An 88814-nucleotide genomic window follows, 5' to 3' on the forward strand; every position below is an offset into this window, starting at 1 on the left:
GCCGCAGCCGCTGGGCGTCGGCGGACTGGCCGATCGACTGGGACGGGTCCATGGCGGTGGGCCGGCCGCTGGCGATCATGATGGTCATGCTCTGCGTGTACTGGGGCTGCAACAACCTGTACGGCTCGGCCATCCTGCTCTACCAGCCCAGCCTGATCAAACGCATCGTCACGCCGAGCACGTTCACCTCGCTGCTGTTCACCGCCTGCACGACGGCGCTGGCCGTGATCCTGGGCCTGATCGTCTGCCTGTGGGTGATCGAGTCGATCGGCCGCCGCTTCATCGCGATCACCGGCACGGCCGTCGCCGCCGCGTGCACGTTCGTCATCTGGGCCGGGTTCGGCACCTCGTGGCTCGTGCTGGCGGCCTTCGCCGTCACGATCGCGGTGATCAACGGCGGCACCTCGCTGGCCTTCTACTCCTGGGCGCCCGAGCTGTTCCCGGCGGGGGTGCGGGGGCGGGCCGTCGGCATCGTCAACATGGTCGGCAAGACGGGCAGCGTGGTCGGCACGCTGGCGCTGCCCAGCATGTTCGAGGCGCTCGGCGCCGTCTCCTTCCTGGTCATCTCGGCCCTGGCCGTGCTGAACGCCGCGGTGACCTTCAAACTGGCCCCGGAGACCCGCGGCCTGACCCTGCGCCAGCTCGAAGAAAGGACGCATGCATGACCTCGGGGCACGTGGGACGTACCTACCAGGACTCCACGCCGTGGTGGCCGCAGCCGCCCAGGCCCCGAGAGGGCGCGCCGGACGTGATCGTGGTCGTCCTCGACGACGTCGGGTTCGGCAGCCTCGGCTGCTACGGATCCGAGATCGCCACCCCCACGATGGACGCCCTGGCCGCCGGCGGGCTGCGCTACACCAACTTCCACGTCACGCCGCTGTGCTCGCCCACCCGCGCCTCGCTGCTCACCGGCCGCAACCACCACGCCGTCGGCATGTCCCTGCTGTCCAACGCCGACAGCGGCTTCCCCGGCAAGCGCGGCACCGTGACCCACCGCGCGGCCACGATCGCCGAGGTGCTGCGCGACACCGGCTACAACACCTACGCCTTCGGCAAGTGGCACCTGGCGCCCATGGACCGGACCAGCGCGATCGGCCCCTACGACCAGTGGCCGCTGGGCCGGGGCTTCGACCGCTACTACGGCTTCCTCGAGGGCATCAGCGACCAGTACTTTCCCGAGCTGGTCCAGGACAACCACCGGGTGGAGCCGCCGCGGACGCCTGAGGAGGGCTACCACCTCACCGAGGACCTCGTCGACCGGGCCATCGCCTGCGTCTCCGACCACAAGTCGGTGGGGCCGGACAAGCCGTACCTCCTCTACCTGGCCATGGGGGCCGGTCACGCGCCGCACCAGGCGCCCGAGGAGTACCTGCGGCGCTACCGGGGCCGCTACGACGAGGGCTGGGACGTGATCAGGGAGCGCCGCCACGCCCGGCAGGTGGAGCTCGGGATCATCCCGCCCGGCACCGCGCTGGCGCCCCGCAACGACGGGGTGCGGCCCTGGGCCGAGCTCCCCGAGGAGGAACGCGCGGTCGCCGCCCGGCTGCAGGAGGCGTTCGCCGCGATGCTGGAGCACACCGACGCCCACCTCGCCCGGCTCGTCGCCCACCTGGAGCACATCGGCACCCGCGAGAACACGCTGATCGTGCTCCTGTCGGACAACGGCGCCAGCCAGGAGGGCGGCGCGCTCGGCAACACCAACTCGATCGCCTACGAGAACGGCGACGCCGTCCCCCACGCCGACAATTTCGCCCGCCTCGACGAGATCGGCGGCTTCCGTTGCCACGGCAACTACCCCTGGGGCTGGGCGCAGGCGGGCAACACCCCGCTCAAGCGCTACAAGCAAAATACGCATGCCGGGGGAGTCCGGGCCCCGCTCATCGTCTCCTGGCCGGGGCGGGTCCCCAAGGGAGGCGTACGGACGCAGTTCCACCACGTCATCGACGTGACCCCGACGATCCTGGACGTCGTCGGCGCCGAGATGCCGCAGACGTACCGGGGGCTCGCGCAGCTGCCCGTGCACGGCGTGTCCATGCGCTACACCTTCGACGGCGCCACGGCTCCGACCAGCCGCCCCACCCAGTACTTCGAGATGTACGGGCACCGCGCGATCTGGCACGAGGGCTGGAAGGCCGTGGCCTACCACGAGCGCGGCACCTCCTACGACGACGACCGGTGGGAGCTGTACCACCTGGACGACGACTTCTCCGAGTGCCACGACCTGGCGGCCGAGCGCCCCGACGTGCTCCATGAGCTGATCGGCCGCTGGTGGTCCGAGGCCGACCGGTACGGCGTCTTCCCCCTGGACGACCGCAACTTCGCCGAACGCGCCGCGAAATACCACAGCGCGGCCTCGCCCAGGAGGCGGCGGAGTTTCGTGCTCTACCCGGAGATGAGCCGCATCCCGGGCGGGGTCACGCCGCTAATCTACGACCGCTCGTACCGCATCGACGCCGAGGTACGGCTGCGCGAGGGCGACGAAGGCGTGCTGATCTCCCAGGGTGACGTGAACGGCGGTCACGTCCTGTACGTGGCAGAGGGCCGGCTCCACTACGAGTACAACCACCAGGGCACCCGCTACCGCGTGCACGGCGAGCACCCGCTGCCGCCGGGCGACCACGTCCTGTCGATGATCTTCACGAGGACCGGCCCCTGCCAAGGTGTGGCCGCCCTGGCCGTGGACGGCCGCCCCGACGGCGGCAAGGAGCCGCTCACGACCGCCCGCTACCTGATCGGCTGGCAGGGCCTGGTGCTGGGACGCGACGCGTTGTCGCCGGTGAGCTGGGACTATCCGCGCGGTTTCCCCTTCACCGGCACGATCGAGCGGGTACGCGTGGAGCTGGACGAGGACGTCCCGGACGCCGTCCACGAGACGTTCGACTGACGGGGAGTAACCGGGCGCGCTCGTGACCTGCTCTTGGCGTCCGTCTCAGTACGCTCCCGTGCGTGATGGAAGACAAGAGCCGGAACAGGCCGCGGATCAGCATCGACGGAGCGGGCATCGAGAGGCGCAGGACGGCGATCCAGGCGCTGGTGGATCAGGCGCCGCCGCCGGCGGCGGAGCGGGTCCCGATGCCCCGCCCCATCTTCAGCCCGCGCTCGGACGGGACGGAAGCGCCGCGATCGCCGCTGACCAGGCATCTCCGGGAAGGGTGACGTACTTGCCGAGGAACTGCCGCGCCGAGGCGGAGTCCAGTCGGTAGTCGTAGTTGGTCTTCCTGCAGGCGTCGTCCGCGCCGGAGATCGTCGTGGCGATGAGGAGGTGCGAGGTGAGCCCGCCCAGGAAGTTCGGGCCGCCCGAGTCGCCGAAGCAGGTGCTCCCGTCGCCCTTGGTGGACAGCGAGAGGTTGAGCCATCTCGGGGTCATGCTCTTGTACGAGATGGTCGCCTGGTGGCGCGTGTCGGTGTAGTGGAAGCTCTGGCCGCGCGGCTTGTTCTTGGTGGGCTTGAGCGAGCCGTACCCGACGGGGGTGAAGCGTGCGGACTTCAGCTTGTTCTGGGCCTTGAGGAGGTCGAGCAGGCCCGCGGCCGGCAGCTGGGCGGGCGTGATGTTCGGGACGGGCTTGCTGAACAGGACGACGGCCATGTCATGGAGGTCGGACTTCTTCGAGAAGCGGGGGTCCGGGATGTAACGGCCGGTGTAGACCTGGCCCCCGCGCTTGTAGTGGCCCGTGAAGGAGACGGTGGCCGTCTTCTGCTTCGGCTCACCGCAGTGGGCGGCGGTGAGGAAGACGGTCGGCGAGATGAGCGTTCCGGTGCAGTACGACCACGTGCCGTCGGGATTCGCCTCATCGGAGATGAGAGCCCCTACTTCCGGGTGAGCGTCACCGTCGGTGAAACCGTTGGTGATGGCCGCTGCCGGAGTCGCGGTGTATGCCAGCGTCGCAGCGGCAACCAGGACAAAAGGGACATAACGCATTCCCGAAGTTTAGGTGTCGAGGGGTGATGAATGGCACATATGGGCAAAAGATCTACTTGTTTTCCTGGGAACGGCCGGTTTGGCCGCGCATTTCCCGGAGTGGGAAGCATCGCGTATATAAGATCCCCTCGTGAATGCTCAGGCCCTGGCGCTCGGCGCGGTCGCCGGGCTGCCGGAGGGGTTACGGGAGCTCCGGGTGCGGGTCAGGCGGTTCCTCGAGGACGAGATCGCCTCCGGCGGCTTCGCCCCCGAGGCCGACGCCTGGATGTCGGGCGTCGATCCGGCCTTCAGCGGCCGCCTGGCCGGGCGCGGGTGGGTGGGGATGACGATCCCCGCGGCGTACGGCGGGCACGGGCGGACCGCGCTGGAGCGCTATGTGGTGACCGAGGAGCTTCTGGCCGCCGGGGCGCCGGTGGCGGCCCATTGGATAGCCGACCGGCAGATCGCACCCAGCATCCTGCGTAACGGCACAGAACAACAGAAACACAGGTATCTCCCGCAAATCGCCCGCGCCCAAGGTTTCTTCGCGATCGGCATGTCCGAGCCCGATGCGGGTTCGGACCTGGCCTCGGTCCGGACCCGGGCCGCAGAGGTCGAGGACGGCTGGCGGCTGACGGGCACCAAGGTGTGGACCAGCGTCGCGCACATCGCCACGGCGGTGGTCGTCCTGGCGCGCACCGACGACGCCGGCGACCGGCACGCCGGGCTCTCCCAGTTCATCGTGGACCTGCCCCACCCGGCGGTCTCGATCCGGCCGATCATCACCATCGACGGGGCGCACCACTTCAACGAGGTGGTCTTCGACGACGCGGTGATCCCGGCGGGCGGCCTGCTGGGCCGCCGGGGGGACGGCTGGCGCCAGGTCACCGCGGAGCTGGGCAACGAACGTTCCGGCCCTGAACGCATCCTCAGCACGCTGCCGCTGCTGCGGGAGTGGGCCCGGCCCGAGAACCTGGGGGACGACCCGGTCGCGCACGCCGAGCTGGGCCGGCTGGTCTCCCGGCTGGTGGCGCTGCGCCGGCTGTCCCTGTCGGTCGCCGCGCGGCTGGCCGCGGGGGAGAGTCCGGCCGTGGCGGCGGCCCTGGTCAAGGACCTGGGCACGGAGTTCGAGGGCGACGTCGTGGACGCCGTGCGGCGACACGTCCGCCCGGAGCCGGGCGGCCGGGGGCTCGCGGCCATGCTGGCCAAGGCCGTCCTGCACGTCCCGGCCTTCACCCTGCGCGGCGGCGCCAACGAGATCCTGCGCTCGATCGTGGCCAAGGATCTGTCCTCATGACCGCCGACCATCTCCGCGACCTGACCGTCGGCCATCTCCGCGACCTGGCCGAGGAGCTGCTCCGGTGACCGGCGACCACCTCCGCGACCTGGCCGATGCGGTGCGGGGCCTGCTGGACGCGGAGCTGCCAGGCCCGGCGCTCTGGGCCCGGCTGGAGGAGCTGGGTTTCACCTCGCTCACGGTTCCCGAGCCCCAGGGCGGGAGCGGCGGCACGCTCACGGATGCCGCCGTGGTGGTCCGCGAAGCCGGCGCGGCCGGGGCGGCGCTGCCCCTGGCCGAGGCCCTGTTCGTCGCCGGCCCGCTGCTCGCCGCGTCGGGAGCCGCCCTGCCGCCCGGGACGGTGACCGCGTACACCGGCGATCTGGTGGCGGAGCCGGGCCCCCGCGGCCGGTGGCGGGTCACCGGCCCGCTGATCCGCGTACCCTGGCTGAGATCCGCCGATCACCTGGTTACCCTGGTCAGCACCCCGGACGGGCCGGCCACCGCCGTGCTGCCCGCCCCTGCCGGGCTTTCCCCCGGCGAGAACCTGGCGGGGGAGGAGCGCGACAGCGCCGTGCTCGACGGCGCCGAGGCCGCGGTCACACCCCTGCCGCCCGGCCCGTGGCGCCACGAGCTGGAGCTGCACGGGGCCGCGGCGCGGGCGCTGCAGCTGGCCGGCGCCGCCCGCGCCGTACTGACGCTCACCACGCGGCATGTCACCGACCGGGTGCAGTTCGGCAAGCCGCTGGCCCGGTTCCAGGCGGTCCAGCACCGGCTCGCGCGGCTGGCGGCGGACGTGGTCACCGTCGAGGTGGCGGCGGACGCGGCGGTCGCGGCGCTGCGGGACGGCGCCGAGGACCGGGAGCTCGCCGTGGCCTCGGCCAAGGCCGAGGCGTCCGCGCTGGCCCGGTCGGTGGCCGCCGCGGGCCACCAGTTGCACGGCGCGATCGGGTTCACGATGGAGCACCGGCTCGGCTCCTGCACCAGGAGGCTGTGGGCGTGGCGCGAGGAACACGGCAACGAGCTCCACTGGCAGCGCAGATGCGCCGACCTGGCGAGAGGATCGGGCGACGTGTGGGAGCTCGTCACCGGCGAGCCGGGGTCGAGGCCCCTTTGACGACAGGAGCAGCACCATGACCGCCGAACCGCCCGCCATCACCACCGTCGGCGACGGGATCGCCAGGCTCACCCTGAACAACCCCCGGCGCAAGAACGCCATCACGCTGGAGATGGCCGCCCTCATCGAGGACTTCTGCGCCCGCGTCCACGGTGACGACACCATCGGCGCCGTCCTCGTCGACGGCGCGGGCGCCTACTTCTGCAGCGGCGCCGACACCCGAGACCTGGCCGCCTCCTCCGCCGATCCCGCCGCGCCCGAGTCGGTCGCGCGGACCTCGGCCGTGTACGCGGCGTTCGTGCAGGTCGGGCGGCTCCCGGTGCCCAGCGTGTCCCTGGTGACCGGCGGCGCGGTCGGCGCCGGGCTCAACCTCGCCCTGGCCACCGACCTGATGCTGGTCAGCCATGACGCGGTGCTCGACAGCGGGTTCGTGGCGCGCGGCATCCATCCGGGCGGCGGTCACCTGGCCCTGCTCGGCCGCGCGGCCGGATATCAGCACGCCATCGCGCTCGGAGTCCTGGGCGCGGCGCTGTCCGGAGCCGAGGCCGTACGCCGCGGCCTGGCCTGGGACGTGGCCGAGCCGCACGCCATGCTGGACACCGCCACCCGGCTCGTGGCCATGGCCGCCGCCGACCCCCAGCTGGCCCGGCGGATCAAGCAGAGCGCCACCCTCGAACTCGGCCCGCCCGCGGTGTCCTGGCCGTCGGCGCTGGAGATCGAACGCGGGATGCAGATGTGGTCGCTGGGCCGTAAGGGCAGCCAGGGGTGGGACCGGACGCCGCCCAAGCCGCCCGTGGAGTCCTGATCGTCAGCCCTGCCCGAGCGAGCGGGCCTCCTTCCACCGCGGGCTGTCGAGGAAGTGGTTGTCGTACAGCTCCTGCGAATCGAGCAGCTCCTCGAGGGTGGCCTCGCCGGTGCGCAGGCGGGCCAGCAGGCGGAAGTACTCGAAGCGCTCCACGCCCGGCGTGATGACGATCAGCAGGTCGGCCTCGGAGCCGGGGGCGGCGGCGAAGGCGTGGGCGACGTTCGGGGGCACCACGGCCATGTCACCCTCCTCCAGGGTGAGCACCTCCTCGCCCGCCAGCACCTGGGCGGCGCCGCCGAGGACGTAGAACAGCTCGCTGGAGGAGGTGTGCAGGTGGGGCACCGCGCCGTCGGCGCCCGGGGTGAGGGTCATGCGGAGGCTGCTCAGGGCGCCTCCGGTGGCGCTGGAGTCGAGCAGGAGCCGGCCGGTGGCCGGGGCTTCGCCGCCGCCGATGATCTCGGCGTCGGCCGCGCGTACGACTGCGGTCTCGGGCGTGATGAGCGACATGGTGAGAAGTCCTTCCTGAGGAGTTACAGGGCGCCGTCGAGGGCGGCGGCGACCAGGCGTGCGGCGTAGGCGCGATCCACCGGGTCGCCGGTGATCAGGACGCGGTAGTACAGGGCTCCGGCGAGCTGCTCCAGCAGCGTCATGGGGTCGACGTCGGGGCGGAGCCGGCCCTCGTCGCGGGCTCGTTCGATGAGGCCGCAGGCCAGCGCGTTGCGGCGGGCGTAGACGTCCCGCTCCAGCTCGCCGACGTCGTCGTGGCGCGCGGCGGCGGCGACCAGCTCGGCCACCGTCCCCGCCGAGCGGCTCTCCTGGCCGGGCGGCAGGCCCGCGACCCGCATCCGGTTGAGCCCGGCGGCGACCTTCTCCATGTAGTCGGTGAGGTCGCGCCGGATGTCGCCGGTGTCGGTGATCTCGTCGTGGTCCTGCAGCCTGGCCACGACGGCCAGGGCGAGGTGGTCCTTGGTGGGCCAGCGGCGGTACAGCGTGGTCTTGGCGATGCCGGCCCGCTCGGCCACCTCGTCGGTGGTCAGGCCGCCGTACCCGCGCCGCAGCAGCAGCTCGGTGGCCGCCTGCAGGACGCGTTCGTCGACCTCGGTGTCGCGCGGTCGCCCCCGTGGCCTCATGTGGATCCCTCCATTTCGCTACTGGGGTAGCGAAATTCAAGGTACACCGGGGCCACTCATTTACGCAACCGCAGTTTCGTATATGCCCTCAGGCTGATGACCTTGTGGCCGGCCTTGGCCGGCCGCGGTCGGGTTCGGGCCTGTGTCCGGGGCATCCGGGTACGCGCGGACCCGCGCCGTCGGCTATTCCTCCCGGGCCGGACGGAGTACCCGGCGCACGGCGCCACGCAGCCACTGGTGGGCCCCGTCGGCGGTGTGGCGCGGGTGCCAGGCCATGCCGATTGTCAGTGGTGGCAGCGGCAGCGGGATTTGCAGCAGGCGTAGTCCCAGCGCGTGCGCCGCGTCGCTGAGTGGTGAAGGGGGCTCGCCCGGCAGTGCGGTCGGCACCAGGCAGACCACGTCGCCGACTGCGGCCAGCGCCATCGCCGCCAGATGTCCGGGCAGGACGGCGCTGACCCGCCGGCTGAGCCCTTGCTCGGCCAAGGCCGCGTCCAGCGGGCCGGTGAAGCGTCCCCGGCGGCTGACCGTGACGTGCTCGGCCGCGGCCAGCCTGGCGGGCGTCAGGGTTCCTTCGGCGAGCGGGTGCCCGGCCCTGACGCCGGCCGCCATCCGCAGCGTGACCAGCTCTTCGACCCGGGTCTCCGGGTCGACGTGGTCGATGGCCCCGATCTCCAGATCGATCCGGCCCTCGCGCAGCGCGGGGCCCGCCTCCCACTCCTCGGCCAGCACCCGCAGCGAGACGCCCGGCGCCCGGCGCCGGGCCAGCCCGAGCAGACTCGGCGCCAGCGCCGCGCCGACCAGGTCCGAGGCCTGGACGGTGAAGGTGCGCCGCAATGTGGCGGGATCGATCCCGCCGCTCGGGGCGAGCAGTGCCTCCAGCCGGCGCACCACCGCGGCGGCCTCGTCCCGCAGCGCCTCGGCGCGGGGTGTCGGCACCATCGCCTGTCCTGCCCGCACCAGCAGCGGGTCCTGGAGCACCCGGCGCAGCCGGGCCAGGGTGCGGCTCATCGCCGCGGGGGAGGTGTGCAGCCGCGCGGCGGCACGGGTGACGCTCTGCTCGGTCAGCAGGGCGTCGAGGGCGACGGCGAGGTTGGCGTCGAGGTTCGGGTCTGGGCTGCTCACCGGCATTATTCCGTTTCAGGCAATGATTGGATGCTGAAGTTCCCATTGTGGCAATGCGGTTCGGGTCTGCACGATCAAGGGGTTGTACCGATCCGACATAGACCGCGAGGTTTTCATGATCGTCATTACCGCCCCCACCGGAAACATCGGCAGGCGGCTGCTGTCGCTGCTGGTCGAGGCCGCGCCCGCACGCGGAGAGGAGTTGCGCGTCGTGGTCCGCGATCCTGCCCGGCTCCCCGAGGCCGTGCGCGGACGGGTCGAGGTGGTCACCGGCTCGCACGGTGACGCCGCGACCGTCGAGCGCGCCTTCACCGGGGCCGACGCCGTCTTCTGGCTGGTGCCGCCGGACGCCTCGGCCACGCCCGACGAGGCGTACAGCGGCTTCACCCGCCCGGCAGCGCGGGCGTTCGCCGCCCACGGCGTCGGCCATGTCGTCGGCGTCTCGGCGCTCGGCCGCGGCACGCCGCAGGCCGCCCAGGCCGGGCTGGTCACCGCCTCCCTGGCCATGGACGACCTGATCGCCGGCTCCGGCGTCGCCTACCGCGCGCTGGCCAGCCCGTCCTTCTTCGAGAACCTGCTGGAGGAGGCCGACTCGATCCGCGAGCACGGCGTCTTCACCGACACCGTCGCCGCGGACCGTCCGGCCCCGCTGGTGGCCGTCGCCGACATCGCCGCGACGGCGGCCGGGCTGCTGCTGGACCGCTCATGGACCGGCGTCGGCAGTGTCCCGGTGCTCGGCCCGCAGGACCTGTCGCCCGACGACCTGGCCCGCATCATGACCGAGGAGCTGGGCCGTCCGGTCCGCTACCAGCGCCAGTCGCTCGACGAGCTGCGGTCCACCCTGCTCGGCTACGGCCTCAACGAGGCGTTCGTCGAGGGCATGGTCGACATGAAGCGCGCCAAGGACCAGGGCCTGGACTCGGGCGTCGACCGCTCGCCGCAGGCGGGCCCGGCCACCGGATTCGCGCAGTGGTGCGCGCAGACTCTCAAGCCCGCCGTCCTCGCCACACCGGAGGCAGTCGATGCCCACTGACCGAACCGAGCCGCCGGTCACCGCGTTCATGCTGGTCAAGACAACGCCCGAGTGGCTCGCGATGACCGTGGCCGAACGCGTCCAGGCCTTCACCACCCACGTCGTCCCGGTGATCGAGGCCCGCACCCGCGGCGTCCGCTCCCGCTTCTACGACACGGAGTTCTACTCGGCGCGGGTCACCGACATCTGGGTCTGGGAGGCGGACGACCACGACGCCTACCGGCTGCTGATCGACGCGCTGCGCGAAACCCCCTTCTGGGACCGCTACTTCGACGTTGTGGACCTGCTCGTCGGCACCGAGAACGGCTACGCCCGCACCTACGACCTGGAGCCGGTGGCCACCCTCGCCACCTGACGCTCCTCCCTGACCGGCCGGTGCCGCCACCACCCTGCGCAAGCACCGGCCGGGCTCCGCCGGAACGCATCCGTGACGGCGCTGAGATCTTCATTCGCGAAGATCGGGTTGGTCAGACGGTGAACTCGACCCCCTGGGCCAGCGGCAGCTCGCCGGAGTAGTTGATCGTGTTCGTCGCCCGGCGCATGTAGCCGCGCCAGGCGTCCGAGCCGGACTCGCGCCCGCCGCCGGTCTCCTTCTCGCCGCCGAACGCGCCGCCGATCTCGGCCCCGGAGGTGCCGATGTTCACGTTGACGATCCCGCAGTCGGAGCCCTCGGCCGAGACGAACAGCTCGGCCTCGGCCTGGTCGCGGGTGAAGATGCTGGACGACAGGCCCTGGGGGACCGCGTTGTTGAGCGCGATGGCCTGCTCCAGGGTCTCGTACGGCATGACGTAGAGGATCGGCGCGAATGTCTCCTGGGTCACGATCGGGGTCTGCTCCCCGATCCGGACCAGCGCGGGCTCGGCGTAGAAGGCGTCCGGCGCCTGGTCGGCGAGCCGGCGCCCGCCGCCGGCCACCAGCGTGCCGCCCTGCTCCACGGCGGCCTCCAGCGCGGCGCGCATGGCGGCGTGCGCGCGGCCGTTGATGAGCGGTCCGACCAGGGTGCCCGGCGCCATCGGGTTGCCGATCGGCAGCCGCGCGTAGGCGTCGGTGAGCCGCTCGGCCAGCGCGTCGGCGATGTCGGCGTGGGCGATGACGCGGCGCATGGTCGTGCACCGCTGGCCCGCGGTCCCGGCGGCCGAGAACACGATGCCGCGCGTGGCCAGGCCGAGGTCCGCGGACGGGCACACCACGGCCGCATTGTTGCCGCCGAGCTCCAGCAGCGACCGCCCGAACCTGGCGGCGACCCGCGGCCCCACGGCGCGGCCCATGCGGGTCGAGCCGGTGGCGCTGACCAGGGCGACCCCGGGGTGGTCCACGAGCGCCTCGCCGACCTCGGGGCCGCCGACGAGGACCTGGCTCAGGTACGCGGGCGCGCCGTGCTCGGCGGCGGCCCGGTCGAGCAGGGCCGCGCAGGCCAGGGCGGTCAGCGGCGCCAGCTCCGACGGCTTCCAGACGACCGGGTCGCCGCACACCAGGGCGATGGCCGTGTTCCACGACCAGACGGCCGCCGGGAAGTTGAACGCGCTGATCACGCCGACGACGCCCAGAGGGTGCCAGGTCTCCATGAGCCGGTGACCGGGCCGCTCGGAGCTGATCGTGCGCCCGTACAGCTGGCGGGACAGACCCACCGCGTAGTCGCAGATGTCGATCATCTCCTGGACCTCGCCGAGCGCCTCGGAGGTGATCTTCCCGACCTCCAGGCTGATCAGCGTGGCGAGGTCCGCCTTGTGCGCGTACAGCAGCTCGCCGAGCCGCTTGACCAGCGCGCCCCGGGCCGGCGCGGGCACGGTCCGCCAGGCCAGGAACGCCTGGCTGGCCCGCTCCACGGCGGTGTCGACGGCGCCGGGGTCCACCCAGTCCACGGCGGACAGCATCCCGCCGTTGATCGGTGAGGTGGTCGTGACGCCGCCGCCGAGCGCGTCCACGTCCACACCGCAGCGCTTGGCGGTCTCTCGCGCAGTCGCGGCCAGCTCGTCGGCGCCGGGCAGCGTGGTCACCATCGGGATCTCCTTGTCAGACGATGTTGATCTCGGGCCTGGCCCCGGACAGGGCGAAACGGCCCGCGTCGAAGCCGGTGACGTCCACGAACGGCGTCCGGCCCAGGTAGAGGTCGCGGACCACCTCGCCGACGGCCGGGCTCATCAGGAAGCCATGGCCGGAGAAGCCGGTGGCGTAGATGAACCGCTCGACGCCGGGGGCGGTGCCGATGAGCGCGTTGTGGTCCGGCGTCACCTCGTACAGCCCGGCCCAGCCGGTGGCGATGCCGGTCTCCATCAGCGCCGGGGCGCGGCGGGCCATGGCCTCGCCGAGCCTGGGCAGCCAGGCGTCGGAGCGGTCGAGCTTGAACCCCGGCGTCTCGTCCGGGTCGGACATGCCGAGGAGCAGCCCGGGGCCCTCGCGGTGGAAGTAGAACGTGGTGCCGAAGTCGATGGTGAACGCCATCGGCGGCAGGTCCGCGACCGGCTCGGTGACCAGGATCTGGCGGCGCAGCGGGGCCACCGGCAGGTCGACCCCCGCCCACTCGCCGACCGGCCGCGACCAGGCGCCCGCCGCGCAGATCACCGTGTCGGTCTCGACGCGGCCGCCCTCGGTCCGGACGGCGACGATGCGGCCGTCCACGACCTCGATGCCGGTCGCGGCGCAGTTCGGCAGCAGCCGCGCGCCCAGCCGCCGGGCCGCGCCGGCGTAGCCGAGCACCACGGACTCGGGCGTGCAGTGGCCGTCGGTGGGGGAGTAGGCGGCGGCCAGCAGCCCGTCGGTGTCGATCAGCGGCGACAGCTCCTTGGCCTCCCCGACCGGGATCATCCGGCTGGGGACGCCGAGGTCGTTCTGGATCGCCACGTTCTTCTCGAACTCCGCGACCGACTCGGGGGAGTCGAGCAGGAACAGGTAGCCGGGCTTGTGCAGGTCGATCTCCTGCCCGAAGCGCTCGGCGAAGGTCTCGAACGTCTCCAGGCTGCGTACGGCGAGCTCGATGTTGACCCGGTCGGAGAACTGCGCGCGCACGCCGCCGGCCGCCTTGGAGGTCGAGCCGGAGCCCAGCGGCCCCTTGTCGATGAGGACCACGTCGCGCACGCCGGCCGCGGCCAGCGCGTACGCCGAGCTGACGCCCATGGCGCCGCCTCCGATGATGACCACCGAGGCCCGCGCGGGCAGGTCACGTCCCATTGATCGGCTTCCTTCCTCACGTACCGCATTCAGGATCAGGGATCGGACAGAGCCGGAGGAAGCGGTCAAGCCTCGGCATCTGTGGGTGAGGCGTAAGAAGTTCTTATGCTCCGGGGGAGGTCGTCCTCCAGCCGGGCCGCGGCCAGCCGCAGGGAGCACACGGCGCCGGTCACCGCCGGGTTGGCAGCGGCGGTCCGGTGCACGGCGGCGATGCGCCGGCGGGCCTCGACCCCGTCGAGCCCGGTCGCGACCACGCCCTCGCCGGGCAGGTGCGCCAGCGCCGGGACGAGCGCCACCCCCAGGCCGGAGCGTACGAACCCGTGGATGACGCCGTAGTCGTTGCTGCGGTAGTCGACCTGCGGTTCGTAGCCCGCCCGCGCGCACAGCCGGCGCAGGCAGGAGGCCCCGGAGGTGCCCTCCCGGGTGGAGACCCACGTCTCGTGCTTGAGGTCGTCGAGCGCGACCGCCCCGGCGGCGGCCAGCGAGTGCCCCGCGGGCAGCAGGAGCAGCAGCTCCTCCGCCAGCAGCGGGATCTCCCGCAGGTCGCGCGGCCAGGCGCGGGGCACCAGGTCGTAGCGGTAGACCAGGGCCAGGTCGAGCTCGCCCGCCCGGACCAGCGGGATCAGCTCGTCGGGCTCCCCCTCGTCGAGCAGGGTCTCCACCGCCGGGTGCGTCTGCGCGTACGCGGCCAGCGCGATCGGCAGCAGCCGCTGGCTCGCGGTGGGGAAGCTGCCCAGCCTGAGCCGGCCGATCGTGCCCTCGGACATGCCGCGGACGTCGTCCTCCAGCGCGTCCAGCGCGGCCAGCACCTCGTACGCCCGCAGCACCAGATACCGGGCGGCCGGCGTGGGCGTGATCGTCTGGGCCCCGCGCTCGAACAGCGGCATCCTGACCGCCCGCTCCAGCGCCGCGATCTGCTGCGAGACCGCGGACCCCGTGTAACCGAGCCGCCTGGCCGCGGCGGCGAACGAGCCCGCGTTCAGCACGGCGGTCAGCGTCCGCAGGTGGAGCGGGTTGAGCATAAGCAGACCTTACGGCAGCCGGTCGGCGAGGAGCTGGGCCAGGTGGGTGCCCTGCCGGGCCGACAGATCGGCGATCTGCGTGCGGCAGGAGAACCCGTCGGCGAGCACGGCCGTCCCCGGCGCAGCCTCCCGGATCGCCGGGAGCAACTGGTGCTCGGCCACCGCCACGGACACGTCGTAATGCCCCTTCTCGACGCCGAAGTTGCCCGCCAGCCCGCAGCACCCGCCCAGCCGGGTCACCCGCGCGCCCGCCTCGCGCAGCAGCCGCAGGTCCTGCTCCCAGCCCATGACCGCGTGGTGGTGGCAGTGCGGCTGGGCCACCACCGTCACCCCGTCGAGCGCGGGCGGCCGCCAGCCGGGCGTGCCGGACAGCAGCTCGGCCAGCGTGCGGGTCATGCGCGCCACCGGCCCGGCCACCGCCTCGTCCAGCAGCTCCAGCGCGTCCGAGCGCAGCACGGCCGTGCACGACGGCTCCATCCCCACGATCGGCACGCCCTGCCCGGCGGCCTCGGCCAGCTCGGCGACCGTGCGGCCGAGGATGGCCCGGGCCGCGTCCAGCTGCCCGGTGGAGATCCACGTGAGCGCGCAGCACTGGCGGCGCTCGCTGATCCGCGGGCGGTAGCCGGCGGCCTCCAGCACCTTCACGGTCGCGCGGCCGATCTCCGGCGCGAAATGGTCGGTGAAGGTGTCGACGAACAGCATCACCGGCCTGCCCTCCGCCGGTCGCCGCCGCTCGAACCAGGCCCGGAACGTCTCCCGCGCGAACTCCGGGAGCCCGCGCCGCCGGTCCACCCCGGCCAGCGCCGGCAGCCCCGGCACCCGCATGAGCGCGTTCACCGCCCGCGGCATCCGGCTCGCCAGCCGCGCCCAGCGCGGCAGCCGCCCCAGGGAGTAGTGCGTGAGCGGGCGGACGCGGCCCTTGTAGGTCTGGTGGAGCACCTCGGACTTGTACGCGGCCATGTCGATCCCCGTCGGGCAGTCCGAGGCGCAGCCCTTGCAGGACAGGCAGAGGTCGAGGGCCTCGTGGACCTCGGGAGAGCGCCAGCCGCCGGTGACGCCGGAGCCGTTGATCATCTCCTGGAGCACGCGGGCGCGGCCCCGGGTGGAGTCCTTCTCCTCCCTGGTGGCCAGGTAGGAGGGGCACATCACCCCGCCGGCCGCGGTGTTGTCGGCCCGGCACTTGCCCACGCCCGTGCAGCGGTGCACGGCCTGGCCGAAGTCGCCGCCGTCGTGGCGGTAGGCCAGGGCCAGGCTCTCGCGCACCGGGCGGGCGGCCGGGACGCGCAGGTCGGCGTCGAGGGGGCGGGGCCGTACGAGCACGCCGGGGTTGAGCACGTCGCCCGGGTCGAAGATCGCCTTGACCCCGGCGAACAGGTCGATCGCCGCCTGCGAGTACATGAGCGGCAGCAGCTCGCTCCTGGCCCGGCCGTCGCCGTGCTCGCCGGACAGCGAGCCGCCGTAGCCGGCGACCAGCGTGGCCGCGGCCACCAGGAAGGCCCTGAACTCCTCGCGCCCGCCCGGCCGGTCCAGCGGCACGTCGAGCCGGATGTGCAGGCAGCCGTCGCCGAAGTGCCCGTACGGCAGGCCGGTCAGGCCGTGCCCGGCCAGCAGCGCCTCGAAGTCGCGCAGGTAGCGGCCCAGCATCTCGGGCGGCACGGCGGCGTCCTCCCAGCCCGCGTGGGCCGGACGCCCGGCGGGACTGCGCCCCGACAGGCCCGCGCCGTCCTCGCGGATGCGCCAGAGCGCCGCGGCCTCGGCCGGATCGGTGACGACGAGGGCGTCCTCGCCGCCGGCCGCCACCCGGGCGGCCCGCTCCCGCACCTCGGCCGCGTCGTCGCCCGCGACCTCGACGAACAGCCAGGCGGCGCCGCGCGGCAGCGGCGGCACCGCGCCGGGGCCCCGTCGCAGGCGCACCACGTCGACGATGCGCGCGTCGATGCCCTCGCAGGCCGTCGGCCGGTGCTCCAGCACTCCCGGCGCGGCGTCCCCGGCGGCGGCGATGTCGGCGTAGCCGAGCACGACCAGGGCGCGGTACGCCGGATCGGTCACCAGCCGCACCGTCGCCTCCGTGAGCACCGCCAGCGTGCCCTCGCTGCCGACCAGCAGGCGGGCCACGTCGAACCCGCGCTCCGGCAGCAGGTGCTCCAGCGCGTATCCCGACATCTGCCGCCCGAACCGGCCGAACTCGGTCCTGATCGTGGCGAGGTCGGCCATCGCGAGGTCCCGCAGCGCGGCCGGTATGCCCTGGCCGCTCAGGCCCGGCGCGTCGGAGGCGCCCGGCAGGTCCAACGCGGCCTGGGCGGGCAGGTCGAGCGCGGTCCCGTCGCCGGCCACGGCCTTGAGCCCGGCGATGTTGTCGGACGTGCGGCCGTAGCCGAGCGTCCTGGAGCCGCAGGCGTTGTTACCGATCATGCCGCCGATCGTGCAGCGCGTGTGGGTGGACGGGTCGGGGCCGAACCTGAGCCCGTACGGGGCCGCCGCCCGCTGCAGGGCCGCCGGGACCACGCCCGGCTGCACCACCGCCGTGCGGGCCTCGGCGTCGACCCGCAGCACCTGGTCCATGTGGCGGCTGAAGTCCAGCACCAGGCCGGGGCCGATCGCGTTCCCGGCGACCGACGTGCCGCCACCGCGCGCGGTGAGGGGGATCTCGTGGCGCGCGCACAGCTCGATCGCCGTCGCCACGTCCTCGGCGGACCTGGGCCGGGCCACCAGCAGCGGCGGCACCCGGTAGAGGGAGGCGTCGGAGGAGTGGAGCGCCCGCGACGTGGAGTCGTCCAGCACGTCGGTGACCCCGCGACGGCGGAGGTCGGTCGCGAGAGCGGCTGCGCGGTACATGAGTAGCATGCTACATGCGACCCATGTAGCATGCTACTCGCTTCCGGCGGCGAGGAGAGAAGGCACGATGGTCGACGCGACCGCACTCCGGGCGGCTTTCGCCCGGCGCCTGTCAGCGATGTACGGCACCGAGGTCCCCGCGTACAACACGCTCGTCGACGTCGCGCAGGAGGTGAACCGCGAGGTGCTGGCCCGGATGGGCGCCGGCGCCGAACGCCTCGGCTCCATCGGCCGCGTCACCGCCGAGCGGCACGGCGCGATCCGCGTCGGCACCCCGGCCGAGCTGGCGCAGGTCGCGCGGATCTTCGGCGCGATGGGCATGTACCCCGTCGGCTACTACGACCTGCGCGAGGCGGCCAGCAGCTCCGTGCCCGTCGTCTCCACGGCCTTCCGCCCCGTGGACGAGGCCGAGCTGGCCGCCAACCCCTTCCGCGTGTTCACCTCCATGCTGGTGACGGGCGACCGGCGGTTCTTCGGCGCGGACCTGGAGCGCCGGCTCGGCGAGTTCCTGGGGGCGCGCCGGCTGTTCCCGCCGCGCCTGCTCGACCTGGCCGACCGCGCCGAGGCCGAGGGCGGCCTGGACGACGAGGCGGCCGAGGAGTTCCTGACGCTCGCCACGCGGGCGTTCGAGCTGTCCGCTGAGCCGGTCTCCCGCAGCTGGTACGCCGAGCTCGAACGCGTGTCAGCCGTGGCCGCCGACATCGGCGGAGTGGCCTCCACCCACGTCAACCACCTGACCCCGCGCGTGCTCGACATCGACGCCCTCTACGCCCGCATGAGCGAGCGCGGCATCACCATGATCGACGCCATCCAGGGGCCGCCCCGCTGGGACGGCCCCGACCTCCTGCTGCGCCAGACCTCCTTCCGCGCGCTGGCCGAGCCGCGGCTGTTCAGGGAGGACGACGGGCGGGTCGTCCAGGACGACCTGCGGGTGCGGTTCGGGGAGGTGGAGGCGCGCGGCATCGCCGTGACGCCCGCCGGACGCGCGCTCTACGACGAGCTGTCGGCCGAGCTGGACGCGCTGCTCGCCGGGCAGCGGGTCACCGCGGACGAGCGCAACGCCGCCGGGGCCAAGCTGTGGGCGGACCGGGTGCCGCGCGGCGAGGCCGAGCTGGCCGCGGGCGACCTCGCGTACTTCACCTTCCACGTCCTCGACGCCCGCCCCGGCGGCGCCGCGCCCGCCGACCTCGCGACGCTCCTGGCCGACGGGTGGATCGGCGCCCGGCCCATCGTGTACGAGGACTTCCTGCCGCGCTCGGCCGCCGGCATCTTCCAGTCCAACCTGACCTCCGACGGCGCCAAGGACGTGACGGCGGCGGGCGCGGACTTCGGCCCGGAGGCGCTGGCCGCGGTGCTCGGGCGCCCGCTGCACGACCCCTACGAGCTGTACGCGTCGACCCGGGCGGCCTCGCTGGCCCGCGTCCGCGACGAGCTCGGCCTGGCCCGGGAGATCGCACTGCCCCAGGCTCGCTAACCCGGCTGCGGCTCGTCGATGATGGCCCGATGGCCCGGCTGCGGGTCTTCGGCGATGGCTTGTTAGCCCGGCTGCGGCTCCTCGACGATGGACGCCCACAACGCGTCCACGTCGACCGGCTCGCCCTGGGCCCTGGCCGCCTGCCGGGCCAGGATGAGGCCGGTGTTGGTCAGGTGGGCGCGCATCGCGCGCACCGCGCCCTCGGCGTCCGCCGCCGCGACGGCCGCCACGATCGGCTCGTGCTCCTCGTGCACCTGCCGCAGCGTGCGGGAGCGGTCGTCCGTGGATGTGCCGAGGATGCGCATGGTGTCGCGCAGCCCGCCCACGATCGCGCGGGCCCTGCCGTTGCCCGCCGCGACCAGGAGGCGGTCGTGCAGCGCCTGGTCGAGCTGGAAGAACAGCGCCTCGTCGGCCGCCTCGACCGCCGCCGCCATCTCCTCCATGGTCGCCCGCAGCGCCGCGCCGAGCCCGGCGGCGTCGCCCCTGGCTGCCCGCCGCGCGGCGGGCAGCTCCAGAGCCAGCCGCACCCCGAAGATCTCGACGATCTCCCGGGGATGCGGCAGCACGACGCGGAACCCGCGGTTGCGCTCGACCTGCACCAGCCCCGCCTCGGCCAGGCGCAGCATCGCCTCGCGGACCGGACTCCTGGAGACGTTGAGCTGCTCGGCCACCTGGTAGACGGAGTAGAGCCGGCCGGGGACCATCGCGCCCGTGTGCACCGCCCGGCGCACCTCGGAGATCACCTGCTCGGCCAGCGACCGGCCCGCGTGCGGCAACGGCTGCAGCTTCAGCTCGGCGTGTTCGCGGGTCGGCGGCATGTCGGCATGTTACCCGTACGGGACCGGCGGCGATCATGCGCCGCCCGGCGGGCGTTTCAGCGCCGTTTCAGCGCCGGGCGGCGGGCAGATCGCGTGGCTCCGGCCCCCGGTAGGCGGGCAGCAGCGGGGGCGGTATGGGGCCCTTGATACGCCTGCCCTCGCCGTGCTCCTCCCACGCGTGCGCCAGGACGCCGACCGCGCGTGACAGGACGAACAGGCCCCTGCCCAGCTCGGGCGCGAAGCCGAGCTCGCTGTAGACGATGGCGGTGGCGCCGTCGACGTTCATCGGCACCGGCGCCAGCTGCCGCTCGATCTCCAGCCCGATCCGCAGGTACGCGCCCTCGACCACGCCGTCGCGGACCGCGTCCTCGACCGCCCGCACGAGGGGGTCGCGGCGCGGATCGCGCGGGTGGAAGCGGTGGCCGAACCCGGGGAAGTACCGCTTGGCACCCCGATACCCGTCCAGCACCCCCGAGACCGCGTCCGAGACCGCCCCCGCCAGACCGGCCTCCGTCGGCTCGGTCCCCGCAGGATCGGTCCCCGCAGGCTCGGCTCCCGCCGGGTCTGCGGTGGTTCGCACACGGATGTCGGCCAGCACGGCCATGCACTCCTGACCAGCGCCCCCGTGTACGTCGCCGAGCAGCCCGACGCCCGTGGCCACGGCGGTGTTGAGGCCGACGCCGCAGGTGGCGGCCATGCGGGCGGCGGCGATCGAGGGCGCCTGCGGCCCGTGGTCGACCCCGGACACCAGCGCGGCCTCGAACAGCGCGGACTGCCCGGGAGAGGGCACCTCGCCGCGCAGCATGAGCCAGATCGTGTCGGCGAACGACAGCCGGCCGATGAGCTGCTCGACGGGATAGCCGTGCAGCCGGATGACGCCGGGGGAGATGTCGGATATGGCGGTGGCCCACCATCCGGTCACCTGCTCAGTCGTGGTGCTCATCGAATCTCCTTGGCGTGAAAACCCCGTTCTTAAGGGCAGGGAGGGTACGTGGAATAGTGCGGCGGGATCGAACGTGTGCACGATGCGTGACTGATCGCGTACTGGAATGTGAACTGTGGAGCAGACCGTGAAGCGGGCCTACAAGTACCGCTTCTACCCGACCCCCGAGCAAGCTGAAGAGCTCGCCCGGACGTTCGGCTGCGTCCGCCTCGTCTACAACAAGGCGCTGGAGGAGCGCACCCGCGCGTACACCATCGACGGGCGTCGCGTCTCCTACGGGGAGTCGTCGGCGGCCCTGACCGCATGGAAACGCAGCAGCGACTACGACTTCCTGTCGCAGGTCTCCTCCGTGCCGTTGCAGCAGGCGCTGCGCCACCTCCAGGCCGCGTTCGCGAACTTCTTCGCCAAGCGGGCCGACTACCCTACGTTCAAATCGCGCAAGAAGGCGCGGGCCTCGGCCGAGTACACCCGCTCGGCCTTCCGCTGGCGCGAGGGCCGGCTGTGGCTGGCCAAGATGGACGCGCCACTCGACATTTGCTGGTCGCGTCCGCTGCCGGAGGGCGCCGAACCGTCCACGGTCACCGTTTCCCGGGACGCGGCGGGCCGTTGGTTCGTCTCCCTCCTGACAGAAGAGACGATCACTCCATTCCCGCCGGTGGAGCAGACAGTGGGGATGGATGCGGGCATCACCGCCCTGGCCACACTGTCCCCCGGAGAGAAGATCATCAATCCCCGCCACGAACACCGCGACCGGCGCAAACTGGCCAGGGCTCAGCGGGCGCTCGCCCGCACGGCCAAAGCGAGCGCCAACCGCGCCAAGGCCCGGCTCAAAGTGGCCCGCGTTCACGCCAGGATCGCCGACCGTCGCCGGGATTTCCTGCACAAGCTCACCACTCGACTTGCCCGTGAGAACCAAACGGTCGTGATCGAGGACCTCACCGTCCGCAACATGGTCAAGAACGGCAAACTCGCCCGAGCCATCTCCGACGCCTCGTGGCGGGAGCTGCGGAGCATGCTGGAGTACAAGGCCGCCTGGTATGGCCGGGCCGTGATCGCGGTGGACCGCTGGTTCCCCTCCTCCAGGCTGTGCTCGGCTTGCGGGAGCGTGCAAGACAGGATGCCGCTGAACGTCCGGAAGTGGGCCTGCGCGTGCGGCGCGATCCACGACCGGGACGTCAACGCGGCCCGCAACCTCTTGGCCGCTGGGCTGGCGGACAAGTAAAACGCCTGCGGAGCTGGTGTAAGACCTCAACGAGAGTCCTCTCGGGCGGGCGGCCGGCGGTGAAACAGGAACTTCCATGGGCGACCGTGGGGATCCCTCTCGATTTCGAGAGGAAGGAAGTCAAATGGCTCCTTCCTGGTGCAGGTGGGCGATGTCGGTGTCGGAGTAGCCGAGGGTGCGCAGCACCGCGTCGGTGTGCTCGCCGAGCCTCGGGGGCGGGCCGGCGGGGGCCAGGGGGCGGCCGTCCACGTGGGCGGCACCGCCCAGCAGCACGAGTTCGCCGCCGCCGGAGGCGGGGGAGGGCAGTCGGTGCAGCAGGCCGCGGTGCTCGACCTGCGGCGAGCGCAGCGCCTGCGGGACGGTGACCACCGGCGCGGCGGGCACGCCGGTCGGCAGCAGGATCTCGTCCCACTCGGCCGCCGACCTGGTCTTCAGCGTCTTCTCCAGCTCCTCGCGCAGAGCATCGCGGTGGGCCTTGCGGTCGTCCCTGGTGCGGAAGCGGGGATCGCTCATGAGCTCCGGCCGGCCCAGCACCCGGCAGAGGGTCTCGAACTGCTCCTGCTTGTTGGCGGCGATGTTGAGCTGGCCGTCGGCGGTCTCGAAGGTGCCCGACGGCGCCGACGTACGGTTCTCGTTGGCCATGGCCACCGGCTCCCGCCCGGCGACGAGGTAGTCGGAGACCACCCAGCCCATCCCCGTGAGCGCGGCGTCCAGCATGGACACGTCCAGGTGGGCGCCCTGGCCGGTGCGGAGCTTGCGGTGCAGGGCGGCGGCCACGGCGAAGGCGGCGGTGATGCCCCCGGCGCTGTCGCACACCGGGTAGCCCACCCGTACGGGCGCGGTGTCCGGGGTTCCGGTGACGCTCATGATGCCCGCCAGGCCCTGGATCACCTGGTCGTAGGCGGGGCGCTCGCGCATGGGCCCGGTGGCGCCGAAGCCGGACAGCGCGCAGTAGACCAGGCCGGGGTTGATCTCGCGCAGCCGTTCCCAGCCGAAGCCGAGCTTGTCCAGGACGCCGGGGCGGAAGTTCTCCAGCAGCACGTCGGCCTCGCCCAGCAGCCTGGTGAAGACCTCGCGGCCGGAGGCGTGCTTGAGGTTGACGGTGACCGAGCGCTTGCCCGCGTTCTGCGCCAGGAAGGAGACGCCGAGGTTCTCGCCGCTGAGGCGGGGGTCGGCGCCGAGCTGGCGGGCCAGGTCTCCGGTGCCGGGGATCTCCAGCTTGATCACGTCGGCGCCCATGAGGGCGAGCTGGTAGCCGGCGTACGGGCCGGACAGGACGTTCGTCATGTCGAGCACGCGTACGCCGTCGAGCAGCCGCGGTGATGAGTTGTCGGTCATCGAACCCCTGTCCGTACCGCTATGTGGTCCAAAAATACCGTACAGCGGTTCAGGCGGACGTGTCGATGACCGCGCCGCATGCTTGACACGCCCAGGGAACGGCCATAGCGTCGCCATTGAATTGGACAGCTCCGTCCAAAAAAGCCCGGGGGGAGTGATGCGAGCTCGAGCGGCGGTCCTGCGCGACCCTGGCAGGCCGTTCACCGTCGAGGACGTCTCGCTCGCCGCGCCCGGCCCCGGCGAGGCGCTGGTCCGCGTGGCGGGCGCGGGCATGTGCCACACCGACGTGCTGTTCCGGGGGCTGGCGGAGCTGCCGATGCCGATGGTCTTCGGGCACGAGGGCTCGGGGGTGGTCGAGGCGGTCGGCCCCGGGGTGACCCGCGTGGCGCCCGGCGACCACGTCGTGATGAGCTACGACTCCTGCGGCTGGTGCGGGCGGTGCGTGACCGGCGCGGCCTCGTACTGCGACGAGTTCATGGCGCGCAACCTCAGCGGGGTGCGCGCGGACGGGTCGGCCGGGGCCACCGGGAGCGGCGGCGAGCCGGTCGCGGCCCGCTGGTTCGGCCAGTCCTCCTTCGCCACCCATGCCGTCGCCACCGAGCGCAACCTGGTCACCGTCGACAAGTCGCTGCCGCTGGAGCTGCTCGGACCGCTGGGCTGCGCCCTGCAGACCGGCGCGGGCTCGGTGTTCATCGCCCTCAAGGTCCGCCCGGCCGACGCCATCGCGGTGTTCGGCGCCGGGGCGGTCGGCCTCGCGGCGGTCATGGCCGCCAAGGTCGCGGGCGCCGGCGAGATCGTCGCCGTGGACCTGCACGCTTCCAGGCGCGAGCTGGCCCTGGAGCTCGGCGCCACCCGGGCGCTCGACGGCGCCGACCCCGGCCTCGCCGACGCCGTCGGAGAGGTGGACCACTCCTTCGACACCACCGGCGTGCCGGAGGTGATCCGCACCGCGATCGCCGTGCTGCGCCCCGGCGGGTCGTGCGGCCTGGTCGGCGCGGGCGGCGGCGAGGTCACGCTGCGGCCGACCGCGCTCGCCGGGCGCACCGTCCGCTTCATCCTGGAGGGCGACGCCGTGCCCCAGCAGTTCATCCCCATGCTGATCGGGCTGTGGCGGCAGGGCCGCTTCCCCTTCGACCGGCTGATCCGCACGTACCCGCTGGGCGGCATCAACGACGCCGAACGCGACTCCGCGAGCGGCGCCACGGTCAAGCCCGTCCTGCTGCCGGCCTCATGACGGACTTCGCCATGACCGTCGGCGGCGCCGCGGCGGCCGGCGCCGGCACGTTCGACGTCGTCGACCCGGCCACAGGCGAGGTCTTCGCCCGGGCGCCCGACTGCGGCGCCGACCGGCTCGACCAGGCCATGGCGGCCGCCCGCGCGGCCTTCCCGGCCTGGCGGCGCGACGAGCGGCACCGCCGTGACCTGCTCAGGGAGGCGGCAGGCGCGCTCGAGGCCGCGGCCGGCCGGCTCGCGCCGATCCTCACGGCCGAGCAGGGCAAACCCCTCAAGGACGCCCGGCGCGAGGTCGCCACCGCCGTGACGTGGCTGCGCTACTACGCCGACCTGGACCTGCCCCGCGAGGTGTCGCAGGACGGCTCCGCCGAGGTGATCCGGCGCCCGCTCGGCGTGGTGGCCGCCATCACGCCGTGGAACTTCCCGATCGCCCTGGCCATGTGGAAGATCGCTCCGGCTCTGCGCGCCGGCAACACCATGGTGCTCAAACCCTCCCCGTACACGCCCTTGACCACCCTGGCGATGGGGGAGATGCTTGCGCAGATCCTCCCGCCCGGCGTGCTGAACGTCATCAGCGGCCGCGACCCCCTCGGCGCCCTCATGACCGCCCATCCCGTACCTCGCAAGATCAGCTTCACCGGCTCGACGGCCACCGGCAAGCGCGTCGCCGCGGCCGCCGCCGAGGACCTCAAACGGGTCACCCTGGAGCTCGGCGGCAACGACCCGGCCATCGTCCTCGACGACGCCGACCCCGGGCGGATCGCCGACAGCCTGTTCTGGAGCGCGTTCGCCAACAACGGCCAGGTCTGCCTGGCGGTCAAGCGGGTCTACGCGCCGGAGCGGCTGTACGACGACCTCGTCGAGGCCCTGGCCGTACGGGCCCGGTCGGTGCGGGTGGACGCCGGCACCGCCGACGGCGCCCAGCTCGGCCCGATCAACAACCGCCCGCAGTACGAGCGCGTCGCCGGCCTGGTCGGCGACGCGCTGGAGCACGGCGCGGTGGCCGCGGCCGGCGGCCGGCCGATCGACCGGCCCGGCTACTTCTACCAGCCCACCGTCCTGTCCGGCGCGACGGACGGCACGCGCGTCGTCGACGAGGAGCAGTTCGGCCCGGCGCTGCCCGTCATCGCCTACCGCGACCTCGGCCAGGCCGTCGAGCGCGCCAACGGCACCGCCTACGGGCTGACGGCGTCGGTGTGGTCGCCCGACCTGGACCGGGCCGCGCGGGTGGCGGCCGAGCTGGACTGCGGCCAGGTCTCGATCAACGCCCACGGCCGCGGCGTCCGCCCCGACCTGCCCTTCGGCGGCCACAAGTGGAGCGGCCTCGGCGTCGAGAACGGCCCTTGGGGCCTGTACGGCTACACCGAGCTCCAAGTCCTGATAGGGAATCAATCATGAACATGACCATCGAGCAGGCGGGGCTCATGCTGGCCGACCCCCTCGCCTACGCCGACGAGCCGCGGCTGCACCAGGCGCTCACCCTGCTGCGCCGGGAGGCCCCGGTCCATCTCGTGGAGGCGCCCGAGTACACGCCCTTCTACGCCGTCACCCGGCACGCCGACATCATGCGGGTCGAACGCGACAACGCCCTCTGGCTCAGCGCGCCGCGCCCGGTCCTGGGCAAGAAGGCGTTCGAGGAGCACGCCAGGCAGCAGGCGGCGCAGGGCATCCAGTTGAAGACGCTGGTCCACATGGACGACCCCGACCACCGGGTGGTCCGGGCGATCGGCGCCGACTGGTTCCGCCCCAAGGCCATGCGCGCCATGGAGAGCCGGATCCAGGAGCTCGCCCGCCGCTACGTGGACCGGCTGGCCGAGTACGGCGGCGAATGCGACTTCGCCACCCAGGTCGCGGTGCACTACCCGCTGTACGTGATCCTCTCCCTGCTCGGGCTGCCCGAATCCGACTTCCCCCGCATGCTCAAGCTCACCCAGGAGCTGTTCGGCGGCGCGGACGCGGAGACCAGGCGCGGGGACACCGCCGAGGACCAGTTCGCGGTGCTGCTCGACTTCTTCGCCTACTTCCAGCAGCTCACCGCCGCCCGCCGCGCCCACCCCACCGAGGACCTCGCCTCCGCCATCGCCAACGCCCAGGTGGACGGCAAGCCGCTCAACGACATGGAGACGGCCTCCTACTACGTCATCATCGCCTCCGCCGGCCACGACACCACCAGCTCCACCGTCGCCGGCGGCCTGCACGCCCTCATCGAACACCCCGACCAGTTGGCCCGGCTGCGCGAGGACCCCGGCCTGCTGCCGTTCGCGGTCGACGAGATGATCCGCTGGGTCACCCCGGTCAAGGAGTTCATGCGCACGGCCTCGGCCGACACCAGCCTCAACGGCGTGGACATCAAGGCGGGCGAGTCGGTGCTGCTGTCCTACCCGTCGGCCAACCGCGACGAGGAGGTGTTCACCGACCCGTTCGCCTTCGACGCCGGCCGCGACCCCAACCGCCACCTGGCCTTCGGGTTCGGCGTGCACTACTGCCTCGGCGCGGCGCTGGCCCGGATGGAGCTGAAGGCCCTGTTCGCCGAGCTGCTGCCGCGCCTGGAGAGCGTCGAGCTCGCCGGCCGGCCGGAATGGAGCGCCACGACCTTCGTCGGGGGCATCAAGCACCTGCCCATCCGGTACAAGCTCCGCCGCTGATCAAGACATGAGGAAGTCGGGCCTGGCCCGGCGCCACTCCGGGGTGTCCAGCGCGTTGAGCGCCGCGACGATCCGTTTCTCCTCGTAGACGAAGTGCGTCTCCATCAGCGCGGCGAGGCTGTCCAGCTCGCCGCGCACCAGGACCGGGTCGTGGTCCCGGCCGAGGCCGTCGAGGAGCGCTTGTAACCGCCGCAGGGAATCGTCCACCAGCCGGTGGTCGCGGCGCAGCTCCTCCAGCACCGGTCGCAGCTCGGGGAAGCTCCGGGCGAGCTCGGGGAAGGCGCCGCCGTCCTCGCCGGTGTGGTGCCGCTCCAGCGCGGAGCAGAAGGTCAGGCAGTGGGTACGCAGGTCGCGGGGGAGCGCGCCGCCCGCGAGATAGGCCTCGACGTCCTCGCGCAGCGCGTCGAGCTGCTCGCGGAGCCAGAGGTGCACGTCGATCAACTGGTTGCCGAACGCCTCCAGGCGTCCGTCGGGTGTTTCCATGGTCGTCCCATGTTTCGGCGCCTCCATGCCCTCGGCGATCTGTTTGCCGGGTGCACCGCGACGCTGGGACGTACCCCATCATCGTTCCGGCGATCGGTCAAATAGGGTGAAGTTCGTGGAACCTGGGACTCCTGACCGCCGAGGCGCCGGACGATACCTGTGGTGGCTGGTCAGGAGTCAGCCCGGCCGCATCGCCGTCGGCGCGTTGCTGGGCTCCGCCTGGATGGTCTGCCTGACGCTGCCGCCGTACTTCCTGTCCCGCGCCATCGACGACGGCCTGGCTCCGGGAGACAAGCCCGCGCTGGCCGGCTGGACCGCCGCCGTGCTCGGCGTCGGCGTCCTGAACGCCTGGCTGGCCATCATGCGCCATCGCACGATGACCAGGGTCCGGATGGACGCATCGTTCCGCACCGTACAGGTGGTGGTGCTGCACGCGACGCGGCTGGGCGCGGCGCTCCCGCGCAAGGTCACGGCCGGGGAGGTGGTGACGATCGGGTTCGGCGACGCCGGCCTGATCGCCCACGCGCTGACCATCACCGGCCCCGGCGTCGGCGCGGTGCTCGCCTATGTCGTCGTGGCCGGGCTGCTGCTGGCCGTCTCGCCGCTGCTGGCCGCGGTGGTGCTGCTGGGCGTGCCGTTGCTGGTCATGCTGGTCGGGCCGCTCCTGGGACGGCTGCGCGGCGCCGAGACGGCGTACCGGCTGCGGCAGGGCGAGCTCGCCGCCCGGTTCGGGGACATCGCCGGAGGGCTGCGGGTCCTGAACGGCATCGGCGGCAAGGACGTGTACGCCGAGCGCTACCGGCGCGGCTCCCAGGAGCTCCGGGAGAAGGGCTACCAGGTGGGCGCGGTCACCAGCTGGATCCACGCTCTCGGGGTCGGCCTGCCCACGGTGTTCCTCGGCGCCGTGACGTGGCTGGCGGCCCGGATGGCCGCGCAGGGCGACATCACCACCGGCGAGCTGGTCGCGGTGTACGGGTACGCCGGCGTGCTGGTGGTGCCGGTCACGAACCTCATCGAGACCGGCTACGGCTTCAGCCGCGGCCTCGTGGCCGCCCGCCGGGTCATCCACTTCCTCACCCTCGAACCGGACGTCACCGGCGGCGACGCGGATCCGCCCGCGTCGCCCGCGCCGCTGCGCGACCCGGCCTCCGGCGTCGAGATCGCGCCGGGGATGCTGACCGCGCTGGTCAGCGCCCGGCCGGGGGACTCGGCCGCGGTGCTCGACCGGTTGGGCGGGTTCACCGCGTCGGCCGCGACCTGGGGCGGGATCCGGCTCGACACCATCGACCCGGTACGGGTCCGCGAGCGGATCCTGCTGGCCGACAACGAGGCGGACCTGTTCGCCGGCATGCTGCGGGACGTCGTCGCCGGCCGGCACGACCCCGGCGACGAGGCCGTGGGCCGGGCGGTCCACGCGGCCATGGCCGAGGACATCGTCCGGGGGCTGCCGCACGGGCTGGACTCCGCCGTCGACCCCCAGGCCCGCAACCTGTCCGGCGGGCAGCGCCAGCGCGTCCGCCTGGCCCGGGCCCTGCTGGCCGACCCGGAGATCCTGCTGGCGGCCGAGCCCACCTCCGCCGTGGACGCCCACACCGAGGCGACCATCGCCGCCCGGCTGCGCGAGGCGCGAAGGGGCCGTACCACGGCGGTCACCACGACCTCGCCGCTGCTGCTGGACCGGGCGGACACGGTGTACTACCTCGTGGACGGCTCGGTCGCGGCGGCCGGCGAGCATCGCGACCTGCTGCACGAGCACCCGGGCTACCGCCTGCTGGTGTCACGCGACGACGAGCCCAGCACACCGCCCGAGCGGGCCGCCCGATGACCGGATCCCCGCCCGAGGAGGCCGCGCGATGACCGAGCCGCAGCCCGTCGCCCAGCCGGCCCGTGCGATGACCGGGGCCCTGCCGGTCGCCGAGCCGGCCCGGGTGCGGCGGGCGGCGCTGCGCCTGATCCGCCTGGATGGCCGCGCCTTCGCCGCCATGATCGCCCTCAACGCCCTGGCCGCCGTCGCGGGGCTGGCCGGGCCGTGGCTGCTCGGCCGGATCGTCGACGCGGTCAAGTCCGGTGCCGGGGCCGCCGCCGTGGACCGGCTGGCCCTGGCCATCCTGGCCGCCGCCCTGGTCCAGCTCGTCCTGTCCCGCTACGCGGGCCACGTCGGCCACCGCTTCGGCGAGCGCACCCTGGCGCGCATCCGCGAGCGGTTCACCGAACGCGCCCTCGACCTGCCCGTCTCGGTGGTCGAGCGGGCCGGCACGGGCGACCTGACCACCCGGGGGACGACCGACGTGGCCGCGCTCGGCGCCACGCTGCGCGACGCCGGGCCGGACGTCCTCATCGCCGCGGTCCAGGCGGCGTTCATCCTGGCCGCGGTCTTCGTGCTCGATCCGCTGCTGGGCGCCTGCGGGGTGCTCGGCCTGCTGGGCATCTGGTTCGCCGCCCGCTGGTATCTGCGCCGCGCGATCCCGGCGTACCTGGCCGAGGGTGAGGCCAACTCCGCGCTGGCCGAGCAGCTCGCCGCCACCACCGCCGGCGCCCGCACCGTCGCGGCGCTGCGCCTCGAACACCGCCGCATCACGGCCTGTCAGGCGGCGATCGGCGAGTGCCGCCGGACCCGCGTCCGGACCCTGTTCCTGCGCAGCGTCCTCTTCCCCGTCGTGGACGTCTCGTACGCGATCCCGGTGGCCGGCGTGCTGCTGGTCGGCGGCCTCATGGCGAACGGCTCCATGACCCTCGGAACGGTCGTCGCCGCCGCCCTCTACCTCCGCCAGCTCGGCCAGCCCCTGGACACGATCCTCCTGCACCTGGAGGGCATGCAGAGCAGCGGCGCCTCGTTCGCCAGGGTCGAGGGCCTCGCCCTGGTCCCGCGGCCGGCGCCGGCCACCGGGCCGGAGCTCGTACCGGACGGCGACCGGCTCGTGGCCGCCGGCGTGCACTACGCCTACGACGGCGGCCCCGACGTCCTGCGCGGGGTGGACCTGACCGTCCGCCCCGGCGAGCGGCTGGCGATCGTCGGGCCCTCGGGCGCGGGCAAGACCACGCTGGGCAGGCTGCTGGCGGGCGTGGACGCCCCGCGCACCGGCACGGTCACCGTCGGCGGCGTTCCCGTCGTCGCCCTCGACCCCGGCCGCCTGCGCGAACGCGTCGTCCTGGTCACCCAGGAACACCACGTGTTCCTCGGCACGGTACGCGACAACCTGCGCATCGCCGCCCCTTCCGCCACCGACGCCGAGCTGCGCGCGGCCCTCGCCACCGTCGGCGCCGACTGGATCGACGACCTCCCGGACGGCCTCGGCGCCGATCTCGGCCCCGGGGGCCACCGGCCCGACGGCGCGCAGGCCCAGCAGCTGGCCCTGGCCCGCGTCGTACTGGCCGACCCCCACACGCTGATCCTCGACGAGGCCACCGCGCTGCTGGACCCGAGGACCGCCCGCCACACCGAGCGCGCCCTGGCCGCCGTGCTGGACGGCCGTACCGTCATCGCCATCGCCCACCGCCTCCAGACGGCCCACGACGCCGACCGGGTGGCGGTCATGCAGGAGGGCCGCCTCACCGAGCTCGGCACGCACCACGACCTCGTCGCGGCCGGGGGCCCGTACGCCGAGCTCTGGCGCTCATGGCACGGGGAGTGAACGCTCAGTGGCCCTGGTGGTACTGGTGCGTCACCGCATGGCCCTTGCCCCGTGAGATGAGCCACTTGTTCACCGGCGTGGTCAGCACGAACGCCACCAGCAGCGAACCGGCCAGCGCCACCCAGAACAGCCAGTTCGACAGGCCCGCGTCCATCGCGCCGGGCACGAGCAGCATCACCGCGTTGTCCAGGATCTCCATCATCGCGATGGAGATGGTGTCGGCGGCCAGCGCCACCCTCAGCGCGGTGCGGAAGTCGACACCGGCCCGCAGCACGCCCCGCATGGTCAGCGCGTAGCCGAACACGAAGGCCAGCGCGACGGACAACACCACGGTGGTCAGGTTGGACAGGCCGGCGGCGGTGCCGATGATCATGCCCAGCACCTCGCCGATGGCGCAACCGGTCAGGCAGTGCAGGGTCGCCTGCGCGGCCATTCCCCACGTGGCCGCGGGCGGGGCCTCATGGTGTGCGTGGTGGTGCTCGCTGTGATCCATACGATGCTCCTTAGTAGAGGGGAGACACATTGTAGGGGTATGGGGTATATCGCTAATCGGGGGCGGGGCGTGGATAAGCTTGCGGCTCCTTGGCGACATATCGCGCTAAATCCGTATTCGAGGAGAATCTTGAGCCCTACCCAGCCACCCGCCGCCCACCGCTTCCCGGCGGTCCCGCTCGCCGGAGGCGTCCGGTGACCGGCGCGCGGCTGATCGAGCGCGTACGCGGGCTGGCCGCGTCCGGCGAGCGCGTCGTGGTGGGCATCGCGGGATGCCCGGGCGCGGGCAAGTCCACGCTGGCCGGCTGGCTGGCCGAGAACCTCACCTCCGCCGGGCTGCCGGCGGTTTGGGTGCCGATGGACGGCTTCCACCTGGCCGACGTCGAGCTCGAACGCCTCGGGCGGCTGCGCCGCAAGGGCGCCATGGACACCTTCGACGCCCACGGCTACCTGGCGCTGCTCCACCGCCTCCGCGCCGAGACCGGCACCGTCGTCTACGCCCCGTCCTTCGACCGCGAGATCGAGCAGCCGATCGCCGGCGCCATCCCGGTGCCGCCGGCCGCGCGGGTCGTGGTCAGCGAGGGCAACTACCTCCTCGCCGACGACGAGGCGTGGCGGCGCGTGCGGGGGGCCATGACCGAGGTCTGGTACGCCGAGATCGACGACCGCGTCCGCCTGGACCGGCTCACGAGGCGGCACGTCCAGTTCGGCAAGACCCCCTCCCAGGCCGCCCGCTGGGTCGCCGAGGTCGACGAGCCCAACGCCGCCGCCATCCGCACCACCCGCGACCGGGCCGACCTCCTGGTAGATCTCGCTACCCTGTCACCGTCCCCGCGCCCCTGAACCGCCCGCAGGCCGCCCCCGGCGCGCAGGACCGGCGACCTGGCACCGGTGCTGAAGGCCGTGCGGCGGGTGCGGTCCGTGCCAGGTCGGCCTGGCGTTGATCGGAGATTTAGGGCGCGGTCCTCTGGCTTCAGCCAAGGGGGTCAGCCCTTCTGCCGAATCTTTTGAGCGGTAGAGAGATCAACTCCGTATATTGATCCGGGCGGCTGTGACCTTGTGTCAACAGCTACGCACGAACGGCAATGCCGCCTTCCGGTGCGCTTTTCACGTGGTGTGGTGCCCCAAGTGCCGCAGGCGGGCGCTGGGCGGACGGATCGAGACGCGACTGAAAGAGCTGATCCGCGAGGTGATCGAGGAGAAGGGGGCATGTCCGGTGGAGATGGAGGTCATGCCCGACCACGTTCACCTGCTGGTCGAGGTGGATCCGCAGTTCGGGATTCACAAGCTGGTCAAGGCCATCATGAGCCGTTCCTCTCGTGTCCTGCGTCTGAAGTTCCCGAGCTTGGCGTCGGAACTTCCGATGCTGTGGACCAACTCCTCCTTTGTGGCCACCGTGGGCGGGGCACCTTGGGATGTGGTCAAGCGGTACGTCGAGAACCAGGAGAACCGGTGATCGCGGATGCTGACCGGACGTAAGTACCGCCTGGACCTGGCCCCCGGCCAGGCAGAGTTCGCCGAGCGGATCGGCGGCGCTTGCCGCAGTGCGTGGAACACGGCGCTGGAGCAGCGCCGCACCTACCGCCGTCGGGACGCGTGGATCGGTTACCACGAACAGGCTCGTCAACTGGCTGAGGCCAAGGGCGAGTTCGCGTGGCTGGCAGAGGTGCCCGGCCATTGCCTTCAGCAGACGCTCATCGACCTGGACCAGGCCTGTTCCCGGCACGGGACCTGGAAGGTCCGCTGGAAGTCCAAGGCCAGGACGCGGCCGTCGTTCCGGTTCCCCGAGGGCGCCAAGATCGCCATCGAGCGGCTCAACCGGCGCTGGGCACGGGCCAAACTCCCCAAGCTCGGCTGGGTCCGCTGCCGCATCACCCGCCCGCTCGGCGGCACGGTCAAGAACGCCACCGTCAGCCGGGACGGCACGCACTGGTATGTCAGTTTCCTCGTCGAGGACGGCGTGGTCACGCCGGAGCGGCATGCCAATCCGGGTAGCGCCGTTGGTATCGACCGGGGCGTGGCCAAGGTCGTCACCCGCTCGGACGGCATCTTCCACCACCAGGTCTTCGCCCGCGAGCGGGAGGTCGAACACGCCGCCACGCTCCAGCGTCGCCTGGCCCGCACGCAGAAGGGCTCGGCCCGGCGCAAGCACGCCGCCGCCAAGCTCGGCAAGGCGCTGGCGAAGGTGCGGCGTCGCCGCGCTGACTTCGCCGCCAAGACCGCCCACGCTCTGGCCGTCGGCTTCGAGCTGATCGTGTTCGAGGCCCTGGCGACCAAGAGCATGACCGCCGGGGTGGCACCCAGGCCGGACCCCGGACAGCCGGGCGCGTTCCTGCCCAACGGGGCCGCGAGCAAGTCCGGTCTGAACCGGTCCATCCTGGACAAGGGCTGGCACCGGATCGAGTTGGCCACCCGTAGCAAGGCCCGTTACACGGGCGCCCGCGTGATCACTGTCCATCCGGCGTACACCAGTCAGACGTGCAACGTGTGCACGGTGGTGGATCGGAAGTCCCGCGAGAGCCAAGCGGTCTTCCGGTGTACCTCGTGCGGCCACGCCGAGCATGCCGACGTGAACGCCGCCAAGAACATCCTCACCGCCGGGAGGGCGGAGTTCGTGCAGCCCAGACCGGATGTACGAGCTGGGGCGCGCAAACCACGCGACCGCGTGGGCCGAAAGGCCAACCGCCAAGCAACAGCGACCCAGGCCACCGCGCAGACGGAGCCCGAGCTGGCTGAAATCCCCCGATTTTAGTTCGTGGGGAGCACTTCAACAGCCCCACCAGGAACCCTTTGACCCTGTGGGCGAAGACAGGCGGCATAGCCGCGAACTCCGGCGACTACGAATACAGCCCCGCCACGATCTTGCTCTCCGGCACGCGGGTCAGAGCTCGCCGAGGCGGCGGGTGAGGAAGCGGCGCTCGGCCTCCGTCGTGGCCAGGTCGAGCGCCCTCCGGTACGCCGCCCGCGCCCCCGCGGTGTCGTCCAGGCGACGCAGCAACTCGGCCCGGGTGGAGTGGAAGTACCGGTAGCCGTCGAGACCGAGCCCGTCCACGATCGCCAGCGCCGCCCGCGGCCCGTCGACCTCGGCGACCGCCACCGCGCGGTTGAGCTCGACCACGGCCGAGCCCGTCAGCTCCCGCAGCCGGTCATAGAGCGCGGCGACGGCCCGCCAGTCGATCCGCTCCTCGGTCTGCAGCGCCGCGATGGCCGCCTGCACCACGTAGGCGCCGCGGGCCCCGAGCGCGAGGGCGCGGTCGAGCAGCGCCTGCCCCTCCTCGATCTGAGCCGCGTCCCACAGGCGGCGATCCTGCTCGTGCAGCAGGACGATCTCGCCGTCGCGGACCCGGGCGGCGCGCCGCGAGTCGTGCAGCAGCATCAGCGCCAGCAGTCCGGCGGCCTCGGGCTCGCCGGGCACGAGCTCGACCAGGATCCGGGCCAGCCGGACGGCCTCGGCCGCCAGATCGGCCCGGCCGTCGCCGTACCCCTGGTTGAAGATGAGGTAGAGCACGGAGAGCACCGCCTCCAGGCGGGCGGGCAGCAGGTGCTCCCGGGGGATCCCGAACGGGATCCCGGCCGCGCGGATCTTGTCGCGCGCCCGGGAGAGCCGCCGCTTCATCGTCTCGTCGCTCACCAGGAACGCCCGGGCGATCTCCGGGGTGGACAGGCCGCCCAGGGCCCGCAGGGTGAGCGCGACCTGGGCCTCGTCCGCCAGGGCCGGATGGCAGCACAGGAAGAACAGTTCGAGCCGTTCGTCGGGGACCGCCGACTCGTCCATCGTCATCTCCTCGCCCGGCTCCGGCCGGTCCAGCAGTCGGAGCTTGTCCGCATACGTACGGTCCCGGCGAAGGCGGTCGATCGCCCGGCGGCGTCCGGTCACCACGAGCCAGGCCCCGGGATTGTCCGGGACCCCGTCGCGGGCCCAGCGCTCGGCCGCGACGGCGAACGCCTCCTGAGCGGCCTCCTCGGCCACGTCGACGTCGCCGGTGTAGCTCACCAGGGCGGCGAACACGCGGGCCCACTGGTCGCGGAAGATCTCCTCGAGCACCGGCTACCGCTCCACCAGCGGCCGCACCTCGACCGATCCGCCGAGGCGGGCGGCGGGGACGCGGGCGGCCAGCTCCAGCGCGTCGTCGAGGTCGTCCGCCTCGACGATGTAGAACCCGCCGAAGATCTCCTTGGTGTCGGCGAACGGCCCGTCGGTCATCAGCGTCCGGCCGCCCTGGACCCGGACGGTGGTCGCGGTCTCGGCCGGTTGGAGCCGCTCGCCCGAGATCATGCGCTCGTCCTGCATCAGCGCGACGTACTCGGCGGTGATGGCGGCGCGCTCGTCGGCGGTGAGCCCGTCGTACGCTCCGGGCCGCTCGTTGATCAGCAGTGCGTATCTCACGGTGGTCTCCTTCACGCCGCCGCGTCGCGGCCGTAGACGAGGCGGACGGCCTGACCCATGCGTTCGGCGGACTCCAGAGCCAGGCCGAGGGGCCGGTCATCCTGATCGAACAGGCGGTGTCCCCGGCCCAGCACGGTCGGGAACACCAGCAGCCGATATTCGTCGACCAGGTCATGCGCCCGCAGCGCGGCGACGACGCTGCCGCTGCCGGCGACCACGATATCCCGTTCCCGCCTGCGCCCGGCCACCTCCTCGATCAGGTCGCCCCGCAGGAGGGAGGAGTTGCTCCACCCCTCGACGCCGTCCGACGAGCGCGAGGCGACGAGCTTGGGGATGGCGTTCATCTTCCGGGAGAACTCGTCGTCCCTGCCGGGCCAGATGCGGGAGAAGCGCTGCCAGGTGGCGCGGCCCAGCAGCATGGCCCCGGTGTCCAGCACCTCGCCGAGCGCGAACTTATCGCCGGCCACCGACTCGGGCCCGTACCGGAAGGCCCAGCCTCCCCACGGCGTCCCGTCCGCCCCGTCCGGGTCCTCGATGACCATGTCGAGGGAGACGAACTCGATGACGATCAGCTTGCCCATGTCCTTGAACCTTCCTCGTAGCCGGTTGCTCGGCAGGAGGACGGACGGGTCGGGCCCGGGGGGACAGGCCGTCGATGTGACCCTGGTCACATCCGAAGCGGCCTTTACTCGTGAGCGGCTGCCCACATGTTTAAGCACACGGTAACGTGTCAACTACTGTGCGTATAGAATGCCTGGTTGGACGGTCAAGGTTTCGCACCGGTTCCCCCCGATCCGGGGCACCCCTCCATGCCCCGGGGCCGGTGCGGGCGCGCCCGGCCGCTCCAGCGCTGACGGTGAAAGGTTCGGTGAAACTCCGTCATGCACATCGAGCACGAAGACCACGTCTACGGCCTCCCGATCCCGCACGGCCATGCCGTCGGCGACGGCTTCGTCACCGTGCCGGCCCAGGCCGCCGGCCCCGGCCAGCTCACGCTGCTGACCCCCACCGCCGTGCACCACCAGGTCTTCACCGTGGTCCGGTTGCGGGCCGGCTACGACCTGGCCGAGGTGGACGCGTTCCTGTCCACCGTGGAGACCACGATCAGCCTGCTCTGGCAGGACAACGCCCACCTACGGGAGCGTCTCGCCGCCGCCACCCCCGCCCCGGCCGACATGCTGGCCGCCGCGGAGGAGAGCGCGCGGGAGACCGTCGAGGTCGCCCGGCACGAGGCTCGGCAGACCGTCGAGGCCGCCCGGGAGGAGGCGCGGGAGACCGTCGAAGCCGCCAGGCAGGAGGCGCGCCACATGCTGACCGAGGCCCGCGCCGGCGCCGAACGGGTGCGGCTCGATGCCGCCGCCGCGGCCGAGGCGCTGACCAGGACCGCCCGCCTGGCCTATCAGGAGGCCATCGAGGAGCAGTTCAACGAATTCGACGCCGTCCTCGCCGACCACGGCAGGCAACTGCAGGACAGCCTGCACACCCAGCTCGGCCGGTTGCGCACGGTCCTGGAGGACGTCGCGACGCCCGGCCACGGCACGCACACCGGCCCTCTCGCGGCTCAGTGATCGATCACCGCACACCAGCCAGAAAGGCCGTCACATGTTCTTGCCGCTCGGGGGGTCAGTACTGCCGTTGCCGGCGCGCGACGCGGCCATGGGCGCCGCCATGCCGGTCTGGACGGTGTGGGCCGCCGTGGGCCTGGTGGCCCTGTCCACGCTGGCCGGCGCCCACCTGGCGCAGCGCAAGGCCGACAGGATCAGCGTCTGGCTGGCCGTCGCCTCGGCGCTCATGCTCATCACCGCACTGACCGACGTGATGCCCGATGCCTGGCGGGAGGCCGTGGCGACCCATGTGCCCGTGTGGCTGGTGGCGCTGGCCGGGCTGTTCGGGTACGTCGTCATCACGCACTTCACCCGCCACGGGTGCGCCCACCAGCACGACGTGGGCCGGCGTGCCCGGCACGCCCCCGGCATGCACCGGCGGGTCGAGCAGGCCGTCAGTGCCGCCGTGTACGGGGGAGTGGGCACCGCCGTCGCGCTGAGCCTGCACCGCATGATCGAGGGCGCCACCCTGGTGCTGGCCGCCTCGATCATCGTCGTGGCCGCGCTCATGATCCACTCGGCCGGTGAAGGGGTGGCCCTGACGGCCATGCTCGACCTGGCCCGCAAGCCGCTGGCTCCCTGGCTGGCGCTGGCCTGCCTCAGCCCGGCGGCCGGCGTCGTGCTGGCCAGCGTGGCGCCGCTGCCGCCGCAGAGCGTGCCGATCCTGCTGGGCGTGCTCACCGGCGTGCTGCTGCGTACCGCGATGGTCGGGCTGCAGATGGCCCGCGCCAGCGGCCGGCTGCCGCGCCGCCAGGTCGTCGTGGTGGCGACCGGCGTGCTGGCCGTGGGCGGCCTGCTGGTCACCGCCCAGACCATGCTCCCCGGCGCGCTCCCCGCCCCGGCCGTCCCGGTCGCCGCCGCCCGCCTGGGCGCGCCGCCCACCCCGCAGCCGCACCCGCCGTCCCCGAGGCCCAAGCCGACGACCGGACCCGAACCGATGACGGCCGGCGAGCTGCGCACCGCCGTCGCGGCCGGGCGGCTCGGCCTGGAGGCCCTGCTGTCGCGCACCGACCTGGCCACCATCGGGGCCGACGTGGAGACGGTGCTGCGGGCCCTGCCCGGGCGCAGCGCCACCGAGATCACCCGCGTGCTGCGCAGGGGCAGGATCCTCAGCGGCGCCAGCATCGGGGACCTCACCCTGCGCCAGCGCCACTACCTCCTCCTCGCCCTCGGCGCCATCCCGGCGAGCCCGGCAGGATGAGCCGCAGCGCCTATCAGGGGGCCTATCAGGGGGCCCGGCCGGTGAGGTAGCGCTGCAGCGTCGGCGCCACCCAGGCGATGAGCTCGTCGGGAGAGGACGAGACCAGCGCGTCCACCCGTACGGCGTAGCGGGTGATGGCCAGCCCCACGAGCTGGCCGGCCGCGAGCGCCGCGCGCAGCTCGGGCTGGTCCACGCCGAGCTTCCTGGTGACCTTGCCGAGCATGTCGTTGGCGAGGAACTCCCTGATCAGGGCGGCCGCGTGCGCGTTCGTGGCGGCCGAGCGCATCAGGCCCAGCACCGGGCCGGGCCGGTCCACCGCGCCGAGCAGGCCGAGGACGTATCCGGCCAGCCGCTCCCCGAGCTTGCCGCGGGGCCCGTCCAGCAGCATGGCCACGGCCTGCTCGGGCTGGAACACCGACGTCACGACCGCGCTGAACAGCTGCTCCTTGCCGCCGAAGAACCGGCGCACGAGCGCCGGGTCCACGCCGGCGTCCGCGGCCACCTGGCGCATGCTGGTGGCCTCGTAGCCGCCTGAGCTGAAGGCCCTGGCCGCCGCGGCGACGATCTCTTCCCTGGTGGTCGAGGCTCCCGGCCGCCGCCCGGTCCTGCCTGTGCGTTCCTCCACGGCCGCCAAGTTATATCCCCGTACAGGGACTTGCTACCCCTATAATCAGATGCTGACGGTTACCGTGCTCTGCTAGCGTCAGCATCGTGACGGCAGTCGAGTTCCCGATCCTCGGGACGGAACCTCTCGCGGTGGAGCTGGCCAACACGCTGTACGGCGCGGGGGAGGCGCGGATCGACTTCCTGCCGGACGCCCGGCGGGTCGGCGAGTGGTTCGCCCAGGTCTCCGAACGCCATGGGGTCGCGGTCCCGATGGGTCCGCACGCGGCCCGGGTGCGGATGTTGCGCGACTGCGTGCACGCCCTGCTGTCGGCCGCCGTCGAGGGGCGCGTTCCCGACGCGGCGCCGGTCCGGCGGGTCAACGACTTCACGGCGGCGGCGCCGACGTACCTGTGGCTCGACTGGAGCGGCGGCGCGCCGGCCTCGCGCTGGGCCGACACCGTCACCGGCCCGGCCGCCGTGCTCGGGAGCATCGCCACCTGCTGCGTCGAGCTGCTGACCGGCCCCCAGGCGGATCGGGTACGCCGCTGCCAGGGCCCCGGCTGCTCGCTGTTCTTCGTCCAGAACCACCCCCGCCGGCGCTGGTGCCACCCCTCGTGCGGTCACCGCGACCGCCAGGCCCGCTACTACCGCCGGCAGCACACCCCAGGAGCGTCCTGATGATCACATGGCGTCGGCTCGGCCAGGAGGACTTCCCCCTGCTGCGTACGTGGCTGGAGCAGCCGCACGTGGCGCTGTGGTGGAACCACGAGACCTCGATGGAGGCGGTGACCCGCGACTTCGGCCCCGCCGCCCGCGGGGAGGAGCCGTCGGAGGACCTGCTCGTGTTCCTCGACGGCCGGCCGCTCGGCCTGGTCCAGCGGTCGCGGTACGCGGACTACCCCGACTACCTGGCCGAACTGGCGACGATCACCCCCGTCCCCGACGGCGCGGTGAGCATCGACTACCTGATCGGCGACCCCGGCCAGGTCGGCCGGGGCCTGGGCCCGGAGATGATCCGCTCGGTGATCGAGCGGACCTGGACGGAGATCCCCGGCTCGTCCTGCGTGCTGGTCCCCGTCTCGGCGGCCAACCGCGCGTCGTGGCGGGCGCTGGAGAAGGCCGGGATGCGCCGGGTGGCCGAGGGCGAGCTCGAGCCCGACAACCCGATCCACGATCGCGCCCACTACGTCTACCGGATCGACCGGCCGGCCGACCCCGAGTAGACCAATCGCTTGGTTGGGCAGTATTCTTGGCCCCCGTCGGCAGCGCAACGAGGACGTGAGGGCACCGTGGTCGAGCAGCAGCAGTCCAGCGGCGGTTTCATGGCACGCGTCAGCACCGCGCTCCGCCCGTTCTTCCAGTGGCTCGCGGGCACGAGGGGCTTCGCGCGGGTCGCGCCCAAGATCGTCCCGCCTCTTGATCGCTTCGTCAATCGGGTGACGGGCGGCCGCGTGCTCATGGGGGACCAGATGATCCCCCACCTGCTGCTCACCACGACCGGCAGCAAGTCAGGGCAGGAGCGCCAGAGCCCGCTGGCCTGCCTGCCCGAGGACGGCGGCACGTTCCTGGTGGTCGGCAGCAACTTCGGCAGGGAGCACCACCCGGCCTGGAGCGGCAACCTGCTCAAGACCCCGCAGGCCACCGTGACCTTCCGCGGGCGGGTCATCCCCGTCACGGCCGCCCTGCTCGCCGGGGCCGACCGCGAGCAGGCCTGGCAGGCGCTCACCGGCTTCTGGCCGCTGTACGACGGCTACACCGAGCGCTCCGGCCGCGAGCTGCGCGTCTTCCGCCTGTCCCCGCGCTCCTGACCGCCCGCTTACCGGCCGCCGGCCACGTCGCCGACGACCTGCGGGATCTCGAACAGGTTGGCGGTGTCCCCGGTGTGCAGGAACGCCACGTTCCGGCCCGGCTCGACCCGCCCCGAGCGCACGTGGTCGAGCAGCCCCGCGAAGCCCTTGCCCGTGTAGACGGGGCCCATGAACACGCCGTCCGACCGGGCCAGCTCCTTGATGGCGGCGACGCCTTCCGGCGAGGGCACCGCGTAGTCCTCGCCGATGAACCGTTCGTCGACGTCGATCTCGGCGCGGATGACCTCGTCGGCGGGGACCGGGACCTCGAGCAGCTTGAGGATGTGCTTCACGCGGTCGACGATCACCTCGACGTTGATCCAGTTCCCGGGCCGGTAGTCGCAGATCGCGATGGAGCGCACGACGACCGGGCTCCCCGTCACCAGCTTCGCCGCGATCAGGCCCGGCAGCGCCGTGCCCGTGCCCGCGGTGTGGTAGAGGTAGTCGAGCCGGACCCCGGACGCCCCGGCCTGCTGGATCATCTCCGTGAACGTCAGCGTGTGCGCCACGAAGCCGTACGGATGCGCGCCGCCGGTGGGCACGATCAGCGCCTTGTGCCCCTGAGCCTCCAGCTCGGCCTTGCGGGCGGTCATCGCGTCGGCGATGCGCTGCTGCTCGTCGGCCGTGTCCCAGTAGGCGCCGCCCCGGGTGGGCAGGTAGTGCGTCTCCACGTCCATGATCTTGCTCAGCAGCAGGTTGCCGCGGTACTCCGCGAGCTCGCCGTGGCGTCCTTCGTCCCGGGTGAGGAAGAGGATCGGCGTGAGCCCGGCCGCCCGGCAGGCGGCGGCGAACTGCATGCCGGAGTTCGTCAGGTAGACGCCCTGCGTGATGAGGTGCGTGACGCCGTCCTCCAGGGCCTGGCCGATGATGAACTCGGCCAGGCGGGTCTTGCTCCCGCTGATGGTGCCGGGCCCCGCCAGGTCCTCCCGCTTGAGGAAGAAGCCGGCCCCGTAGGCGGCCGACAGATTGTCCAGGCGGTGGAAGGGCGTCGGGTAGAAGCCGATCCGCCTGCGGGGCAGCCGGTCGACCAGCGCGTCAAGGGCGGCGAGGTCCATGGTGGAAACCCTTCTTCAGGCGACGTGCCTCCATGCTCCATCAGCCCGACCATAAGCACCAGCAAAGTCTGCTAAGCCTGACATTAGGTAGGCTAATGCTCGTGCCCGGACAACTGGAGCCCCGCCTCCTGGCCACGCTGGAGGCCGTCGTCCGGCTGGGCTCGTTCGCGGCGGCCGCCGAGGAGCTCGGCTACACGCAGGGGGCCGTCTCCCAGCAGATCGCCGACCTCGAACGGCGGGCGGGGCTGCGGCTCCTGGACCGACGTCCCGTACGCCCCACCGCCGCCGGCACCGTCCTCCTGCGGGCCGAAGAGGCGGTCCGGGCGGCGATGACCCGGGCCCGGACGGAGCTGGAGGCCCTGAACGCCGGGCAGTCGGGCGAGGTGCGGCTGGGCGCCTTCGTCTCGGCTGCGGCCGGCCTCGTCCCGCCGGCCCTGGCCGCGTTCCGCCGGGCCTGCCCGGGTGTGCGGGTCACACTGAGCCAGTACGAGACCGAGGACGCCTACCAGCGGCTGCTCCGCGGCGACCTCGACCTCGCGGTCACCTTCGACTACAGCTGGTTCCCCCTGCCGCCGCCACCGGGCCTGCGGCGCTCGCTCATCGGCCGCGACCCGGTCATGGTCGCGCTCCCCGCCCGCCACGCCCTGGCCGGGCGCACGTCGCTGAGCCTGGCCGACCTGGCCGGCGAGGCGTGGATCGGCACCCCCGTCACCGGCCCCACGCTCGGCCCCCTCGCGGAGCTGGCCCGCTCCGCGGGCTTCCGTCCCCGGCTCGCCTTCGAGGGCGACGACTTCAGGACGGTGCTGCAACTCGTCGCCCACGAGCTCGGCATCGCCGTGCTGCCCGCGCTGGCGCTCACGGACACGGTGGACGGCGTCGTCGCCCGCGCCATCGCCGAGGAGCCCCTCGTACGCTTCCTGTACTGCTGCCGGATCGACACGGCCGGGGCGCCGGCCATCGTCACCCGGCTGGAGACGTGCCTGACCGAGGCCGCCGCCGGCCTCCCACGGCCGTCGTGACGGGCGGTTTCGAACCCCGGACGCCCCGCCGCCCCGACCGCTCCCGCAGCGCGCCGCTCACCGCGTAGGCCGCGGCCCGCTGCGGCCCCAACCGCGACCCCTGGCGGAACGCCGTCGCGAACGCCGACCGGCCCAGCGCCGCGCGGGCCTGCTTCGTGCAACGCTCGTGCGAGGTCGCGTGGTAGCTGATCCACTCGGGCGAGGTCCCCACCGCCTGCCACATCGCGTGCGCCGCCCCCAGCAGCGCGGCGGCCCGGTCGTGCTCGTCCCGCGCGCCCGCGAGCCAGGCCAGCATCTCCAGGCACTGGGTCAGGCACCACCGGTCGTTGATCCTCCCGGTGAACTCGGTGGCCGCCGTCAGCAACGCCTCCGCGCGCCCGCGCTCGCCCAGATTCCAGTGCGCGACACCCAGCGCGAGCTGCGCGTACGCGCGGAAGACCAGGGCCCGCCGGCTCTCACACAGGGTCAGGAGCCGCTCGCCGAACTCGCTCGCCTGGCGGGGATCCTCGGTCGAGCCGTACGCGGCCCCGACGTAGAGGTTGAACATGATGCCGTCGATGTCGCCCATGGCCTCGTGGAGGGCGAGGGACTCGCGGATCAGCGCCAGGCCGCGCCGGGCGTCGCCGGTGTAGAACGCCGCGACGCCCGAACTGCGGATGCCGTGCGCCACGAGCTGCTCGTCACCCTCCCGCCGGGCGAAGGCGATGAATTCCTCCAGCCGCCGCGTGGCGGTCACGGCCTGGCCCTGGCGCAGGGAGAGCAGGCTGTCGGCCCAGACCGCCAACGCACGGCACCGGCTGCCCTCCGGCACCAGTTCCAGGCCGCGTCCCAGCCAGTAGCGGCCCTCCACGAACGATCCGGTCAGGAGCCAGAAGCACCACATCGCCGACGCGGCCTCCAGCTCCATCGGCGCCAGCGTGGGGTCGCTCAGGCACATCTCCAGGGCGACGCGGATGTTGGGCAGCTCCCGCTGCAGGAGCAGGTAGCGGTCCAGCTGCTCGGGGACCATCCGGTCGATCCGGTGCTCCGTCACCAGGTCCCGGTAGTGCTCGGCGTAACGCCGGCGCAGCCGACGCTCCTCGGGAGGCGGCAGCTGCTCGCAGCCGTACGCGCGCAGGGCCTCCGGCATGCGGTATCTGGAGCCCTCCCTGACCAGGACCGACTTGTCCACCAGCCCGGTCAGGTGGTCGAGCACGTCGAGCCGGTCGATGCCGTCGCCGGAGCACACCGCCTCGGCGGTCTCCAGGTCGGCCCCGGAGGGGAACAGCCCCAGCCGCGCCCACAGCCGCCGCTCCCCGGCCGAGCAGAGGCGGAAGCTCCACTCCATGGTCGCGCGCATCGTCTGGTGGCGGGGCAGGGCGGTGGGCGTCTTCGCGACCAGCACGTCGAAGCGCTCCTCCAGCTCCCGCGCCAGGCGTTCGAGCGGCATGGAACGCAGCCGGACCGCCGCCAGCTCGATCGCCAGCGGGATGCCCTCCAGGCGCCGGACCAGCTCCGCCACGGGCGCCACGTTGCGCGCGTTCAGCCGGAAGCCGGGCACGGCGCCCGCCGCGCGCGCCACGAACAGCCGGACGGAGTCGTGGCGGCCGATCTCCCTGACCGTGTGGCCGCAACCCGGGCCGGGATCGGGAGTGGACAGCGGAGCGACCGTCAGCACCTGCTCGCCGGAGACCCGCAGCGTCTGCCTGCTGGTCGCCAGGACCTGCAGCCGGGGCGCGGAGCGCAGCAGCCGGTCCACGAACCGGGCGCAGACCGCGCTCAGGTGCTCGCAGTTGTCCAGGACCAGCAGCATCCGCTTGCGGGACAGGTAGTCCACCAGCACGCCCATGGGGTCGCGGCGCACGTCACGCAACCCCAGCGCCATGGCGACCTCCGACTCCAGCAGATCGCCCGTCTCCAAAGTGGCCAGCTCGACCACCTCGACCCCGTCCTGGTAGGTGTCCCGCAGCAGCTCCGCGGCCCTGAGCGCCAGCCGGGTCTTGCCGACGCCGCCCGCGCCCGTCAAGGTGAGCAGCCGGGACCTGCCCAGCAGCTTCCGCACCGTGGACAGCTCCTGGGCCCGCCCGACGAAGGTGGACTTGTCGGTCAGAACGCCGGCGCCGGACCTCATGGGGTGCCCCCGGGAAGCAGGCCCTGCTCGCCGACCCAGGCCGCGATCTGGGAGCGCGAGTTGAACCCGAGCTTGGTCAGGATGTGCTCGACGTGTCCCTCGGCCGTGCGCTGGGCGATCACGAGCGAGGAGGCGATGGCCTTGTTGGTCATGCCCTGGGCGACGAGCCGGGCGATCTCCATCTCCCTCCGGGTGAGCGGCGAGGCCGGGGCCGCCGCCGCGGGCTTGGCCGGTTTCACGCTCTCGCACATCGCGTACGCGAGCGCGTCGGCCGGGGTGAGCTCGGTGCCCCGGCGGAAGGCGGCCTCGAACTTCTCCTCGCCGAGGCGCTCGCGCGCCAGCGCCTCGGAGGCGTCGTGGTGGCCGGACAGGTAGCCGAACGGGGGAGCGCCGAACGACCGCCAGCGCTCCTGCGAGGCCCCGAACAGCACGGCGGCGCGCTCGGGCGTGCCGTCGGCGGCCATCCACGCCAGCGCCTCGATGCACAGGGCGGTGCCCAGCCGGTCGTCGAAGGGCCGCTTGAGCCGGATGGCCTCGCGCTCCATCTCGACCGCCCTGGCCACGTCGCCCTCCCGCCACACCTCGATCCCGTACACCCACAGCGTGTACGACCTGAACCAGTGGTCCGCGCGGGCCTCGCAGGCCTCCAGGCCCTCTTTGAAACGCGTGACGGCCTCGTCGGGATGGCCGAGGAGCGAGTGGGCGGTGGCCAGGTACAGCAGCGTGTTCACCACCCCCATCGGGGCGTCCGCCTCGCGGTAGCCCGCCACCGCCTCCTCCAGCAGGGCCGCCGCGACGGTGATGTCGCGCTGGAGCAGGGTCGCCAGGCCGGAGACGTAGGAGATCTCGGCGGGGATCGCCGCGCCGTCGAGCCGCTTCGCCAGCTCGCGGGCCTCCTCGAGCATGTCCGCCGCCAGCGCGAAGTCGCTCTGCAGCACCGCCAGCCGCGCGTTGACGCACAGCGCGTTGGCGCGCGCGGTCGCCGCCGCGTCACCTGCCGCCGGACCTGCCGCCGGACCTGCCGCCGGACCTGCCGCTGGGCCCGCCGGAGGGGCCGCCGCGTCGCCCGTCGCGAGCAGGCGGTCGAGCCAGTCGCGGGGCTCCCGCAGCGACCCGGTCGCGATCCAGTAGAACCGCAGCGCCGTGGCGATGGCCAGGCCGCGCACCGCCTCGCCCGGCGTCGTGAGGCAGTAGTCGAGGGCGCTGCGGATGTTGCCGTGCTCGGCGCGCAGGCGGTTGAACCAGGCCACCTGGTCGGGGCCGAACCACTCTCGCTGCCCGCGGCTCGCGAGGTCCGCGAACCAGTCGCGGTGCCGGGCCCGCAGCGCCGCCTCGTCGCCCGACTCGCGCAGCCGGTCACGGCCGTACTGGCGGATCGTCTCCAGCAGCCGGTAGCGCACCGTGGTCTGGTCGCCCTCGCGGGCCAGCACCGACTTGCCCACCAGGCCGACCACCAGATCGACGACCTCGTCCGGCTCGATGCCGTCGCCGGCGCACACGTGCTCGGCCGCCTCCAGGTCCAGACCGCCGGAGAACACCGACAGCCGGGCCCAGAGCAGCCGCTCCTGCTCGGTGCAGAGGCCGTAGCTCCAGTCGATCAGCGCCCGCAGCGTCTGCTGGCGGGGCATCGCGGTACGCGCCCCCATCGTGAGCAGCCGGAACCGGTCGTCCAGCCGGGCCAGCAGCTGCTCCACGGAGATCGCCCGCAGCCGGACGGCCGCCAGCTCGATCGCCAGCGGGATGCCGTCCAGCCGCCGTACGATCCGCGCCACGCTGTCCTGGTTGTCGTCGGTGACCTCGAACCCCGGCAGCACGGACTGGGACCGGTCGGCGAACAGCCGGATCGCGTCGAACTGTTTCAGCGAATCCGTGGACGACCGCGAACCGTCGAAATCCGGCATGGGCATCGGCGGAACAGGCATCATCTGCTCGCCCACGACGCCGAGCGTCTGCCGGCTCGTGGCCAGGATCCGCAGACCGGGCGCGGCGCGCATGAGCGTTTCGGCCACCGCGGCGCATTCGTCCAGCAGGTGCTCGCAGTTGTCCAGGATGAGGAGCATTCTCTTGTCACGCAGATGATCCGTGAGCACCTCTATGGAGGGCCGTACAGAACGGTCCTGGATTTCCAGGCATTCCATCACCGTCTGCACCAGCAATTCGGGGCTCTCCAGCCCCGCGAGCTCGACCAGCCACACGCCGTCGGGGTAGCTGCGCCGCAGGTCGAAGCCGACCCGCATGGCGAGGCGGGTCTTGCCGACGCCACCGACGCCGATCAGGGTCACCAGCCTGGCATCGGACAGCAGCCGCTTGACCTCGGCGATTTCGTGCCGCCTGCCGATGAAGCTGTTGAGCTCGGCGGGCAGGTGACACGAAACGTTCGGTGCGGTTGTGGTCATGAATGCTCCAACGGCTCCGGTGCTCGGATCACCGCGCCTCCGGTGCCCGAGCTTCCACTCCCAGATTATTCGGTGAAGGTACCCCTCGCACTTTGTCGGTTCCGCGCGGGTGCAGTCGGTCAAGCAAATCCCCATTTTCCCGAAAAATTGGGAAAAGTCGGTGGCTAAATGGCGGCGCACTTTACCAATGCGAGGACATAGCTTTGCCCGGCGGGATTTTGTCTTTAGACATCTCGGGCATGGATGCAGACGGCGACCCGGAGTTTCAACTCGCCGGGAAGGAGACGATCATGGCGACGTCAACGTCACCGTTCGCATTCCACCGTGGTGGTTACTCGGGCTGGCTCGGATTCGCCGGCACCCTCTCGATGGTGCTGGGCGTCTTCAACATCATCGAGGGCGTCATAGCCCTGTTCAAGACGTACTTCTTCGTCACGCCCGGAGGCCGCCTCCTGGTGTGGAACTACACCGCCTGGGGCGTGATCTGGCTGGCGATCGGCGTCCTGATGTTCGCGGTGGGGCTCGGCGTGCTGGCCGGGCAGACCTGGGCCCGCTGGACCGGGGTCGTCCTGGCCGGGCTGGCGATGATCGGCCACTTCGCCTTCATGGTGGCCTTCCCGCTCTGGTCGGTGATCGCGATCGCGCTCTGCGCCCTGGTCATGTACGGCCTCATCGCGCCGCCCAAGGGGGCCACCGGCGTTCCCACGTGACGATCACGAGGTCCCATGGCGTCACCCGAAGGATGTACACCGATCTCCTCAGCGGGCAGGAAGCCTGGAGACCCGGGCCGTCGCTAGCGTTGCTGGAAACGGCCCTGATCGAAAGAGGTCCCCATGGCTCCTGCCCGCAAGACGTTCCTCACCGGACTGGCGGTCCTCGTCATCGGGCTCGCGCTGTGGCTGTTCGGGACCGACGTCGAGATCGTGGTGTTCACCCCGTCGAAGATCGGCGTGGTCATGATGGTGCTCGGCGCGATCGAGGCCGCGTACGGGCTCTACCGGATGGCCCGGAGCGAGCGCGCCTGACGGCGGGTCAGAGCCAGCCGGCCTCGGTGGCGATGCGGACCGCGTCCAGCCGGTTGCGGGCGTCGAGCTTGGTGACGATCGCCCCCAGGTAGTTGCGTACCGTGCCCCTGGTCAGGTGGAGCGCGGCGGCGATCTCCGGGAGGTCGTCGCCGTCGGCGGCCCGGCGCAGCACGTCCACCTCGCGCGGTGACAGCGGGTTCGCCCTGGCCGCGATGGTGGCCGCGGCGAGGGCGGGGTCGACCACCGTCTCGCCCGCGTGGACGCGGCGCACGGCCGCGGCGAGGTCGGCGGGCGGCGCGTCCTTCAGCATGAACCCCTGGACGCCGGCCGCCAGCGCCCTGCGCAGCACCTCCGGGCGGCCCAGCTGGGTGAGGACGAGCACACGGCAGCCGGGGACCCGTTGGCGGAGCGCGGCGGCGGCCTCGATGCCGTCGATGCCGGGCATCTGCACGTCCAGCACGGCCACGTCGGGCCGGTGCGCCAGCGCCGCGGGCAGCACCGCGTCCCCGTCCGCCGCCTCGGCGACGACCTCGATGTCGGGCTCCAGGCGCAGGAGCGAGGCGAGCGCCCCGCGGATGAGATGCAGGTCCTCGGCCAGCAGCACCCGGATCACTCTCGACTCCCCCCGAAGCTCGGGGACCATGATATTTCCGATGTCCGGTTCGTGCGTTTCACATGCCGGATCGAGGTGCCTGGCACTGGTCCGGGACCGGCCGGGTTCGCGATCTTGGGAGGCATGCAGAAAGCCCTGTTCCCCGGCCTGGCGACCGCGCTGGCGACCGCACTGATGACCGGGCTGCTGGTGTGCGGCCTGTCCGGCGGGGCCGCCGCCGCCTCCACCGACCTGGAGGACGTCGGAACTCTGGTCGACCAGGTGGTGCCCGCCCAGCTCGCCGCGCACGGGATCCCCGGCGCGGCGGTCACGGTGGTGTCGGGCGGCCGGCAGGTCTTCTCCCGCGGGTACGGCTACGCCGACCTGGCCGGGCGCGTTCCGGTGGACGCGGCCCGCACGGGGTTCTTCACCGCCTCGACGGCCAAGACCTTCACCGCGATCGCCGCGCTCCAGCTCGTCCAGGAGGGCAAGCTCGACCTGCGCGCCGACGTCAACACGTACCTGAAGACCTTCAAGATCGAGAACACCTTCCCCGGGCGGCCGGTCACCCTGGAGCACCTGCTGACCCATACGGCCGGCTTCGCGGACAGCGTGCTCGGCTCGTCCTGGGAGGATCCCGGCGCCGCCGAGCCCCTGGCCGAGGTCGTCAAGAACGGCCGGCCGGAGCGGGTGCGCCCGCCGGGGACCGTCCTCGCCTACGACAACTACGCCTACAACCTCGCGGGCTACCTGGTCGAGGTGGCCTCGGGACGGCCGTTCGCCGAGTACGTGCGCTCGCGCATCCTCGGGCCGCTGGGCATGGAGGGCACGTCGTTCAAGGCGCCGCTGCCCGCCACCCTGCTCGGCACCCTGGCCCGGGGATACAACGGGGACGTTCCGTACAAGCGCTACTACGGGTCGCCCGCCTCCGGGACCGGGCCCGTCACCACCGCCGCCGACATGGGTCGGCTGATGATCGCGCTGCTGGGCGACGACCCCCGCCTGGGCAGGAACGTCGGCACGACCATGATGACCCGCCACTACACGCAGGACGACCGGCTCCCCGGCATGGGGTACGGCCTGGAGGAGACGGCCAGGAACGGGCGCCGGATCTTCTCCAAGGGCGGCGACATCAACGGCTTCCACCACGTCCTGGCCCTGCTGCCCGACCAGAGGACCGGCGTGTACGCCGTCTACAACGGCGAGGACTCCGCGGCCGCCGCCGCCGAGCTGGTCGACCGGATCGTCGACCGCCACTTCCCCGGCAAGCCGGAGCAGCCGCGGCCGGTGCGCGGGGACACCTCGGCGTACGCGGGGACGTACACCTCGACCCGGATCCGCGGCGACCTGCTGAGGTTCGGCGCGCTGTTCGGCAACGTGACCGTGGAGGCGGCGGGGGACGGGACGATCACCACGACGGGCCTGTCCCGTGACCCCGCCAGACCCGTGCAGACGTGGCAGCTCGTCGGGCCGGGGCTGTTCGCCGAGCGGGGCGGCCAGGAGCGCATCGCCTTCGACGGTCATGGGCTGCTCGCGGGCGGCCATCAGGAGGAGGCGGCCACGTTCGAACGCTCGGCCGCCGGCCTGCACGTGTGGCTGGTCTACGCGGGCCTGGCCGCGTTCGTGCTCGCCGGGCTCGGGATGCCGGCCGCGGCGCTCGTCCGCAGGCTCCGGGGCAGGCCCGCCCGGCACCGGGCCGCGTGGTGGCTGGCCTGGCTGACCGGCGTGCTCGTCCTGGTCTTCGCGTACGGCCTCGCCGTCACGATCGTCATCGCGCCGACCGACGCCATCTTCCTCGGGTCCCCGCTGCTCACGGCCGCCCTGATCGCCTCGTCCACGGCGTTCGTGCTCAGCGGCGGGGTCCTGGCCTGCTCGGCGGGAGCCTGGTGGAAGGGCTGGTGGGGACCGGCCGGGCGGATCTCCTACACGGCCTTCGCGCTCGTCTCGGCGGGCTTCATGGCCGTCGCGTACGCGTACCACATGGTCGGGGGCGTGTTCGGCTGATCCCCGCCCGGGTCCCGAACCCGCGCTGTGGGATGCTTGGCCGCGAAACGGTGAAGGTCGTCTCGCGGTGGGGATCGAGTGTCCACGCTCATCATCCTGGTCGTGCTCCTGCTCCTGGTGATCCCCCCGGCCGCAGGACTGCCGGGCGTGCCGGCGCTGCTCTCCCTCGCTCTGCAACTGCTGTGCTCGCTGCCGCGGACCCGGCGGCTGCGGGGCTGGTGGCTGGTGGCCGGCCAGGCGGCGCTGTTCGCCTGGATGGGGCCGGTGCCGTTCGGCGGGCCGTCGGCGTTCTTCGCCGCCTCCGTCCTCCTGGTCGCCCGCGGGCCGCTGCGGTGGGTGCTCTTCGGCGGCGTGACGGCCGCCGCGGGCGTCGTGAACCTCGGCGCCGACGCCTACGTCTGGGTCAACGCGGTGGGCAACACGGCCACGCAGGGGCTGGTCGTGTTCGCCCTCACGCGGCTCAGCGACCTGCGCGACGAGCTCCACGCCACCCGGGCCGAGCTGGCCGCGCGCTCGGTGGCCGAGGAGCGCGAGCGGGCCGGCCACGACCTGGACGCGGTGCTCGGGTCCACGCTGTCCCGCGTCATCGGGCTGGCCGCCGCCGGGCGGGCCGTGGAGATCCCGCCGCTGACCCGGCGGGCCGCGCGGCAGGTCAGGCAGCGCCCCGAACCGCCGCCGATCCCGCCGCCCGGCGACCTGACCCCGCGGCTCGCGCTGCCCATCCTGACGGTGGTCTACCTGTGGGTCCCCGTCGCCGCGATCATCGTCATCGCCCGCGCGCCGGTGCCGGCCGGGCTGCGGGTGGCGTACTGGGCCGCGGTCATCGCGGTGGTCGCGCTGCAGGCGTACCACGCGCTGCCGCGGCCTCCCGGCGTCCGGCCGAGGCACGCCGCCTGGACGCTGCCCGCACAGCTGCTGCTCGCATGGCTGCCGCTGCTCGAACCGGACCGCCCCTACTACCAGCTCGTCGGCTGGGCCGCCGCCGCCCTGCTGATCGTGATCCCCGCGCCGCGCCTGGCGTGGGCGCTGTACGCGGCGGTGGTGGCGAGCGTGCCCGCGGTGCTGCTGGCCCGGTCCGGCTCGGCCGCGGGCATACCGGCGGCCCTGGTGGAGGTGGTCGGCCTGTCGGCGATGTTCTACGGGCTGACCGCCGTGACGCGGCTGGTCTACCAGGTACGCGAGTCGCGGCTGGCGCTCGCCGGGCTGGCCGCGGCCCGGGAGCGGCGCAGGATCGCCCAGGACGTCCACGACCTGATCGGCTACGGCCTGTCCGCGATCACCGTCAAGGCCGAGCTGGCCGCCCGCGACCCCGCCCGCGCCGAGGCCGAGCTGGCCGGCATCGTCACCGTGGCCCGCACCGCGCTGGCCGACCTGCGCGCCATCCCCGGGGACGGCGAACCCGGGCTCAGCCTGCGCGCCGAGCTGGCCTCCGCCCGCGAGGTCCTCGAGGCGACCGGCGTGACCGTGGAGATCGACCCCGATCACGCACCCCTGCCCGCCGGCGTCGACGCCCTGCTCGCCGTCGTGGTCCGCGAGGCGGCCACCAACGTGCTGCGGCACAGCGAGGCCCGCCACGTGACGATCGCCCTGACCACCGGCGACGACCTCGTACGGCTGCGCATGGACAACGACGGCGTCACCGGCCGCCCCGCCGAGCCCGGCCAGGGCGTCGCCAACCTCACCGCCCGCCTCGCCGCCCGGGGCGGCCGCCTCACGACCGCCTCCCGGGATCACCGCTTCCGGCTCGACGCGACCGTGCCCGCGCGACGCTGACCCGATTGTCACATTCGCGGGGGCTACGACGTCTTGTCTGTGTAGACGCGTCTTACCGGACAGCGAGGTGAGCCCCTTGATCCCCTATACCGATCCCAACGCCTGGCGGATCGCCATGGACGCCAGCGAGGCGACGCTCCCGGCCGGTCTCGGGAGCGGCGACTTCGACGGTTCCTTCTACCTGAGCCCGGCCGGGTCGCTGGCGGGCTTCACGCTGCGGCTCTCCCTGCCCGGGGCGCCGGAGCTCCTGTGGGAGTCGGTGAGCCTGGAGGGCGGATCCGAGGTCCGCGGGAGCAGCCGGCTGCTGCTGGACGGGCGGGCGGCCCGCGCCGACGTGTCGGGGTTCTGCGCGCGGGTGCCCGTGGGGCAGACCGGGAGCTCGTACCTGAAGATCGTCCTCACGGCCAGGTTCTCGCCCCTGCGGCTGCGCTGGCCCAGGTGGCGGCTGCGGCCGGTGACGCTGCGCCTGTTCACCGAGATCCGCCCCGCCGAGTCCGGGTGACTCTGGATGCTTCGCAAATGTACGAAGCGTCACGGCACAACGGGCGATCCCGGCTAACCTGCCGTCTCATGATGTACGGCCCCCAGCAGCAGCCACCGCAGCGGTTCAACGCCCCCTACCCCCCGCAGCAGCAGCCCGCCTTCGCGCCGCCTCCCGTGGTGATCGACGTCGGCGGCGACGCCAAGGTGAAGGCGCTGATCGGCGGCTCCGTCGCGGGGGCCATCGGGCTCATGGCGGTCTTCTCGGCGCTCACCGGGCAGACGACGGGCGGCGCGGGTTCCGCGGTCGCCGTCCTGGTCCTCGGGCTGAGCTTCCTGTTCATCGGGCTGCTGCCGATCATCACCTGGCGCAAGCTCAGCCGGCCGCGCAAGCTCGTCTTCGACGTCCACGGCGTGCGCTGGGACGACCCCCAGGGCCGCCCGTGGGCGGCCCCGTGGGCCGAGCTGTCCGGGGTGGGCATCTCGCGCACGCAGCAGCGCCGCGTCAAGCCGGCCGACTACATCATGCGCAAGACGATGGTCCGCCTCGACCTCTTCCCGGCCGACCCGGGCTTCCGCGCGCGCCATCGCGACATGGAGCACCTGTGGGAGTTCCACACGGTCAAGAACGGCTACCGGCTCCCGCTGGGCTCGAACCCCAAGTACATCCCGGTCATCGAGCACGCCATGCGCCAGTACCGCCCGGCCATCTACCTGGGCATCCGCGACGAGGGCTTCATGGTGGGCCTGGTCTGAGGAGATCAGCCGAAGTCCAGGAAGACGGTCTCCTCGTCGCCCTGCAGGTGGATGTCGAACCGGTAGACGCCCGTACGCTCCTCCACGGGCACCAGCGTCCGCCCGCGCTCCGGCGGCAGCGAGCCGAGGAAGGCGTCCTGGGTGAAGTAGATGCGGGTGTAGAGGTGGTGGAGCAGGCCGCGGGCGAACACGCAGACGCTGATGTAGCCGTTGCCGGGCGGGAGCGTGCGCAGGGCCCAGCCGCCGTCGGCGTCGGTGGCCACCCGGCCGAACCCGGTGAAGTCGACGCCGCTCCTGCCCAGCAGCACGCCGGTGACCTGGTCGCGCCGGAGCGTGCCCGGCGCGCCCACGAGGCCGCCGGACGGGTCGGCCTGCCAGAACTCCAGCAGCGCGTCGGGCACCGGCTCGCCCGCGCCGTCGTAGACGTGGCCGTGGACGGTGATCCCGCCGTCGGCGACGTCGCCGCCGCGGGGGATCGGCAGCGCGTAGCCGTAGAACGGGCCCACGGTCTGCGAGGGGGTGGGGTTCATCGGCCTTCCTCCATCCAGGTCGCGGCGGGGCCGTCCAGCACGATGTCCCACCGGTAGCCCAGCGACCACTCCGGCACGGACAGGTCGTGGTCGTACGCGGAGACCAGCCGCTGCCTGGCCCGCTCGTCGGTGACGGAGTTGAGCACGGGGTCGTATCGGAACAGCGGGTCGTTCGGGAAGTACATCTGGGTCACCAGCCGCTGCGTGAAGGCCGTGCCGAACACCGAGAAGTGGATGTGCGCCGGTCGCCAGGCGTTGACATGGTTGCGCCACGGGTACGCGCCGGGCTTGATCGTGGTGAAGGCGTAGCGGCCCTCGTCGTCGGTCAGGCAGCGGCCCACGCCGGAGAAGTTGGGGTCGAGCGGCGCGGGATGATCGTCACGCTGGTGGAGGTAGCGGCCCGAGGCGTTGGCCTGCCAGACCTCCACGAGCTGGCCGCGTACCGGGCGGCCGTCGCGGTCCAGCACCCGCCCCTGGACGGTGATCCGCTCGCCGAGCGGCTCGCCGGCGTGCTGCCTGGTCAGGTCCGCGTCGAACGGCGCGACGTCGGCGACGCCGAAGACCGGCCCGGCCAGCTCCGCCGCCTCCGGGTCCTTCAGCGCGACGAGCGGCTGCTTGGGGTGGCGCAGCACGCTGCTGCGGTAGGGGGCGAAGTCGCGATCGGGATGGTCGGCCTCCGCGCCTTCGCGGGCCTTGTGGACCTCGGCGATCTCGCGGTCGATGTCGGCTTGGGTGAGGGGTGGGGTCATCTGCGGCTACCTTTCCAGGACGACGGCCAGGCCCTGGCCGACGCCGATACAGAGGGACGCGAGCCCGGTGCCGGAGCCGGCGGCGGCGAGCCGGTGGGCCAGGGTGCCGGTGATGCGGGCGCCGGAGGCCCCGAGCGGGTGGCCCAGGGCGATGGCGCCGCCGTCGGGGTTGACGATGGCGGGGTCGAGGTCGGGCAGCTCGGCCAGGCAGCCGAGCACCTGCGCGGCGAACGCCTCGTTCAGCTCGGCCGACGCAAGGTCGCCGAACCCCTTGCCCGCCCTGGCCAGGGCCCTGCGCGACGCCTCGACCGGGCCGAGCCCGAAGTGGCGGGGTTCGAGCGCACTGGCCGCGCCGGCGACGATCCTGGCCAGCGGTTCGCGGCCGCGCAGCCCCGCCTCGTCGGTCAGCAGCAGGGCGGCCGCGCCGTCGTTGAGCGGGGAGGAGTTGCCCGCGGTGACCGTGCCGCCCTGGCGGAAGACGGGCTTGAGCCGGGCGAGCTGGTCGGGGCCGGTGTCCTCGCGGATGCTCTCGTCCCTGGCCAGGCCCCCGATGGGGACGATCTCGCGCTCGAACGACGCCTTGGCCGCCTTCTGGTGGCTGGCCAGCGCGTACGCGTCCTGCTCCGCCCTGGCGACGCCGTGCAGGTCGGCGATCAGCTCGGCGCCCTCGCCCAGCGGCACGGTGTGCTCGGCGGGCATCTGCGGGTTGACCAGCCGCCAGCCGAGCGTCGTGGAGACCAGCTCCTGCCCGCCGGCCGGGAACGCCCTGTCCGGCTTGGGCAGCACCCACGGCGCGCGGGTCATCGACTCCACGCCGCCGGCGATCACCGTGGAGGCGTCGCCGAGGGCGATCATGCGGTACCCCTGGATGACGGCCTCCATGCCGGACCCGCACAGCCGGTTCACGGTCACGCCCGGAGTGGTCACGGGCAGGCCGGCGAGCAGCGCGGCCATGCGGGCGACGTTGCGGTTCTCCTCGCCGGCGCCGTTGGCGTTGCCGAGGATCACCTCGTCGGGGGCCTCCACGCCGTTGCGCTCGGCGACGGCCCTGACGACGTGGGCGGCCAGGTCGTCGGGACGGATGCCGGACAGCGCCCCGCCGTGGCGGCCGAAGGGCGTGCGGACGGCGTCCACGATGTAGACGGTGTTCATACGGCTACCTCCGCTTCCGTGCGGTCGCGCAGGTCGGCCACGCTCACCCCGGGCGCGGTCTCGACCAGCCTCAGCCCGTCCCCGGTGACGTCGAGGACGCCGAGGTCGGTGATGATCCGGTGCACGCACTCCTTCCCCGTGAGGGGCAGCGAGCACTCCTTGACGATCTTCGGCGTGCCGTCCTTGGCGGTGTGGTCCATGATCACGATGACCCGGCCCGCGCCGTGGACCAGGTCCATCGCCCCGCCCATGCCCTTGACCAGCTTCCCGGGCACCATCCAGTTGGCCAGGTCGCCCCGCGCCGAGACCTGCATCGCGCCCAGCACCGCCACGTCGATGTGGCCGCCCCGGATCATCCCGAACGACAGCGACGAGTCGAAGAACGCCGCCCCCGGGAGCACGGTCACGGTCTCCTTGCCGGCGTTGATCAGGTCGGGGTCCAGCGCGTCGGGGGCGGGGTAGGGGCCGACGCCGAGGATGCCGTTCTCCGAGTGCAGGATGACGTCCACATCGGGCGGCAGGAACGACGGGATGCGGGTGGGCAGCCCGATGCCGAGGTTGACGTAGTCGCCGTCGCGCAGCTCGGCCGCCGCCCGCGCGACCATCTCGTCCCTGGTCCAGCTCATGAGGTGACCGTCCTCTTCTCGATGGCCTTGTCGGTCGCCTGCTCGGGGGTCAGGATGAGGACGCGCTGGACGAACACGCCGGGCAGGTGCACCTCGTCCGGCTCCAGCTCGGTCAGCTCCTCGACCTCGGCGACCGTGACCCGCCCGGCCATCGCGGCGAGGGGGTTGAAGTTGCGGGCGGCCTTGTTGAAGACCAGGTTGCCGAAGCGGTCCCCCTTGGCGGCCCGCACCAGCGCGAAGTCGGTGGTGATGCTGCGCTCCAGCACGTAGGAGCGGCCGTCGAACTCGCGGACCTCCTTCGGCGGCGAGGCCACCGCGATCGACCCGTCCGGGTTGTGGCGCAAGGGCAGGCCGCCGTCGGCGATCGGCGTGCCGACCCCGGCGGGGGTGTAGAAGGCGGGGACGCCGGCGCCGCCCGCCCGCAGTCGCTCGGCCAGGCTGCCCTGCGGGGTCAGCTCCACCTCCAGCTCCCCGGCGAGGTACTGGCGGGCGAACTCCTTGTTGTCGCCGATGTAGGAGGCCGTCACGCGGGCGATGCGGCGGGCCGCCAGCAGGATGCCGAGGCCGCCGCCGTCCACCCCGCAGTTGTTCGACACCACGCCGATCCCCGTCACGCCGGTGGCGTAGAGGGCCTGGATCAGGACGTTGGGGATGCCGCTGAGCCCGAAGCCGCCGACCGCGAACGACGCGCCGTCCGACACGCCGGCCAGCGCCTCCTCCGCGGTCGCGACCACTTTGTCTCTCCGCACGACGCTCCATTCATCGGGAGTGTTCGCATAGTGAACTTTAGTTCACTATTGTGATGTCGAGTATGCGTACGTGACCGCGCCCGTGTCAAAGGAGGGCCGATGGAGCCTGCGGGGACCCTCGAACGCGGCCTGGCCGTGCTTCGGGCGCTGACGGCGGATGCCGCCGGGCGCTCGCGCCCCATGCGGGTGCGCGCCACCGACCTCGTGCGCGCCACCGGCCTGGCCAGGTCCACGGTCGACCGCGTGCTGGCCACGCTGGTCCACCTCGGCTACGTCCGCGCGGAGGGGCGTGACCTGCTGCCCGCGCCGCGCCTGATGGAGCTGGGCGAGGCGTACCTCGCCTGCGGTGGCCTGCGCGACCCCCTCGCGCCGCCGGCCGAGCGGCTCGCGGAGGAGCTGGACGAGTCCGTGTCGCTGGCCGTCCCGGACGGCGACGGGGTGCGCTTCATCGGCCAGTTCACCCGCAGGCGCACCATGTCGGTCGCCTTCCGGGTCGGCGACCTGCTGCCCGCCGACCGCTGCGCGGCGGGCCTGGCCCTGCGCGACCCCGCCGCGCCGTGGGCCGAGGACGACCAGCTCATCGAGCCGGGCCTGGTCGCGGTCGCGGTGCCCGTACGCGACCCGCGGGGGGAGGCGGTCTGCGCGGTGAGCGTCGTCAGCCACACCAGTCGGCACACCGCCGCCAGCCTGCGCGACTACGCGCTGCCCCGGCTGCGCGAGACGGTCGCGGCCATGGAGGCGGCCCTGACCGAGCCGGCGCCCCGGCCCCCTCTGGCACCGGCCCCCGCGGACCCTTCTCGCGCCGCGAAGGAGGAGTTGGGCGCGGGATACCTGCAGTCGCTGGCTCGCGGTCTTGCCGTGCTGGTGGCGCTCGGCTCGGCCCGCGGCGGGCTGAGCCTGGCCGACGCCGCCAAGATCACCGGGCTTCCGCGCGCCACCGTGCGGCGATCCTTGCAGGTGCTGGCGCGGCTGGGCTACGTGGCCTGCGCCGACTCCCGCTTCGCCGTGCTCCCCAAGGCGATGGAGCTGGGCTACGCCGCCCTGTCCGAGCGCACGTTCGGCGAGGTCGTCCAGCCGCACCTGGCCGACCTGGTGGCCCGCGTCCACGAGTCCGCCTCGGTCGGGGTGCTGTCGGGCGACGACGTCCTGTACGTGGCCCGCGTGCCCACCGTGAGCATCATGACCGTCAACATCACGGTCGGCACCCGCTTCCCCGCGTACGCCACCTCGATGGGCCGGGTGCTGCTGGCCGACCAGCCTGAAGAACGGGTGGCCGCCATCGCGCCCGAGCCGCTGACCCGCCACACCATCACGGCGCCCGACCGGCTGCGGGCCGCCGTCCGGCAGGCCGCCGAGGACGGCTACGCGCTGGTCGACCAGGAGCTGGAGGAGGGGGTCCGGTCCATCGCGGTGCCGGTCCGGGGCCGGGACGGGCGGGTGGTCGCGGCCGTCAACGTCGCCACCCACGCCAGCCGGGCCACCCGCGCCGACCTGCTCCGCGACGTCCTGCCCGCGCTGGCCGAGACGGCCGCCAAAATGTCCGCCGACCTGCGGCACGTCCCCGTGACGCCCTGGACGACTTAGGACGTACCCAGGTGCCGGGCCGGGACCGGACGCCGTTCGGCCGGGAACGGACGGTCCGGCTGGGGGGTGCTGTCAGCCCCTGCCAGTGAGCGCGTTCACCGGGTTCGATGGATCGCGAAAGGTGCGAATGGCGCGCCATTGACGAAGTCGTCGTCGGCCTGCGCGAGTGTCGATGCGAGAAACAGCAAGGAGAACGGTCATGCGGCAAGTGGTGATGCACACCGCCGGAGACGTCCGCGTGGAGGAGCGCGAGGATCCGAGGATCGTCGAGCCCACGGACGCGATCATCCGGTTGACGGCGACGTGTATCTGCGGGTCGGACCTGTGGCCGTACCGTGGCGTCGAACCGGCTGACCACCAGGTGATGGGCCACGAGTACGTCGGCGTCGTCGAGGAGATCGGCGCGGACGTGAAGAACGTCAAGGTCGGCGATTTCGTGGTCGGGTCGTTCGTCATCTCCGACAACACGTGCGAGATCTGCCGGTCCGGCTACCAGTCCCAGTGCGTGCATGGCTCCTTCGTGGCGCAGACGATCGGTACCCAGTCCGAGCGGGCTCGCATCCCCTACGCGGACGGCACGCTTGTTCCCACGCCGGGGCAGCCGGATCCGGAGCTGATCCCCTCGCTGCTGGCCGCGTCCGACGTGCTCGGCACCGGCTGGTTCGGCGCCGTCGCCGCCGAGGCCGGCCCCGGCAAGACTGTTGCCGTCGTGGGTGACGGGGCGGTCGGCCTGATGGGTGTCCTGGCCGCCAGGCAGCTCGGCGCGGAGCGGATCATCGCGATGTCCCGCCACCCCGAGCGGCAGGAGCTCGCCCGGTTCTACGGCGCGACCGACATCGTCACCGAGCGGGGCGACGAAGGCGTGGCGAAGATCAAGGAGTTGACGAACGGGCTCGGCGCCCACAGCGTGATCGAGGCGGTCGGCACGCAGGAGTCCACCATGCAGGCGATCGGTGCGACCCGTCCCGGCGGGCACATGGGCTTCGTCGGGGTGAACTACGACGTCGCGATTCCCGGCATCGACCTGTTCTTCGCCGGCATCCACGTCCACGGCGGGCCTGCCCCGGTTCGCCGGTTCCTGCCCGAGCTGATCCAGCTCATCTGGGACCGCAAGATCGATCCTGGCAGGGTCTTCGACCTCACCCTTCCGCTGGAGGACGCCGCGGAGGGCTACACGGCGATGGATGAGCGTCGGGCCATCAAGGTCTTGCTGACCGTCTGACGCGCGGTTGTGGCGGACGGCACCGCAGCGCCGATCAGGTCAGGCGACAGGTCTACGGTGGAGGATATGAGCAGGAAGGACGAGGTGCGGGAGTTCCTGATCTCCCGCCGGGCGCACGTGACCCTCGAACAGGCGGGACTGCCCGACTTCGGCGGCGAACGGCGCGTGCCCGGCCTGCGCCGCGAAGAGGTCGCCATGCTCGCCGGTGTCAGCGTCGACTACTACACCCAGCTCGAACGCGGCAAGATCCGCGGCGCCTCCGAGAGCGTGCTCAACGCCGTCGCGCGAGCGCTGCAACTCAACGATGTCGAACGCGAATACCTGTTCGACCTGGCCCGCCCCACCCCGACGACGCCGGCCGCGCGCAGCCGGCGGCGGGCCAGGCCGTCGGTGCGGGCCTCGGTGCACCGGGTCCTCGGCAAGCTGGCCGTGCCCGCGGTCGTGGTCAACGCGCAGCAGGACCTCATCGCCGCGAACCTCATGGGCCGCGCGCTGTTCGCCCCGCACTTCGAGGCCGAGGAGCCGAACCTGGCCCGCTTCATCTTCCTCGACCCTCGCGCTCGAGATTTCTACGTCGACTGGCCCCTTGCCCGCAGTATGACCGCCGCGATGCTGCGACTCGAAGCCGGACGCGACCCGCTCAACCAGGAGCTCACCGCACTCATCGGAGAGCTCTCCACGCTCAGCCCACAGTTCCGCGCGGATTGGGCCGAGCGGGACGTGCACGAGCACCGCACCGGCCGGAAGGTCTACCGCCACCCCGAAGTCGGCGAGATCGACGTCACCTTCGACGTGTTCGAACTGCCCGGCGAGCCGGGCCTGTCCATTTGCGCCTTCAGCGTCGAAGAGGGCTCACCGTCCGCTGACAGGTTCGCCCTCCTGTCCAGCTGGGCCGCCACCCAGGGATTCGGGAGCCGGCAGGGCGTGACCGCGGCCCACGGTGAGTAACCGGCAGACAGCGCGGAACCAGCCGGTCACGCAGGCGCGAGAGGACTGACATGGCACTGATTCTGGTAACCGGGGCATCCACCGGGCTCGGGCGCGACACGGCGAACGCGCTGGCCGACGGCGGGCACGACGTGGTCATCCACGTCCGCAACCGGGCCCGTCTCACCGGCGCGGACCACACCGCCAGGTGGAAGGACGTCGTCATCGGGGATCTCTCCGAGCTGGACGAGATCCACGACGTTGCCCGGCAAGCCCGCAGGTTCGGCCGCTTCGACGCCGTCATCCACAACGCCGGCACCATGCGGTCTCCCGAAGCGGGCATCGTCAACACCGTCGCGCCGTACATGCTGACGGTCCTGATGGACAAACCAGGCACGCTCATCTACCTCAGCAGCGCCATGCACCGAAGCGGTTCCACCGACCTGCGCCGGCTGGGCACCGGCACCGCTTCCTACAGCGACAGCAAGCTGTGGGTCACCACGCTCGCGCTGGCGGTCGCGTCGCGGTGGGAGGGAACCTCGAGCCATGCGGTCGACCCGGGGTGGGTCCCCACACGCATGGGAGGCGCCGGCGCGCCGGATGACCTGGCAGCCGGACACCAGACACAAGTGTGGCTCGCCACCCACCATGACGTGCGCCCGGGCACCGGCGGCTACTGGCATCACCGGCAGGTGCAGACGCCACACCCCGCGTCGCAGGACGAAGATTTCCAAGATCGCCTCATTCACGCCTTGGAGAGCCACACGGGCGTCCCGCTCGTCTGACCGCGGGCCCCGCCGCACCAAGGCCGGAGCGGGTCCCCTCGGGCACCCGCGTTATGGAGCGATCGGCTGACCCGCGGCCGGCTTCGGCTTGCTGATCTGTCCTTCGGCGTCGACCACGACCACCTCGACTCCCTCAGCCGAGAACGGGGCCAGCGCGTCCTCCGAGGCTCCGGCGTCGGTCACCAGCGTCCAGGGCCGGGGGAGCCGGACCCAGGCGTGGAACGGACGTCGCCCGAGCTTGGCCGCATGCGCCAGCACGTAGGTCCTGTGGGAACTGCGCGCCATGAGCTCCTTGAGCCGGGTCTGCTGGAGGTCGGCCTCGCAGATCCCGCGGTCGGCGGTGACTCCGTCAGCCCCGAGAAAGACGCGGTCGAACGACATCCGCTCCAGGGCGGTCTCGGTGACGGGGCCGACGAATCCCTGGCTGAGGTGGCGCAGCCTGCCGCCGAGACACTCCACATGGAGGCCCTCGACGTCGTCGAGCTCTTTCAGCACCGTCAGGCTCGTGGTGGCGATCAGGAGCTGGGTGCTGGAGCGCAGTTCGTGAGCCAGCGCCGCGACGGTCGAGCCTGCGTCGAGCAACACGGACTCCCCGGCTCCGATCTGCTGGGCCGCCCACCGGGCGATTCCGCGCTTGGCCTCGAAGGCGTCACCGACGCGCTGGCGCAACGAGTCCTCGGGGTGCGCGACGACGGCCATCGCACCGCCGTACGTGCGGGCCAGCAGCCCCTGCGCGGTCAGCCGGGCGAGGTCACGCCGGATGGTCGAGGACGTCACGTCGAACGTCGAGGACAGCTCTTCGACGCTGGCCAGACCGCTGGTCGTGGCCAGACGCACGATCTCGGCGCGCCGACGCTCAGAGTTACTGGACAACGCTCCTCCTTCTCGGCTTGTCGTTCAACGCCCCGGGGTCAGACGGCCGGGCTGGGAGACATCTGGGCGGCCTGCCGCAGCGCCTCGATCATGCTACCGACCTCGGCGAGGCCCTTCCCGGCGATGTCGAAGGCGGTTCCGTGGTCCACGGACGTGCGGATGACGGGCAGTCCCACGGTGATGTTCACCCCGGCCTCGATGCCGAGGATCTTCACCGGGCCGTGGCCCTGGTCGTGGTACATCGCCACGATGAGGTCGTAGTCTCCGCGCCCCGCGACGAAGAACGCCGTGTCGGCGGGCAGCGGTCCCTGCACGTCGATCCCGTCGGCCTTCAGGACCTCGATGGCGGGAACGATCTTCTCGGCCTCCTCCCCGTACCCGAACAGGCCGTTCTCCCCGGCGTGCGGGTTGATGCCGCACACGCCGATGCGCGGGTTGTCGATCCCGGCCCGCCGCAGCGCCTCGTGGCCGCGGCGAACGGTCCGTTCCACCAGGCCGGGTTCGATCTTCGCGATCGCGTCGATCAGCCCGATGTGCGTGGTGACGTGGATGACCCGGATCTTCGGTGAGGACAACATCATGGACACCTCGTCGATCCCGGTCAGGTGCGCGAGGAGCTCGGTGTGTCCCGGGAAGATGTGGCCGCCCGCGTGCAGGGCCTCCTTGTTCAGCGGTGCCGTGCAGATCGCCTGCACCTCCCCGGCCATCGCCAGCCCGCTGGCGACGCGTACGTAGTGGTACGCGGCCGCCCCCGCCACGGGGGAGACCTTCCCCCAGGGCAGATCCTCCGGCAGCAGCGCGAGATCGATGACATTGACGCGTCCCGGCTCGAACACGGCATCGGCCACGGTGTCGACCGCCACGATCTCGGTGTCGATCCCGAGGATGTCGGCCGCCTGGCGCAGCCGTACGGCGTCGCCGATGACGACGGGACGGCAGAGCTCGGCGACGTGGGGGTCCTGGAGGGCGCCGACGATGACTTCCGGGCCTACGCCGGCTCCGTCACCCATGGTGACGGCGATGATCGGGGTGGCCGCGGTGCGCGGCTGTGCGCCGACGGCGGCGGTGGTGATGCTCACTTGGGGACCTTTCGCTTGGTTCTGGGGAGGGGCGGGGTCAAGGGTTGCGAGGGAGCGCGCGGCCAGGGCCCTGACGATCTCGATGAGCGAGTCGGCTCCCCCGAAGCTGCCCGGGCGGGTGACCACGGAACGGCCGTCGGGCGTCCGGGAGTGGACGGCTCCCGGGTGCACCTGTCCGACCGGTGTCAGTTCCCGCACCTGAAGGGCGTCAAGGACGCGCCGGGCGGTCTCGCCGCCGGTCAGCACGAGGTCCACCGTCCGCGGGGACGCGCGCACCGCGTCCGCGACGACCTCGGCCAGCCGCCGCGCGATGTCACGCGAGGCCGCCGGCAGGACGGCGCCGGCGGAGTCGAGGAAGGCCACGACCGCCCGCTCGCCGATCGGGATGCTGGGGAGGGGGTCCCGTCCGGAGGGTGTGCCCAGGAGCGCTGTCAAGGGCAGGGCCACGGGTACGGCTCCCGCCTCGACCAGCCGGCGGACCTGCTCGGCCGCGACCGGCTCGGCGCTGCCCACCACGACGAGCGGCGCCGGGCGGGCCACGTCGCCGTGCTGCGCGGTATGCGCAGGGGCGGGCTCATGCTCCTCGACGTGCGTCTGCTCGATGGCCGTCTGCCCGACGGGCGTCTGCCCGACGGGCGTCTGCCCGACGGGCGTCTGCCCGGTGGCCGCCTGCTCGACGGCCGTGCCGAGACTCCGCAGATGACGCCCGAGCGCGTCGGCGAGTCCGCCGGATCCGACCAGCCGCACCGACGGTACGGCCAGCGCGGCACGCAGCACGGCGTCCAGATCGGCATCCGTCTCGGCGTCGCACAGCGCGATGTGCGAGTCATCGGCGCAGGAAGCGATCGCGTCGGAAAGGCGATCCGATCGCACGGTCGCGAGGTCCAGCACGCGGGCCGGAAGCGGCGCCAGGGCCGCCTCGACCGACGCCGGAGGGGAGACGCCGTCCACCGCCCAGGCGTTCGCACGGTGGAGGGCCACACCGGCCAGGTAAAGCACGCCGCCGCGTACCACCCGATCCAGACCGGGCAGGGCAGGGGCGACGACGATGCCGGCCCCAGGCGCCATGAGCGCGGCCACCTCCGCCGCGACGTTGCCGCGCAGCAGAGAGTCGATCTTCTTGAAGACCAGCCGCGGACGCCCGGCCGAGGCCAGGGCGACCGCGGAACGCACCGCCGCGGCGGCCTCGGCGGGATGCCGGTGCCGGGAGTCGGTATCGACCACCAGGATGTCGGCGGGATCGCACTCGTCCCGCACGGCCTGGTGCGTGAGAACAATCCTCGTGCGTGTTCCGCGCATAACTATTCGCGCTGCCGACTCGGCCGCGCCCGAGAGGTCGTCGGCCACGATGAGGACACCGTGCGCGGCCGTGCTTCTCCTGGGCGTCAAGGAATCCCCCGATGTGTTCGATCTATGCACCTCAGACAGGCTTTCACTATCCCTGCGAACCCTCATGCGCGATCCGCTCCGGAGCGAGGCGTGCACGTCGGCGCAGCCTTCGTCTTGACTGGATGATGTCACAGCTTGCACAAAATGCGCTAGAGCTCTTGCGCGAAGCGCGCATGCGTGTAATGGTGCAGCAACGTCGTTGTGACGTGGGAAACATCCGGTCCTGGCAGGCGGCCGCTGAGAAGCGCACCGCTGAGGACGGTCCAGAAAGCGAGAAGCCCAGTGACTCATCTCGGAAGCGGCCCCCAGTACTCCCGGCGAAGTCTTCTCCGTCTCGGTGCTCTCACCGGCGCGGCCATGACGTTGAGTCCCCTCGCCGCCTGCGCGGGACCGGGGCCCGTCCCCGGCGCCGGCTCTGGTGCCGGTTCCACCGCCGGTCCTGGCCTCACGCTGGCGCTCAACCGCTCGCTCGTGTCGCTGGACAACAAGCTCAACCAGTTCGACGCCGCCGTCAGCGTCCAGCGCGGCGTCCGCCAGGCGCTGACCTTCATCGATCCGAAGCTCACCGTGCAGCACGTCCTGGCCGAGAGGTTCGAGCTGACGGCTCCCACCGAGTGGACGGTCAAGCTGCGGGACGGCGTCCGCTACTCCGACGGCAGCCCGGTCAAGGTCGAAGACGTCTCAACGGCCCTGCAGATGTACCAGAAGGTCCCCGGGTCGTTCCTGGCCGGCCTGTTCCCCGAATGGCCGACGGTCACCCCCGTCGACGCGAGCACCTTCAAGCTCGTGACCGAGAACCCGGTGCCGACGCTCGACTACCTGATGGCGAACATCCTGATCACCCCCGCCGCCGCGAACAAGGCGGAGGAACTTCAGGGCGGCATCGGCTCGGGCCCCTACGTCGTCACCTCCGCGAACCGGGGCACCGGCGAGTACACGCTGCAGGTCAACGACAAGTACTGGGGCCCCGCGCCCGGGATCAAGACCGTACAGGTCAGGTTCCTCCCGGAGGAGGCCAACCGCGTCGTCGCCCTGCGCAGCGGCGAGGTCGACGTGATCGACGCGATCTCCCCCGATGCGATCAGCCAGCTGTCCGGTCTCGGCGACGTGGAGATCCAGCAGGTGCCGAGCACCCGCATCACGCAGCTCTTCTACAACTTCCGCAAGCCCTCCGGGCACCCGCTCGCCGACGCGCGCGTGCGCGAGGCGCTCAGCTACGCCATCAACGGCCCCTCCCTGATCAAGGACGTCTTCGCCGATTCGGTGACCCAGGCCCGGGGCGTGGTGGCCGACACCCTGACCGGGGCGGTGCAGACCGGCGAGTACGTCTACGACCCGCAGAAGGCCAAGCAGATGCTCGAGGCCGCCGGGGTGAAGGATCTCAAGATCAAGATCATCTGGGAGACCGGGGAGTTCGCCAACGACACGAGCGTCATGGAGGCCGTGGTGGAGATGCTCAAGGCGGTCGGCGTGCAGGCCGAACTCCAGCAGTTCCAGCCGGGCGGCGACATCTCCAAGTGGCGGCAGGGCCGGGGCGGCGACTGGGACGTCCTCGGCAACGGCTACCCCGGCCCGACCGGGCTGGCGCTTACTCCGCTGCAGGGCATGTTCGCCGGCACGAAGGAGAAGGAGGCCACCCGGGACACCTACCACGGCTACGTGTTCCCCAAGATCACCGAAATGCTCCAGAAGGCCTCCCGGGAAACCGACAAGACGGCCCGGGACGCCCTGCTCGCCACAGCCCAGAAGGAGATCTGGAACACCTGGCCCTGCATGTGGGCCTTCGTCCCCAAGACCGTCATCGCCCGGCGCAAGCGCGTGCAGAACGTACTGCTCAGTCCCACCAACTCCTACGACCTGGCATCTGTCCGGCTGAATGGATGACTCGTGGTCCGATATGTCGCCCAACGTGTCGGGCAGAGCCTGCTGGCGATCTTCCTGACCGTCTCCACAGTCTTCGTCCTCGTACGGCTGGCGCCAGGGGATCCGGCCGCCGCCTACGCCAGCCCCCTGGCCACCACGGCGGAGCTCGAACGCATCCGCGTCCAGTTCGGCCTGGACAAACCGCTGATACAGCAGTACGGAATCTTCGTTCGTGACCTGTTCAGCGGCAATCTCGGCACGTCCTTCTCCTTCCAGGCCCCCGCCCTGGACGTCGTCCTCAGCCGGATGCCGTACACCGTCATGCTCGCGGTGTCCTCCATCCTGTTCGCCGCGGTCGTGGCCATCCCGCTCGGCGTCTGGATGGCGCGGCACGCCGACACCGCCCGCGAGCTGGGGGCCAACGTGGCCATGATCGCCGGCCAGTCGATGCCGGAGTTCTGGAGCGGCATCATGCTCCTGACCATCTTCGCGGTGCTCGTCCCCGTGCTGCCGGCATCCGGGTTCACCAGCTGGGGCGGCCTGGTGCTGCCGACCGTGACGGTCGGCATCCTGCAGATCGCGCTGATCTCCCGCCTGGTGCGCCGGGAGATGGGGACCGGCTTCGCGGCTCCCTACCTGACGATCGCCCGCTCCCGCGGCATCTCCGAGCGCGGCCTGACCTGGCGCTACGCCATGGGCAACTCGGCCGTCCCGGTGGTGACCGCGCTCGGCACCCGGTTCGCCGCCATGCTCAACGGCGTGGTGGTGGTCGAGGTCGTCTTCGCCTGGCCAGGTGTCGGATCGCTCGTCGTGCGCGCGCTGGAAACCAGGGACTATCCGCTGATCCAGGCGACCGTCCTGGTCACGGCCATCCTGACGGTGGCCGTCCAACTCCTCATCGATCTGGCCTACCCGCTGCTCGACCCGCGGGTACGACTCGGGAAGGCGGTGGCCTCATGACCGCCATGGAGGCCGGCCCCGCCGACGGCTTCGGAGACCAGGACGTCCCGGAGCCCCCCGCCCGGCCCAGCGCGGTGACCGCCAAGGATCTCGCGCGATCCGCGGCGGTCCGCCGCCGCAAGGGCGCGCGGCTGAAGCTGTGGATCGGCTCGGTGTGCGTGGCCCTGGTCGTCGTGCCCGTCGTCCTGGCCAACGTGCTGCCGATCCCCGGCCCGGACGAGCAGAGCCTCGGCCTGCGCCGCCTGCCACCGCTGACCGGCGGGCACCTGTTCGGAACCGACCAGCTCGGCAGGGACCTTCTCTCCCGGGTCCTGCACGGCGGCCAGGTCTCGCTCACCGTCGGGGTGCTGGCCATCGTCGTGTCCGGCATCATCGGCCTCATCGCCGGCGCCGCGGCCGGATTCTTCGGCGGCTGGGTCGACACCGTGGTCTCCCGCCTGCTGGAAGCCCAGCTCTCGCTGCCTCTGCTGTTGATGCTGCTGCTGGTCGTCGCGCTCTTCGGCCCCTCCATCCCGGTCATCACCTTCGTGATCGCGATCGCGCAGTGGCCGGAGGTGGCTCGCCTGACCCGTTCCCTGGTGCTCGTCGAGCGGGAGAAACCCTATGTGGCCGCGGCCCGGGTGCTCGGCCTGCGCCGCGTCACCACCCTGCTCCGGCACGTGCTGCCCAACGTCGTCAAGCAGGCCACACTCGTGATCCTGCTGCTGCTGGCCCAGGCCGTGCTGCTGGAGAGCGCGCTGAGCTACCTGGGCGCCGGCCCGCAGCGCCCGTTCGCCACCTGGGGCCGCATCATCTCCGACGGCCAGGACTACATCACGACGTCGTGGTGGCTGGTCACGCTGCCCGGACTGGTCATCGTGCTGCTCGTCGTCGGAGTCAACCTGCTCGGAGACGGGCTTCGGGACCGCGTACGCAGGCGGAAAGGGAAGGTGAGCCGAGCATGACAGCCGAGTTCGACGAGGCTGATCGTCCCCTGCTGGAGGTCGAGGACCTGCAGATCGAGCTGATCACCGAAGCCGGTATCGTCCGCGCAGTGGACGGCGTCAGCTTCCTCATCCGCCAGGGCGAAACCGTGACGATCATCGGTGAGTCCGGATCCGGCAAGTCCACCACGGCCATGGGCATTCTGCGGCTGCTCCCGCCGGAGCTGGCGGTCCTGTCCGGCAGAGCCCGCTTCCAGGGTGTCGACGTCATCGCCGATCCGCGCGCGGCGCGCAAGGTACGCGGGCGTACCGTCTCCCTCATCCCGCAGGATCCGATGACGGCGCTCAGCCCCGTCCACACCATCGGGCAGCAGCTCCGTGAGGCCGTTCGGCTGCGGCACCGCGGCCTGTCCAAGTCGGAGACCATCGCGCGATCCGTCGACCTGCTGGCCAAGATGCACATCCCCGATCCGGAGTCCCAGCTCCGCAAGTATCCGCATCAGCTGTCAGGCGGCATGCTGCAGCGCGTGCTCATCGCGCTCGCGCTCGCCGGGTCGCCCGTACTGCTCGTCGCCGACGAACCGACCTCCGCCCTGGACGTCACCGTCCAGGCAGGCATCCTCGACCTGCTGCTCGAAGTACAGGAGAACACCGGCATCGGCATCCTCATGATCACTCACGACATCGGCGTGGCCCGGCTCGTCTCCGACCGCATCCATGTCATGAAAGACGGGCGATTCGTCGAGTCCGGCGAGGCCGAACAGATCGTCGACGCGCCGGGCGATCCGTACACCAGGAAGTTGCTGTCGGCGGTCCCGCGGCTCGGCCCGTGGGACGAGGACGGTGAGTCGCCGGAAGCGCCCCTCGACGACGGGTCGCCCGCCGACCCGGTGGCACTGGGAGAATCCCGATGACCGATGACGCGTTCCTCGAGGTCGACGGCCTCGTCGTGGACTATCCCGTCGCGCACGGCTTGTTCCGCGCGGTCGACGACGTCAGCTTCACCGTCCGGCAGGGCGGCACCCTGGCCATCGTGGGGGAGTCGGGCTGCGGCAAGTCCACGATCGCCCGGTCGATCGTACGGCTGGTCAAGCCCACCGCTGGCCGCATCGTGGTGGGCGGCACCGACATCGCGGGGCTGAGCGAGAAACAGCTGCGCCCGATGCGCAACCGGGTACAGATGATCTTCCAGGACCCGTACGGATCGCTCGACCCGCACCTGTCGGCGGAGGAGATCGTCGCGGAACCGCTGCGGGTGCGCGGAATGCGCGACAGACGCGCACGGGCCAAGGAGGCGGCCAGGCTCATCGACCAGGTGGGCCTGCCCGCCACGGCCCTCGAGCGCCGCCCGCCGGAGTTCTCCGGCGGCCAGCGCCAGCGCATCGGCATCGCCAGAGCCCTGGCTTCCCAAGCCGATCTGCTCGTCTGCGACGAGGCGACGAGCGCTCTGGACGTGTCCGTCCAGGCGCAGGTCCTCGCCCTGCTGATGAGGATCCAGGCCGAGACCGGTCTCACCTATGTCGTGATCTCCCACAACCTCGGTGTGGTCAGGGAGATCAGCGAGGACATCATCGTCATGAGCAAAGGGCGCCTGGTCGAGTCCGGCCCGACCCGGAAGGTGCTGGCCGCGCCGGCCCACCCCTACACCCGCGCCCTCCGCAGGGCCGCGCTGGACCCGTCCGCCATACGCGGGCGCAAGCCGCGCGATCTGGTGCGGGCCCCGTCCGCCAAGCAGTCCCCCGGGACACCTGTTCAGCGAGGAACCGACCGATGACACCTTCTGTACCGGCGATCTCCGTACCGGCGGCGACACCGGCAGCGACACAGTCCGGGGCGCGCATCGGACTGTCCCGGCTGGTGCTGGGCACCATGACGTTCGGCGACACGGCCGACGCGAAAGAGGCCGCGCGCATGCTGGACGCGGCGCTCGACGCCGGCATCACCGGGGTGGACACCGCGAACGTCTACGCGGGCGGCGCGACCGAGTCCATCCTGGGACCGCTGCTCGCCACCCGGCGCGACGGGGTCGTCCTCGCCACCAAGGCCGGCATGCCCCATCCGGACGCGGGCGATGACGCGCCGTTGTCCGCCAAGGCGTTGCGGGCGAGCCTCGAAGGCAGCCTGCGCCGCCTGCGGGTCGACCACGTCGACCTGTTCTACCTGCACCAGCCCGACCGCCGCACGCCGCCGGCCGAGACGCTCGGCGCCGTCGCCGAGTTCGTCGCCGAGGGCAAGATCGGCGCGCTCGGCGTCTCCAACTACGCGGCCTGGCAGATCGCCGAGCTCAACCACACCGCCGACGCCGTCGGCGCGCCGCGCCCGGTCGTCGCCCAGCAGCTCTACAACCTCCTGGCCCGCAGGGTGGAGGAGGAATACCTGGAGTTCGCGCAGAGCACCGGCCTGACGACCATGGTCTACAACCCGCTCGGCGGGGGCCTGCTCACCGGCCGGCACACCTTCGAGCAGGACCCTTCCGCCGGCCGCTTCGGCGACTCCAAGCTCGCCCCCATGTACCGGCAGCGGTACTGGAACCCGGCGCTGTTCGAGGCCGTCACCGCCCTCGGTGAGATCGCCGCGCAGTCGGGCACCCCCCTCGTCGAGCTGTCTCTGCGGTGGCTGCTCCATCGCGACGGCGTGGGGGCCCTCCTGCTCGGCGGTTCCAAGGTCGAACACCTCCGCGCGAACATCGCGACCGCCGCGGCAGGACCCCTCCCCGAGGACGTCGTGGCAGCCTGTGACCGCGTGGGCGCGGCGCTGCGCGGCCCCATGCCCGCCTACAACCGATGAGAGCCGACCACCGAGGAGAAGGCCAGCCGTGAGCATCACCGACTTCACCGCCAGGATCCGTGCCCGGCAACCCGCACTGGGCTACTGGTCCGTGCTCGATTCGCCCGTGTCCACCGAGCGCATCGCGCGCCTCGGATACGACTACGTGTGCCTGGACGCCCAGCACGGACTGCTGGGCTACTCGGGGTTGCTGAGCGGCCTGACCGCGATCGACGCGGGCGGCGTGTCCGCGGGCCTGGTCAGAGTCGAGGCGAACAACCCCGCCCCCATCGGCCGCGCCCTCGACGCGGGCGCCGCAGGCGTCATCGTGCCTCTCATCGACACCGCCGAGGACGCCGCGGCCGCTGTCTCCGCGACCCGCTATCCACCGAAGGGGCGCCGCTCGTACGGCCCGATGCGCTCCGCGCTCCGCATCGGACCGCGCCCCGCGGACAGCGACGCCACCGTGCTGGTCCTCGCCATGATCGAGACGGCACAGGGGCTGGCGAACATCGAAGCGATCTGCGCCACCCCCGACCTGGACGGCGTCTACGTCGGCCCGTCCGATCTGTGCCTGGCCCTGGGCGGCGCCTTCCCCGGCGACCCCGCGATCGCCTCCCAGTTCGAGGACGCGCTGGTCACGGTGCGTGAAGTCGCCAGGTCCGCCGGTATCGCCGCCGGCATTCACACCCCCGACGGCGGAACGGCCGCCAAGCGCCTGGCCGAGGGATACACCTTCGCCACCATCGCCTGCGACCTCGTCCACCTCGAACAGGTCGCGAAGTCCCACCTGACCGACGCCCGAGCCCAGTCTCGCCAAGGAGAGCAGTGAGCCAGTCCCCGACATCCGTCCCCGATCACCTGCCCATGGACGGACTGATCCGGGTTCGCGACGACGATCCGGACCGCCGTGACGCGTACCTGATCGCGCCCGCCGTGCAGAACCACGCGGCCAACCTCATGTCGCTGCACGACGGTGATCTCGGCTGCGTGTGGTTCGGCGGCACGCAGGAAGGCGTCTCGGACATCTCCATCTGGTTCTCCCGGCTGCAGAAGGGCGCGGACACCTGGTCCACGCCCACGCGGCTGTCCGACGACATGACGCGTTCCGAGCAGAACCCGGTCCTGTTCCCTACACCCGCCGGAGAGCTGTGGCTGCTGTACACCGCCCAGCACGCCGGGAACCAGGACACCGCCGAAGTCCGCCGTCGCATCTCCCGAGACGACGGTCAGACCTGGGGGCCCGTGCACACCCTCTTCCCCGCCACGAGCCGCGGCGGCGTCTTCGTCCGGCAGCCCGTGCTCGTGCTGCCCTCCGGCCGATGGCTCCTGCCCGTCTTCAACTGCGTCACCACGCCAGGTAGGCGCTGGGTCGGCGACCGTGACACCAGCTCCCTCATGATCTCCGACGACGAGGGACGAACCTGGCGCGAGCAGCTCGTCCCCGACAGCACCGGCTGCGTCCACATGAACGTCCACCTCCTGGCCGACGGCACGCTGCTCGCGCTGTTCCGCAGCCGCTGGGCGGATTCGATCCACGCCAGCCGGTCGGAGGACGAAGGCGTGACCTGGAGCGCTCCCGCCGCCACCGAACTGCCCAACAACAACTCCTCCATCCAGTACGTCACACTTCGTGACGGCCGGCTCGCGCTGGTGTTCAACGCCAGCAGCGCGGCCGACGCCACCGAGCGGCGAGTCTCCCTGTACGACGAGATCGATGACGAGGGCCTCGCCGCGACCCCGGCGACCCCGGTCGGCGAAGAGCCGGCACCAGCCGGGAGCGATGAGCGGACCGCGTTCTGGGGCGCCCCGCGCGCGCCCATGACCCTCGCGCTGTCCGACGATGGTGGGCGCACGTGGCCGATCCGCCGCGATCTGGAGGTGGGCGACGGCTACTGCCTGACCAACAACTCCCGCGAGGGTCTCAACCGGGAGTACTCCTACCCGTCCATCCAGGAAACCGCCGACGGCGACCTGCACATCGCCTTCACCTACCACCGCCGCGTCATCAAGTACGTACGGGTACGACCCGAGTGGGCCGCCCGCGCCGCGGGCGTCTGACATGTCGACGGACACCACGCCAGACCGCCACACCGCGGAGCAGCCGCAGCACGCGGTGGTGACCGGGGCCAGCTCCGGCATCGGCCAGGCCATCGCCGCGCGCCTGCTCCGCGAGGGCTGGAAAGTCACCGGGATGAGCCGTACCCGCCCTCCGGAGCACCGCCAGGACAGCCCGGCCTACTCGTGGATCCAGGCCGACCTGACCGACCTCGACCAGTTGGCCGACGCATCGGCCGCGGTGGGCACCGTCGACGCCGTCGTTCACGCGGCGGGCCTGCAACGCTCCGCACCGCTCGGACGCCTCTCGGCACCGGACGGCGCCCTCATGTGGCGCGTCCACGTCGAGGCCGCGACCGTTCTGGTGAACGCCCTCGCCGGCGCGATCCGCCCAGGTGGCCGCGTCGTGCTGATCGGAAGCCGCACGATGGCGGGCGCGGTGGGCAAGAGCCAGTACGCGGCGACCAAGGCCGCGCTCGTGGGCCTGTCCCGTTCCTGGGCCATGGAACTGGCCCCGCGTGGCATCACCGTCAACGTGGTCGCCCCCGGCCCGACGGACACCCCCATGCTGCGGGATCCCGGACGTGCCGCCACGCCGCCACGGGTCCCGCCGCTGGGGCGATTCATCAGACCCGAGGAGGTCGCGGGACTGACGGCCTTCCTCCTCGGCCCGGAAGGGGGCGCGGTCACCGGCCAGCACCTGGTGATGTGCGGCGGCGCGTCCCTGTGAGCCGGCGGCTCCGTCTCCTGGCCTAGCGGACCTCCACCTCCGTGATGCGGGTGTAGTCGTTGGCGCTGTTCGAGGCCAGGGCGACGATGCGGACCGCGTCCGCCGTCACAGCGGCGAAGTCCGAGCGCACGCTGCCCGCGGTGTTGCCGCGGACCTGCGCGACCGTCTGCCACTGGCCGTTCAGCCCCGCCTGGACGTCCCAGTCGCGCAGCCCGACGCTCGAGGACGGGTAGCGCTCGGTGTTCAGGGTGTAGAGGTCGACGCGGGAGATCTGCTTGGGGCCGCCCAGCGCGATCGACACCGTGTCCGGCCAGGCCCTGGCCGTGGCGTCGTTCCAGCCGTTGCCCCCGGCCCAGCCGTTCGAGCCGGCGTCGCCGTCGGCGACGCTGCACGGCGGGTAGTTCGCGTTGGTGTGCTGGGACGAGGCGGTGACGGGGCGGCGCAGGGCGAGATTGCCGCCGTTGTCGAGCTGGTCCAGGGTGACGACCTGGACGGGGACCGACAGGGTGCGGTCCGGCGTCTTCAGGCGCAGCGCGTACTCGCCCTGCGGCGTGGTGGGCGGCACGGCGATCAGCAGCTTCGCGCCGAGCTCGTAGCCGGGCGGCAGGTAGCTGGTCAGCATCGAGCGGGAGGCGGACAGCGGCGCTGTCACCTCGACGGACATGGTCGCGTACGACGGCTTCCTGGCATCGCTGCGCATGCCGATCTCGAGCTTGGCCGGGCAGGCCGGGTCCACGCCGAGCGGGGCCACGACCCGGTCGGCGCCCGCGATGGGGGTCAGCCTGCCGGTGCCCTTGGAGGTGCCCGATCTGACGGTGAGCGACGGGTTCGACGGGGGCTCGGAGGGATCCTGTGCATGGGCGGCGGCCGGGGCGGTCACGACGACGGCGGTGGCGGCCAGCGCGGCGGTGAGGAGTCGCATGATCGGTCCTTCCTGTCAGAGCGCGTGCAGGCCGGGCACGCCGTCGAGGGTCACGAGGCTGGCCCTGGTGGAGACCGGCGCGCCGGGCCGGTCCACGTACGGCACCACCTTGAAGTCCGCCCGCCACTGGCTCCTGGTGACCTCGCAGGAGACGTAGCCGCGCTGGTAGCTGGAGAAGCGGAGATGCGGGTTGACCGGGTCGGTGCCGCCGGCCGGCAGGCCGGTGTTCGGGTTGCCGTTGCCGCCGCTGCTGACGGAGGTCCCGACGAACTCCACGCCGACAGTCTGCGAGGAGGGGTCGTCGAAGTTCGCCTTGAGCTCCCCGGCCAGGTTGTAGTGGATGTCGCCGGTCAGCACGACGGGGTTGCTGACCTGCCGCTCCACCATGCCGTTCAGCACGCGGTCCTTGGCGGCCTTGTAGCCGTCCCAGAGATCCATGCTGAGCTTCTGCGCGGGCCCGGCGTCGTAGTCGAGCTGGATCATGGCGATCTGCTGAGCCAGCACGTTCCACTTGGCGCGGGACTCGCCCAGGCCGTCGAGCAGCCACTTCTCCTGCTCGGCCCCGAGCATCTGGCGGGCCGGGTCGAGCCGCTCGGCGCAGTCGATCTGCTGCCCGTCGCCGCAGACCTGGTCGTCGCGGTACTGGCGGGTGTCCAGCACGTTGAACTCGGCCAGGTCGCCGAAGGAGAACCTGCGGTAGATCCGGGCGTCGGGCCCCTGCACGGCGGGCACCCTGATGGGCATGTTCTCCCAGTACGCGCGGAAGGCGTTGGCGCGGATCACCAGGTAGTCCTGCTCGGACACCTCGCCGCCGGGGCCGAAGCGGCCCGCCCAGTTGTCGAGCACCTCGTGGTCGTCCCAGGTGACGATCCACGGCGCCGCGTGGTGCGCGGCCTGCAGGTCGGGGTCGCTCTTGTAGAGGCCGTACTGGACGCGGTAGCGGTCGAGCGTGTCGCACTGCACCCGGAACTGCTCGGGCACCGGCGTGTTGCGGTTCCCGCCGGAAGGCACGATGCCGTACTCGTAGATGTAGTCCCCGAGGTGGAAGACGACGTCGGGACGCTCCTCGGCGAGGTGGCGGTAGGCGGCGTAGTAGCCGTCCTGCCACGACGCGCACGAGGCGAAGGCCAGATGCAGCGACTCGGGGCTGCTGCGCGGCGCGGGCGCCGTCCTGGTCCTGCCGACCGGGCTGAGCTCGCCGCCGGTGCGGAAGCGGTAGAAGTAGTCGCGGCCGGGGCGCAGCCCCTTCGCGTCCACGTGGACCGAGTGGCCGTACTCGGGGGTGGCCCACGTGGAGCCGTACCCCGCGCGCCGGGTGAACGCCTCGTCCTCGGCGATCTCCCACTCGACCTTGATCTTGTTGTACGGCAGCCCGCCCAGCGGTTCGAGCGGCCTGACCGCCAGCCGGGTCCAGAGGATCACCCGGTCGGGCAGCGGATCGCCGGAGGCGACGCCGAGCTGGAAGGGGTAGTCGCCGCTCACCGTGGCGGCTGCGGTCCACGGGTCGGCGAGGTCGGTGCTGAACGCCAGGGCTAATGCGCTCAGACCGAGGAACGAACGGCGCGTGTGCATGCTGCTTCCTCAGATGGGGGGCGAAAGCCCTCACTTTGTAGCAAGCAGGCAAGCTTGTAACAAGACTGAAGTTAAAAATCACACACAAACGTGTTACAACTGGGCGACCTCGACCCGCCGGTGCCGGTCGCGCAGGCGCTGCAGCATCTCGGCGGGGGCGTTGGCGTCGACCACGATGACGTCGAAGTCGTCGAGCGGCGCGACCCGGTGCAGCGCCACCCTGGCCAGCTTCGAGCCGTCCACGGCCAGGATCCGGCGGGTGCCCGAGCCCAGCATCGCCCGCTTGACCAGCACGATCTCCTGCTCCTGGTGGAAGGCGTACTGGTCGGAGACCGCGGAGGTGGAGACCACGACCACGTCCGTGCTGACCGCCTCGACCGCGTCCACGCAGCCCAGTCCGAGGAAAGAGTCGTGTGTGGCATGGTACTCACCGCCGAGCGCGATGAGCCGGATGTCGGGGGTGGCCGCGAGCAGCCTGATCGCCTCGAGGAAGTTCGTCAGCACGGTCAGCGGCGCGAGCTCGCCCAGGTGGCGGGCCACGGCCAGGGCCGTCGTGGAGTCGTCGAGCATCACGGAGCTGCCCGGCTCGATGAGCCCGGCCACCACCCTGGCGATCGCGTCCTTCTCCGCGGTGTGCGCCGTGAGCCGGTAGGCGATGTTGCTCTCCCAGACGTTGGAGGCCTGGGCGGTGGCGCCGCCGCGAACCTTGCGCACCATGCCCTGGCGCTCCAGCTCGTCGAGGTCGCGGTGCACGGTCATCACGCTGACGTCGAAGCTCTCCGCGAGCTCCGTCACCGTGGCCGAGCCACGCCGCACGATGTGCTCGGCCATGTCCCGCCACCGAGCGGACTTACCGGAGGTGTGCTGCCGCGAATTCACCCTGAGCCCTCACCCTTGCCTGGACGGTTGCGGATCCTACTCTTGACACTCTTCTCGGGCGACTCGTACTCTCCCGACATCCCTCATTTTTAACAAAATCGGCTGTTAACTTAACAGGCCCGTCATTAAAACGTTCGTATCGGCTCCCCCAGCGCCGGGCGAGGAGACATGACATGACCGATCTGCGTGACGCCCGACTGAGCCGGGTCCAGTTCTTCCGCATGATGGGTGGCCTCGCCGTGGCCGCGGCCGCCACCGCCTGCTCGACCAAGCCCGAGACCACCGCCACCACGGGCGGAGGGACCGCCGCCGCCGGGGTCGACCTGAAGTTCCTCGGCGTGGCCGACCAGAAGGCGCCGATGGACGCGCTGCTCGCCGCCTACCAGAAGGCGAAGCCGGAGGTGCGGCTCACCGCCTCCTTCGCCCCCACCGACCAGGTGCAGACCTCGGTCCGCACCCAGCTCGGCGCGGGCAACGCCCCCGACCTGCACGTGGTCTACCCGGGCAACGGCAGCGCGATGTCCATGAGCCAGATCGCCAAGGCCGGGCTGCTGGCCGACCTGTCCTCCCAGGCGTGGACGCAGACGATCCCCGCCGGGTTCAAGCCCGCCTTCCAGCTCGACGGCAAGACCTACATCTACTCCGCCGGCTCGTCGGTCATCGGCGCCGTCTACAACAAGAAGGCGTTCGAGAAGGCCGGCGTGGAAGCGCCGCCCACCACGTGGACGGAGTTCCTCGCGGTCTGCGACAAGCTGAAGAAGGCCGGCATCACGCCGATCGCGCTGGGCGCGCAGACGCCGTGGGTCACCCAGCTCATCACGTACGCGCTGGTGCCCTCCACCGTCTACGCCAAGGACCCGACGTTCGACGACAAGCAGCTCGCCGGGCAGACCTCCTTCGCCCAGTCGGGCTGGCGCCAGGCCATGGAGATGTACCTGGAGCTGCAGAAGCGCGGCTTCTTCAACGACAAGCCGAACGGCACCACGTTCGAGCAGCAGATCTCCATGGTGGCCACCGGCAAGGCCGGCATGGCGATCCAGGTGTCGGCCGTGCTGCCCGACTTCCGCAAGGCGGCCTCCTCGCCCGACGACCTGTCGATGTTCCCCGTGCCGGGCGCGGACGACGCCAGCCAGGTGTGGATCCCCGCCGGCGTGGTCGTCGGCCTCGGCGCCAGCGCCAAGGGCCAGCACGTCGAGGAGGCCAAGGCGTTCATCGACTTCCTCGGCAAGCAGGAGAGCATCAACGCCTGGGCCAAGGCCATCGCCGCCATCCCGCTCACCCAGGACTCCTCCTCGACCATCGACCCGGCCGTCCAGTCGTTCCTGCCGTTCACCAAGGACCGGGCGGTGCCGTTCATGGACCAGCGCTGGCCCAACGCCGAGGTGCAGCCGGTGCACTTCGCGGTGATCCAGGAGCTGCTGGCCGGCAAGTCGACCATCGACGAGGCGCTGAAGAAGATGGACGAGGCGTACAAGAAGTGACTTCCCTGACTGTCCAGCGGCGCTCGGCCGTCTCGCGGCGCAGGCGGCGCTTCAGCGCCGACTCGCCGTCCTGGCTGTTCGCCGCGCCCGCCCTCGTCGTCTACGCGCTGGTCGTGCTCTACCCGGCCGCGGCCGGCGTGGTGTACGCCTTCACGGACTGGAGCGGCATCGGCCAGGACATGTCCTTCGTCGGCCTGGCCAACTTCGGCGCGCTCCTGGGCGACGAGCAGGCCATGGGTTCGATCGGCAACACGCTGCTGCTCACCGTGGCCATCGTGGCCGTCCAGAACGGGGTCGGCCTGCTGCTGGCCCTGGGCGTCAACGCCAAGCTGAAGAGCCGGGCGCTCCTACGGGTGATCTTCTTCGCGCCCGTGGTCGTCAGCCCGGTCATGGTGGCGTTCCTGTGGAAGTACGTCTACAACCCCGACCCGTCGGCGGGCCTGAACGGGCTGCTCGGCCTGAGCGTGGACTGGCTGGGCGACCCGTCGGTGGCGCTGTGGTCGATCGCCGGCATGGTCGTGTGGCAGTACGCCGGATACTCCATGGTCATCTTCCTGGCCGGGCTCGAAGGCGTGCCGAAGGAGCTGCACGAGGCGGCCATGATCGACGGGGCGGGCACCTTCCAGCGCTTCCGCTACGTCACCTGGCCGCTGCTGGCCCCCGCCGTGACGATCAACCTCATGCTCTCCACGATCGGCGGGCTCAAGCTCTTCGACCAGATCTTCGCCGCCACCAACGGCGGCCCCGGCTACGCCACGGAGACCCTGTCCACGGTGCTCTACAAGCAGGCGTTCGTGTTCGGCAAGTTCGGCTACAGCACCGCGATCGCGCTGGTGCTCGCCCTGTTCGTGGCGGCCGTCTCCCTCGTCCAGGTCTACTACCTGCGCAACCGGGAGGTGTCCGCATGAGAAGGACGTTCCTGCTGGAGATCGTGATGATCGCGGCGGCGGTGGCGTTCCTGTTCCCCGTCTACACGCTGATCTCGCTGTCGCTGAAGGACCCGGCGCAGATCTCCCAGACGCCGCTGGCGCTGCCCGACCCGCCCACGCTGGACAACTTCGGCAAGGCGTGGTCGGCCGCCGCGCTCGGCCCGTCGCTGGTCAACAGCACGGTGATCACCGTGGCCAGCCTGGTCCTGCTGATCGCGCTCGGCTCGTTCGCCTCCTACTTCCTGGCCCGCGTGCACAGCAGGCTCGGCTACGGCCTGTACATCCTCTTCCTGCTGGGCATCGTGCTGCCGTTCCAGCTCGGCATGATCCCGCTCTACGAGCTGGTGACCGACCTGGGGCTGATCGGCACGCACGCCGGGATGATCCTCTTCTACACCGGCATCCAGCTGCCCTTCACGGTCTTCCTCTACACCGGCTTCATCCGCGCGCTGCCCCGCGAGTACGCCAGCGCCGCCCAGATCGACGGCGCCTCCCACCTGACGGCGTTCACCCGGGTGGTCTTCCCGCTGCTGCGGCCCATCACCGGCACCGTGCTGATCCTCAACGCCGTCTTCATCTGGAACGACTTCTTCACCCCGCTGCTCTACCTGGGCGGCTCCGGGTTCGAGACGGTCCCGGTCAGCGTCTTCGCCTTCGTCGGCCAGTACGTCTCCGACCACGGCCTGGTCTTCGCCGGGCTCGTCCTCGGGGCGCTGCCGATCGTGCTGGTCTTCCTGGTGCTGCAGCGTTACGTCATCAAGGGCTTCTCCAGCGGGCTCAAGGGATGACCGTCTTCGACGTGCTCCGCGAGCCGCCACGGGAGTTCTCCCCGGCGGCCATCTGGTGGTGGAGCGGCGAGCCGCTGCGCCGCGACCGGCTGCGCTGGCAGATGGAGCGGCTCGTCGCCGGGGGAGTGCGCAACCTCGTCATCCTCAACCTGGCGCCGTCGGGGCCGCTGTTCGGCTCCGACGCCGACGACCCGCCGTTCCTGTCGGAGGCGTGGTGGGAGCTGCTGGACGGCGTCTGCGCCGACGCCCGCGAGCTGGGCGCGTACCTGTGGTTCTACGACCAGCTCGGCTTCTCCGGCGCCGACCTCCAGGCCCGTCTCGTCCAGGAACGCCCGGAGTTCGCCGGGCAGTGGCTGGCCCTCGACGGGACGGTCTCGACGCGCGGCTTCGACTACCTGTCCCGCGAGGCGTGCGCGGTGCTGCTCGACCGGGTGCACGGCGAGTTCGAGCGGCGGGTCGGCCACTGGTTCGGCACGGTGATCGCCGGGTCGTTCCAGGACGAGCTGCCGACCGTGCCCACCTGGTCGGCGACGTTCGCCGAGGAGTACGCGGCCCGGCGCGGCCGGCCCTTCACCCTCGACGCGCCCGACTGGCACGCCTACCAGCAGACCCGGGCCGAACTGGCCGAGGAGGCGTTCTTCCGGCCGCTGGCCGCCTGGCACGAGCGCCACGGCCTGCTCAACGGCTGCGACCAGCAGGACCCGGCCCGCGCCGGGCATCCCGTGGACGGAGTCCGGCTCTACGCCGACTACGCGCGTACCCATCGCTGGTTCGGCGCGCCCGGCTCCGACCACCACGGCGACGCGCGCCTGCATTCCTCTCTCGCCCACCTGTACGGCCGGCCGCGCACCTGGATCGAGGCGTTCCACTCCAGCGGCTGGGGCGGCACCCTGGAGGAGACCTTCGACTGGCTGCTGCCCTGGTTGCGCGCCGGTGCCAACCTTTACAACCCGCACGCCGTCTACTACACGACCCGGCGCGGCTGGTGGGAGTGGGCGCCGCCGTCCACCGACTGGCGCCAACCCTACTGGCGGCACCACCGGGTCTTCGCGGACGCGGTGACCCGCCTGTGCGCGGCCCTGTCCCTGGGCCGCCACGCCTGCGACGTCGCGGTGCTCCTGCCCACCGCGACGTCGCAGGCCGGAACCCGGCTGGACGGCGTCGGCGCGCAGGCCGCGCGGGCGCAGGAGGTCTACCGGGAGCTCGTGGGCGACATGGCCTGGTTCGCGACCGTGCCGGGGGCGCTCGACCGGCTCGGCCTCGACGCCGACGTGATCGACGAGGACTCGGTGCGGCGCGCGGACGTGCGCGACGGGCGGCTGGCCGTCTCCACCGAGGCGTACCGGGCCGTCGTGCTGCCCGCCGTGACCGTGCTCGACGAGGACGTGGCCGCGCGGCTGAAGGAGTTCGCCGCAGACGGCGGGCTGCTGGTCGCGGTGGGGGCCGTCCCCGACGGGCTCCCGGAGGAATTGCCCGTCGTGTCCGTGGAGAGCGCCGAAGGGATCGGGGCGGCGCTGGCCGGGCTCGAACGGCGGGTCGAGGCGCCGGTGCCGCCGCTGGTACGCGAGATCGGCGAGACCACGCTGGTGTTCCTGACCGCCGCGTTCCCCATGGCCAGCAGGATCGGCGTGGGACGGCCCGAGGAGCGCGGCGTCGAACTGGGCTGGCTGGACGCCGCCATCGACTTCGACCCGTCCCGGTACGCCCGCGAGATGCGGGTGAAGGTGCGCGGCGTCTCCGGGACGCCGCTGCTGGCGAGCCCGTTCGGCGGGGAGCCCCGGGCGCTGCCGTGCACCACGGACGGGGACGCGCTGGAGGTCGTCGTGCCCTTCGACGACGGGCCCGCCGCGCTGCTGATCTTCGACGGGACCTCCCGGGTCCCGGAACCGCGCCCGAGCTTCCCGCATGAGATGGAGCTGGGCGAGGAGTGGGACGTCGAGCTCGTGCCGACGCTGGACGACACCTGGTCGGACTTCGGCAGCCGCGCCGTCGTCGAACGCTGGACGCTGCGCACGCCGGACGGCGAGCCGGTGCACGTCACGTTCGAGCCCAGGGGCGAGCAGCGGGTCGGTGCCGGGCCGTGGACGCCCTCGGTGTGGTCGCCGTCGCGCGGGCTGCGCAAGGACCCGATCCACCGGGAGACCCTCGGCCCCAAGGGGCACGTGCCCGTGGAGTTCCTGGCGTTCGGGACGGTCGGGGCGGGGGAGGAGGCTCGCTTCCGCAGCCTGCTCACCGTGCCCGCCGACATGCCCGAGGGCGGCCGGCTGGCGATCGGGGCGGGCGCGGCCAAGACCGCCTGGCTGGACGGCGAGGAGCTGCCGCTGGACGACTCCGGATACGCGGCGCTCTCGCGCGCGCCGCTCGCGCCCGGCACCTACCTCCTGGAGCTGCGGTTCGTCCCCGACGAGGAGCTCGACCTGCGGGCCTACGCCTGCCTGGTCGCCGACCCCCGCGACGCGGCCCTACCCGAGTGGATCGGCGGGGCCATGGAGACCACCGTGCACGTCGGCGCACCGCCGTACGAGCTGCTGCAGGTGGCCTCGACCGCGTACTGCCGGGTGCTGGTGAACGGGGCGGAAGCGGGCAGGCAGGGCGGGTTCGACCCGTACGAGGAGGCGGACATCCCCCGGGTGCGCCGCTACGACGTGTCCGGCCTGCTCCGGCCGGGCGGCAACACGATCAGCGTGGAGTCGGACGGCTGGGTGCTGGTGGACGGGCTCGCGGTCTCCGGTCCCGGCTGGCCGTCACGGCCCCGCGTACGGCGGCGCCAGCAGGGCGACCCCGCCGCGCTCCACCTGCGGCCCCGGCCGCATCCGCTGCCCGAGGCGGGCTGGCTCGACGGGCGCGCGAGCGCGCTGCCCGCCGGGTTCGCGGTCCCGGGCGGGCAGGTCCCGGGCGGGCAGGTCCCGGGCGGGCACCCCGGCCCCGGCCGCCTCCTGCTGGACCCGCCGCCCGGCGTGACCGGCATCGAGGTGGACGCGACGGGTCCCGTACGGATCCACGGAACGGAGCTGGAGGTCACCGGGTCGCTCACCGGCCCGGTCCGCTTCACCTGCGGACCCGGCCGGATGCGGCTCGGCGACTGGGAGGAACGCGGCCTGTCCGGCTACAGCGGCGGCGTCCGCTACCGCACCACGATCACCGCCGCCGCCGGGCCCGGTGCGCTCGACCTCGGCAGGGTGCGCGGCACGGCCGAGGTCACCGTGAACGGCCGGCCCTGCGGGATCCGGGTGTGCTCCCCCTACACCTTCGACGTCCGGCTGGACGAGGGCGAGAACACGATCGAGATCCTCGTCCTCGGCACCCTGGGGCCGTTCATGGACGAGGTCAGCCCCACCCACTTCGTCTTCCCCGGCCAGCGCAGCACCGGCCTGTTCGGCCCCGTCCGCCTGCGCACGGACTGACAGCGTTCTGTCAGCCTTTTGCCAGGCCGGCCGGGGACCGTGAGGTCATGGACATCCGACTCGGAGTGGTACGAGGCCTCCAGTACGGCCTCGTCGAAAAGCCCGACACGTTCGCCCCGCAGGCCAGGGAGCTGGGCGCCGGGCTGGTGCGCGTGTTCTTCTACTGGTCGCAGCTCGAACCCGAGCCCGGCCGCCACGACTGGTCGGCGGTGGACGCCGTGCTCGACCAGTTCGACGACGACACCGAGCTCTGGTTCACGCTCGGCGCGGCCTCGCCGTGGGGCTCGACCCGCTCCACCGACCTGCTGCCCGCCTCGCCGCCGCTCGACCCGGCCGCCTACGCGGCCACGCTGCGCGCCCTCGTGACGCACTGCCGGGGCCGCGTGCGCTACTGGCAGTGCGAGAACGAGCCCTGCATCCCTCTGTTCTGGGCCGGCACGGCCGCCGACTACGTGGCCCACCTCGCCACCTTCCACCAGGCGGTCAAGAGCGCCGACCCGGACGCCGCCGTGGTGCTGGGCGGCTGCCCGCCCGGCGTCTTCTCCGCCTCGGACGAGCCCGACGACGAACGGGACTTCTTCCTCCAGGTCATCGAGGAGGGCCGGGACGCCTACGACGTCTTCGACGTCCACCTGTATGGGGACCCGTACCTGATCCCCCGCGCGATCGAGGACGTGCGCGCGGCCGTGGGGGACAAGCCGATCGTGGCCGGCGAGTACAACGGGCCGCTGCCGACGCAGTACCCCGAGGTGTTCGCGCACCTGGCGGAGGTGATCGAGGCCGGGGGCATGCAGCCGTGGTACCGCCTGACCGTCGAGGACCTCCACGAGGAGCGGCTCACCACCGAACCGGTGCGCGCCGCCATGAAACGGCTCTACGACCGGATGGCGGAGCTGCCGCCCACGCTCCAGATGTTCATGACCGGCTGCCCGCCGGAGCTCGAGGCCGAGCGGCACCGGATCAACGCCGACGACATCGTCATCAGGAACATGCTGGCCCTGTCGTCCGGCCTCCGGCTGACCGTCTGCTGGCAGCTCGGCCCCGACATGCCGGCGCCGTCCGATCCGTACAACCTCCTCCAGCTGATGTTCAACAAATTCCAGCTCATGGCCTTCGAGGGCGGCACCATGTCCGTGCGGCATCCCGCCGCGGACGCGTTCGCCGAGCTGTCGTCGCGGCTGGCGGGCGCGACGGACGTGCGCCGCGTGGAGGTGCCGGAGCGCCCGGACGCCCACGTCTTCGAGCTGGTCGGCACGGGGGTGGAGGTGGCCTGGCTGCGCCCCTCGTCCCCCGAGCCGCCGACTCTGGTCCGGAACGGCACGGTCCTGGACGCCCGGCCTCAGTTCACGTACGCCCACAGGTCGTAGGTGGGATATTGCGGGTTCTGCGGCTGGGTGGTGCTGCACCACCAGGTGCCCCACCGGCCGTTCTGCTGGCCGGACTGGCCGAACGAGATGCAGATGTCGTAGGGCAGGCTGGAGTAGACCTTCTGCAGGGTCAGGTCGGCGTGCGCGGGCGCGGCCGCGGCCACGGCCGGGACGAGGGCGGTGGCCGCGAGCAGTGACAGGGCGGCGAGTCGGTGACGCACCAGGTCTCCCATCTCGAAGAGGGGTGGATCACGGTAAATTGCACGACGCGGCGATCCGCCGCCGCAACGGTGCCGCCCCCGCCCCCTTGGCGACCAGCGCGAACGCCGGTCGCGGCGTGAAATTTTCAACGGGCGTCCGGTGACCGCGCGCCGGTCCGCCCGGCGAACAGGTAGTTGCGCCGGTGCGTGCTCACCCGGTCCGCCCGGTTCCAGCGGCCCCGGTGCCAGATGTGCATCCGGTACCCGCGCGCGATCAGCGAGCCCGCCACCTCGGCGGAGTCCCTGCCGTACCTGCCGAGGTGGCGGTCCTCGATCTCCAGCAGCAGAGCGGGCCGGTGCTGCTCGATGGTCCGCTCCGCGCCCTTCAGCACCTCCGTCTCGCACCCCTCGACGTCCATCTTGATGAAGTCGACGCGGGGGATCTCCCGCAGCTCGCACACGCGGTCCACGGTGTACGCGGGGACCTCGAGCGTCCTGGTGGCGGCGAAGGGGCCGGGATGCTTCAGCCCTTCCTCCAGGTGCGCCCAGCCGTGGACGGGCAGGCCGAACCGGTACGGCAGCCGCAGCCGCCGGTATCCGGTGGACGAGCTCAGCGCGGCGTGCCGGGGAGGTTCGTTGTCCACGGCGAGCGACACCGCGTCCGCCTCGGCGCGGACGGACACGGTGGTCGTGGCTCCGGGCGCGTGCCGGACGACGTTGCTCAGCGCCTCCTGGACGATCCGGTAGACGGTGACGGACTCCACGGGAGAGAGCGACCGGGCAGGGCCGGAGACGGTGAGCTGGACGGGCACGCCCGCCCGGCGCACCGATTCGGCCAGTGCGCCGAGCTCCTCCAGCCCGGGCTGCGGCATGGTCCCCGGCCCGTCGTCCGAGCCCCGCAGCGCGCCGAGCAGGTGCCGCATGTCGCGCAGGGACTCGCGGGCGGCCGCGTTGATGGCCGCGAACTCCTCCGCGACCTCCTCGCTCACCCCGCCGCCGATCCGGTAGGGCGCGCTGGCGGCCTGTACGGCGATCACCGACATGTGGTGGGCCACCACGTCGTGCAGTTCCCTGGCGATCCGCGCCCGTTCCTCGAGGATCCGGCGCCGCCCCAGCTCGTCGGCGACGCGTAAGGTGGCCAGCCGCCTCATGCGCCTCGCGTGGCCGAGGACCACGGCCAGCAGCAGGGCCAGTGTCCAGGCCAGCAGCCCTCTGGACAGGCGGTCCGGCGCCATGTCCTGCGGCACGCTCATGGCGACCCCGGCCGCGAGCGTGACGGCGACGGCGACGATCGTCACGCGCCGGGCCGATGACAGCGCCAGCACGTACATGACGGGGAGCTGGGCCAGCGTCTGGTTGAGCAGCCACGGCTGCGGCACGACCGAGCTGCCCAGCGCCAGCCCGAGGCCGGTGAGCAGGGGCATGGCCACCACCATGGCCGACCAGGCGGGCAGCGGCCGGTACCACCCCATGAGCACGGGTCCGGCGAGCAGGACGGCGGCCGGGACGGAGAGCACCCCGAACCCGGCGCTCACGGCGTAGAACAGCAGGTTGAAGATCAGGACCGCCGCGGCCAGCGCGGCGAACGGCAGGCGGGGGAGCATCGGCCGGCCTGTGCCCGGCGCCGGAGGCACTCGGACGTACCACGCCTCTCGCAGCACCCCCATGAATCCCACCTTATGGGGCGCACTCGGCCATGACGAACCCGTCCTCGTCCTGGGCGTGGCCCGTCAGGTCCTGCAGGACCTGCTGGAACTCGCCGGCCC

At 72.2% G+C, this 88814-nt stretch carries 79 protein-coding genes and 1 pseudogene; 47 read left to right on the forward strand and 33 right to left on the reverse strand.

The genetic code is table 11. The annotated features are described in order from the left end of the window. Together ACWEPL_RS34995 and ACWEPL_RS35000 are read left to right on the forward strand one after the other, a co-directional pair. A partial coding sequence (locus ACWEPL_RS34995) for an MFS transporter (protein ID WP_452438727.1) occupies window positions 1–665 on the forward strand: 665 nt, incomplete at its 5' end. Continuing rightward, window positions 662–2884: an arylsulfatase gene (locus tag ACWEPL_RS35000; protein ID WP_452438728.1), complete on the forward strand. Its 2223-nt coding sequence runs from the start codon at window positions 662–664 to the stop codon at window positions 2882–2884. The genes ACWEPL_RS34995 and ACWEPL_RS35000, both read left to right, overlap by 4 nt. Window positions 2885–3088: 204 nt before the next feature. Here the strand turns inward: ACWEPL_RS35000 and ACWEPL_RS35005 are convergent, their stop codons facing one another. Next, entirely contained in the window at window positions 3089–3919 is an 831-nt protein-coding gene (locus ACWEPL_RS35005) for a trypsin-like serine protease (protein ID WP_452438729.1), read from the reverse strand. A 130-nt stretch (window positions 3920–4049) separates the two neighbouring features. Here ACWEPL_RS35005 and ACWEPL_RS35010 point away from each other — a divergent pair, with 130 nt between their 5' ends. The 3 genes from ACWEPL_RS35010 to ACWEPL_RS35020 all read left to right on the forward strand — a co-directional run bounded on the left by ACWEPL_RS35010 (window position 4050) and on the right by ACWEPL_RS35020 (window position 7096). Continuing rightward, window positions 4050–5195, forward strand: a complete 1146-nt coding sequence (locus ACWEPL_RS35010) for an acyl-CoA dehydrogenase family protein (RefSeq protein ID WP_452438730.1) — start codon at window positions 4050–4052, stop codon at window positions 5193–5195. A 64-nt stretch (window positions 5196–5259) separates the two neighbouring features. After that, window positions 5260–6291 carry an acyl-CoA dehydrogenase family protein gene (locus ACWEPL_RS35015; protein ID WP_452438731.1) on the forward strand — a complete coding sequence of 344 codons (1032 nt, stop codon included), beginning with the start codon at window positions 5260–5262 and terminating at the stop codon, window positions 6289–6291. 16 nt (window positions 6292–6307) lie between these two features. Beyond that, window positions 6308–7096, forward strand: coding sequence for an enoyl-CoA hydratase/isomerase family protein (locus tag ACWEPL_RS35020; RefSeq protein ID WP_452438732.1), 789 nt, complete (start codon window positions 6308–6310; stop codon window positions 7094–7096). 3 nt (window positions 7097–7099) lie between these two features. Here ACWEPL_RS35020 and ACWEPL_RS35025 read toward each other — a convergent pair whose 3' ends face one another. The 3 genes from ACWEPL_RS35025 to ACWEPL_RS35035 form a co-directional block, all read right to left on the reverse strand. Beyond that, entirely contained in the window at window positions 7100–7603 is a 504-nt protein-coding gene (locus tag ACWEPL_RS35025) for a cupin domain-containing protein (RefSeq protein WP_452438733.1), read from the reverse strand. Between the two features lie 23 nt (window positions 7604–7626). Beyond that, window positions 7627–8226: a TetR/AcrR family transcriptional regulator gene (locus ACWEPL_RS35030; RefSeq protein ID WP_363965000.1), complete on the reverse strand. Its 600-nt coding sequence runs from the start codon at window positions 8224–8226 to the stop codon at window positions 7627–7629. 183 nt (window positions 8227–8409) lie between these two features. Then, window positions 8410–9348: a LysR family transcriptional regulator gene (locus tag ACWEPL_RS35035; RefSeq protein WP_452438734.1), complete on the reverse strand. Its 939-nt coding sequence runs from the start codon at window positions 9346–9348 to the stop codon at window positions 8410–8412. Window positions 9349–9463: 115 nt separating this feature from the next. On the opposite strand from ACWEPL_RS35035, the gene ACWEPL_RS35040 reads away from it, so the two are divergent. Together ACWEPL_RS35040 and ACWEPL_RS35045 are read left to right on the forward strand one after the other, a co-directional pair. Further along, window positions 9464–10381, forward strand: a complete 918-nt coding sequence (locus tag ACWEPL_RS35040; RefSeq protein WP_452438735.1) for an NAD(P)H-binding protein — start codon at window positions 9464–9466, stop codon at window positions 10379–10381. Continuing rightward, window positions 10371–10736 carry a darcynin family protein gene (locus tag ACWEPL_RS35045; RefSeq protein ID WP_363965006.1) on the forward strand — a complete coding sequence of 122 codons (366 nt, stop codon included), beginning with the start codon at window positions 10371–10373 and terminating at the stop codon, window positions 10734–10736. The genes ACWEPL_RS35040 and ACWEPL_RS35045 overlap by 11 nt, the downstream gene beginning before the upstream one ends. 112 nt (window positions 10737–10848) lie before the next feature. On the opposite strand, the gene amaB is transcribed toward ACWEPL_RS35045, so the two are convergent. The 4 genes from amaB to ACWEPL_RS35065 all read right to left on the reverse strand — a co-directional run bounded on the left by amaB (window position 10849) and on the right by ACWEPL_RS35065 (window position 17406). Further along, entirely contained in the window at window positions 10849–12381 is a 1533-nt protein-coding gene (gene amaB / locus ACWEPL_RS35050) for an L-piperidine-6-carboxylate dehydrogenase (protein WP_452438736.1), read from the reverse strand. A gap of 13 nt (window positions 12382–12394) precedes the next feature. Further along, window positions 12395–13549, reverse strand: coding sequence for an NAD(P)/FAD-dependent oxidoreductase (locus ACWEPL_RS35055; protein ID WP_363965010.1), 1155 nt, complete (start codon window positions 13547–13549; stop codon window positions 12395–12397). Between the two features lie 65 nt (window positions 13550–13614). Further along, on the reverse strand, window positions 13615–14571 hold the full coding sequence (locus ACWEPL_RS35060; RefSeq protein WP_355195561.1) for a LysR family transcriptional regulator: 957 nt from the start codon (window positions 14569–14571) through the stop codon (window positions 13615–13617). 9 nt (window positions 14572–14580) lie between these two features. Continuing rightward, window positions 14581–17406, reverse strand: coding sequence for an FAD-binding and (Fe-S)-binding domain-containing protein (locus ACWEPL_RS35065; protein WP_452438737.1), 2826 nt, complete (start codon window positions 17404–17406; stop codon window positions 14581–14583). 67 nt (window positions 17407–17473) lie between these two features. On the opposite strand from ACWEPL_RS35065, the gene hglS reads away from it, so the two are divergent. Continuing rightward, a complete protein-coding gene (gene hglS, locus ACWEPL_RS35070; RefSeq protein WP_452438738.1) occupies window positions 17474–18880 on the forward strand; it encodes a 2-oxoadipate dioxygenase/decarboxylase in 1407 nt (468 codons plus the stop codon). A 62-nt stretch (window positions 18881–18942) separates the two neighbouring features. On the opposite strand, the gene ACWEPL_RS35075 is transcribed toward hglS, so the two are convergent. Then, on the reverse strand, window positions 18943–19698 hold the full coding sequence (locus tag ACWEPL_RS35075; RefSeq protein ID WP_350727636.1) for a GntR family transcriptional regulator: 756 nt from the start codon (window positions 19696–19698) through the stop codon (window positions 18943–18945). Between the two features lie 67 nt (window positions 19699–19765). Beyond that, window positions 19766–20641: a citrate/2-methylcitrate synthase gene (locus ACWEPL_RS35080; protein ID WP_452438739.1), complete on the reverse strand. Its 876-nt coding sequence runs from the start codon at window positions 20639–20641 to the stop codon at window positions 19766–19768. A gap of 115 nt (window positions 20642–20756) precedes the next feature. Here ACWEPL_RS35080 and ACWEPL_RS35085 point away from each other — a divergent pair. Next, window positions 20757–21949, forward strand: a pseudogene (locus ACWEPL_RS35085) (RNA-guided endonuclease InsQ/TnpB family protein); the annotation flags it as partial. 34 nt (window positions 21950–21983) lie between these two features. Here ACWEPL_RS35085 and ACWEPL_RS35090 read toward each other — a convergent pair. Next, window positions 21984–23201 carry a CaiB/BaiF CoA transferase family protein gene (locus ACWEPL_RS35090; protein WP_452438740.1) on the reverse strand — a complete coding sequence of 406 codons (1218 nt, stop codon included), beginning with the start codon at window positions 23199–23201 and terminating at the stop codon, window positions 21984–21986. A 157-nt stretch (window positions 23202–23358) separates the two neighbouring features. On the opposite strand from ACWEPL_RS35090, the gene ACWEPL_RS35095 reads away from it, so the two are divergent. Genes ACWEPL_RS35095 through ACWEPL_RS35105 form a run of 3 tightly spaced genes read left to right on the forward strand, consistent with a single transcriptional unit; the run spans window position 23359 to window position 27079 of the window. Beyond that, window positions 23359–24435, forward strand: a complete 1077-nt coding sequence (locus ACWEPL_RS35095) for an NAD(P)-dependent alcohol dehydrogenase (RefSeq protein ID WP_452438741.1) — start codon at window positions 23359–23361, stop codon at window positions 24433–24435. Further along, window positions 24432–25832 (forward strand): aldehyde dehydrogenase family protein, encoded by a 1401-nt coding sequence (locus tag ACWEPL_RS35100; protein ID WP_452438742.1) that lies wholly within the window; start codon window positions 24432–24434, stop codon window positions 25830–25832. Before ACWEPL_RS35095 ends, ACWEPL_RS35100 begins: the two co-directional genes overlap by 4 nt. Continuing rightward, window positions 25829–27079 (forward strand): cytochrome P450, encoded by a 1251-nt coding sequence (locus ACWEPL_RS35105; RefSeq protein ID WP_363974898.1) that lies wholly within the window; start codon window positions 25829–25831, stop codon window positions 27077–27079. Before ACWEPL_RS35100 ends, ACWEPL_RS35105 begins: the two co-directional genes overlap by 4 nt. On the opposite strand, the gene ACWEPL_RS35110 is transcribed toward ACWEPL_RS35105, so the two are convergent. After that, the gene (locus tag ACWEPL_RS35110) at window positions 27080–27562 is read right to left on the reverse strand and encodes a hemerythrin domain-containing protein (RefSeq protein ID WP_363974895.1); all 483 of its coding nucleotides are present in this window, start codon (window positions 27560–27562) and stop codon (window positions 27080–27082) included. 115 nt (window positions 27563–27677) lie between these two features. Here ACWEPL_RS35110 and ACWEPL_RS35115 point away from each other — a divergent pair, with 115 nt between their 5' ends. Together ACWEPL_RS35115 and ACWEPL_RS35120 are read left to right on the forward strand one after the other, a co-directional pair. Then, entirely contained in the window at window positions 27678–29387 is a 1710-nt protein-coding gene (locus tag ACWEPL_RS35115; protein WP_452438743.1) for an ABC transporter transmembrane domain-containing protein, read from the forward strand. 28 nt (window positions 29388–29415) lie between these two features. Further along, on the forward strand, window positions 29416–31194 hold the full coding sequence (locus ACWEPL_RS35120; protein WP_452438744.1) for an ABC transporter ATP-binding protein: 1779 nt from the start codon (window positions 29416–29418) through the stop codon (window positions 31192–31194). A 4-nt stretch (window positions 31195–31198) separates the two neighbouring features. Here the strand turns inward: ACWEPL_RS35120 and ACWEPL_RS35125 are convergent, their stop codons facing one another. After that, window positions 31199–31687, reverse strand: coding sequence for a DUF4396 domain-containing protein (locus ACWEPL_RS35125; protein ID WP_363974886.1), 489 nt, complete (start codon window positions 31685–31687; stop codon window positions 31199–31201). A 194-nt stretch (window positions 31688–31881) separates the two neighbouring features. Between ACWEPL_RS35125 and ACWEPL_RS35130 the strand changes: the two genes are divergently transcribed. The 3 genes from ACWEPL_RS35130 to ACWEPL_RS35140 all read left to right on the forward strand — a co-directional run bounded on the left by ACWEPL_RS35130 (window position 31882) and on the right by ACWEPL_RS35140 (window position 34438). Continuing rightward, entirely contained in the window at window positions 31882–32529 is a 648-nt protein-coding gene (locus tag ACWEPL_RS35130) for a nucleoside/nucleotide kinase family protein (protein WP_452438745.1), read from the forward strand. Window positions 32530–32743: 214 nt separating this feature from the next. Further along, on the forward strand, window positions 32744–33142 hold the full coding sequence (tnpA, locus tag ACWEPL_RS35135) for an IS200/IS605 family transposase (RefSeq protein WP_452438777.1): 399 nt from the start codon (window positions 32744–32746) through the stop codon (window positions 33140–33142). 6 nt (window positions 33143–33148) lie between these two features. Further along, window positions 33149–34438: an RNA-guided endonuclease InsQ/TnpB family protein gene (locus tag ACWEPL_RS35140; protein ID WP_452438746.1), complete on the forward strand. Its 1290-nt coding sequence runs from the start codon at window positions 33149–33151 to the stop codon at window positions 34436–34438. 129 nt (window positions 34439–34567) lie between these two features. On the opposite strand, the gene ACWEPL_RS35145 is transcribed toward ACWEPL_RS35140, so the two are convergent. The 3 genes from ACWEPL_RS35145 to ACWEPL_RS35155 are packed head-to-tail and all read right to left on the reverse strand — an operon-like array spanning window position 34568 to window position 36654. Next, window positions 34568–35731, reverse strand: coding sequence for an RNA polymerase sigma factor (locus ACWEPL_RS35145; protein ID WP_452438747.1), 1164 nt, complete (start codon window positions 35729–35731; stop codon window positions 34568–34570). Between the two features lie 3 nt (window positions 35732–35734). Next, complete coding sequence (locus tag ACWEPL_RS35150) at window positions 35735–36073, reverse strand: YciI family protein (RefSeq protein ID WP_350727648.1); 339 nt, start codon at window positions 36071–36073, stop codon at window positions 35735–35737. 11 nt (window positions 36074–36084) lie between these two features. Then, window positions 36085–36654, reverse strand: a complete 570-nt coding sequence (locus tag ACWEPL_RS35155) for a dihydrofolate reductase family protein (protein ID WP_350727649.1) — start codon at window positions 36652–36654, stop codon at window positions 36085–36087. A 300-nt stretch (window positions 36655–36954) separates the two neighbouring features. Here ACWEPL_RS35155 and ACWEPL_RS35160 point away from each other — a divergent pair, with 300 nt between their 5' ends. Together ACWEPL_RS35160 and ACWEPL_RS35165 are read left to right on the forward strand one after the other, a co-directional pair. Then, entirely contained in the window at window positions 36955–37641 is a 687-nt protein-coding gene (locus ACWEPL_RS35160; RefSeq protein ID WP_350727650.1) for a DivIVA domain-containing protein, read from the forward strand. Window positions 37642–37708: 67 nt separating this feature from the next. Beyond that, complete coding sequence (locus tag ACWEPL_RS35165) at window positions 37709–38878, forward strand: hypothetical protein (RefSeq protein ID WP_452438748.1); 1170 nt, start codon at window positions 37709–37711, stop codon at window positions 38876–38878. 25 nt (window positions 38879–38903) lie between these two features. Here the strand turns inward: ACWEPL_RS35165 and ACWEPL_RS35170 are convergent, their stop codons facing one another. Beyond that, entirely contained in the window at window positions 38904–39503 is a 600-nt protein-coding gene (locus ACWEPL_RS35170) for a TetR/AcrR family transcriptional regulator (protein ID WP_363974865.1), read from the reverse strand. A gap of 86 nt (window positions 39504–39589) precedes the next feature. Here ACWEPL_RS35170 and ACWEPL_RS35175 point away from each other — a divergent pair, with 86 nt between their 5' ends. The 3 genes from ACWEPL_RS35175 (at window position 39590) to ACWEPL_RS35185 (ending at window position 41292) form a co-directional block, all read left to right on the forward strand. Next, window positions 39590–40162 carry a CGNR zinc finger domain-containing protein gene (locus ACWEPL_RS35175; protein WP_452438749.1) on the forward strand — a complete coding sequence of 191 codons (573 nt, stop codon included), beginning with the start codon at window positions 39590–39592 and terminating at the stop codon, window positions 40160–40162. Next, window positions 40162–40707, forward strand: coding sequence for a GNAT family N-acetyltransferase (locus ACWEPL_RS35180; protein WP_452438750.1), 546 nt, complete (start codon window positions 40162–40164; stop codon window positions 40705–40707). The genes ACWEPL_RS35175 and ACWEPL_RS35180 overlap by 1 nt, the downstream gene beginning before the upstream one ends. 66 nt (window positions 40708–40773) lie before the next feature. Beyond that, on the forward strand, window positions 40774–41292 hold the full coding sequence (locus tag ACWEPL_RS35185) for a nitroreductase family deazaflavin-dependent oxidoreductase (RefSeq protein ID WP_350727655.1): 519 nt from the start codon (window positions 40774–40776) through the stop codon (window positions 41290–41292). An 8-nt stretch (window positions 41293–41300) separates the two neighbouring features. Here ACWEPL_RS35185 and ACWEPL_RS35190 read toward each other — a convergent pair whose 3' ends face one another. Then, entirely contained in the window at window positions 41301–42386 is a 1086-nt protein-coding gene (locus ACWEPL_RS35190) for a 1-aminocyclopropane-1-carboxylate deaminase/D-cysteine desulfhydrase (RefSeq protein WP_350727656.1), read from the reverse strand. A 101-nt stretch (window positions 42387–42487) separates the two neighbouring features. Here ACWEPL_RS35190 and ACWEPL_RS35195 point away from each other — a divergent pair, with 101 nt between their 5' ends. Beyond that, window positions 42488–43405 (forward strand): LysR family transcriptional regulator, encoded by a 918-nt coding sequence (locus ACWEPL_RS35195; protein ID WP_452438751.1) that lies wholly within the window; start codon window positions 42488–42490, stop codon window positions 43403–43405. On the opposite strand, the gene ACWEPL_RS35200 is transcribed toward ACWEPL_RS35195, so the two are convergent. Together ACWEPL_RS35200 and ACWEPL_RS35205 are read right to left on the reverse strand one after the other, a co-directional pair. Beyond that, on the reverse strand, window positions 43347–45515 hold the full coding sequence (locus ACWEPL_RS35200) for an ATP-binding protein (RefSeq protein ID WP_452438752.1): 2169 nt from the start codon (window positions 45513–45515) through the stop codon (window positions 43347–43349). The two genes, ACWEPL_RS35195 and ACWEPL_RS35200, sit on opposite strands and share 59 nt — an antisense overlap. Beyond that, window positions 45512–47911, reverse strand: a complete 2400-nt coding sequence (locus ACWEPL_RS35205) for an ATP-binding protein (protein WP_452438753.1) — start codon at window positions 47909–47911, stop codon at window positions 45512–45514. Before ACWEPL_RS35205 ends, ACWEPL_RS35200 begins: the two co-directional genes overlap by 4 nt. A 290-nt stretch (window positions 47912–48201) precedes the next feature. Here ACWEPL_RS35205 and ACWEPL_RS35210 point away from each other — a divergent pair, with 290 nt between their 5' ends. Continuing rightward, the gene (locus ACWEPL_RS35210; RefSeq protein ID WP_363974845.1) at window positions 48202–48621 is read left to right on the forward strand and encodes a DUF7144 family membrane protein; all 420 of its coding nucleotides are present in this window, start codon (window positions 48202–48204) and stop codon (window positions 48619–48621) included. Between the two features lie 123 nt (window positions 48622–48744). Continuing rightward, window positions 48745–48936, forward strand: a complete 192-nt coding sequence (locus tag ACWEPL_RS35215; RefSeq protein ID WP_363974842.1) for a DUF5708 family protein — start codon at window positions 48745–48747, stop codon at window positions 48934–48936. Between the two features lie 7 nt (window positions 48937–48943). Here ACWEPL_RS35215 and ACWEPL_RS35220 read toward each other — a convergent pair whose 3' ends face one another. Continuing rightward, entirely contained in the window at window positions 48944–49549 is a 606-nt protein-coding gene (locus ACWEPL_RS35220; RefSeq protein ID WP_452438754.1) for a response regulator transcription factor, read from the reverse strand. 123 nt (window positions 49550–49672) lie between these two features. Here ACWEPL_RS35220 and ACWEPL_RS35225 point away from each other — a divergent pair, with 123 nt between their 5' ends. The 4 genes from ACWEPL_RS35225 to ACWEPL_RS35240 all read left to right on the forward strand — a co-directional run bounded on the left by ACWEPL_RS35225 (window position 49673) and on the right by ACWEPL_RS35240 (window position 54541). Continuing rightward, the gene (locus ACWEPL_RS35225) at window positions 49673–51532 is read left to right on the forward strand and encodes a serine hydrolase domain-containing protein (protein ID WP_452438755.1); all 1860 of its coding nucleotides are present in this window, start codon (window positions 49673–49675) and stop codon (window positions 51530–51532) included. A gap of 78 nt (window positions 51533–51610) precedes the next feature. Continuing rightward, window positions 51611–53305, forward strand: a complete 1695-nt coding sequence (locus tag ACWEPL_RS35230) for a sensor histidine kinase (protein ID WP_452438756.1) — start codon at window positions 51611–51613, stop codon at window positions 53303–53305. 76 nt (window positions 53306–53381) lie between these two features. After that, window positions 53382–53807: a hypothetical protein gene (locus tag ACWEPL_RS35235; RefSeq protein WP_363974830.1), complete on the forward strand. Its 426-nt coding sequence runs from the start codon at window positions 53382–53384 to the stop codon at window positions 53805–53807. A gap of 68 nt (window positions 53808–53875) precedes the next feature. Continuing rightward, window positions 53876–54541 carry a hypothetical protein gene (locus ACWEPL_RS35240; RefSeq protein WP_452438757.1) on the forward strand — a complete coding sequence of 222 codons (666 nt, stop codon included), beginning with the start codon at window positions 53876–53878 and terminating at the stop codon, window positions 54539–54541. Window positions 54542–54546: 5 nt separating this feature from the next. On the opposite strand, the gene pcaG is transcribed toward ACWEPL_RS35240, so the two are convergent. The 5 genes from pcaG to ACWEPL_RS35265 are packed head-to-tail and all read right to left on the reverse strand — an operon-like array spanning window position 54547 to window position 58347. Next, a complete protein-coding gene (gene pcaG / locus ACWEPL_RS35245; protein WP_452438758.1) occupies window positions 54547–55071 on the reverse strand; it encodes a protocatechuate 3,4-dioxygenase subunit alpha in 525 nt (174 codons plus the stop codon). Continuing rightward, window positions 55068–55820: a protocatechuate 3,4-dioxygenase subunit beta gene (gene pcaH, locus ACWEPL_RS35250; protein ID WP_350727668.1), complete on the reverse strand. Its 753-nt coding sequence runs from the start codon at window positions 55818–55820 to the stop codon at window positions 55068–55070. Before pcaH ends, pcaG begins: the two co-directional genes overlap by 4 nt. 6 nt (window positions 55821–55826) lie before the next feature. Further along, a complete protein-coding gene (locus tag ACWEPL_RS35255; RefSeq protein ID WP_452438759.1) occupies window positions 55827–56972 on the reverse strand; it encodes a thiolase family protein in 1146 nt (381 codons plus the stop codon). Continuing rightward, on the reverse strand, window positions 56969–57598 hold the full coding sequence (locus ACWEPL_RS35260; RefSeq protein WP_363974818.1) for a CoA transferase subunit B: 630 nt from the start codon (window positions 57596–57598) through the stop codon (window positions 56969–56971). Before ACWEPL_RS35260 ends, ACWEPL_RS35255 begins: the two co-directional genes overlap by 4 nt. Then, window positions 57595–58347 (reverse strand): CoA transferase subunit A, encoded by a 753-nt coding sequence (locus ACWEPL_RS35265; RefSeq protein WP_452438760.1) that lies wholly within the window; start codon window positions 58345–58347, stop codon window positions 57595–57597. Before ACWEPL_RS35265 ends, ACWEPL_RS35260 begins: the two co-directional genes overlap by 4 nt. Window positions 58348–58446: 99 nt before the next feature. Between ACWEPL_RS35265 and ACWEPL_RS35270 the strand changes: the two genes are divergently transcribed. The 4 genes from ACWEPL_RS35270 (at window position 58447) to ACWEPL_RS35285 (ending at window position 62865) form a co-directional block, all read left to right on the forward strand. Next, entirely contained in the window at window positions 58447–59931 is a 1485-nt protein-coding gene (locus ACWEPL_RS35270) for an IclR family transcriptional regulator domain-containing protein (protein WP_452438761.1), read from the forward strand. Between the two features lie 199 nt (window positions 59932–60130). Beyond that, the gene (locus ACWEPL_RS35275; RefSeq protein WP_452438762.1) at window positions 60131–61153 is read left to right on the forward strand and encodes a zinc-dependent alcohol dehydrogenase family protein; all 1023 of its coding nucleotides are present in this window, start codon (window positions 60131–60133) and stop codon (window positions 61151–61153) included. Window positions 61154–61219: 66 nt separating this feature from the next. Beyond that, entirely contained in the window at window positions 61220–62101 is an 882-nt protein-coding gene (locus tag ACWEPL_RS35280) for a helix-turn-helix domain-containing protein (RefSeq protein ID WP_452438763.1), read from the forward strand. Window positions 62102–62151: 50 nt separating this feature from the next. Beyond that, complete coding sequence (locus ACWEPL_RS35285) at window positions 62152–62865, forward strand: SDR family NAD(P)-dependent oxidoreductase (protein ID WP_452438764.1); 714 nt, start codon at window positions 62152–62154, stop codon at window positions 62863–62865. A gap of 51 nt (window positions 62866–62916) precedes the next feature. Here ACWEPL_RS35285 and ACWEPL_RS35290 read toward each other — a convergent pair whose 3' ends face one another. Continuing rightward, window positions 62917–63738, reverse strand: a complete 822-nt coding sequence (locus ACWEPL_RS35290) for a DeoR/GlpR family DNA-binding transcription regulator (RefSeq protein WP_350727678.1) — start codon at window positions 63736–63738, stop codon at window positions 62917–62919. A gap of 38 nt (window positions 63739–63776) precedes the next feature. Next, on the reverse strand, window positions 63777–66497 hold the full coding sequence (gene pdxA / locus ACWEPL_RS35295) for a 4-hydroxythreonine-4-phosphate dehydrogenase PdxA (RefSeq protein WP_452438765.1): 2721 nt from the start codon (window positions 66495–66497) through the stop codon (window positions 63777–63779). A gap of 66 nt (window positions 66498–66563) precedes the next feature. Between pdxA and ACWEPL_RS35300 the strand changes: the two genes are divergently transcribed. The 9 genes from ACWEPL_RS35300 to ACWEPL_RS35340 are packed head-to-tail and all read left to right on the forward strand — an operon-like array spanning window position 66564 to window position 75506. Further along, complete coding sequence (locus tag ACWEPL_RS35300) at window positions 66564–68090, forward strand: ABC transporter substrate-binding protein (RefSeq protein ID WP_350727680.1); 1527 nt, start codon at window positions 66564–66566, stop codon at window positions 68088–68090. A 3-nt stretch (window positions 68091–68093) separates the two neighbouring features. Next, window positions 68094–69029, forward strand: a complete 936-nt coding sequence (locus ACWEPL_RS35305; protein WP_363974798.1) for an ABC transporter permease — start codon at window positions 68094–68096, stop codon at window positions 69027–69029. Beyond that, a complete protein-coding gene (locus tag ACWEPL_RS35310; protein WP_363974795.1) occupies window positions 69026–69973 on the forward strand; it encodes an ABC transporter permease in 948 nt (315 codons plus the stop codon). Before ACWEPL_RS35305 ends, ACWEPL_RS35310 begins: the two co-directional genes overlap by 4 nt. Continuing rightward, the gene (locus tag ACWEPL_RS35315; RefSeq protein WP_452438766.1) at window positions 69970–70866 is read left to right on the forward strand and encodes an ABC transporter ATP-binding protein; all 897 of its coding nucleotides are present in this window, start codon (window positions 69970–69972) and stop codon (window positions 70864–70866) included. The genes ACWEPL_RS35310 and ACWEPL_RS35315 overlap by 4 nt, the downstream gene beginning before the upstream one ends. Next, entirely contained in the window at window positions 70863–71726 is an 864-nt protein-coding gene (locus ACWEPL_RS35320; RefSeq protein ID WP_452438767.1) for an ATP-binding cassette domain-containing protein, read from the forward strand. Before ACWEPL_RS35315 ends, ACWEPL_RS35320 begins: the two co-directional genes overlap by 4 nt. After that, window positions 71723–72739 (forward strand): aldo/keto reductase, encoded by a 1017-nt coding sequence (locus tag ACWEPL_RS35325; RefSeq protein ID WP_452438768.1) that lies wholly within the window; start codon window positions 71723–71725, stop codon window positions 72737–72739. Before ACWEPL_RS35320 ends, ACWEPL_RS35325 begins: the two co-directional genes overlap by 4 nt. Before the next feature lie 28 nt (window positions 72740–72767). Beyond that, window positions 72768–73550, forward strand: a complete 783-nt coding sequence (locus tag ACWEPL_RS35330; protein WP_452438769.1) for an HpcH/HpaI aldolase family protein — start codon at window positions 72768–72770, stop codon at window positions 73548–73550. Window positions 73551–73585: 35 nt separating this feature from the next. Continuing rightward, window positions 73586–74779, forward strand: a complete 1194-nt coding sequence (locus tag ACWEPL_RS35335) for a sialidase family protein (protein ID WP_452438770.1) — start codon at window positions 73586–73588, stop codon at window positions 74777–74779. A gap of 1 nt (window position 74780) precedes the next feature. After that, window positions 74781–75506: an SDR family NAD(P)-dependent oxidoreductase gene (locus ACWEPL_RS35340; RefSeq protein ID WP_449892600.1), complete on the forward strand. Its 726-nt coding sequence runs from the start codon at window positions 74781–74783 to the stop codon at window positions 75504–75506. Between the two features lie 22 nt (window positions 75507–75528). Here ACWEPL_RS35340 and ACWEPL_RS35345 read toward each other — a convergent pair whose 3' ends face one another. From ACWEPL_RS35345 to ACWEPL_RS35355, 3 genes are all read right to left on the reverse strand, one after another. Beyond that, complete coding sequence (locus ACWEPL_RS35345) at window positions 75529–76428, reverse strand: discoidin domain-containing protein (protein WP_452438771.1); 900 nt, start codon at window positions 76426–76428, stop codon at window positions 75529–75531. A gap of 15 nt (window positions 76429–76443) precedes the next feature. Beyond that, window positions 76444–78000 (reverse strand): alkaline phosphatase D family protein, encoded by a 1557-nt coding sequence (locus tag ACWEPL_RS35350; protein WP_363974771.1) that lies wholly within the window; start codon window positions 77998–78000, stop codon window positions 76444–76446. Window positions 78001–78093: 93 nt separating this feature from the next. Further along, window positions 78094–78831, reverse strand: coding sequence for a DeoR/GlpR family DNA-binding transcription regulator (locus ACWEPL_RS35355; RefSeq protein ID WP_363974768.1), 738 nt, complete (start codon window positions 78829–78831; stop codon window positions 78094–78096). Window positions 78832–79052: 221 nt separating this feature from the next. Here ACWEPL_RS35355 and ACWEPL_RS35360 point away from each other — a divergent pair, with 221 nt between their 5' ends. From ACWEPL_RS35360 to ACWEPL_RS35380, 5 genes are read left to right on the forward strand one after another with little or no spacing between them, the layout of a single operon-like run. Then, the gene (locus tag ACWEPL_RS35360) at window positions 79053–80360 is read left to right on the forward strand and encodes an extracellular solute-binding protein (protein WP_452438772.1); all 1308 of its coding nucleotides are present in this window, start codon (window positions 79053–79055) and stop codon (window positions 80358–80360) included. Then, window positions 80357–81268: a carbohydrate ABC transporter permease gene (locus ACWEPL_RS35365; protein WP_319707232.1), complete on the forward strand. Its 912-nt coding sequence runs from the start codon at window positions 80357–80359 to the stop codon at window positions 81266–81268. The genes ACWEPL_RS35360 and ACWEPL_RS35365 overlap by 4 nt, the downstream gene beginning before the upstream one ends. Continuing rightward, window positions 81265–82077 carry a carbohydrate ABC transporter permease gene (locus ACWEPL_RS35370; protein ID WP_350727693.1) on the forward strand — a complete coding sequence of 271 codons (813 nt, stop codon included), beginning with the start codon at window positions 81265–81267 and terminating at the stop codon, window positions 82075–82077. The genes ACWEPL_RS35365 and ACWEPL_RS35370 overlap by 4 nt, the downstream gene beginning before the upstream one ends. After that, on the forward strand, window positions 82074–85481 hold the full coding sequence (locus ACWEPL_RS35375) for a hypothetical protein (protein WP_452438773.1): 3408 nt from the start codon (window positions 82074–82076) through the stop codon (window positions 85479–85481). The genes ACWEPL_RS35370 and ACWEPL_RS35375 overlap by 4 nt, the downstream gene beginning before the upstream one ends. Window positions 85482–85528: 47 nt before the next feature. Beyond that, window positions 85529–86848 (forward strand): hypothetical protein, encoded by a 1320-nt coding sequence (locus ACWEPL_RS35380; RefSeq protein WP_452438774.1) that lies wholly within the window; start codon window positions 85529–85531, stop codon window positions 86846–86848. On the opposite strand, the gene ACWEPL_RS35385 is transcribed toward ACWEPL_RS35380, so the two are convergent. Then, window positions 86821–87069 (reverse strand): hypothetical protein, encoded by a 249-nt coding sequence (locus ACWEPL_RS35385; protein WP_452438775.1) that lies wholly within the window; start codon window positions 87067–87069, stop codon window positions 86821–86823. The genes ACWEPL_RS35380 and ACWEPL_RS35385 overlap by 28 nt on opposite strands. A 125-nt stretch (window positions 87070–87194) precedes the next feature. Continuing rightward, window positions 87195–88715 carry an FkbM family methyltransferase gene (locus ACWEPL_RS35390; protein WP_452438776.1) on the reverse strand — a complete coding sequence of 507 codons (1521 nt, stop codon included), beginning with the start codon at window positions 88713–88715 and terminating at the stop codon, window positions 87195–87197. Between the last annotated feature and the right edge of the window lie 99 nt (window positions 88716–88814).

The sequence above is a fragment of the Nonomuraea sp. NPDC004186 genome (genome assembly GCF_053603495.1).

Bases quoted from the DNA above. Each gene is read 5' to 3' on its own strand.
- ACWEPL_RS35000 (WP_452438728.1), top strand. From the start codon at position 662: ATGACCTCGGGGCACGTGGGACGTACCTACCAGGACTCCACGCCGTGG.
- ACWEPL_RS35005 (WP_452438729.1), bottom strand. From the start codon at position 3,919: ATGCGTTATGTCCCTTTTGTCCTGGTTGCCGCTGCGACGCTGGCATAC.
- ACWEPL_RS35020 (WP_452438732.1), top strand. From the start codon at position 6,308: ATGACCGCCGAACCGCCCGCCATCACCACCGTCGGCGACGGGATCGCC.
- ACWEPL_RS35025 (WP_452438733.1), bottom strand. From the start codon at position 7,603: ATGTCGCTCATCACGCCCGAGACCGCAGTCGTACGCGCGGCCGACGCC.
- ACWEPL_RS35030 (WP_363965000.1), bottom strand. From the start codon at position 8,226: ATGAGGCCACGGGGGCGACCGCGCGACACCGAGGTCGACGAACGCGTC.
- ACWEPL_RS35040 (WP_452438735.1), top strand. From the start codon at position 9,464: ATGATCGTCATTACCGCCCCCACCGGAAACATCGGCAGGCGGCTGCTG.
- ACWEPL_RS35045 (WP_363965006.1), top strand. From the start codon at position 10,371: ATGCCCACTGACCGAACCGAGCCGCCGGTCACCGCGTTCATGCTGGTC.
- amaB (WP_452438736.1), bottom strand. From the start codon at position 12,381: ATGGTGACCACGCTGCCCGGCGCCGACGAGCTGGCCGCGACTGCGCGA.
- ACWEPL_RS35055 (WP_363965010.1), bottom strand. From the start codon at position 13,549: ATGGGACGTGACCTGCCCGCGCGGGCCTCGGTGGTCATCATCGGAGGC.
- ACWEPL_RS35060 (WP_355195561.1), bottom strand. From the start codon at position 14,571: ATGCTCAACCCGCTCCACCTGCGGACGCTGACCGCCGTGCTGAACGCG.
- ACWEPL_RS35065 (WP_452438737.1), bottom strand. From the start codon at position 17,406: ATGTACCGCGCAGCCGCTCTCGCGACCGACCTCCGCCGTCGCGGGGTC.
- hglS (WP_452438738.1), top strand. From the start codon at position 17,474: ATGGTCGACGCGACCGCACTCCGGGCGGCTTTCGCCCGGCGCCTGTCA.
- ACWEPL_RS35075 (WP_350727636.1), bottom strand. From the start codon at position 19,698: ATGCCGCCGACCCGCGAACACGCCGAGCTGAAGCTGCAGCCGTTGCCG.
- ACWEPL_RS35080 (WP_452438739.1), bottom strand. From the start codon at position 20,641: ATGAGCACCACGACTGAGCAGGTGACCGGATGGTGGGCCACCGCCATA.
- ACWEPL_RS35090 (WP_452438740.1), bottom strand. From the start codon at position 23,201: ATGACCGACAACTCATCACCGCGGCTGCTCGACGGCGTACGCGTGCTC.
- ACWEPL_RS35095 (WP_452438741.1), top strand. From the start codon at position 23,359: ATGCGAGCTCGAGCGGCGGTCCTGCGCGACCCTGGCAGGCCGTTCACC.
- ACWEPL_RS35100 (WP_452438742.1), top strand. From the start codon at position 24,432: ATGACGGACTTCGCCATGACCGTCGGCGGCGCCGCGGCGGCCGGCGCC.
- ACWEPL_RS35105 (WP_363974898.1), top strand. From the start codon at position 25,829: ATGAACATGACCATCGAGCAGGCGGGGCTCATGCTGGCCGACCCCCTC.
- ACWEPL_RS35110 (WP_363974895.1), bottom strand. From the start codon at position 27,562: ATGGAAACACCCGACGGACGCCTGGAGGCGTTCGGCAACCAGTTGATC.
- ACWEPL_RS35120 (WP_452438744.1), top strand. From the start codon at position 29,416: ATGACCGAGCCGCAGCCCGTCGCCCAGCCGGCCCGTGCGATGACCGGG.
- ACWEPL_RS35125 (WP_363974886.1), bottom strand. From the start codon at position 31,687: ATGGATCACAGCGAGCACCACCACGCACACCATGAGGCCCCGCCCGCG.
- ACWEPL_RS35140 (WP_452438746.1), top strand. From the start codon at position 33,149: ATGCTGACCGGACGTAAGTACCGCCTGGACCTGGCCCCCGGCCAGGCA.
- ACWEPL_RS35155 (WP_350727649.1), bottom strand. From the start codon at position 36,654: ATGGGCAAGCTGATCGTCATCGAGTTCGTCTCCCTCGACATGGTCATC.
- ACWEPL_RS35160 (WP_350727650.1), top strand. From the start codon at position 36,955: ATGCACATCGAGCACGAAGACCACGTCTACGGCCTCCCGATCCCGCAC.
- ACWEPL_RS35180 (WP_452438750.1), top strand. From the start codon at position 40,162: ATGATCACATGGCGTCGGCTCGGCCAGGAGGACTTCCCCCTGCTGCGT.
- ACWEPL_RS35190 (WP_350727656.1), bottom strand. From the start codon at position 42,386: ATGGACCTCGCCGCCCTTGACGCGCTGGTCGACCGGCTGCCCCGCAGG.
- ACWEPL_RS35200 (WP_452438752.1), bottom strand. From the start codon at position 45,515: ATGAGGTCCGGCGCCGGCGTTCTGACCGACAAGTCCACCTTCGTCGGG.
- ACWEPL_RS35205 (WP_452438753.1), bottom strand. From the start codon at position 47,911: ATGACCACAACCGCACCGAACGTTTCGTGTCACCTGCCCGCCGAGCTC.
- ACWEPL_RS35210 (WP_363974845.1), top strand. From the start codon at position 48,202: ATGGCGACGTCAACGTCACCGTTCGCATTCCACCGTGGTGGTTACTCG.
- ACWEPL_RS35215 (WP_363974842.1), top strand. From the start codon at position 48,745: ATGGCTCCTGCCCGCAAGACGTTCCTCACCGGACTGGCGGTCCTCGTC.
- ACWEPL_RS35225 (WP_452438755.1), top strand. From the start codon at position 49,673: ATGCAGAAAGCCCTGTTCCCCGGCCTGGCGACCGCGCTGGCGACCGCA.
- ACWEPL_RS35240 (WP_452438757.1), top strand. From the start codon at position 53,876: ATGATGTACGGCCCCCAGCAGCAGCCACCGCAGCGGTTCAACGCCCCC.
- pcaG (WP_452438758.1), bottom strand. From the start codon at position 55,071: ATGAACCCCACCCCCTCGCAGACCGTGGGCCCGTTCTACGGCTACGCG.
- pcaH (WP_350727668.1), bottom strand. From the start codon at position 55,820: ATGACCCCACCCCTCACCCAAGCCGACATCGACCGCGAGATCGCCGAG.
- ACWEPL_RS35255 (WP_452438759.1), bottom strand. From the start codon at position 56,972: ATGAACACCGTCTACATCGTGGACGCCGTCCGCACGCCCTTCGGCCGC.
- ACWEPL_RS35260 (WP_363974818.1), bottom strand. From the start codon at position 57,598: ATGAGCTGGACCAGGGACGAGATGGTCGCGCGGGCGGCGGCCGAGCTG.
- ACWEPL_RS35270 (WP_452438761.1), top strand. From the start codon at position 58,447: ATGGAGCCTGCGGGGACCCTCGAACGCGGCCTGGCCGTGCTTCGGGCG.
- ACWEPL_RS35275 (WP_452438762.1), top strand. From the start codon at position 60,131: ATGCGGCAAGTGGTGATGCACACCGCCGGAGACGTCCGCGTGGAGGAG.
- ACWEPL_RS35280 (WP_452438763.1), top strand. From the start codon at position 61,220: ATGAGCAGGAAGGACGAGGTGCGGGAGTTCCTGATCTCCCGCCGGGCG.
- ACWEPL_RS35285 (WP_452438764.1), top strand. From the start codon at position 62,152: ATGGCACTGATTCTGGTAACCGGGGCATCCACCGGGCTCGGGCGCGAC.
- pdxA (WP_452438765.1), bottom strand. From the start codon at position 66,497: ATGAGTCACTGGGCTTCTCGCTTTCTGGACCGTCCTCAGCGGTGCGCT.
- ACWEPL_RS35300 (WP_350727680.1), top strand. From the start codon at position 66,564: ATGACGTTGAGTCCCCTCGCCGCCTGCGCGGGACCGGGGCCCGTCCCC.
- ACWEPL_RS35310 (WP_363974795.1), top strand. From the start codon at position 69,026: ATGACCGCCATGGAGGCCGGCCCCGCCGACGGCTTCGGAGACCAGGAC.
- ACWEPL_RS35315 (WP_452438766.1), top strand. From the start codon at position 69,970: ATGACAGCCGAGTTCGACGAGGCTGATCGTCCCCTGCTGGAGGTCGAG.
- ACWEPL_RS35320 (WP_452438767.1), top strand. From the start codon at position 70,863: ATGACCGATGACGCGTTCCTCGAGGTCGACGGCCTCGTCGTGGACTAT.
- ACWEPL_RS35325 (WP_452438768.1), top strand. From the start codon at position 71,723: ATGACACCTTCTGTACCGGCGATCTCCGTACCGGCGGCGACACCGGCA.
- ACWEPL_RS35335 (WP_452438770.1), top strand. From the start codon at position 73,586: ATGGACGGACTGATCCGGGTTCGCGACGACGATCCGGACCGCCGTGAC.
- ACWEPL_RS35340 (WP_449892600.1), top strand. From the start codon at position 74,781: ATGTCGACGGACACCACGCCAGACCGCCACACCGCGGAGCAGCCGCAG.
- ACWEPL_RS35345 (WP_452438771.1), bottom strand. From the start codon at position 76,428: ATGCGACTCCTCACCGCCGCGCTGGCCGCCACCGCCGTCGTCGTGACC.
- ACWEPL_RS35350 (WP_363974771.1), bottom strand. From the start codon at position 78,000: ATGCACACGCGCCGTTCGTTCCTCGGTCTGAGCGCATTAGCCCTGGCG.
- ACWEPL_RS35355 (WP_363974768.1), bottom strand. From the start codon at position 78,831: ATGGCCGAGCACATCGTGCGGCGTGGCTCGGCCACGGTGACGGAGCTC.
- ACWEPL_RS35360 (WP_452438772.1), top strand. From the start codon at position 79,053: ATGACCGATCTGCGTGACGCCCGACTGAGCCGGGTCCAGTTCTTCCGC.
- ACWEPL_RS35370 (WP_350727693.1), top strand. From the start codon at position 81,265: ATGAGAAGGACGTTCCTGCTGGAGATCGTGATGATCGCGGCGGCGGTG.
- ACWEPL_RS35375 (WP_452438773.1), top strand. From the start codon at position 82,074: ATGACCGTCTTCGACGTGCTCCGCGAGCCGCCACGGGAGTTCTCCCCG.
- ACWEPL_RS35380 (WP_452438774.1), top strand. From the start codon at position 85,529: ATGGACATCCGACTCGGAGTGGTACGAGGCCTCCAGTACGGCCTCGTC.
- ACWEPL_RS35390 (WP_452438776.1), bottom strand. From the start codon at position 88,715: ATGGGGGTGCTGCGAGAGGCGTGGTACGTCCGAGTGCCTCCGGCGCCG.